The sequence below is a fragment of the Actinospongiicola halichondriae genome (assembly GCF_049103745.1).
Classification (GTDB): domain Bacteria; phylum Actinomycetota; class Acidimicrobiia; order Acidimicrobiales; family Salinilacustritrichaceae; genus Salinilacustrithrix; species Salinilacustrithrix halichondriae.
On record NZ_CP171622.1, the window covers coordinates 1,298,099 to 1,411,955 of the forward strand.

The following is a 113,857-nucleotide window of genomic DNA, read 5'->3' on the forward strand; positions in this document are numbered from 1 at the left end:
GCTCACCCACAGGCCGCAGGCGACGACGAGCATGGCGATCGCCGCGCCGATCGCGAACAGTTCGGGCAGACCGAGGAACCGGCCGACCGCGACCAGGCCCGCAGCACCGACGGCGACCAGCAGGCCATGTCTGGTCGGCCGCACGGTCAGGCGGTGCGGGGCCGGGGAACGGGAACCGAGTCGAGCACGTCCTCCAGGATCGCGCTCGAAGAGATCCCCTGGAGGTCGGCCTCGGGCGTGACCAGGAGGCGGTGGGCCAGGACGGGTTCGGCGAGGCGCTTGACGTCGTCGGGCGTCACGTAGTCGCGCCCGGCCATGGCGGCCCACACGCGTGTCACGCGGAGCATGCTGAGCGTCGCCCGTGGCGACATCCCGAGCTCGAGTTGGGGGTGCGCCCGGGTCGCCTCGGCGAGTTGCACCAGGTACTGCTTGAGGGGCGGGGCGACGTGGAGCGCCGTGGCGGCATCGCGCAACGCGAGGATCTCGCCCGTGGTCATCACCGGGGTGACCGCGTCCAGCGGATTGGTCTGGCCGTGGCTGTCGAGCATCGCCAGTTCGGCCGCCGCGCCGGGGTAGCCGACGTCGATCCGCATGAGGAACCGGTCGAGCTGGGAGTCGGGGAGGGGGAAGGTGCCCTCGTGCTCGATCGGGTTCTGCGTGGCGATCACGAGGAACGGGGCGGTGAGTTCGTAGGTCGTCCCGTCGACGGTGACCTGGCGCTCGGCCATCGCCTCGAGCAGCGACGACTGGGTCTTGGGCGATGCTCGGTTGATCTCGTCGGCGAGGACGATGTTGGCGAACACCGGGCCCGGGCGGAACTCGAACTCGTCACGTCCGCGATGGAAGATGCTGACACCGGACACATCGGTCGGGAGCAGGTCGGGCGTGAACTGGACACGACCGAACTCGCCGTCGATCGAGGCAGCCAAGGCCTTCGCCAGGCTGGTCTTGCCCACGCCAGGGATGTCCTCGAGCAGGACGTGGCCATCGGCGAGCAGCGCAGCGATCACCAGCTCGATGACGTCGCGTTTGCCGCAGATCACCGATTCGACGGCATCGGCGAGACGGTCGCACGCGGCAGCGAAGCTGCCGGCGGGCGGGGCGGTGCGGGGTGCCGGACGTTGACTCGTGGCCACCAGTGCTCCGTGTTCTTGTGGGGGACAGCGGGCTGAACTGCGGAGACTAGGTCCCACCGGCCGGGGCCTGCGGCGCAGCCGCCTACCGTGGTCGGAAGGTCACGCTCGCGCTGGACATCGGAGGGACCCAGCTCGAGGCGGGGGTCGTGGACGACGACGGTGAGATCCTGGCCCGCTCACGCCGTCCGACGGCGGCTCGTGGGTCGGCCGAGGCGCTCTTCGCCGACGTGACGTCGCTGCTCGACGAGCCCCGTTGCGGCCGTGGGGACCCGTCGATCTGGCAGAATCTCCGACCATGCAACCGACGTGGGGCGAGTCCGCAGAGCAGTACCGAGAGAAGGTCCAGGCCTTCCTCGCCGAGAAGCTCCCGTCGAACTGGAAGGGCATCGGTGCGCTTCCGCACGACGACGTCCTGCCGTGGATGGAGCAGTGGCGTCAGACGCTCGCCGACAACGACCTGCTCGCCACCTCGTGGCCCCAGGAGTACGGCGGTCCGGGTCTCTCCGAGGAGGAGCAGGTCATCCTCGCCGAGGAGTTCGCCAAGGCAGGCGTCCCCACCGGCGGCATGAACGACGTCTTCTCGATCCAGATGGTCGGCAACACCATCCTGCAGTGGGGGACCGAGGAACAGAAGGCCTACTTCATCCCGAAGATCCTCAGCGGCGAGCACAAGTGGTGCCAGGGCTACTCCGAGCCCAACGCCGGCTCGGACCTGGGCAACGTCGGCTGCCGGGCCGTCCTCGACGGCGACGAATGGGTGATCAACGGCCAGAAGATCTGGACGTCGGCCGGTCATCTCGCCAACTGGATCTTCGTCGTCGCCCGATCCGATCCCGACCAGCCCAAGCACAAGGGCATCACGTTCCTGCTCGTCCCCATGGACCAGCCGGGCGTCGAGGTCCGCCCCATCGAGATGATGACCGGCGACTCCGAGTTCAACGAGGTCTTCTTCTCCGACGCTCGCTGCCCCAAGGAGAACGTGGTCGGCGGCATCAACAACGGCTGGGCCGTGGCCATGACGCTGCTCGGCTACGAACGGGGCGAGGCCGCGGCGACCTTCCCGGTCATGTTCCGCATCGAATACGACCGCCTCGAGCAGTTGGCCCGCGATCGCGGCAAGGACGACGATCCGGTGGTGCGTCAGCGCCTCGCCGAGGCGTACTCGGTCGTCGAGATCATGCGTTACAGCGGCCTCCGGACGCTCACCGCCTACCTCAACGGCGGCTCGCCCGGCCCCGAGGCGGGGATGTTCAAGCTGTTCTGGTCCGAGTACCACAAGCGGGCCACCGAGCTCGCGCTCGACCTCTTCGGGGTCGACGCCACCGTGCCCAGCGGCCGGGCGCCGGCGAGCAGCTTCCAGACCGACGACCCGGGCGCACCGAACGACTCGGCGTCGTGGGTCGGGACGTTCATGAACGCTCGCGCCGGGACGATCTACGCCGGGTCGAGTGAGATCCAGCGGAACATCCTGGGGGAGATGGTGCTCGGCCTCCCCAAGGAGCCGCGTGCGGCAGAGCCAGGGGCGTCATGGCGAGACCAACAGTCGCGCTGATCCCGCGCGGAGCCCTGGCCACGGTGGTCGCTGTCGTCGTGCGCCCCGACTTGTGGCGGGCGGCGTTGCGACAACTCCGCATCCTGGTCCCGACCCGGTGGTGGGCGAAGCGCCCGTTCCTCCCGGTGCCCGACCGGGACTGGATGGCGTTCCGGATGACCACAGCGTACGGCGATCCCGGCGCCCCGTTGGTCGCCGACGACGTCGTGACCTGGTTGCGGTGGTCGAAGTCCACGGGATCGACGGCCGGGGTCGAGGGTTAGGTACCCGAGATGTCGAGGGCACTGGTGCTCAACGCCACGTACGAGCCACTTTCGGTGGTCTCGTCCCGGCGGGCCACCGTGCTCCTCCTCAGCGAGAAGGCCGTGCTCGTCTCGCCGTCGGGCGAGCAGTTCCACTCCGAGCACCTGGTCGTCGACGTGCCCTCCGTCGTCCGACTCCGCCAGTTCGTCAAGGTCCCGTTCCGGCGCCGGGCGGCGCTCAACCGCCGCTCGGTCTTCGCCCGTGACGGCCATCGGTGTCAGTACTGCGCCGGTCCGGCTGAGTCGATCGACCACGTCATCCCACGGGCGAAGGGCGGCCAGCACGTCTGGGAGAACGTGGTCGCGGCTTGTCGGAGCTGCAACGTCAAGAAGCGTGACCGACTCCTGCACGAGACGTCGATGTCGCTGCTGTCGACGCCGACGACTCCCCGCGGGTTCTCCTGGATCTCGGTCATGGTCGGCGCGGTCCCGAGCGACTGGCAGGAGTTCCTCGGCTCCGAACCCGCCCTCACCGCCTGACCCCCCCCTTCTCGTTCTGGTGAACGATGGTGACCATGAGATGACGCATCCGTTCACCAGAACGGTGGGGTCGGGGGTCGGATCGGGGTTGGTCGTACGCTCGTCGGGATGATCGTCGAGCACCACCGGGGAACTGCCGCGGCGCTCCATGCGATGGAGGTGCCCGCCGACGGTCGCCGTCGGCTGTGGATCCTCGAGGCCACCCGCCCCGCCGTGGTGTTGGGCTCGACCCAGTCGCTCGATGTCGTCGACCGGGAGGTCGCCGACGCGGCCGGGGTCGACGTGGTCCGCCGTCGCAGTGGTGGTGGGGCCGTCTGGGTCGCCCCCGGCGAACCGCTCTGGGTCGATGTGGTGATCCCGCGCCTCGACCCGCTCTGGACCGACGACGTGGGCCACGCGTTCGCCCCGATCGGTCGGGCGTGGTCGTCTGCGCTCGCATCCATCGGGATCGGCGACACCGCGGTGCACGAGGGGCCCCTCGTCCGCACGGAGTGGTCGGACCTGGTGTGCTTCTCGGGCACCGGGCCGGGGGAGGTTCTCCGGGCCGGCCGGAAGCTCGTCGGCATCAGCCAGCGTCGGACCCGGGGCCACGCCCGGTTCCAGTGCGCGATCCCACGCCACTGGGATCCCGAGCCGCTGCGCTCGGTGTTGCGGACTCCGCCGCCGGAAGTTGCGCTGGCGACCGTGGGTACGGGCGTCGGTGACGTCGACGCCGAGACCCTGGTGGCCGCATTCGTCGATGCCCTCGGCTGACCCGCCGTGGGGCCGATGGGGTGACAGATCCCTGACCGATGGTCCCATCGACCTGTCGTGACCTGAACTGCTTGACCATTACCTAGACGGGGCGTAGTGTCCCCTACGTGGTGGAGACGCAGACGCTCGCAGAGGAGATTCGTGGGGAGGCCGACCTCGTCGGACCTCACCTTCCCTCCCTGTTCCGCGGACGCGGGCAGTACGGCATCGACGACAAGGGTCGGCTGACGCTCCCGTCGCAGATGCGGCGCCCCCTCCTCGACGGCGGGAACCTCGTCGTCCTCGACGGCCGGGCCGTGATCTGGACCGAGGAGACGTTCCAACAGGCCGTCGACCACCTCGTCTCGATCGTCGACGGCGTCGAGATCACCCACCAGTACATCCGTGGCTTCGTCTCGAGCACCCATCCGGTGAGCCTCGACAGTCAGGGCCGGATCGTCATCCCGCCCGCCGTCCGAGTGGAGGCCGATCTCCAGAGCCAGGTCCTGGTGCTGGGTTCGGGCCCCCGGATCGAACTCCTCCCCGCCGGCACCGAGGACCTCGACTCGCTCTTCGGTGTCCACGACTCGATCGTCAACGCCCTCGATCGGGCGAACTTCTGAATGTGTCCCACGATCCACGACCGAAGGGAGCGCGAGCAACGGACGAGCGCATGAACACACGAGTCCGGCTGCCGCTCACTCGCAGCCTCCCGGACAACGAGATGGAAGGCCCCTACTCTCCGCCCGCTCTTTCATCTTGCCCGACCAGGGCCTACAACCTGGCGGGACTTCGTTGCCCGGGGGGCTGCCGGTGAGCGGCTCCGAACCTCCGACCACCGGTCACGCCGGCCCGGACTTCCAGCACGTTCCCGTGCTGCGAGATCAGGTCGTCGCTGCCTTCGCTCCTGTCCCACCCGGTTGGGTGATCGACGGAACGATCGGCGGCGCAGGACACGCCATCGCCATCCTCGAAGCGCACCCGCACCTCTCGGTGCTGGGGTTCGACCGGGATCCGACGGCAGTCCAGGTGGCCACGGAACGACTCGCACCATTCGGGCCCCGAGCCCACGTGGTCCATGCCCCCTTCGATCGCTTGCACGACACCATGGGAATCCTCCGCCGACGCAACCGCGACACCGGCATCCCCGAGACGGAAGAGCTCCCCGACGGTGTCTCCGGCGTCCTGCTCGACCTCGGCGTCTCGTCGCACCAGCTCGACCGAGCCGCACGAGGGTTCTCGTACCGCCAGGGCGGCCCGCTCGACATGCGGATGGACCCCACGTCCGGTCCGACCGCCGACGACATCGTCAACCACGCCGACGAGTCCGAGATCGTGCGCATCCTGCGCCGTTTCGCCGACGAGCGGCATGCCCCCCGCATCGCGAAGGCGATCGTCGCCTCGCGACCCATCAAGACCACGGAACAGCTGGCGGAGATCGTCCGCGATGCGATCCCTGCGGCTGCTCGCCGGACCGGGGGACACCCCGCGACGCGCACCTTCCAGGGTCTGCGCATCCACGTGAACGACGAACTCGGTCAGCTCGAGCGGGCCCTGGGCGATGCCCTCGACCTGCTGGTTCCCGGTGGTCGCGCCGCGGTCATCACCTATCACTCCGGTGAAGACAAGATCGTCGCCCGTCGATTCCGCGATGCCGCTGCCGACAGCTGCGTGTGCCCTCCCGGCGTGGGCGCGTGCCGTTGCGACGGCGCTCCGAGCATCAAGCTCGTGCCCCGGAAGGCGATCACGGCCTCCGACGACGAGATCGCCGTCAACCCCCGCGCCCGCAGCGCTCGCCTGCGTGTCGCCGAGCAACTCGGCGAGGCCGTATGACTGCGACCGTACGCACCACGGGTATCGACGCCGGATCAGCGGATCTGGCCGTCGTCATCGAGCCGGCACCGGATCGCCGTCCGCGCCGTCGCGCCGGCCGTCACCTCCGACCGGTCGAGAAGCCGACGAAGCGGCGGTCCCCGGCCGTCCCTGTCGTCGTCGGCGCCGGGATCGTCATCGTGGCGCTGTTCGCGCTCGCTGCCATGCACGCCCTGCTGATCGGTGGGCAGTTGCGCCTCGACGATCTCCGCCGCGAGCAGGCGTCAGAGTCCGAGCAGGTCCGCCAGCTCCGGCTGGAGGTCGCCGAGTTGGAGGCCCCCGACCGTGTCCTCGACGTCGCTCGCGATCGTCTCGGCATGGTCGACCCCGGCGAGGTCGGCTACCTGCTGCCCGTCGGCGTCGCCGGTGGTGACGAAGGCCCGGTGCGGGTCGACCCCGCCACGACTCCGCCCCCGCCGCCGCCTCCGGTCGAGGAGTCCGTCTCGCCCGAACAGGCCGAGGTCGACGCGGGCTCGCTGACCGGCCCGCCGCTCGCCGAGGGCGCAGAGACCCCCGACGGCTCGACATCCGACTCGACCGACTCGACCGTGACCGCGGACTCACCGACCACCGCCACCCCGTCCGAGGGTGCACCCGACGGAGGAACCGAGTGAGCTGGGGCCCCATCGACCCCTCGTGGGGCGAAGGATTCGAGGACTTCGACAACGATCCGTTCTCCGACGAGCCTGCGGGCTCGTCTTCTCGTCGTACCCGCGGCACCGTGACCCGCATGCCGCGTGCTCGGGTGCCGCGAGATCGCACCGGTCGCCGGGGCGTCCCACTCGACCGTTCGGTCACGGCCCCGCGTCCGACGGCCCCGCAGCGGCCACAGCGTCCGGCACGCCCCGAGCCCCAGGTCGCGCCTCGCTCGGAGGAGCGTGCCCCTGCGCCTCGCCGCCTGCGTGCGGTGCCCACCGGCCCTCCCGGTGGCGGCCCACCGCAACGCCCGCGGGGTCCCCGCCTCGCTCGCCCCGAACGCCGCAGCCTGGCGCTGAAGGTCGTCCTCGGGATCCTGCTGCTGGCGGTCGTCGGCAAGTTGGTCGACATCCAGGTCCTCGATCGCGACACCTACGTCGCCGTCGGGGAGGATCAGCGCCTCCGGACGGTCGCGCTCGAGGCCAGCCGCGGCCGCATCCTCGACCGGGAGGGCCACGACCTCGCCCTGTCGGTGTCGCGGCCCAGCGTGTTCGCCGATCCGAGCCAGATCGACGATCCGATGGCGACCGCACAGGCACTGGCGCCCGTCCTCGACGTCGACCCGGTCGAGTTGGCCGACAAGCTCGACGGCGACAACAAGTTCGTCTACCTCGGTCGCCGGGTCGACGACGACCTGGTCGACGCCATCGTCGAGCTCGAACTCGACGGCATCCACCTCCTCGAGGAGCCGGCCCGCTTCACGCCGTCGGAGGCGCTGGCGAGGTCGATCATCGGCAAGGTCGCCGACGATCAGACCGGCTCGACGGGCATCGAACTCCTCTACGACGACGTCCTCACCGGCACTCCTGGCGAAGTCCGCTACGAACGGGCACGGGACGGCGGCACCATCGCAGCAGCAGGTCAGACCCGGGTGGCGCCGGTCGCCGGGAACGACGTGGTCCTCACCCTCGACCGGTCACTCCAGTACGAGGCCGAGCGTGTGCTGTCGGAACAGGTCGCCGACATGGACGCCAAGGGCGGGATGGTCGTCATCTCGAAGCCGGAGACCGGCGAGATCCTGGCGCTGGCGAACATCACCCGGAACACCGACGACGAGATCATCACGGCCGGCGCCAACCGCGCGGTCATCGACGTGTTCGAGCCGGGGTCGGTCAACAAGGTGATCACCATCGCCGCCGCCCTCGAGGAGGGCCTCGTCGAGCCGGACACCGAGCGTGTCGTGCCCTGGCGCTACCAGGTGTCCGACCACCAGTTCTCCGATGACCACACCCACCCGACCGAGCCGATGACCGTCACCGACATCCTGGCCAAGTCGTCCAACGTGGGCACGATCATGCTCGGCCAGGAGTTGGGCAAGGAACGCATCGACGAGTACCTGCGCAAGTTCGGGTTCGGAGAGCGGACGGCGCTGGACTTCACCAACGAGTCCGGGGGGCTCCTGCTGCCGACCGACAAGTGGTCGGGCACGTCGATCGGGTCGATCCCGATCGGTCAGGGCATCGCCGTCACCGCGATGCAGATGCTCAGCGCCTACAACGTGATCGCCAACGACGGCGTCTACGTCGAGCCCCGACTGGTCGAGGCAACGGTGGCCGCCGACGGCACCCGGACGGAGATCCCCGTCGGCGAGGGTCGCCGCGTGGTCTCGGCCACGACGGCCGAGCAGGTCCGGGCGATGTTGGTCGAGGCGGTCAACGACGGCACCGGCAAGAACGCCCAGGTGGCCGGGTACTCCGTCGGCGGCAAGACGGGAACCGCCCGCAAGCCGCAGGACACCGGGACGTACGAGGACCTCGGCGGCAACTACCACTACGTCGCTGCCTTCACCGGCATGGTCCCGGCCGAGGATCCCCAGCTCAGCGTGATCGTCGTCATCGACGAGCCGACCGCCACCATCTACGGCGGCGGAGCGGCTGCGCCGGTGTTCGCCGACCTGGCTCGATTCGCACTCAGCCGGTTCCGGATCCCCCCGACGGCAGCTCCGGTTGCCGACGTCGCCAGCGCCCCGGCTACACAGGACTGATGCTCCTGTCATCCGTGGCCGGCGGACTCACCGACGCCGGCATCGAACACCAGGTCTTCGGCGATGCAGACATCGGCGGCGTCGTCCACCACACCGGCAAGGTCCTCTCGGGTTCGCTGTTCTGCTGTGTGCCCGGGTCGCGCTTCGACGGCCACGACCACGCCGAAGCCGTCGTGGCGGCCGGCGCCGTCGCGCTGTTGGTCGAACGCCGTCTCCCGCTCGACGTCGCCCAGGTCGTGGTCCCCTCGGTCCGTGCCGCCATGGGCCCGATCGCCGCCCGCTTCTGGGGCGACCCCAGCCGAGATCTCGCGGTCGTGGGGGTCACCGGCACGAACGGCAAGACCACGACGGTGAGCCTGCTGCGGTCCATCTTCGAGGCGGCTGGGAAGCGATGCGAGATGGTCGGGACGCTGACCTCACTGCCTGGTGGACCGCCGACGACGCCCGACGCGCCCGAACTCCAGGCCCAGCTCGCCGCATGGCGCGACGACGGCGTCGACGTGGTCGCCATGGAGGTGTCGTCGCACGCGCTCGCCATGGGTCGCGTCGACGGAGTCTGGTTCGAGGCGACAGGGTTCACGATGCTCGGACACGACCACCTCGATCTCCATCACGATGTCGAGCACTACTTCGCGGCCAAGGCGCGCCTCTTCGAACCGACCCGCACCGCCAGGGCGGTCATCCGTCGCGACGACGTCTGGGGAGCCCGTCTCCTCGACGAGGTCCTGCAGCGGGGTGGCGTCGAGGTCCGGCCCTTCGAGATCGCCGATGCCGGCACGCTCTCGACCAGCGCCGCCGGCATGCGATTCTGTTGGCGGGATCGCGACGTCGAGATCCCGATGTCGGGTCGTCACAACGTGGCCAACGCGCTGTGTGCGGCGACCATCGCCGACTGGCTCGACGTGCCCGTCGACGCCATCGTCGACGGTCTCGAACACGTGGGGCCGGTGCGTGGCCGGTTCGAACTCGTCGACGGGGGACAGGACTTCACGCTCGCGGTCGACTACGCCCACACGCCCGACGCCCTCGCGACGGTCCTCGAGGCCGCCCGGGAGATCGCCGACGCAGGATCGGGCGACGACACCCGGGTCATCGTGGTGTTCGGGTGTGGCGGGGACAAGGACCGGGCGAAGCGCCCGGAGATGGGGCGGATCGCCGCCGAGTCGGCCGATCTGGTGATCGTCACGTCGGACAATCCGCGCTCCGAGGACCCGGCCGCGATCATCGCCGAGATCGTCGCCGGCATCCCCGCCGACGCGATCAGCGCGGGGCGGGTGCTGGTCAGTGAGGACCGAGCGGAAGCCATCCACCACGCTGCGCGCGCGGCGCGGAACGATGACGTCGTGGTGGTCGCCGGCAAGGGACATGAGACGACACAGACCTTCGCGGACGTGACCATCGCGTTCGACGATCGCGCCGTTGCCCTGGAGGCCCTGACGGGTGGTGGTGCGGCGTGATCGCTCTCCTCCTCGCCGGCGGGACGTCGCTGGTGGCATCGCTCGTCGGGACCCGTTACCTGATCGAGTGGCTGACCCGTCACCACGTCGGTCAGCCGATCCAGGAAGACGGCCCCCAGGGGCACGTCACCAAGGCCGGGACGCCCACGATGGGCGGGGTCGCCTTCGTCGGAGCCGCCACGATCGGGTACCTGGCCGCGCACATCCGATCCGGCCTGTTGTTCACGCGCACCGGATTGATCGTGATGGCGGCGATCATCGGCGCTGCGCTCGTGGGCGCGGTCGACGACTGGATCAAGGTCAGCCGCGAGCGGAACCTCGGACTGTCGAGCCGGGCGAAGATGATCGGCTTGCTGCTCGTGGCCATCGGATTCGCCGTGGCGATGCTGACGCTGACCGAGGTCCACCAGACCGTCTCCTTCACGCGCTTCAACTCGCCGGGTCTCGGCCTCCCGCCGCTCGTCTGGGCGATCTGGGCGATCCTGTTGATCGCCGGCACCACCAATGCCGTCAACCTGACCGACGGGCTCGACGGGCTCGCTGCCGGCTCGTCGATCTTCGCCTTCATGTCGTTCGTGTTCATGGCGTTCTGGGCCTTCCGTCATCCCGACGTCTACGACGTCCCCCATGCACTCGACCTGGCGACCGTCGCCGCGGCGATGCTCGGAGGTGTCACCGGATTCCTGTGGTGGAACGCGAACCCGGCGCGGATCTTCATGGGCGACACCGGCTCGTTGGCGATCGGCGCTGCGCTGGCCTGCCTGGCGCTGACGACCAACACCCAACTGCTCCTCCCGGTGATCGGCAGCCTGTTCGTGCTCGAGACCGTCTCGGTCATCCTCCAGGTCGGGCGCTTCAAGCTCACGGGCAAGCGGTTCTTCCGAATGGCCCCGATCCATCACCACTTCGAACTCGGCGGCTGGCCGGAGACGACGGTCATCATCCGCTTCTGGATCATGGCCGGCCTCGGCACGGCACTGGCGTTGGGTCTCTTCTACGCGGACTTCATCGGCACCGGAGCGCTCGATTGACGACGCGATCCCCGCTCGTCGTCCCCGAGACGGTGTTGGTCGTGGGCTTCGGCCTCGCCAACCGGGCGGTGGCACGTGCGCTGCTGTCCCGCGGGCACACGGTGTCGGTCACCGATGACCGGCCCACCGACGCGACCCGAGTCGCCGCCGAGTCGGCTGGTGTGACGCTGATCGAGGCGCCCGACACCACGGCGCTCGCCCGCCTCGTCGACCTCGCCGACGCCGTGGTCCCCGCACCCGGACTCCCGGATCGACACCCCGTGTTCGCCCTGGCCGAGGATCACGGGACCCCGGTCCTGACCGAGTTCGACCTCGCTGCAGCATGGGACGACCGCCCGATCGTGGCGATCACGGGTACCGACGGCAAGACGACGGTGACGACGATGGTGACGGCGATGCTCAACGAAGCCGGAATCGCCTGCATCGACGCCGGGAACAACGACCTGCCGCTGGTCTCGGCGATCGAGGATCCCGCTCCGTGCTGGTTCGTCGTCGAGGCGTCCTCGTTCCGCCTCGGCCGGACACACGGCTGGGCCCCGCGGGTCGGCACGTGGCTCAACCTCGCACCCGACCATCTCGACGTCCACGCCACCCACGCGGACTACGAAGCGGCCAAGGCCAGGATCTGGTCCTCGCAGGGTCCCGACGACGTCGCCATCGGCAACCTCGACGACGAGGTCGTCGCTCGGCGCCTCGCCTCGGCCCCCGGTCGCCGAGTCGGGTTCTCGACCACCGATCCCGAGGCCCCGTTCTCGATCGTCGACGGTGCCCTCATGGGCCCCGGTGGCGTCGTCCTCCCGGTGGCCGAGCTCCCGCGCCAGTTGCCCCACGACCTCTCCAACGCGCTCGCCGCTGCTGCGACCGCATCGGCCGCCGGCGCAGACGACGAGTCGGTCGCCCGCGTGCTGCGACGATCGCTTCCGCTGCCCCACCGGGTCGAGCCGGTGGCCACAGTCGACGACGTGACCTACTACGACGACTCGAAGGCCACGGTTCCCCACGCCACCATCGCCGCGCTCGCCGGGTTCGACTCGGTCGTCCTCATCGCTGGTGGGCGCAACAAGGGCCTCGACCTGACACCGCTGGCATCGGCCGCCGACCGGATCCGTGCTGTCGTCGCCATCGGCGATGCCGCCGTCGAGATCGTGGCGGCGTTCGACGGCATCCGCCCGGTCGAGCAGGCCGGCGACATGGCCACCGCAGTGGCATCGGCGGCACGGCTGGCTCGCCCCGGCGACGCCGTCCTCCTCTCTCCCGCTTGCGCCTCGTTCGACTGGTATCCCGACTACGCCGCACGGGGCGACGACTTCGCCGCCCACGTCCTCGCACGGAAGGCCCACACATGAGCGACGTCACTGCTGACTTCGTGACCGGTTCCCGTTCCCGCCGGAACCACCCGCAGCGACGGACGCTTCGTACGGGACGCGATGGCGCGACCGGGCGTCGTGCCGGCGCCCGCGCCCGACTCCGGCTGGTGTCGATGCCTCGGACGGCTGACGGCGAGCTCCAGACCGGCCTGGCCGTGTCGATGGTCGTCCTCGTCGTGCTGTTGAGTCTCATCGGCTCGGTCATGATCCTCTCGGCGTCGTCGGTGGCTGCGATCGACCTCGGTGGATCGTCGTTCAGCGTCTTCTTCAAGCAGTGCCTCTGGCTCGTCGCCGGCCTGGCGGCCATGGGCATCGGCGCCCGGACCGACTACCACCGGTGGGCCGATCGGGTCCCGCTGCTCGTGATCGGCTCCGTCGGCTTGCTGACGCTCGTCCTGGTGCCCGGCGTGGGCATCAACGTGAACGGTGCGCAGCGGTGGATCGGCGCCGGCGGCTTCCAGCTCCAGCCCGCCGAGCCCGCGAAGTTCGCACTCATCGTGTTCGTGGCGGCCCTCGTCGCCCGTGAGCAACACCGCATTCTCGACCTGCGGGTCGTCCTCCGCCCGGTCTTGATCGTGCTCGGGGTCATGTTGACCCTGCTGATGCTCCAGCCCAACCTGGGGACGTCGGCCGTCCTCTGCGCCACCGTCGGCTGCATGCTGCTGTGGAGTGGTCTCCCGATCCGGGTCCTGTCGTCGCTCGCTGCGCTGGGCGCTGGTGCCGGGCTGGTCTTCGCGCTGTCGGCTGACTACCGCCGAGCTCGTGTCACCGCGTTCCTCGATCCGTGGGCCGACGCCGGCGACACCGGGTACCAGACCATCCAGTCGCTGATCGGCGTCGCCTCCGGTGGCATCTCGGGCACCGGTCTCGGTGAGAGCCGGGCCAAGTGGGGCTTCCTTCCCGAGGCTCACACCGACTTCGTCTTCTCGATCATCAGCGAAGAACTCGGCCTGGTCGGTTCGCTCATCGTCGTGGGGCTCTTCGCCGCCATGATCGGATGCGCACTCCGGATCGCCGCTCGCTCACGCGACACGTTCGGATCCATGCTCGCCGTCGGCGTCGGCGCGTGGTTCTCGGTGCAGGGATTCGTCAACGTCGGCGCAGTCCTCGGGATCCTGCCGATCACGGGCGTGCCCCTCCCGTTCGTCAGCTTCGGCGGCTCGTCACTGCTGGCGACCATGCTCGCTGCCGGGGTCCTGGTGAACGTGGCGCTGCAGAGCCGGGCACCGGAGAGCCCGGTGCGTGAACGCATCGCCGCCCGTCGCGCGGCGAACGTGGCCACGTCGGCCTCCTCGCGTACCGTCACTCCCTGATGTCCGACGTCTCCACGGTCCTGGTGACGGGCGGCGGCACCGCCGGCCATGTGCTGCCTGCGCTCGCCATCGCCACCGCCCTCGACGAACGCGGTCATCGGGTCCACATGGTGGGTTCGCTCCGCGGGATCGAGACCCGCCTGTTCCCCGAGTCCGGGTTCGACTCGACGTTGCTCCCCGGTCGCGGGATCGCTCGTAGCCTCCGTCCGGCGAAGATCGTCGACAACGTCGGGGCCGTGATCGGTCTGGTCCGGGCGTTCCTGACCGCGATCGGCCTCGTGCGCCGCCTCCGCCCGTCGGCGGTCGTCGCGGTCGGCGGCTACGCCAGCGTGGCGTGCGGGCTGGGTGCCGTCTTGTGGCGTGTACCCCTCGTGGTGCACGAACAGAACGCCGTGCCCGGAGCCGCCAACCGACTCCTGGCGCGTTTCGCCGCAGCGAGTGCGGTGTCGTTCCCCGACACGCCGCTGCCCCAGGCAACCGTCGTGGGCAACCCGGTCCGCGCCGAACTGTTCGACCGTCCGCACGTCGTTCGCAGCGACGGGCGCCGCCAGGTGCTGGTCTTCGGCGGTTCACTCGGAGCGCTGTCGATCAACCGCGCCACGGTCGCGGCAGCCGAGCAGTGGGCGACCCGCTCCGACCTGGCCGTGCACCACGTCGTCGGCCACCGCGACTGGCCGACGCTCGAACGACCGACGTCCGTTGGCGCGCTCGAGTACCGCGCCGTCGAGTACGAGGACGACATGCCTGGTCAGTTGGCCGCCGCCGACCTCGTGGTCTGTCGGGCCGGCTCGGGAACGTGCTTCGAGTTGGCGGCGACGTCGCGACCCGCAGTCATCATCCCGTCGATGGTCACGACGGGAGGACAACAGATCGCCAATGCCGAGCGCGTCGCCGCCGTGGGTGGTGCCGTGGTGATCCGCGACGACGAACTCGACGGCGACCGCCTCGTCGCGGTCGTCGACGAACTCCTGGCCGACCCCGCCCGGCTCGAGCAGATGGCCGAGCGCATGGGCACGCTGGCGACGCCGAACGCCGCGGCCACCGTCGCCGACCTGGTGGAGCGCCATGGCCGCAGGATCTGACGTCGTCGTCGACCTGGCGGGCATCGGAGCCATCCACATCGTCAACGTCGGTGGCGCCGGCATGAGCGCGGTGGCGACGGTGCTCGCCCAACGCGGACATCGGGTGACCGGCGTCGACGACAAGGACACGCCGTTCGTGGCCCCGCTGCGAGCCCTCGGGGTCGACGTGACGATCGGGCCATCGGCATCCTCGGCCGCATCGGCTGATCTGGTGGTGACCTCGACGGCCACGCCTGCCGACCACCCCGACGTGGTCGCGGCCGAGGCTCGTGGCGCCGCCGTGGTGCACCGTCGCGATGCCCTCGCTGCCATCTGCGCCGAGCGCCGGGTCACCGCGGTCGCCGGCACGCACGGCAAGTCGACGACGGCCGCGATGATCGCAACGATCCTCGATGGTGTGGAAAATGGCGCGGGATACCTCGTCGGCACCCGGATCACCGGCCTGGGAACGAATGCCGACTGGCGGGCCGGGCCCGGTTTCGTGGTCGAGGCCGACGAATCGGACGGCACGTTCCTCCGTCTCGGGGCGACCGACGCCGTCGTGACCAACCTCGAGCCCGATCACCTGTCGTTCTGGGGGAGCGAGGAGGCGCTCCACGACGGCTTCGAGCGGTTCGTGGCCGCGCTGACCGGTACGGCGGTCCTGTGCCTCGACGATCCGGGTTCCCGGTCCCTGCTGCCACACGCAACCCGATCGCTCACGTACGGGACGTCGGCCGACGCCGACTTCCACGTCACCGACGTCGAAGCGGCCGGCATCGGCGTGGCCTTCCAGTTGGAGCACGCCGGACGACGGTTGCCGGTGACGGTCCCGTCGGCACCGGGGATCCACAACGCCCGGAATGCTGCCGGTGCCATCGCCGCCGCTGTCGCCGCAGGCATCGACCTCGGTGACGCCGTGCGGGCCATCGGGTCGTTCGCCGGCGTGGCACGACGCTTCGAGGTCCGGGGAACCGCCGCAGGGGTCACCTTCGTCGATTCCTACGACCATCTCCCCACCGAGGTCGCCGCCGCGCTCGACGCTGCCCGATCCGGTCCGTTCGATCGTGTCGTCTGCGTCTTCCAGCCGCACCGCTACACCCGGACGCGTGACCTGGCCCCGACCTTCGCCGACGCGTTCGTCTCCGCCGACGTCCTCGGGATCACCGATCTGTATCCGGCCGGCGAGGTCCCGATCCCGGGGGTGTCCGGACAGCTGGTCCACGATGCCGTGGTCGCCGCCCATCCTGAGGCCGACGTCCGCTACCTCGCCGACCTCGATGCCGCCGTGGCCTGGCTCGAGCAGGCGCTCCGACCCGGCGACTGCTGCATCACGTTGAACGCCGGCGACCTCACAACGGTCCCCGACCTGGTGATCGAGCGGCTCGGGGGCGCCCGATGAGTCGCCCCGAGGTCGTCGCCGACGCCCTGGAACTGCTCGGTGATCGTGGGGAACGGGACTGGTCGATCGCCTCGGCCAGCACCTACCGGGTGGGGGGTCCCGCGGCAGCGATGCTGGTGGCAGACGATGTCGCTGACCTGGTCTTTCTCTCCGATGTCGTCCGGGCGACGGGGGTCGACGTGTTGGTCGTCGGCAACGGCTCGAACCTGCTCGTGGCCGACAGCGGCTTCCCCGGCATCGCCGTGCAACTGGGTGACGGGATGGCCGAGATCGCCATCGACGGGACCTCGGTCGTGGCCGGCGCTGCCGCGCTGCTCCCCGTGGTCGCCCGACAGACGGTCCGAGCTGGGCTCACCGGATTCGAATGGGCGGTGGGCGTGCCCGGATCCATCGGTGGAGCGGTGCGGATGAACGCCGGTGGCCACGGTTCCGAGATGGCCAATTCGTTGCGGGGGGTCCGCGTCTTCGACCTCCGGACGGGGGAGGATGCTGTCGTGCCACCCGCCGATCTCGACCTGCGATATCGCCGTTCGTCGCTGACCGGTGACCAGGTCGTCGTGTCGGTCGAACTGGGGCTCGCACCCGGCGATCGAGCGGCGGGCGAGGACGAGTTGTCCGACATCGTCCGGTGGCGTCGCGCCAACCAACCCGGTGGGCAGAACGCCGGATCGGTGTTCACGAATCCCGCCGACGACTCCGCCGGGCGTCTCATCGAGGTCGCCGGTTGCAAGGGCCGCCGGCACGGCACGGCCATGGTCTCCGACAAGCACGCGAACTTCATCCAGGCCGACCCCGACGGCAGCGCCGACGACGTCTTCGCCCTGATGGTCGAGGTCCGCGACGCCGTCGCCGACGCGACGGGCGTCCGCCTGCACCCCGAGACCGTGCTCGTGGGCTTCGACTCCCAGATCTTCGCATGACGCCCCCCACTCCCGACACGGGTACCGGCACGCCGGACGACCTGGCCGACGTGGTCGTGGACCCCCGACTGCGGGCCCGTCGCATCGCCGTTCGTCGCGACGTGGGTCGGCGCAGGTTGCACCGCCTGATCGTGTTGATCGTCGCGGCGGCGCTGGCGCTGACGACGGTCATCGTGCTCAAGAGCCCGATTCTCGACGTCGACGAGATCGAGATCCACGGTGCCCAGGCCACCAGCGTCGAGGCGATCACCGACGCGACCGGGGTCGACCTCGGTTCGGCGCTCCTGTTGGCCGACCTCGAAGCAGCCCAGCGGTCCATCGAGGCCCTGCCGTGGATCGAGGAGGCGACGGTGAGCCGCGACCTCCCCGGCGGCGTGGTGGTCGACGTGATCGAGCGCACCCCCTCGGCCGTCGTCGCCTCGGGTGGTTCTGCGGTCCTCGTCGATCCGGACGGCCACGTGTTGTCGGTCGCCGACCCGGCCAGGTATCCCGACGCCGTGCCCACCTTCCCCCCGTTCGTCCGGGTCGTCGTCGACGATGCTCCCGAGGCCGCGACGCTGCCGGGACCCGGTGGCCGGGTCGATGCGTCGCTGCTCGACGCCATCGCCATCGCCGAACGGGTGCGGGGCAACCCGGCCAACGTCGTCGCCGCCGTGCACCTCGCTCCGACGCTCCGCCTCGAACTCGCCGGCGGCGGGATCGTCGATTTCGGCGACGGCGACGGCATCGACGCCAAGATCGATGCGTTCCGCACCATCCACGCCCGGGTCGACCAGACCTGCATCGATGTCCTCGACCTGCGGGTTCCCACCCGTCCGGTGTTGACCCGGGACGAGCCGTGCTCGTAGCGTTCGACCCCACAGCTGAGGTCGAGGTTCATCTCTACCTCCAGTCGAACTTCATGCCGGGCGGCCTTCTGCTGCCCGGCCATCCGTGTTTCCACACCGCCAGCTCGCGTCACCACCCCACAGAGGAGTAACCGGTCCCATGGCTGCGAACCCGCAGAATTACCTGGCCGTCATCAAGGTCGTCGGCATCGGCGGTGGCGGCGTGAACGCTGTCAACCGCATGATCGACGCCGGCCTCAAGGGCGTCGAGTTCATCGCCGTCAACACCGACGCGCAGGCGCTGTTGATGTCTGACGCTGATGTGAAGCTCGACATCGGTCGTGAGCTCACCCGAGGCCTGGGCGCCGGCTCCGACCCCGACGTGGGTCGTCAGGCGGCCGAGGAGCACCGTGAGGAGATCGAGGAGGTCCTCAAGGGGGCCGACATGGTCTTCATCACCGCGGGCGAGGGTGGCGGCACCGGTACCGGCGGCGCTGCTGTCGTGGCCGAGATCGCCAAGAGCCTCGGCGCCCTCACCATCGGTGTGGTCACCCGACCGTTCGCCTTCGAGGGTCGTCGCCGTTCGGTCCAGGCCGAACAGGGCATCCAGCGACTCAAGGAGAAGGTCGACACCCTCATCGTCATCCCGAACGACCGGCTCATCACCGTGTCGAACGAGAAGACGTCGATGCTCAACGCCTTCAAGATGGCCGACGAGGTCCTGCTCCAGGGCGTCCAGGGCATCACCGATCTCATCACGACCCCGGGCCTGATCAACACCGACTTCGCCGACGTGAAGATGATCATGTCGAACGCCGGTTCGGCGCTCATGGGCATCGGTTACGCCTCCGGCGAGGGTCGCTCGCTCCAGGCTGCCAAGAACGCGATCTCGAGCCCGTTGCTCGAGGCCTCGATCGACGGAGCCCGCGGGATCCTGCTCACCATCTCCGGTGGCAGCGACCTCGGCCTGTTCGAGGTCAACGAGGCCGCCGAGGTCATCCACGGCGTCGCCCATCCCGAGGCCAACATCATCTTCGGCACCGTGGTCGACGACGATCTCGGTGACGAGGTGCGGGTCACCGTCATCGCCGCCGGCTTCGACCGCTTCGACGGCGAGGTCTCCTCTCCGTCCGGTGCGGGCATGGCTGCTGGTGGACGCTCCGGCGACCTCTCCGAGGTCCTCGGCGACGACGACGACCTCTTCGGCGACGACGGCGACGACGACTTCGACGTCCCGTCGTTCCTCAAGTAGCACTCGGCGGCGACGCCACGGTGCACGCCGCCCGAGTCCTCCATTCACGCTGCGCCGACGGCGACTTCGCCATCGACGCGGAACCAGCGGCGCTCCGAGATCGTCGCGCCCGGTTCTCTCCGGGAGCGTGGACATGGCTCCGTCAGGTCCACGGTTCCGAGGTGGTCGTCGTCCGCGAGCCCGGAGCGAGCGCGGGCGCTGAGGCCGATGCCGCGGTGACCGACGTCCCGGGCGCCGTCCTCGCCGTGCACACCGCCGACTGCGTGCCGGTCCTGTTCCACGACCCTGCATCCGGCGTCATCGGGGCCGCGCACGCCGGGTGGCGTGGCCTCGCTGCCGGTGTGATCGACCGGACGGTCGAGGCCATGGCCGGCCTGGGCGGCACCGCTCGCCTCGCGTTCGTCGGCCCCCACATCCGCGGTCGCTGCTACGACTTCGGAGCCGCGGACCTCGACGATGTCGCCGCTCGTCTCGGCGACGATGTCCGCGCTACCACGGCGGCCGGATCGCCGGCGCTCGACCTGACGGCGGCGGTCCGCTCCGTCCTCGGACGGCTCGAGGTCGCTGCGGAGTTCGAGAGCGGTTGCACCGCATGTGAGCCGGATCAGTTCTTCTCGCACCGTGCGCGGCGAGACCGCGGCCGCCACGCCTCGACCATCACCCTGGTTCCGTGACCGCCGACGCCGCCGTCGTGGCGGAGAACGCCGATCGCGTCCGCCGACAGATCGCCGATGCCGGGGGCGACCCCGACCGCGTGTCGATCCTCGCCGTGACCAAGGGGTTCGGGCCCGATGCGTCGGCTGCCGCCCTCGCTGCCGGCCTCGTGCAACTCGGCGAGAACTACGCCCAGGAGCTGGCCGAGAAGGCACCGCACGTCGTCGGGGCCCCGGAATGGCACTTCATCGGGCGGCTGCAGTCCAACAAGGTGAAGCTCATCGCCGACCTCGTCGCCCGTTGGGACTCCGTCGACCGGTCGTCGCTGGTCGCCGAGATCGCGAAACGGTCGCCCGGCGCCCGGATCCTGATCCAGGTGAACGCCTCCGGGGAGCCCCAGAAGGGTGGCTGCGCCGTCCCGGATGTCGCCGACCTGGTGGCCCTGGCGACCGAGGCAGGACTGGCGGTCGAGGGGTTGATGACCGTCGGCGTCGACGACGACGACCGAGCGACGGCGCAGGCGTTCGAACGCGTGGCCGGCCTGGCCGACGACCTCGGCCTCACCGAGGTGTCGATGGGCATGTCGGCGGACCTCAGCGCAGCCATTCGAGCAGGGTCGACGCAGGTACGCGTCGGCCGAGCGCTGTTCGGGCCCCGGCCCACGGTGGCCCGGTGACGGTGCCGCCCCGAGGCATTCGCGGGAGATGGACGATGTCGTGCGAGACTGAAGAAAGAATCCGAGGAGGAGTCTGATGGCAGGGGTTCTGAACAAGGCGATGGTGTGGTTGGGCCTGGCGCCCGACGACGAGTACGACGACTATCCGTACGAGGCGCCCGGGCGCCCCGGCGGTGGTGCGTCGCGCCCTGGCTACGGCGCTCCGAGCGACCCTCGAGGCGCCCCTGAACGTCGCCCGGGGCCCGGTGCTCCCGGTCCGGCACGGCGTCCGCAACCCCGCACGGGCCCCGGCCCTGCCGACGAGTACGACGACCCGTACCTCGCGCCGCGACCGAGCCGTTCGCCGGGCACCGTCCGGCAGTTGCCGGCGCAGGGCGCCCTCCAGAACGACCCGCGTTCCCCTCGGGTCGAAGAGACGCCTACGGTCCGTGCCATGCGACCGACCTCCGCCCGCCCGAGTGTGACCAAGCCGGAGTCGTTCGACGACGCCAAGGAGATCGCCGACCGGTTCAAGGCCGACCAGCCCGTGGTCATGGACCTCGCCGGGCTCGACAAGGAACTGTCTCGGCGCCTGATCGACTTCGCTTCGGGCATCTGTTACGCCCTGGGCGGGAACATGGAGCGGGTCCGTCCGGGTGGGTACCTCCTCACCCCGGCGCGGGTCGAGGTCTCCGAAGACGACAAGCGGCGCCTCGCGTCCAACGGGGCCTGAGATCCCGTGACCGACCTGGTCTGCCTGCTGCTGCAGGCGTACCTCCTCGTGCTGTTCGCCGGCGCGTTGCTCTCGTGGTTCCCGACCCAGCCGGGCAGTGGACTCGCGGAGGTCCGACGCGTCATCTACTCGGTCACCGAGCCCGTGGTCGCGCCCGTGCGACGTGCCATCGGGGCAAGCTTCGGCGGCATCGACTTCTCGGTGATGATCGTGATGTTCGGGATCATCTTCCTCCGCGGCCTCATCTGCTGAGCCCGACCGGCGAGTGGTCCGGGCATCACCGGACCGCACCCCGTCCTGACCTACGATCGCCGCCATGGAACTGACGCCAGAACTCCTTCTCGAGGCCAAGTTCGGGCCCGCACGTCGCGGGTACGACATGGCCGAGGTGGACGACTTCCTCGAGCGGTGTGCCGAGGGCCTCGACGTGCTCCTCGCCCGACTCCGGTCCGAGTTCGAGCGGGCCGAGACCGCGGAAGCCCAGTTGGCCGCGCTCGCCTCCGGCGGCGCTGCGACTCCCGTCGATGCGACCATCATCGAGACGCCGGCGCCCGCCGACCCCGTGGCCGAGCCCACTCCGGAGCCGGAGCCGGAACCCGAGCCCGTCGCGGCAGCGCCTGCCGCTCCGGCGGTCGACGAGCCCATGCGGATCCTGGTCCACGCCGAGCGGACAGCCGAAGCGGCGATCGCCGACGCCCGTGCCGAGGCCGAGCGGATCCGGTCCGAGGCCGAGTCGGTGGCCACCCGCCAGCGGACCGAGGCCGAGACGATGCTGGCCACCGCCAAAGCCGAGGCCGAAGAGGAAGCCCGCCGAGCCGGCGAGGAGACCAAGCGGACGATCCAGGCCGAGGTGCTGACACTTCGCCGCGACCGCGACGGACTCTCCGACGACATCCGCGCCCTGCGTCGTTGGCTCGACGAGCAGCGCACGCGCATGCGTTCCACGGCCCGTGAGCTGCAGCGACTGGTCGAGGACCCCTCGGCGCTCCAGGACGTCGCCGTCCCGGACGTGAGCACGCCGACCACCGGCGTCGACGACCTCGTCGAAGACGAGAGCGCCCCGGATGTCCCCGCCGTCGACCCGGTGGACCCGGTCGATGCCTCGCCGGAGCCCGAGTCGTTCGAACCGTTCGGCGCCGATGCCGGTGAGCCCACGCAGGCCGTACCCATGGTCGACGATGCGTCCGCCGACCCCGACCCCTGGGCGGATCCCGAGTCCTGAACTGCTCTTCGGCATCGCGCGGTGCGTCCCCCGATGTCCGCATTGTTCGTCCCTCTGTACAGCGGTCTGCCTAGGATGGCCCGCCGCTGCACCGCTTTCGGAAGGTAAATTCTGTGCTGGTACTCGTGAGTTTCGGTCTCGTCTTGCTGGCGACGATCCTGTTGGTCGTCGGCCTCCTGAATGACGATGGGCTGACCCTCATCTACCTGTCGATCGCGGCGAGCGCTGCCGCGGCGGTGGTGCTCTACGTCGCGTTCCGCAAGTCGAAGCCCAAGAAGGACCCGGACGCGGCCACCGCTCCGGCGCCGCTGGCCGACGACATCGCTCCGCAGCCCATCGACGAGACGGCGGCGATCCCCGTCGTCGAGTCGCCCGCCGAGGCTCCGGCGCCCGCCGCCGTGGTGGCGACCGACACCGGATCCAGCGCCGATGCCGACTGGATGGCCGACGCCGACTGGGAAGACGACGAGGCTGTCGACTTCCCGATCGCCGACTACGACGACCTGACCGTCGGCGAGATCATGCCGCTGTTGCCGCAGCTCTACTCCGACGAACTCGACGACGTCATCGCCCGCGAGCAGGCCGGCAAGAACCGTTCGACGATCATCGCTCGTCTCGAGGAGCTCAAGGAGCTCGGCACCGAGGCCGACGCCGCCGAGGCCGACGCCGAGATCGAGGCCGCTCCGGTGGCTCCCGCCCCCGCTCCGGCATCCACACCGGTCCCCTCGCGCGGCGTCTCCGCACTGGTCGACGACGAGGACGACACCGGCTACTTCTTCCCGATCGCGGACTACGACGACCTGAGCGTCTCGCAGATCACGCCACTGCTCTCGCAGCTCGAGTCCGACGAGCTCGCCGAGGTCCGCGAGCGCGAGCTCACCGGGGCTGGTCGCAAGACCATCCTCACCGAGATCGACCGACTGGTCGGCGGCGCGCCGGCCGCAGCGGCAGCGCCCGCCCCGGCACCGAAGGCTCCGGCCAAGAAGGCGCCGGCCAAGAAGAAGGCCGCGGCCAAGAAGGCACCGGCCAAGAAGAAGGCGCCGGCCAAGAAGGCTGCGGCGAAGAAGAAGGCGCCGGCCAAGAAGGCTCGCAAGGCGGCGAAGAAGAAGGCGGCGCCCCGCTTCCCGATCGCCAACTACGACGAGTTGACCGTGGCCGACATCCGGCCCCGGCTCACCGATCTCAGCGACGGCCAGCTGGCCCAGGTCCGAGAGCGCGAGCTGTCGGGCGCCGGTCGCAAGACGATCCTCAAGGACATCGACAACCGTCTCGGCTGAAGCCGGCAGCGCTCTTGAACTCGACGTCACAGTCGTCGGTCCCCGACGCCTGGAGCGTCGAGTTCGTCTCTGCTCGACCCGTCGCCGCACGGGCCGGCCGACTGGCATCAGTCCGACGTGACGACCCGCTCCTCCACGACGCGCAGCACGACGTCGTGGCCGAGTTCGTCGCCGAGCGACCGGGCCGCCGCCCGGACGTCGTCGGGTTCGATCGTTCCCGTGGTGCGGATGACGGCCGTGACCACGATCGGGTCCTGGTCGTCGACGTCGAAGTCGATGATCTCGTCGTCGGGGAACAGCCGCTCGAGGTCGTCGGCGGCGACGCTGGCCCGGCGGGCCTCGGCGAACGCGTCGAGTCCGGCGACGACCAGGACGAACGCGAGGACGGTGCCGAGCACCGCGGCGAACCAACTGGCCGGACGCCGGTGCCCGTCGGTCGGGCGTAAGCCCATCCACCACAGCACGATCGAGCCGACCACCACCACCGACACCGTGTTGACGGTGAACAACAGCAGCGACCCGGCGGCGAGCTCGGTGTCGCCGAGGCCCAGCGCCAGACCGGTCGTGCAGATCGGCGGGACGAGCGCAGCGGCGATCGCCACCCCGGCCAGGGCGGCGGGGATGTCCTTGCGGGCAGTCGCATAGGCGCCGACGATTCCGGCGAAGATCGCGATGCCGAGATCGATCAGCGAGGGGCTGCCGCGAGCGAGCATCTCGTCGGTCGGGCGATCGACGGGGATGAGCGCGCCCACCCCGAGCGCCAGCACGACCGCGCCGACGGTCCCGGCCAGCAGGGTGAACAGCGACCGTCCCAGCACGTCGACCCGCGCAGAGGCCAGTCCGGTGGACGCCGCGGCGAGCGGCCCGAGCAGCGGAGCGACGAGCATCGCTCCGATCACGACGGCGACGTTGTCCTGCAGGAGACCGAACGAGGCGAGCACCGACGCCACGCCGAGGAGGATGAGATAGTCGGAGGTGAGCGGGGCGTTCGCGCCGGCGCGCCAGCCGACCGATTCGCGCTCGAGTCGCGTCAGCGTCGGTCGCAGGGCGCGGAACCACGACCAGAATCGGGTGCGGCGGGTGCGGGTCGAGTTCTGCCGGCGGGCGAGGACGGCGATGTGTGCGTCCTCGTGGCGAAGCGTCTGGTCGAGCGTCCCGCCGGAGGTGAAGCGGGCGATGCCTCGGCGACGCGCCGACGCCAGGAACAACAGGTCGGTCGGATGCGACTCCTCGACCAGTCCCTGGGTGGGGTGGGGCGCCTCGACCACGTGGCCGTCGGCATCCATCCACTCGGGGACCTCGTACGCGGCCTCGGCGATGACCGCGGCGGCGAAGCTGCGCGACAGGGCCGGATCCCGGACGTGGATCGCCCGCAACGGGAGGTGCAGCCCGTCGGCCGCCAGGACGGCCAGTCGCAACGCTGCGAGCGACTCTGCGCTGCCGTCGACGCCGACGAGGACCCGCTCGACGCCGATCATGTCACTCGGGCGGATGGCGAGCACGGGGCAGTGCACGGCCTCGATCACGGCGTCGGACACCACGCTGAAGTGCCGGCCGTCGGCCGAGAGATCCATGCCCATGACCACGAGGTCGGGGTTGTTCTCGCGGACGAAGTCGAGGATGCCGCGAGCGATTGCCGGGGCGTGCCGGCGTCGAACCTCGATCCCGTGGTCGGGCCCGAAGCTGGCATCGAGCGCGTCGCTGATCTGTGCGACCGACTCGGACGTCGACTCGGCCTGCGCCTCGTCGGTGGCGACCGCGAGTGCGAGGAGCTCTCCTGCCTCCGGGTCGAGCATGGCGCGGGCGATCGACACGAGCAGCGGCGCGTTGCGCGGGTTCGACACGGGAACCACGACGCGGTGCAGCTTCTCCGGACGGTCGTCCGGTTCCCCTTCCGGTTCGCGTTCGGCGTCCGACGTCGCCGCCCCACCCGCTGTCACGGTCATGTGCCGAGTCTGTCAGCAGCACGACGTCCTAGGGTGTCCCGCCGTGAGCGAACGCCCCTTCAAGATCCTCGGCCTGCAACAGATCGCCATCGGTGGTCTCGACCTCGACGCCCTCCGAGGGCTCTGGGTCGACACCTTCGGCGTGACCAAGACCGGTGACTTCACCAGCGAGTCCGAGAACGTGGCCGAAGACATCCTCCGCCTCGGCGAGGGCCCGCACGCGGTCGAGATCGACCTCATGTCGCCCCTCGACCCCGACGGCCGCCCGAAGGTCCACGACCCGAAGCTCAACCACATCGGCCTGTGGGTCGACGACCTACCTGCCGCGGTCGACTGGCTCACCGAGCAGGGCATGCGCTTCACGCCCGGCGGCATCCGCCCCGGTGCGGCAGGTCACGACATCGTGTTCGTGCACCCGAAGGGCAACGACGAGTTCCCGCTGTCGGGCGAGGGCGTCCTGATCGAACTGGTCCAGGCGCCCGCCGACGTCATCGCCGCGCTCGGCTGAGGTCACACCCGAATCGAGGAACTCGCAGACGACGCCGAGCGGGCTTCGACGTCGACGAGGTCCTCGGTCCTCGTGCCGCCGAATTCAGACGACGACGACGGCGAGGTGCAGCGCTCGGCCGTCCGCCAGCTGGATGCGGTGGGCATCGCGTAGCGGGGTGTCCGGGATCACGACCTCCGTGGCCAACACAGCGGCCATGAGCTGATCACGGTGGTTGTCGACGGCTTCGGCGACGTCTTGGTGGTGACCGACGTCGAGGACGAGCCGGATGCGGTCCGAGACGTCGAGGCCGTCGTGGCGACGGAGCTCGTTGACCTCGCGGGCCAGGTCGCGGACCATGCCCTCGGCCTCGAGTTCCGGGGTGACGTCGCAGTCGAGGCGCACCAGACCGCTTCCGCCCGGGATGGCGGCGGTGGCGTCCGGATCGTCGGCTTCGAGCTTGCGCACGTAGTCCCCGGGGCCGAATCGGTGGCCGGAGACGACGAGTTCGTCGGCCTCGGCGTCGTAGGTGTAGTCGCCGGCCTTCATGGCCTTGACGACGACCGGCGTGTCCTTGCCGAGGCGTTTGCCGACATTGCGGAGGTCGACCTCGAACCGCTCGGCTCCGAGGGCGCCCGCATCGGCGAAGTCGACGGACTTCACGTTCACCTCGTCGGCGAGGAGCGCACGGAAGGGCTCGAGAGCCGCAGCATCGGCCACGGCGACGGTGAGCGTCGACAGGGGCAGACGACGACGCAGGCCGCGGGTCTCACGGATCGACTTCGCAGCGGAAGCGATGTCGCGGACCTCGTCCATCGCCGTCACGAGTGCGCGGTCGTCGGGGAGGGCGGCGGGGTCGGGCCAGTCGGCCAGGTGCACGGACCCGGCGCCGGTGAGATCGCCCCAGACCTGCTCGGTCAGGAGGGGGAGCAGCGGGGCCGCGACGCGGCAGAGGTTGTCGAGCACCGTGTGCAGGACATCGATGGCGACCTGGTCCTCGCCCCAGAAGCGCTCACGCGACCGGCGGATGTACCAGTTGTTGAGTGAGTCGAGGAATGATCCGATGGCGCCGGCTGCGCCCGAGAGGTCGAAGGCGTCCATGCGCTCGGTGACGTCCTCGACGAGGACCCGTGTCTTGGCGAGGACGTAGCGGTCGAGCACCTGTTCGAGGTCGGCGTCGGCCGGGACGGTCCGGCCCCGCCGCAGACCCTTGCCGTTCTTGGCGCCGGCGTTGGCGTAGAGCGACAGGAAGTACCAGGCGTTCCAGATCGGGAGCAGGACCTGCCGGACGGCGTCCTGCATGGGCCCCTTGGCCGCGACCATGTCGCCGCCGCGGACCGCCGCGGACGAGAGCAGTGACCAGCGCATGGCGTCGGAGCCGATGGTGTCGAACACGTCGACGGGATCGGGGTAGTTCTTCAGACGCTTCGACAGCTTCTGGCCGTCGTCGCCGAGGAGCACGCCGTGCACCACACAGGTCTCGAACGCCGGGCGGTCGAAGAGTGCCGTCGACAGCACGTGGAGTGTGTAGAACCAGCCACGGGTCTGGCCGATGTACTCGACGATGAAGTCGCCGGGGAAGTGGTTCTCGAACCAGTCCGTGTTCTCGAACGGGTAGTGCACCTGGGCGTAGGGCATCGACCCCGACTCGAACCAGCAGTCGAGGACGTCGGGGATCCGGCGCATCATCGACTGGCCGGTCGGGTCGTCCGGGTTGGGTCGGACCAGTTCGTCGATCATGGGCCGGTGCAGGTCGGTGACCGGTACGCCGAAGTCGGCCTCGAGATCAGCGATCGATCCGTACACGTCGACCCGCGGGTACTGGTCGTCGTCCGACTTCCAGACCGGGATGGGGGAGCCCCAGAACCGGTTGCGGCTGATCGACCAGTCGCGCGCACCTTCGAGCCACTTGCCGAAGCTGCCGTCCTTGACGTGGCCGGGGACCCAGTTGATCTGCTGGTTCAGCTCGATCATGCGGTCCTTGATCTGCGTCACCGCGACGAACCACGACGACATCGCCTTGTAGATCAACGGGGTGTCGGTGCGCCAGCAGTGGGGGTAGCTGTGCAGGTAGGAGTCGTGGCGCACGATGACGCCGCGCTCCTTGAGATCGCGCACGATGTCCTTGTTGGCGTCGAACACCTGCATGCCGGCGTAGGGCGGGACCTCGTCGGTGAAGGCGGCCTTCTCGTCGACCGGGGCGATCGTCGGGATTCCGGCGGCGTCGGCGACAGCCTTGTCGTCCTCGCCGAATCCGGGGGCGATGTGGACGATCCCGGTTCCCTCGTCGTCCGCGACCCAGTCGGCGACGAGCACCTGGTGGGCGTTCTCGGTGCCGACGAAGAAGTCGAAGATGGGGGTGTAGGTCGCTCCACCGAGATCGGCGCCGGTGAGCGAGCCGACGTGCTCGGCGCCCTCGAGCTGCGGTGCGTACTTCTCGACGGTGTTCGAACCGAGGACGTACTCGTCGCCGTCAGCGTCGCGATACACCTCGTAGGAGAGCGTCGGGCCGACGGCGACGGCGAGGTTCGACGGGAGGGTCCACGGGGTCGTGGTCCACACCAACAGGCGCTTTCCTGCGTGGTCGCCGCTCGTGAGCTCGACCCAGACCGTGACGGCGGGGTCCTGCCGCTCGCGGTAGGCGTCGTCCATCCGGGTCTCGAAGTTGGACAGCGGGGTCTCGCACTCCCAGCAGTAGGGGAGGACCCGCTGGCCCTCGTAGGCCAGACCCTTGTCGTGGAGCGTCTTGAACGCCCACATGACCGACTCCATGAACGTGGTGTCCATGGTCTTGTAGTCGTTCTCCATGTCGACCCAGCGGGCCTGACGGGTCACGTAGCTGTGCCAGCCGTCGGCGGTGCCGTCGACGAGAGATCGGCACTCGGCGTTGAACACGTCGACACCGAGTTCCTCGATGGCCTTGCGTCCCATGACGTCGAGACGCTTCTCGGCCTCCTGCTCGGCGGGCAGGCCGTGGCAGTCCCATCCGAAGCGTCGCTCGACCTTCTTGCCGCGCATCGTCTGGTAGCGGGGGACCGCATCCTTGACGAAACCGGTCAACAGGTGACCGTAGTGGGGTTGGCCGTTGGCGAACGGCGGCCCGTCGTAGAACACGAACTCCTCGGCGTCGGCGCGTTGCTCGATCGAGCGTTCGAAGGTCGACTCCGTCTCCCATCGCTGGATCACGGAACGCTCGAGTTCCGGGAACGAGGGGTTCGGTTCGACGTCGGGATAGGCGCCAGAGTCCGGTGCAGCCATCCGGCCATCCTAGGGATGGGGCCGCAGTGGCCCTCATCGAGATCGAGGCGCCCGATCCATGCTTTGCGCGCATCGTGACCGGGGTGCCTTGCTGCCAGGCCAGCGACGACGTATCCTTCCGGCTCCTTTGTGCGGGAGGAGCACGAACGTGGCACGAGCCAAGAAGGTCTCGAAGAGCGGCAAGAAGGCAGCATCGAAGTCCGTTGCCGCCAAGAAATCGACGAAGAAGAAGGCCGTGACCAAGAAGACGCCGGCGAGCCGGTCCAAGACGTCCGCGACGAAGAAGTCCGCGACGACCACGAAGTCGACCAAGAAGGCGCCGGCCAAGAAGGCGGCGACGAAGGCGACCGACAAGAAGACCCCGGCAGCGAAGCCACGGGCCAAGAAGGCCAAGTCGCCCTTCGAGTCGCGCTTCCTCGAGCAGATGCGCAAGCTGCTGCACACCGAGCGCGACACCTACGACCGTCAGGCGACGATGCTCCAGGCCGAGGCCGACAGCCTCGTGGCCGACATCGATCCCGGCGACGTGCAGTTCGACGAGGAGTCCGGCGAGGGCGACACCATCGCCGTCGAGCGTGGACGCGACCTGGCCCTGGCGTCGAAGGCGCGCGAGATGATCCAGGAGATCGACCACGCACTCTCGAAGTTCGACCTGGGCACCTACGGAATCTGCGAGGTGTCCGAGGAGCCGATCCCGAAGGAACGCCTCGAGGCGATCCCGTGGGCTCGGGAGAAGGTGGAGTACAAGGTCGGTGGCTTCGGTCGACGCTGACTCCCGCGTCCCCGACGGTCCGGCCCCGTCGGACCTCCACGACCCGTCACGTCCGGTGGCCCGCATCGTGGGCGTCGGCGCCGTGGTCCTGTTGCTCGACCAACTCACCAAGTGGTGGGCGGTCGATGCACTCGCCGACCCACCGCGGGTGATCGACCTCTTCTGGACGCTGCGGTTCAACCTGCTCTACAACCGAGGCACCGCGTTCAGCCTCACCGACAACAGCGGCCCGGTCGTGTCGGTCATCGCCGTGGTCGTGATCGTGGTGTTGCTGCGGTCCGGTCGACGCCAGCGATCGCCATGGGTCCAGTTGAGCTACGGCCTGGTCGCCGGAGGCACGGTCGGCAACCTGGTCGACCGGATCTTCCGTGAGGGCGACGGTCTCCTCGGCGGCGGCGTGGTCGACTTCGTCGATCTCCAGTGGTTTCCCGTGTTCAACGTCGCCGACGCCGCGCTGACCATCGGGATCATCGTGTTGTTGATCGCCGGCTTCTTCACCGACGCCTTCGACGAGCCAGCCGACGACGGGACGACACCGTGACCATGTTCGAAGCGGCTCTGCCCGAAGCGCTCGACGGCGAGCGACTCGACCGGGTGGTCGCCATGCTGTGCGACCTGCCCAGGAAGACGGCAGCGGGTCTGGTCGACGCGGGCGAGGTGCGCCTCGACGGTGCGGTCCACACGCGCCGGTCCACTCGGGTCCTGCACGGACAGACCATCGCGTTCGCGGTGCCGGAGGCCGAGCCTGCCTACGAACTCGGTCCCGAGTCGGACATCGAGTTCGTCGTCGTCCACGAGGACGACGATGTGATCGTCATCGACAAGCCGGCGGGGCTCGTGGTGCATCCCGGCGCAGGGAACACCACCGGCACCCTCGTGCACGGTCTGCTGGATCGATACCCGGAGATCGTCGGGGTGGGCGAGGACGACATCCGACCGGGCATCGTGCACCGACTCGACCGCGACACCTCGGGCCTCCTCGTGGTCGCCCGCTCCGCTCGGGCATACACGGCGCTGACCGACGCCCTGCGAGCACGAACGGTCACTCGTCGGTACCGCACGCTCGTGTGGGGCCACGTCGAGGAACCGCACGGCCTCGTCGACGCCCCCATGGGCCGTTCCCCACGCGAGCCCACGAAGATGGCGGTCGTGGTCGGCGGACGTCCTGCTCGAACCGAGTACGAGGTCGAGCGCCGTTTCGATCTCCCCGTGCCCTGTACCGAGCTCCGCTGCGGGCTCCAGACCGGCCGCACCCACCAGATCCGGGTCCACATGCAGGCCATCGGTCACCCCGTGGTCGGCGACTCCCGGTACGGCGGCGCTCGGCAGTCGCTGCCCGCTCCACGGCAGTTCCTCCACGCCGAACTCCTGGCGTTCGTACACCCCGGCTCGGGCGAGACCCTGACCTTCGAGAGCTCGATGCCCGAGGATCTCCGCGATGTCATCGCCGGACTCTCCTGAAGACCCGGTGAGCGAGGCCGTCGACCGCGATCTGCGGGCAGCACGGCGATCACTCGTGTTCTTCGTGGTGGCACTCGCGGCCGCCGCCGCCGGATTCGTCATGGTGTTGTCCGGGAGTCGTGGCGACGACGGCGGTTCCCTCGTCGCCGGTCAGGACGCTGCGGACGACGGCGATGCGGTGACCGCGCGGATCGGCCCGTCCGACGGCGACAGCGTCGACCGGTACGCCGGCCAACGTCGGGTCGCGCTCGAGGGCGTCGAGGGACGCCGTGCGGCGGTCGTGTCGCTCACCGGGTACTCGACGGTCGACACCGTCGACGACCTGCTCGATGGCCTGGAGTTCGATCGCTACCTCGTCGCCCCGGTCGGGAGCGGGCCGATCTCGACACGCGACGTCGCTGCGACGATGGCCGACGTCGTCGACGACGCGACCGCGCAGTTGGCCGAGATCGAGGAGATCGCGCCCACCGTCGAAGGCGACCCGGACTACGAGGCCTTCTATGCGGAGGAGATCGAGCGCTATCGCCGGCTCCTCGACGCGGCCCAGGGAGACGACGTCGTGTTCGGCGTGGTCGTGATCGGTTCGGCGTCGGACCTCCGGGCGCTCGCCTCTCGGGCGAGTGTCCGTCTCGTCGATGTCGGCGATTCGGACCGTCTCGACCGCGATGCCCCCGTGCGGGGTCTGCGGCCCGAGGAGACGGCGACGGTCGGCGAACCGGCTTTCCGCCCCTGAGGGGTCAGGCGGAGTCGTCGTCGGTGTGCGGCGGCGGGGGCCACGCCCGTTCGCCCCGGGCCATGGCCACGAGGTCGTCGAGGTGGAGCGCGTCGAGGTGCCGACGCATGTGCTCCGCCGTGTCCCCCCACACGGCGAGCAGGACGCACTGGCCCTCGTGGTCGCAGGCGCCGTCGGTGTGCGGCGCCCCGAAGTCGCCCAAGGTGATCGGCCCGTCGACCGCGGAGACGATGTCGCCGAGGGTGATCGCTGACGGATCGCGAGCGAGGATGTAGCCCCCACCGACGCCGCGCTTGGACCGGACCAGGCCCGCGCCCTTGAGCGCGAGGAGGATCTGTTCGAGGTACGGCTGGGGCAACCCGGTGCGGGTGGCGATGTCTCGCACCGAGACGGGCGTGTCGCCCCCGTCGAGCGCCAGCGACAGGAGGGCCCGGCTGGCGTAGTCCCCTCTGGTCGACACGCGCACGGTCGGGCATCGTAGGCCACGGCCTGGCCGGTGCCGACCAGCACCCGAACCTCCGCACGATGCGACGAGTACGACCGCGGTGGGTAGCGTGGTCTGTCGGTGGCTGACGAACCTCATCTCCCCGACTACACCGGCCCGTGCGTGACCAACGTGGCGGCCACGGTGCAGCACCCGCCCGACGATGTCGCCGACTGGGTCCCGCGAGCGGTCGCGGAGTCGGAGCAGTCATCGGTCCTCCTCGTCATCGACGGCCTCGGCTGGCGACAGCTCGAGACGCGAGCGGCCTTGGCGCCCACGATCTGCGGCGTGCTCGAGGGTGGCCCCATCTCGACCGTGGCACCGTCGACGACCTCGACCGCGCTCACGTCGATCGCCAGTGGGCTCCCTCCGGGAGAGCACGGCGTGATCGGCTACCGGATGGCCGTCGACGGCCAGGTGCTCAACGTGCTGCGCTGGGCCACCGACGAGGGCGATGCCCGCCGCCGCATCCCGCCTCACGAGTTCCAGCGCCAGGATCCCTTCGGCGGCGAGCGTCCGCCGGTCGTGACCAAGGCCGAGTTCGCCCGGTCCGGCTTCACCGACGCGCATCTCGGTGGCACGCGTTTCGTCGGCTACCGGACGCTCGGCACGCTCGTGACCGAGGTGAACCGCCTCGTCCGGTCGGGCGAGCCGTTCGTCTACGCGTACTACGAGGGCATCGACAAGGTCGCCCACGAGTACGGCCTCGACGCCCACTACGACAACGAGTTGCGTTGGGTCGACCACCTGGTGAGCGAGCTGCTCAGCACGCTGCCGCGGGGCACGTGTCTGGCCCTCACCGCCGACCACGGCCAGGTCGAGGTCGGCGCCAACACCATCGAGCTCGATCCAGGTATCCGGGCCCACCTCTCGATGCAGTCCGGTGAAGGTCGGTTCCGGTGGCTCCACGCCCGTCCCGGGCGTACCCGCCAGCTGCTCGAGGCGGCAGAAGCGCACACCGACACCGGTTGGGTCGTGACCCGCGACCAGATGATCGAAGAGGGCTGGTTCGGGCCCCGCGTCGACCAGACGGTGCGGAGCCGGCTCGGCGACGTCGCGCTCGTCGCTCGTGATGACGTGTCGTACGTCGACGCACAGGACACCGGCCCCTACGAACTGATCGGACGGCACGGCTCGCTCACCGAAGCCGAGATGCTCGTTCCCTTCATCGCCGCACAGGCCTGACGCACCGATCAACCCTGGAGGTCCCATGGACGCGCCCCGAACCGACGCCGACGACGCCATCGAGCGAGGCGAGCTGGTCGAACCGTCGTCGCCCAGCGAAGAGAAGCAGTCCTCGACCGAGGCGGTCGAAGAACCCGGCCGGGTCATGCGCATCGGCGCCATGATCAAGCAACTGCTCGAGGAGGTGCGGGAAGCCGACCTCGACGAGGCCGGGCGCGACCGTCTCCGGGAGATCTACGACCAGTCCGTGACCGAGCTGTCCGGCGCGCTGTCGGACGACCTCGCCGACGAACTGGGCCGGCTGGCGTCGCCGTTCGGTGACCAGCCGGCGAGTGCCGGCGAACTGCGAGTCGCCCAAGCGCAGTTGGTGGGTTGGCTCGAAGGACTGTTCCACGGAATCCAGGCGACGCTGTTCGCCCAGCAGGCCGCTGCTCGTCAGCAACTGGAGCAGATGCGTCACCAACTGAGCACCGGTCAGGGCCAGGACGTCCCCGAGGGCCCCGGCCCGGGGACGGGCACGTACCTCTAGCGAGGCACTCGCTGCGGCGCTCGATCTGGTTCTGGGCTGCGGATCCGCGCGCCGGTGAGGGGAATCGCAACCCGGAAGCTTCAGACCGACCCGACGTGGCGTCGTTCGGTGGGCCGTCGCCGCCGGCGCCTCCACCGAACTGGGTGATCGGGGCCGATTTCAACCTTCCACGCAGGTCAACGTGCTGCCGGCGTCAGGGTCCGATGAGGAGCGTGCCGCGGATCTCGTAGGTCCGGCCGGGCTCGATGCGCAACGTCACGGTGTCGCTGGCGGTCTCGCCCGCGTCGATCGCGCCGATGGCGACGGGAACCGCCGTCCCGGAGAACTCGAGTTCGACCGAGCCCTGCCAGTCGACGTCGGTCCCGTTCGAGATCTCGACGACGACGAAGGCCTCGTCGGTCGTGGTCGACGCGAGCTGCAGGTCCACGTCGAGGCCCCCGCACAGACCCTTCTCGTCGTCCGCGGTGATGGTGTCGGCCGAAAGGAGGACGGTCTCGTCGGCGGTGGTGGTGTCGATCTCGAGCGAGGCCTCGACGCGTGCCTGGCAGGTGAGGACGTGGGTCAGGCCCCGCAGGCTCGAGTTGGCGACCGGGATGAGGAAGATCCCGAGGAGCACGACCATGGCGATCCTGGCCCGCAGGCTCGTCGGCAGCATCCACATCGTGGTCAGCAAACCACACCCGGTGGGGCCCGGTGGTTACTGTTCGCCGGGTGACGGCACCAGGGGCGACCGACCGCGACGTCGTGGGCGAGCTCGCCCGGATCGGCTACGCGCGGGCGCGACGCCTGCTCATCGGCGTGGGCATCGCGATCCTCGCGGTGGTCGTCGCCGGTCTGCTCGCCCGTTCGGTCGACCACGTCGAGGTGATCGGAACGCTCCTGTTCGTCCCGATCTTCGTGGCGCTGATGTTCTGGGGCGTCGCGGGCGGTGCCGTGGCCGGCATCGCAGCGACGGTGGCCTACGTCGTGCTCCGGTCCGATGCCATCGACGCCGTCGGGTGGGGCGAGTTCGCCGGTGTCGTCGTGTCCCGCGGGCTCGGCTACCTCCTCTTCGGGGTGGCCGGAGGCTGGGCCAGCTCCACGCTCGAGCTCTCGCTCGACAAGCTCGACCTCCACGACACCATCGACGACCAGACCGGCGTGCACAACGCCCGGTTCCTCATCAACGACGTCGGACTCGAACGGGCTCGTGCCGAGCGGTACCAGACCGTCTTCTCGGTCTCGTTCGTCGAGATCCCCGCCGCCGAGATCGACGCCCTTCCCGCTCGACGTCGCCGCCACGTGCTCCGCGACCTGGGGCAACAACTCGACGGTGGCGTCCGCACGATCGACCGTGTGGCGCACGGACACGACGGGCGGACGCACCACGTGGCGACCATCCTCCCGGAGACGGCAGAGGAGGGGGCGACGATCTTCCATGCCCGACTGCTGGAGCGCATCCGGGAGTTCCTGCGAGCCAACGACGTCGAGGTCGTGCTCAGCGGTGAGGTCTGCACCGTCCCCGGTCGTGTCGACGCCCTCGAGGCCCGTCTGGAGACCTGGCGTCGAATCGATGCCCTCGAACACGCCACGACCTGATGGGGGTGGAGGGCTGCTACCGTCCTCCCGACACCGAATCACACCTGTGTGATTCGTCCACAGCTGTGGAGAGCGGCTGTGGAGAACGTGTGGAAACCTGCTGATCGGCGCGCACGCGCCCGGACACGCCGGCATCGGCGAGAGGGGACTTCGGTGGCTGATTCCTTCACCCACCTCCACGTCCACACCGAGTACTCGATGCTCGACGGCGCGGCCCGACTCGACGAGCTGGTGGCCGCCGCCGCCGCCGACGGCCAGCCGGCGCTCGGGATCACCGACCACGGCAACATGTACGGGATCCTCGACTTCTACCGGGCCTGCAAGGACCGGGGGGTCAAGCCGATCCTCGGCACCGAGGCCTACATGGCCCACGACCACCGGACCGAGCGCATCGCCGCGCGCGGCAAGATGGACGACTCGGGTGGCGAGGGCGAGGGCGGCCGCAAGCCCTGGTACCACCTGACCCTGTTGGCCGAGAGCGAGGTCGGGTACAAGAACCTGATCCAGCTCGCGTCACGGAGCTTCATGGAGGGCTACTACCGCAAGCCCAAGGTCGACTGGGAGCTGCTCGAGGAGCACAGCGAAGGACTGATCGCCACCACCGGCTGCCTCGGCGGACACGTCCTGCAGGCCATGGTCCCGAAGGCGATCATGGACCCCGACAAGCAACAGGTCGATCACCTGTCGGAGGACGAGCGTTTCGACAACGCCGTCAAGCTCGGTGGTCGTCTCCAGGACATCTTCGGGCGCGACAACCTCTTCGTCGAGATCCAGGACCACGGCATCCCCGCGCAGACGTGGTCCAACCCGCGCCTCGCCGCGCTGGCCAAGAAGCTCCGCGCCCCGCTGCTGGCCACGAACGACAGTCACTACGTCCATCGCGCCGACGCCAAGGCCCACGACGCGCTCCTGTGTGTACAGACGGCGTCGCAGATGAGCGACACCAACCGCTTCAAGTTCCACGGCGACGACCACTACCTCAAGTCGGCCGACGAGATGCGGTACCTGTTCCGCGAGCTGCCGACGGCGTGCGACAACACGTTGTGGGTGGCCGAGCGGTGCGAGGTCGAGATCGAGTTCGGCAAACCGCAGCTCCCGAACTTCCCGCTGCCTCCGGGCTTCGAGAACGACGACGAGTACCTGCGTCACCTGGTGTTCGAGGGGGCCGAGAAGCGTTGGGGCAAGCACCTCGACGACAAGATCACCGAACGCCTCGTCTACGAGCTTCAGGTCATCGGCGACATGGGCTTCTCGAGCTACTTCCTCATCACCTGGGACCTCATCAAGCACGCTCGTGACAACAACATCCGGGTCGGCCCGGGCCGTGGTTCGGCCGCCGGGTGCGCCGTCGCCTACACGCTCTGGATCACCGACCTCGACCCGATCGAGTACGACCTCCTCTTCGAGCGGTTCCTCAACCCGAGCCGCGTCTCGATGCCCGACATCGACATGGACTTCGACACGCGTTACCGCGACGAGATGATCCGGTACGCAGCCGAGCGCTATGGCCGCGAGAACGTGGCGCAGATCATCACGTTCGGCACGATCAAGGCCCGTCAGGCCGTCCGTGACGCCGCCCGCGTGCTGGGCCACGACTACGGAACCGGCGACCGCATCGCCAAGGCCGTGCCGCCGCTGATCATGGGCCGCGACACGCCGCTGTACGCCTGCTTCGAGGAGCATCCGAAGTACACCGACGGCTACAAGATGGCCACCGAGATCCGCGAGATGTACGACGCCGATCCGGTCTCCAAGGAGGTCATCGACGTCGCCAAGGGGCTCGAGGGTCTGCGTCGCTCCGACGGTATCCACGCCGCCGCGGTGGTGATCACCAAGGAGCCGCTCACCACCTACCTCCCGATCCAGCGCAAGCCCGAGCCGGGCAAGCCGCTCGAGGAGGCGCCGGTCGTCACCCAGTACGAGATGCACGGCGTCGAGGACCTCGGCCTGTTGAAGATGGACTTCCTCGGCCTCCGGAACCTCGACATCATCTCCGACGCGCTCGAGCTGATCCAGGAGATCCGGGGTGTCGAACTCGACATCGACGACGTCGACCTCTTCGACGAACCGACCTACGAGCTCCTCCGAGCGGGGCGTACGGTCGGCGTGTTCCAGCTCGAGTCGCCGCCGATGCGGGCGCTCATGCGCTCGTTGGCGCCAACCGAGTTCGAGGACGTCGCTGCGCTCGTGGCGCTGTACCGGCCGGGGCCGATGGCCGCCAACATGCACAACGACTACGCCGACCGGAAGAACGGCCGACAACCGATCGAGTACCTGCATCCGGACGCCGAGGAGATCCTGGGGACGACCTACGGGTTGATGATCTACCAGGAGTCGGTGATGCGGATCGCTCAGAAGTTCGCCGGCTTCTCGCTCGCCGATGCCGACAACCTGCGCAAGGCGTGTGGCAAGAAGGTCCGCGAGCTCATCGTCAAGGAGCGCGAGAAGTTCGAGGCCGGTTGCGAGGAGCACGGCTACGGCCGGGAGTTGGGCAAGGCGTGGTTCGACATCATCGAGCCCTTCGCCGACTACGCCTTCAACAAGTCGCACTCCTACGGCTACGGCTTCATCGCCTATCAGATCGCCTATCTCAAGGCGAACTACCCGGCCGAGTACATGTCGGCCCTGCTCACCAGCGTCAAGAGCAACCTCGACAAGGCCGCGATCTACCTGGCCGAGTGCCGAGCGATGGGCATCCCGGTGACGGTCGCCGACGTGAACCGGTCGTGGATGAACTTCGCTCCGGAGCTGAAGGAGGACGGCAGCGCCGAGATCATCTTCGGTCTGTCGGCGGTCCGCGGTGTCGGCACCGGACTCGTGCAGCTGATCCTCGACGAGCGCGACGCCAACGGTCCCTTCGAGGACTTCTACGACTTCTGCGAGCGGGTCGACACCGGCGTCCTCAACAAGAAGACGGTCGAAGCGCTGATCAAGGCCGGAGCCTTCGACTCGGTGGGGCACAAGCGTCAGGGTCTGCTGACCGTCTTCGAGTCGATCATCGACCACACGATCGCCCGGCGGAAGGAGACCGACGCCGGCATCCAGAGCCTCTTCGGGGGCGACATGGCGGCCGAGGCCGGGGGAGTGAGCTTCGACGAGCGCGACGAGATCCCCGACACCGAGTTCCCCAAGGCACAGAAGCTCGCGTTCGAGAAGGAGATGCTCGGCCTCTACGTCTCCGACCATCCGCTCTTCGGCGCCGAGGACTTCCTCGCCCGGCGTACCGATGGAACGCTCTCGGACCTGGTCGAGATGGAGGACGGGTCGATCAAGACCTTCGGTGGCGTGATCACCAACCTCCAGCGCAAGTGGACGAAGAAGGGCGACCTCATGGCCGTCTTCGTCCTCGAGGACCTCGGCGCCAACGCCGAGACGATGATCTTCCCCCGGACGATGACCGAGCACGGTCACAAGCTCACCGACGACGCGATCGTCCTGGTGCGCGGGAAGGTCGACAAGCGCGACGACATCCCGAAGCTGATCGCGATGGACATCGACGTCGTCGAGGGTGTCTCCGACGTCGCCGAGCCGTTCCGCATCGCCGTGTCGCCCAACCGCCTCAACGCCGGTCTGATCGACCAGTTGAAAGAACTCCTGCTCGACCATCCCGGTGACCACCCGGTGCTCATGCACCTGGCCGCCGACAAGATCCTGCGTCTGCCGCCGGCCTATGGCGTCGACGCCGGCGGCGGCCTCATGGCCGAGATCCGGGTGCTCCTCGGGCCCGACTCGCTCGTCGACTCGCCGCCGGGGGCGACCGAGCACGGCTGAGCCGCCTCGGCTCGGGTTCCGGATCGTCCGATGTCTCCGGTTTCCCGGTGGGTCGTCCGATTCATTTCGGCGCCGGAGCCGGTGGATGTGGACACGAGAGCGGACCCTCATGGCACGATCCTGCGACGGGGCGAGCGGTCCCCGGCGGCGGCCCTGCTGGGGCAGGACACAGAGGAGAATTCATGAAGACACTCACGCGCGTGGCGATGCTGGCGGTGGCCGGCCTGGTGCTGAGCGGCTGCGATCTCATCGTCAGCCCCGACCGGGTCCTGGAGGGGTCCGGCGAGACGATCACGATCTCGAGCGGCCAACTCTCTGCCCTCGACGGCAGCTGCGACGGCGATGTCGAGGTGTTCGCGAGCACGGGCGACGCCGACCCGGTGTCGCTCGGCGAGACGACCGCCGTCGGTGGTGTCTGGTCCCTCGACGTGACCGCGCCCGCCGACCGAGGCAGCTACGCGATCTTCGCCGAGTGTGACGGAGACCGGAGCTTCTTCGACGAGGAACTCATCGTCCAGCCGGAGTTCGCTCCCACGGCGACGCCCACGCAGTACGTGACGGGCGCGGAGCCCGACGTGATCACGGTCGCCGGTGACTGGTGCATCACGTCGCTCATGGCGTTCGAGGACGTGTTCATGGGGCCCCCTCCGACGTTCGGTGAGCCGATCGACGAGGTGGTGGAGGAGGAGCTGCCGTTCCCGACGGTCACCGGGATCCTCGGCGCCGAGGAGCTGACCGCCGTGGCGCTCGAGCACCAGCCCTTCGACGACGACTGGGTGTTGGAGTTCGCTGCGCCGACGGAGCCCGGCGTGCACCAGCTCGAGATCACGTGCACCTACTTCGACTTCGTGTCCGGCACCTCGCCGGTGTCCGACATCGTTCCTGTCGATCCCGAGTTCGACGTCACTGCGCTCGCCGTCGATCCCGCCGATCTCCCGGACTACATCGCGCTGGAGACCGTCACCAGCATCGTGCCCATCCAGGTCGACGGCATCCTGGAGACCGACGGCGACGCGCTGACCGAGGGTGACTCGGTCACGGTGAACAACGCGACGAGCTCACCCTGTGACGGCGTGGTGACCGTCCGTCTGTCCGACGGGGAGACGACGGTGAGCGACACCCCCGAGGTGGGCGACGACGGGACATGGACCACGACGTTCGACGACCTCGCCGTCGGCGACCACACCGTCGATGCGTCGTGTGTCGGGACCGAGGACGCCGGCTCGTTCTCGTACGAGCCCGTGGTGCTCTCCGTGGCCGAGCGTGGGGTCACGACGACGACCTCGACGACGACCACCACGACCACGACGGCCCCGCCGACGGGCAAGGTCGCCGCGGCCGCCGCCCAGCCCACCGCCGCGCAGCCGGCGTTCACCGGCTGATCGTCGCTGATGGTTCCGGGGCCGACGAGCCCCGGAACCACTGGCGCGACGTACGGGGATTTGCGCCCGGGGCTTCGTTCGGACTGGACTATCCGATACCCATACCGGCGATTCACGGGGGCTGAAGCACGGATGTCGATCGAGGTCGAGACCAAGGACTGCACGGGACTGAGCGATGTGGAGCTCAGTGAACTGGCAGATCTGTGCGCCGAGTGCTCGGCACCACACGAGATCGGCACCCTGACCAAGGAAGCCGAGGACTGGGTCCTGGTCACGCAGGTCCGCGAGGCCGGGAAGCTCAAGGGCTTCACCTACTCGACTCTCGAGCGCATCGGTGGCACGCCCTGCGTGCTCATCGGCGTGGCCGCCATCAAGCAGAACGCGAAGCGCGACACCGTGCTGCGGGCGCTGATGGCCGAAGAGCTCCGCCGTGCCGTGCTCGCCTTCCCGGACGAGGACGTGCTCGTCGCGACCCGCATGTCCGACGCATCGCCGTTCGAGGCCTACAAGGCGCTCTCCGACATCGTTCCCCGCGAGGGCCACAAGGCCTCGGGCGAGGAGCGGGCGTGGGGACGTCGCCTGGCGAAGCGTTTCGGCGTCGTGCCGAGCCGCTACGAAGACCGTGCGTTCCGCATCAAGGGCGACGGCAACCTGGCGCTGGTCTTCGACCACGTGTCGACCAAGCCCGAGCGCGTGGCCGAACACGCGCCGTTCTTCGAGGACGTCGACCCGGCCAACGGCGACTGCCTGATCGGCTTCGGCTGGGCCATGGCAGAGGATCTCGACAAGCTCAACTGATCTCCGATGCGGTGATCGGGCCTGACGCACTGTCAGACTGGCCTGGTGACCACAGCACTCGTTCTCGGAGCCGGCGGAACGGTCGGCATGGCGTACCACGCCGGTGTCCTGCGAGCGCTCGAGGAGGTCGGCGGCTACCGACCCGACGACGCCGACCTGATCGTCGGGACCTCGGCCGGATCGATGGTCGGGGCGATCATCCGATCCGGTCTGTCGACGGAGGACCTCTGGCTCGCCGCGCTCGGTGAGCACGACGAGTACGCGATCGAACAGGCGGGCGAGAGCCCCTGGGCCGCGGCTTGGGAGAGCCCGACCGACGCCCTGCGTCGCCTCATCGGGTCGCTCTACGTGCTCCAGCGCTCCGCCATGCGCATCCCGGTCCCGCCGCTGCCCGCAGCGCTGCGCCGCCTGTTCCCCGGTGGGTTCTTCACGATCGCCGACGCCGAGGAGACCCTGTCGCAGTTCATGGGCACCGAGTGGCCGTCGAAGCCGCTGTGGCTCGTCACCGTCGACGTCCGCACCGGCCGTCGCGTGGTGCTCGGACGTCGTAACCCGGTCCGGACCGATCTCCAGACCGCGGTCAAGGCGTCGTGCGCCATCCCGGCGTTCTTCCAACCGATGCGGGTTGGCCGGCGGACGCTGGTCGACGGCGGCATCCACTCGACGACGAACCTCGACCTCACGACCAAGATCTCGCCCGAGGTCATCATCGCCGCGGTCCCGATGGCCTTCGATCCGACGAGCCCTCCTCGGGGCGTCGACCTCGCCCTCCGCGGTTTCGCCCAGCGCAAGTTGGTGCGAGAGGTCGCCCAGGCGCGTGGCGCGGGCGCTCGCGTCCTGCTGCTCCGGCCGAGCCGGGACGACCTGGCGGCGATGGGCGGGAACATGATGCGCCGCGACGGCAACGACGTCGTGTGCCGGATCGCGTACGAGTCCGCCGCCCGGCAGCTCGAGTCGGACCGAGGACGCGACGTCCTCGCGCAGGCCCGAGCGCTCGTTCCGTCGTGACCGCCGGCGGGGACGGGCTCGAGCCGCTCGCCCGCGTCATCCGGCGGCGCCGCATGGTGCGGGCGTTCGCCGACACCCCGGTCGACGACGACCTCCTCGACGATCTGCTCGATCTCACCCGTCGGGCCCCGTCGGCAGGGAACACGCAGCCGTGGGAGCTCCTGGTCCTGCGCGGCGATCGGGTAGCCCGCTACTGGGAGACGACGCTTGCCGATCCGAGCGGGTTCCGGTGGCAGGGGCTCCTCGCTGCACCGGTGTTGGTGATCCCCTACGTGCGCCCGGACGCGTACGCCGAGCGATACGCAGAGGACGACAAGGCTTCGACAGGGCTCGGAGCCGGGCCCGGGTCGTGGCCGGTCCCGTACTGGTGGATCGACGGGGGCGCTGCGGTCGAGAACCTGCTCCTCGCGGCGACCGCTGCCGGCCTCGGCGCCTGCCTGTTCGGGCAGTTCGATCACGAACCTTCGGTGCGGGCGGCATTCGACGTGCCGGACGACCGTCGTGCGATCGGCACGATCGCCCTCGGACATCCGGCTCCCGACGAGCCCGGGCGGAGTGCGACCAGGGAACGCGTCGCCCTCGACGACGTCGTCCACCGCGACCGCTGGTGACCGTTCAGTCGAGCTGAGAGCGCAGGTCGTCGACCGTGTGCGCCGGGAGACCACACGTGTAGTCGCGGCACACGTACGCGGCACCCGGAGGGCGGTCCGTCCACAACGGCGACGGATACGGCTCACCCCACGCGATGACTGCGTTCGGGAGGTGCCGATGGTGCACGACGTCGACCAGGTCGTGGCGTTCGCCGACGATGACGATCTGCGTGATCCCACGGTGGTGGAGATCCAGCGCAGCGAGGAGCACGCCGAAGCCAGAGGGCGCCTCTCTGGCCAGCGCGCCGACGAGGCGGAGGATCGACTCCGCCCGCTCTCGGTACGTGTCGTCGCCGGTCAGTGCAGCCAGGCGCAGGAGCGCGAGGGCGGCGTTCGAGTTGGCCGATGGGATCGCCCCGTCCTGGAGGTCCTTGTCCCGGGCGACGAGGACCTCGCCGTCGTGCCCCGTGGTGAAGAGCCCGCCGTTGGCATCGTCCCAGAAGAGGGCGAGCATCCGGTCGGCCGTGTCCCGGGCGCCGAGGATCCAGCGCGCTTCTCCGGTCGCCTCCGACAGTCGGGTGAAGGCGTCGATCATCGCCGCGTGGTCGGAGGCGAAGGCGAGGTGTCTGGCGCCGGTGTCGGCCTGCCACGAACGGAGCCACCGGCCGTCGTCGCGTCGCAGGTGGTCGAGCAGGAACTGCGCGGACTCAACGGCGGCATCGACCCAGTCGGAGCGATCGAGGGCGGCACCCGCCTCGGCGAGCGCTGCGATCCACAGTCCGTTCCACTCGGTCAGCACCTTGTCGTCCAGGCCTGGCCGCGAGCGTGCCTCGCGGTGGGCCAGGAGGCGTTGGCGGGCGACGTCGACGTCCGGCGTGCGCTCCCACTGGCCACGATGGTGCGTCCGCACGGGGATCCATCGGCCGTCGAAGTTCGCAGGCCGGTCGAACTCCCAGAAGGTCAGCGCTGTCTCTGCGTGCTCCTCGCCGACAGCGGCGCGGATCTCGTCGGGCGTGAACGCGTAGAACTCGCCCTCGACCGACTTCCCGGTGGGGTCGAGCGAGTCCGCGTCCTCGGCCGAGGCGATGCCGCCCCCGTCGAGGCGCAGGTCGCGCAGGACGTAGGTGACGATCTCGGTGGCGATCTGCGCATATCTGTCGTGGCCGGTCTCCTGGAAGCCGTGCACGTAGAGACGGAGCAGACCCGCCTGGTCGTGGAGCATCTTCTCGAAGTGGGGGACGACCCAGTGCGGATCGACGGAGTAGCGGGAGAAGCCGCCGCCGAGGTGGTCGTACATGCCGCCGGAGGCCATGGCGTCGAGCGACGTCTCGACCATGGTCCGGTCCGAGTCGGAATTCGTGCGACCGAGCACCCGGATCAGGAAGTCGAGATTCTGCGGCGTCGGGAACTTCGGTGCGCCGCCGAACCCGCCCCACTCGTCGTCGTGGTGCTCGCGGAGGTGGGCGGCGGCGTCGTCGAGGACGCTCGGTCCGACGATGTCGTCGCCCGCGCCGATCCGCCCGCCGCGCCCGAGGGTCGCCGTGAGTTGGTCGGCCTGCTCGAGCAGTTCCGGCCGCCGGTGCCGCCACGCGTCGCCGATCGCCGTCAGGAGGTCGACGAACGCGGGTGTTCCGTGCCGCGCTTCCGGCGGGAAGTAGGTGCCTCCGTAGAAGGGTCGGCCATCGTGATGGAGGAAGACGGTCATCGGCCAGCCACCGCGCCCGGTCATCGCCTGGACCGCGTCCATGTACACGGCATCGACGTCGGGACGTTCCTCCCGGTCGACCTTCACGTTGACGAAGAGCTCGTTCATGACCGATGCCGTTGCCTCGTCCTCGAACGACTCGTGGGCCATCACGTGGCACCAGTGGCAGGCCGAGTAGCCCACCGACAACAGGATCGGGACGTCGCGGCGCTCGGCCTCGGCCGTCGCCTCGGGGCCCCAGGGCCACCAGTCGACGGGGTTGTCGGCGTGCTGACGCAGATACGGGCTGGACTCCTGCGCGAGGCGGTTCACGCACCCGACGCTACGACGGACTCCGGTGCGCCACTACGTTGCCGCCATGGAGATCAGACTGGATGGACAGGTCGCGCTCGTCACCGGCGCTTCGAAGGGGATCGGCAGGCAGATCGCCAAGACGTTCGCCGAAGCCGGGGCGAAGGTGATGCTGAGCTCGCGCAAGCAGGATGCGCTCGAGGAGGCTGCGGCCGACATCGACGGCGAGACCGCGGTGTTCGCCGCCAACGCCGGCGACCCCGAGCAGGCTGCGGCGTGCGTCCAGGCGACCATGGAGGCGTTCGGGCAGATCGACATCCTGGTCAACAACGCGGCGACAAACCCGTACTACGGCGCGGCCGTGGACATCGACCTGCCCCGCTACGACAAGACCTTCGAGGTCAATCTCCGTGGTCCGCTCGTGTGGACCCAGGAGGCGTGGAAGGCGTCGATGAAGGAGAACGGTGGGGCGGTCATCAACATCGCATCCATCGGTGGCCTGACCGTGAGCGATGTCATCGGGATCTACGACACGACGAAGGCTGCGCTGATCCACCTGACGAAGAACCTCGCCACCGACCTGTCACCGGGTGTGCGGGTCAACGCGATCGCTCCCGGGCTCGTGAAGACCGACATGGCCAAGGCGTTGTGGGAGCAGGGCGAGGAGATCATCGCCGGCCGGACGCCGCTCGCTCGTCTCGGCGTGCCCCAGGACATCGCCAACGCTGCGTTGTTCCTCGCATCGGATCTGTCGTCGTGGATGACCGGTCACACGATGGTCGTCGACGGTGGAGCCCTGATCAGCCCTCACGGGTGACGTCGCGACCGCGGAGCGCAGCGCGACGGATCTTGCCGAGCGAGGTGCGGGGGAGTGGCCCGACCTCGAGCGCCTTCGGCGCGCACCACACGGGGAGGGTCTCGCGGACCCAGTCCCGTAGTTCGTCGAGCGTCGGCTCGGTCGAGGCGTCGGTGAGTTCCACGACAGCGACGACCCGTTGACCCCACGTGTCGTCCGGTCGTCCGACGATCGCGACGTCGGCGATGGCCGGATGCTCGCGTAGGCGACGCTCGATGGGGTCGGGATGGACGTTCTCGCCCCCCGTGATGATCATGTCGCCGCGACGGCCGTCGACGTGGACGATGCCGTCGTCGAACGAACCCAGGTCGCCGGTGTGCAACCAGCCGGCGGCGTCACCGACCGGCGTGCCGTCGCGATACTGCTCGGCGACCATCGGCCCCCGGACCTGTAGCTCGGCGTCGACGACCCGGATCTCGACGTCGGGGAGCGGGACGCCGTCGTAGACCACGCCGCTGCCGGTCTCGGTCATCCCGTAGGTGGCCACGCTGTTGGGAGGTCGATTCGGCGGCGGGGCGGAACCGCCGAGCACGATCCGTTCCCACCGTCCGGCGTCGACACGGGCCAGCGCCGTCGCCACCAACGACACATGGGTGCACCCCTCGGCTGCGGCGGCGTCCACGGCCGCAGCGTCGAAGCCATCGTGCACCGTCAGACCCGTGCCCGCGTGGAGCGCCCGGGTGACGACCGACAGACCGCCGACGTGGGCAAGCGGAAGGCACGCCAGCCAGTGGTGGCGATCCGGGTCGATGCCGAGGAAGCTCGACGTCGCGGCCGCTGATGCCGCGACGTTGCCATGGCTGAGCACGACGCCTTTCGGCGCCCCCGTCGTCCCGCTGGTGGCGACCACCAGGGCGTCGCCGTCGTCGACCGCCTCGCCCACACGGAGTCGGTCGCACAGATCGGTCACGGCTGCCCGGGGGAGACGAGGGTCGATCGGCACCACGGCGTCGCCCCGGCTCCACGCCCGCTGCAGTTCGTCGACGAACTGCTGGCCCCGAGCCTCGACCGCGACCAGCACACCCACGACCCCACGCTACGACCTGTCCACGACCCCACACGACCCCCCCCGGACCCCCACCCGACCCCACCCGACCCCGAACGCCCCCCCGGACCCCCAAACCATGCTTCTGGGTGCGCGATCGGGACGCTCAGTGGCAGATCGCGCACCCAGAACGAGTTGGGGGTGGGTGGGGAGGGGTGGGGTGCGCGAACCTTCGTGACGTGGCCGACTCGCTTCCCTCCGGTGTCCGTGCGTGGATCGCAGGAGCGCGTGTCCGCACGCTGCCTGCGGCCGTCGTACCCGTGCTCGTGGGGACTGCTGCTGCCCGTGGGGTCGAGGGTCCGCTCATCGCGTGGCGGGCGGTGGCCGCAGGTGTCGTGGCGATCGCCCTGCAGGTCGCGACCAACTTCGCCAACGACTACAGCGACGGCATCCGGGGAACCGATGATCCGGGCGCACGGGTGGGGCCGGTGCGCCTGGTCGGATGGGGCATCAAGCCGCCCAGCGCCGTCAAGAAGGCCGCGCTCGCATGCTTCGCGCTCGCCGGTGTGGTCGGGCTCTCGCTGGCCGTCGCCGTCGGACCCGAACTCCTCGCCGTCGGCGCCATCAGCATCGCCGCCGGCTGGTTCTACACCGGTGGCTCGAAGCCCTACGGCTACCTGGGCCTCGGCGAGGTGTTCGTGTTCGTGTTCTTCGGCGTCGTCGCGACGGTCGGGTCGACCTATGTCCAACTCGGCGAGATCACCGGATTGAGCCTCCTGGCATCCGTCCCCGTCGGCTTGTTGGCGACGGCGCTGCTGGTCACCAACAACTTGCGCGACATCCCCGGCGACCGGGTGGTGGGCAAGCAGACGCTCGCCGTCCGCTTGGGCGACGCCCGGACCCGCACCGTGTACACAGGGATGTTGGCGGTGGCGTTCCTCCTCGTGGTCCCGATCGCGCTCGACCGGCCGTTCGCGCTGGTCGCCGTGGCCGCGGTGGTCCTTGGCGTACCACCGGTGAGGGCGGTCCGATCGGGCGCCGCCGGCCCGGCACTGATCCCGGTCCTGGCCGCGACCGGCAAGGTCCAGATGGCCTTCGGGGCGCTGCTCTCGGTGGGGCTCGCGCTGTCGGCGTGACATCGGGCACGAACCCTTGCCCAATTGGGCTACGGCGAGTAGAAATAATGGTGACCCGCCCCGCTGGAGGAATCCGTTCATGACCGCGATCACTGCCCGCACGATCTCTGTTCGTCGCCCCGACATCGACTACGTCGAGCCCACGCTGCCCAAGTACTTCGTGGCCGACGACCCGCTGCGAACCCACATCGCAGCGATGCTCTCGGCCGTCTTCCCCGAGGGCGAGGACTTCTTCGTGCGCAGCGTGCGCAACTACCGCAAGCAGATCACCGACCCCGAGCTCAAGAAGCAGGTGTCCGGGTTCATCGGCCAGGAGGCCCTCCACGGTCGAGAGCATCGGGAGTTCAACGAGGCGCTCGCCGAGCTGGGCTACCCGACGACGTTCGTCGATCGGCGCGTGAAGCACGGGATGGCGATCCTGAACAAGGTCGCCCCCAAGCGGACCCAGCTGGCCGTCACTGCCGCCCTCGAGCACTACACCGCAACGCTCGCCGAGGCCATCCTCACCGACGGCGGGGCCCGGGACGAGTTCGTGACCGACGAGGTCCGCGACCTGTTCACCTGGCACGCCCTCGAGGAGACCGAGCACAAGTCGGTCGCCTTCGACGTGTTCGAGGAGGTCTGTGGCAAGCGCTACGTCCGTGTCGGCACGATGTGGGCCGTGCACGTCGGGTTCTTCGTCGGCATGGCGACGGCAGTGATGACGTCGGTGGCGCTGGACCCCGTCGCACGTCGTCCCCGCACCTTCATTCGGGGGTTGCGGAGCCTTCGTCACCACCCGTTCTTCAGCCGGAAGGTGATCGAGCGGCTGCGGGACTACGACCGTCGTGGCTTCCATCCCGACGACCACGACACCACGGCCCTGCTCGAGCAGTGGCGCCAGTGGTACGACGAGGCGTCGATCGCGTCCTAGAGCCCGTTCTCGGTCATCCACGTCCGCAGGACGGCCAGGAACTCGTCACTGCGTTCGAGATGGGCGGCGTGGCCGGCCCCGGGGATGATCGCCAGCGTCGCGTTGGCGCCGATCGCGTCGGCCATCCGGCGTCCGATGGCCGCGTACTTCTCGTCGTCCTCGCCGGCGACCACCAGCACGGGCATCGAGAACCGATGGAGCTTGTCCCACGACGGGTCCTGGCGGCCGGTGCCGGCCTGGATCACCGAGTTCTCGAGTCCTTCGACCGTGTTCTCCATGCGTTCGAGGAGGAACTGGTGCTCAGACGGCAGGCCGGCGAACATCGGCGCGGCGATCCACGCCTTCAGGAAGTCGAGCAGGCCGAGCTCGCGGATCCGGCGACCGGTGGCCAGATCGGCGGCGGCGCGTTCGGCGCGCTCGGCCGGGTCCTCGATCCCCGGTGTCGCTCCGATGAGCACGAGGCCGCGGACGAGTTCGGGGTTCCCGAGCGCGAGGTGGATCAGGTATCGCCCGCCCATCGAGTACCCGACGTAGACGGCCTCGCCCCCTTGGTCGGCGATCAGGCGTCCGCCGCCACGCAACCCGGCCATCAGTTCCGCCGACCGGCCGTGTCCGGGAGCGTCGACCCGCACCACGGTGTGGTCCTGCCGGAGGTCGTCGGCGATGGGCCCCCAGCAGTTGCGGGTCTGTGTGAAACCGTGCACCAACACGACCGGATCGCCCTCGCCGTCACGGTCCGCGTGCAACCACATGGGTGCGCATGGTGACATAGACGCCCATGGACGCAGATGTCGGGTCGCCCGAACACGGATGGAGCCCCGACGTCCAGGCGACGTTCTGCGCCACGCTGGTCGACGAGTGGGTCCGATGCGGCCTGACCGACGCCGTCGTCTGTCCGGGCTCCCGGTCGACTCCGCTCACCATCGCCCTGGCCGAGGACGACCGCATCGCTGTCCACGTGCACCACGACGAGCGATCGGGGTCGTTCCTCGCGCTCGGTCTCGCCGTCACCAGCGCTCGCCCCGTGGTGGTGGTGACCACCAGCGGCACGGCGGTCGTCCAACTCCATGCCGCGGTCGTCGAGGCCGACCTGGCCGGCGTCCCGCTCATCGTCTGCTCGGCCGATCGTCCCGCGGAGTTGCGCGACGTGGGAGCCCCCCAGACCGTCGACCAGGACCACCTCTTCGGTCGATCGGTCCGGCACTTCACCGACCCCGGCGTCGCCGACGCGTCCCAGGCGGGCACCTGGCGGTCGATCGCCGCTCGGGCCTGGGCCGAGGCCACTGCCGAGTGGCCCGGACCCGTCCACCTCAACCTGCCGTTCCGTGAGCCCTTGGTGGGGACGCCGACAGCGCTGCCCACGGCACGCGGCGACGGGCCGTGGCACACCCGCCTGCGTGGCGCCCGTACGGCGCCGGTCCTCGACCCCGCACTCACCGGAGCGCGCGGCGTCGTCGTCGCCGGCCGTTCGACGCCCGACCCCGACGCCGTCGTCGATCTCGCTGCTCGTCTCGGCTGGCCGCTCCTGGCCGACCCGACGTCCGGTTGCGCTGGAGGCGACAGCATCGACGCGTTCGACGCGCTGCTGCGGACTCCGTTCGGTGACCGTGTCCTCCCCGACGTCGTGCTCCGCACCGGCGGAGCCCCGGCCTCGAAGGTGCTCGGCCAGTGGCTCGAACGAGCCGATGCCGAAGAGATCGTCGTCGCGCCGACCGGGCTGTGGCCCGACCCTGCACGGCGCGCTGCCGTGGTGCTCGACACGGTGCCGGCGGTGTCCGACGAGCACCGTCCGGTCGAGGAGTGGCTCGGCGCGTGGCAGACAGCGGCGGCAGAGGCCGCCGGCGCCATCGACGAGGTCCTCCGCGATGCCCCGATGTCCGAGCCCGCAGTGGCGCGTCACCTCACGCGGTCGTTGCCTCCCGGAGGCGTCCTCGTTGCGTCGTCGTCGATGCCCATCCGCGACGTCGAGTGGTTCGGCATCGGCCGACGCGATCTCCGGGTGGTCAGCAACCGTGGGGCCAACGGCATCGACGGCGTGGTGTCGACCGCAGTGGGGTCATCGCTCACGGGAGCGAAGACGACCCTGCTCATCGGCGACGTGGCCTTCCTGCACGACTCGAACGGACTCCTCGGCCTGGCCGACCGTGGCGTCGACCTGACGATCGTCGTGCTCGACAACGACGGCGGCGGGATCTTCTCGTTCCTGCCGCAACGCACGTCGCTCAGCGCCGACCGGTTCGAGCGACTCTTCGGCACGCCCCACGGACTCGACCTGGTCGACGTCGCCCGCTCGCTCGGCGTCGAGGCGTCCGAAGCCGACGTCCCCGAGGCACTCGACTGGAAACCCGGTGTCCGCGTGCTCGTGGTGCGGAGCGAACGGGACGCCAACGTCGCTCTGCATCGCCGACTCGACGACGCGGTGAGCGCAGCGCTCGTCGGCTGACGTCGCTTCAGGGGCGCAGGATCGCCGACAGCACCGCCTGGAACTTCGCGTCGGTCTCGGCGAGTTCGGCATCTGGATCCGAGTCCGACACGACTCCGACACCGGCGAAGAGTCGGGCGGACGATCCGTCGAGCAGAGCGGACCGGATGCCGACCGACCACGTGCCGTTCCCGGCGGCGTCGACCCAGCCGACCGCACCGGCATACCGATCACGGTCCAGTCCTTCGTGGGCGGCGAGGTGTTCGAGGGCGGGCTCGAGCGGCCAACCCGACACGGCCGGTGTGGGATGGAGGGCGCTGACCAGTTCCAGGATCGACGCCGGAGGCTGTGAGAGGCGGCCCTCGACGAGCGAAGCGAGGTGTTGGACGTTGGCCACGGCGACGACCGAGGGCTCCGGCTCCGAGTCGACGTACGAGCAGTACGGCAAGAGGGTCTCCCACACCATGTCGATGGTGATCTGGTGCTCGGCCCGGTCCTTGGTCGACGCCAACAACGAGGCCGCCAGCCGGGCGTCGGTGGTCGGGTCGCCGCCCCGGGGAGCGGTACCAGCCATGGGGTGGGCGTGGACCATCTCGCCCGACCGCGACACCAGCAGTTCCGGCGACGCGCCGACCATCGAGCCGACAGCGAAGCTGAAGCACCCGGGGAAGCTGCGCCGCAGCCGTCGGAGGAGATCGAGGCGCGAGATCGGGGCGTCGGCGGTCACGAGGATCTCGCGAGCCAGCACGACCTTGTCGAAGGCGCCGTCGGCGATGCGCTTGGTGGCGAAGCGCACCGAGTCCTTCCACCAGTCGGGGTCCTGGACCGCCTGCACCTCGAAGCGGCGCGCGCGGGGTTCGTCCACGCGGGGAGCGAGCACGTCGTCGGTGAGGTCGTCCTCGTCGCCCACATGGCTGACCCAGCGGGTCCCGTCGGCCGCCCGCCCGACGAGGATGCGGGGCACCACGAACGTCGCGGGCGCAGCCGGGTCGAACGGGATCGCTGCGAACGCCACGGGGCCGGTACCGGGCCGACCGACGTCGTCGTCGACGGTGATCGCGGCCAGGGCGTCGGTGACGGCGGTGAGCGCGGCGAGATCGGTCGACGGCACCTCGACGCGCATCGCCTCGCCCCGGCCGGCCAGACCGTCGGCGCCCTTCTCGAAGACCGATCCGTCGACGCCCGCGACATCGAGGAGGTCGACGTCGGTGTCGAGTCGCCTCGTGCGAGCGACGATCACCGGACGCGTGTCCCGGTGTAGAGCTGGCTGATGCCTTGGGTGAGCAGCGTGCGCTCGACGTCGATGAAGCCGGCAGCGATGATCTGGTCGCGGAGTTCGGCGGGCTCTGGCAGATAGGCGACCGACTTCGGCAGGTACCGGTAGGCGGCCTTGTTCGACAGCATGCCGCCGATCAGGGGGACGACCTTGCCGAAGTAGAACGAGTGGCCCCACTTGAGGACCGGGTTCGGCGGCTCGGCCACGTCGACCAGCGAGATCCGGCCACCGGGTCGGAGCACCCGGGCGAGCTCGGCGAAGAGCGGCTCGAGGGCGACGAAGTTCCGCAGGGCGAACCCGCACGTGACCCCGTCGAGCGAATCGTCGGGGAACGGGAGGACGAGGCCGTCGCCGTGCACCAGCGGGGCGTCGGTACGGGCCGCAGCGAGCATCCCGAACGACAGGTCGGCCCCGATGGGCCGGAAGCCGGCGTCGGTCAGGTCGCGGCACATGTCGCCGGTCCCACAGGCCAGGTCGAGCACGACCGCACGTGAGCCGAGGTCGAGCGCCCGGATGGCCTTGCGTCGCCAGCCGACGTCGAGTCGGAAGGTCATGATCCGGTTGACGAGGTCGTAGCGCGGAGCGATCGTGTCGAACATCGCGCGGACGGCAGCCGCCTTCTCGTCACCCTCGGGGAGGTCGTCGGCATCGGGAAGCGCGGTCGGCGTGCTCACGTCCCGATCCTACGGAGCGATCGCTCGATCCATCGCGTCGGCGGCCCGCCCGTAGAGTCGTCGCATGTCCGCGAAGGCCCATTTCCGCATCGCGGGGATCCCCGTCCGGATCGAGCCCGTGTTCTGGATCGCCACGGTGTTCCTGGCGTTCAACCTGCAGGACGCCCGACTCATCATCATCTGGGTCGCCGTGGTCCTGGTGTCGATCCTGGTCCACGAACTCGGCCATGCGTTCGCCCTGAAGGTCTACGGCCAGAAGTCGAGCATCGTGCTGCACGGGTTCGGCGGCGTGACGCTCTCGCAGCGGCAGCTCACCAAGGTGCAGAGCATCATCGTCTCGCTCGCCGGACCCATCACGGCGTTGGTCGTGCTCGGCATCCCGGCACTGCTGATCCGCGACAGCGACTACGGCCTCGGACTCTGGGATGCCTACCGCGGCGGCTTCGGACTCTGGCCGGTGGTCGTGTTCGCCGTCTACGTCAACATCTGGTGGTCGATCGCGAACCTGCTCCCGATCCGACCGCTCGACGGCGGCAACGTGATGACCGAGTTGATCGGCATCCAACGAGCACGGATCCTGTCGATCGTCGTGGGCGGGGGAGCCGCGATCTGGGCCTACCTCCACGCAGACGAGGGGTTCCGTTACGCAGCGCTCTTCGCCGCCTTCCTGGCGTTCATCAACTTCTCGGAGTACCGACGGGCGACGCAGGGGGCGGGGGGACCGTCGGCGTTCGACGTCGAGTCGCCCGACCCCGGCACCGGCCGGCCCGGGCGTGGCTCCGGCATCCAACGCGGAGCGACCCCACGCCACGGCGGCCGTCCGACGGGGCCGCCCAGCCGGGGGTCCGGCCAGACGGTCTCCCCGATGATCGGCGGCGTCGACCCTTCATCGGCCGAGTCGTTCGCCTGGAATCTGCTCCGCCGCGGCGACGCCGCCGGCGCCCGTCGGGTGTTGCAGCGGTCGACGGGGGCGGTGGGCCCGTTCGTGGGTCCCACAGTTGAGTTGGCCAACGGTGCCGGCGTCGAGGCCCTGGCCGGGGCGTACCTCGCCAACCCGACCGGCCCGTCGAACCTGGTGCCGGCCACGGTCGCCGCGGACTCGGGTCACGCGGTGACGCTCGCTCGACTCCTCGCCGGCCAGGGGTCCAACGGCCTCGAGGCGGCCGCCAGTCTCCAGACCCACCTCCACTACGCCGAACGGTTCGATCACGCCGCCGCCGTCGGGGAGGTCGTGTTCTCCGTCTCGGGGACCAACGCCCAGGTCGCGTTCGACACTGCCTGTTCGTGGGCGAGGGCCGGAGACGCCGATCGCTCGCTCGAGTGGATCCGTCGTGCCGTCGCCGCCGGATTCGCAGCCCCCAAGTTGCTCGACGGCGAACCGGATCTCGAGTCCACCCGCAGGCATCCGGGCTGGCGCTCGGTGCGTGGCGACGGCTGAACAACTGGCCTGCGAGACGTCCCCCAGGAGTTCTTGGGGGATGCGCCGGATCGTCTGACCCCGTTGTGGCCGGGAATGTGGGGGAATGCCGAGGACCCTGACCTTTCCGAGCCCGTCGACCCACGTCTGTCCGGTGTGCGATCGAGTCCTCACCGGGATCCCGTGTCCGGCGTGCGGCGCAGATCTCGGCCGTCCGGAGGGTACGGAGCTGTTCCGTGTCGACGGCGAGCTGCATCGGCTGTCGATCGAGCGTGGCGATCTCGTCCGAGTCCTCCTACAGCCCGCTCCTGCGACCGGTGAGCCAGTGCCGCCGCCACCGCCGCGGGTGGTCGCTCCGCTGCCCCCGTCACTGCCCGTCTCGGCGCGTTCCGACGGCGCGACACCGGACGCGTCGAGATGGACCGTCGCCGAGATCCTGGTGGGGCTCGGCGGGCTGAGCTTGATCGCCGCGGTCGTGGTCTTCGCCGCCGTGGCGTGGTCGGACCTCGCGGCCTGGGCGCAGGGAGCGCTGCTCGTCGGAGCGACCGGAGCCGTGCTCGGAACGGCGGTCGCATGCAGCGGACGTGGGCTGCGCGCCACAGGGGAGTCTCTGGGGGCGGTCGCCACGACGTTGGCGCTGGCGGACGTCGAGGTCGCCCGTTCGGCCCTCGACGGCGTGGTCTCGGTCCGGTCCGTCTGGTCGATCGGCCTCGCGGTCGTCGCCACGTCGGCGCTGGTGGCCGGGAGGCGGTTCGGTCTTCGTGGGATGTCGACTGCCGGAGCTGCGATCGCATTCATCCCTGCGCCGCTGTTCGCGGAGGGCCTCCACCACGATCTCGCGGCCGCATGGGTGCTCGGGGCGCAGGCGGTGCTCGCCGTCGCGATCTCCACGATTCCCGCTCGACAGGGCGACGACGTCTCGCTCGAACGATCGATCGTGGTGACGGGGTCGATCGTCTCGTGGGGACTCGCTGCCGTCCTCGGCCTCGCCGATGCCGTCCGACCCTTGGTCGACCTCGGTCGAGCCCCCGTGGCTGCATGTGTACTGCTCGGGACCCTCGCCGCAGGGTCGGTCGGCGTCGGCCGCGCTCGCCGCGTCCAGCCGCTCGCTGCGGCCGGTTCGGCGCTGGCATTCGTTCCGGCCGTGTTGTTCGTCGCGGGCGCGGGCGCCGCCTCGGGCATCGCTGCGGTGCTCGTCGGTCAGACGGTCGCCGGGGTCGCGGGCGCGGCGGTCATTCGTGGGCGTCGTTCTCCGAACGCCCGAGCGAGCCTCGACCAGGTGTTGGACGCAGGCGCTGTGGTGTCCGCATTCGGCGCCGCAGGGGTGGCGGTGTTGCTGTCCGTCGGCTCGTGGTGGCCCGACGGGGGGTCGGTCTCGCACGCTGCGGTGGCGACCTTCCTCGCGCTGGCGGCGGTGGCGATCGGCGGTGCTCGCTTCGCCGGCTGGTCGCGCGCCGCGACATCGCTGGTCTTGGTCGGCGGGGTGCTGGCCGTCCTGATCGCGGGAGCCCTTGCTCGGTCGACCGCGAACGACGACGTGATCACGACGACCGTGGCCCTGACAGGCGGGGTCGTGGCGTTGCTTGCCGCGTCGTTGGTCCGTCTCGATCCGGAGCGCCCTTGGATGGCGGCGATGGGTGCGGCAGCGGTCAGCGTCGGCGTGCTGGGCATGGTCCCACTCGCCGCCAGCGGCGTCGCTGCGGTGGCGCTGGCCGAGGTGGTCGCAGAGTCCGAGCATGCGGGCGCCGGTGCCACGTTCGCCGACCATCTCGCCGATGCACCGTCGATCGTCGCTGGGGACCTGCCCATGCCGATGACCATGGCGCAGCTCCTGGCCGTCGCGGCGCTAGGGGTTGGAGGGATCGTCCTCGGTCGTCGGTGGGGGGTCTGGCTCACTGCTGCCGTCGGCACCAGTGCGGTCCTGGTGGGGCCGGTCGCGTTCGGTGCCTCGATCGGTGTGGCCGTCCTCGCCTACCTCGTCGTGGTCGCTGCGCTGGGGTGGCGGCTCGTCGCCAGACCGGACGAACTCATCTCGGTGCTCGCGCTGGCACTCGTCGTCCCGGTGTCGATCGGCGCGGCGACGGCCTCGGCCCCGCTGATCGTCGTCGCGACCGTGCTCGTCGCCGGCGTGTTGGTCGTCCTGACCCAGCGGGCGCTGCGGATGCAGTCGTCGGGCGCCGCGATGTGGGTGGCGGCGACGTCGTTGACGGGCCTCGCCGGGTTGACGATCGACGTGATCCGTCTGGGGTCATCGGGCGATACCCCGATGCTCGTCGCGGCGATCGCCGCGGCACTTGCGTCGGCCACCGGACCGGCGATCGAACGGTGGTACCCGGAGGACGAGACCGGCGCAGCCCTGTGTGCGGACGTCGTGACCGGTGCGGCCCTCGTCCTCGCCGTACTCGCCTCCCCGTCGCTCGACCAGGCGAGTGCTCTGGTCGGACTGGTGGGTCTGGTGGCTGGATTCCACGCACTCCGTGAAGGGCGCCGCCACCTCTTGGGCGTGGCGGTCGGAGCGGTCGTGGTCGTGACCTGGATGCGACTCGTGATCGCCGCCGTGGCGCTCCTCGAGGCGTACACGCTCCCGCTGGCCGGAGCGTTCCTGCTCGGAGGCTCCGTGGTGGGCTCGGGCACACGGTCGTCGTGGGTCCGGAGCGGCGCTGGTTTGTTCGCTGCGCTGGTGCCGACCACGGTCCTCGCCCTGGCCGGCGACGACCTGGCGAGAACGGTTGTGGTCGTCGCGGCGAGCGCCATGGTCGTGCTGTGGGGAGCAATGGCTCGGGAGCAGGCACCGCTCGCCATCGGGGGTGTGGTGCTCGGCGTCGTGGCGCTCCGCCACCTCGGCCCTGTCGCCGATCAACTCCCACGCTACGTCGTGTTCGCCGTGGCTGGCATCGGTCTCCTGGCCACAGGTGCGACGTTCGAGAAGCGTCGGGGAGACCTCCGGCGGGCACGCGATGCGTTCGGGCAACTCGACTGAGTGCGGTGTGAGTCGCGGTGGGTCCCGGTGCTCGGCACCGGGACCCACCTCTCGTCGTTCATCGGATGAACGGTTGGCGGGCGTCAGCCACGACCGCCGCACGCATCCGGTCGACGTCGGCCGACCGTCGAGGGTCGGTACGTCGTTCGGGGTTCCGGACCCGCACGATGCGGGCGCGGATGATGGTTCGCACGGTGATCACCTCCTCGTGGTCCGTGCGCGGGCACGCCTCACCGCGAGCGGTGGGATGCATGGACCAGGACGACCCGTGGGGTCGGCGCGGTTCGGCGACGTCAGGACGTCAGGGAACCAGGAGCGCCGGGCAGCCGGGAGCCGTCGGAACAGTCGTCATGTGCGTTGGCTCCTTCCTGTCGCGGGCGGTCGTCGCAGCAGACAACACGCTTCCCGTGACCGGCGCCAAACGAATTTCCGGTCAGGTCTGCGTCGCCTGTTCCTTGGCCCAGCGGTAGTCGGCCTTTCCGGCCGGCGATCGCACGACGGCCTCGACGAACACGAACGCCTTCGGCAGCTTGTAGCGGGCGATGTGCGTCGACGCCTCGGCGATCAGGGACTCCTCGTCGGGCGTGATGCCGTCTCGGCACTGGACGATGGCCACGACCTCGTTGCCCCACTTCTCCGACGGACGGCCGGCGACGACCACGTCGAAGACGTCGGGATGGTGCGCCAGGGCCTGTTCGACCTCCTCGGCGAAGATCTTCTCGCCACCGGAGTTGATGGTGACCGAGTCGCGTCCGAAGAGCTCGATGTCGCCTTCCGCCGTCAGGCGTGCGCGATCGCCGGGGACGGCGTAGCGCACACCGTCGATCACCGGGAAGGTGCGTGCGGTCTTGTCGGCGTCGCCGAGGTAGCCGAGCGGGACCCGGCCCTGCTGCGCCAGCCAGCCGTTGCCCTCGTGTCCCGCGGTGAGGACTGCGTCCATCTCGGCCGAGACCACCACGGCGCCAGGACCGGGCGTGAACGTCCCGGTCGAGGCCTTGGCGCCTGCTGCGGACACATGGCTCATCTGCGAGCCGGTCTCCGAGGCACCGACGGCGTCCATGATCATCGCCGTCGGGAGCTGGGCCAGGAAGCGGTCCTTGAGCGTCGAGTTGAGCGGCGCGCCGCCGGACACGACGGCGAGGAGCGACGACGCATCGTACGAGCCGGCTTCGAGTGCATCGACGAGCGGTCGCCCGAAGGCGTCGCCCACGATGAGCAGGATGTTCACGCCCTCGCGTTCGACGAGCTGCCAGACCTCGTCGGGCTCGAGGCGGGTCACTTCGTCCTGGATCACGACGGTGTTGCCGGAGTTGAACGCGTTGAACGCCATCCAGTGACCGGCGCCGTGCATGAACGGGGGAGCGGGGAGCATCTTGGCTCCGCCGCCGTTCGCCGCGTTCGCGACGACCGCCTCGAGCGAGTCGAACTCCTGCCCGGAGGCGAGGTCGCGACCGCCCATCGAACCCATGTAGATGTCGGCCTGGCGCCACAGCACGCCTTTGGGCATGCCGGTCGTACCGCCGGTGCAGAGGATGTAGAGGTCGTCGGGCGAGCGCTCGACGTCGGCCGGTTCGGGCGAAGCCGCGGCGATGGCGTCCTCGTAGGCGATCGCACCTTCCAGCAGCGGTTCGTCGCCGACCTGGATCAGGGTCTTGAGCTGGGGCAGGTCGGGCAACACCGCAGCGAGGGTCTCGGCGAACCGGCCGTCGAAGACGATGGCGCTCGCCTTGCAGTTGGCGAGCAGGTAGCGGAGCTCCTCCTCGACGTAGCGGTAGTTCACGTTGAACGGGGCGACCCGGGCCTTGAAGCCGGCGAGCATGGCTTCGAGGTATTCGTTGCCGTTGTAGAGGTAGACGGCCAGATGGTCCTGGTGCGTCTCGTGTCCGCCGAGACCGTCACGCGACGTGTGGGCACCGAGCCCTGCGTCGTGCAGCACGTTCGCGAGCCGGTTCGACCGCTGATCGAGGTCTGCGTAGGTGAGGCGCATGTCGCCCCACACGATCGCTTCACGGTCCGGTACCGCTGCTGCGACACCCTCGAACACGTCTGCGAGATTGAACTCCACCGTCTACTTCCCCCTGATCTGCTGTGTTCGGGGGGACGCTATGACCGATTGTCCGACGTCACCCAATCGGACCTGACGGTGTGTCAGGTCTAGGAGAACCAGATGCGCTGGTGTTCACGGCTCTGTTCGTGGAGCAGGAGGGCCACCAGCAGGACCTCGAACATCAGTGACAGGATCCCGGTTCCGAGCACGCCATTCAGGCCACCGAGGAACACGAACCGCAGCACGAAGGGAGAGAACGCCATGACCAGGCCCAGTTGGTACCCGACCTTGCGCTCGTTGGCGATCAGGTATCCCGCCGCGACCTTGCCCACGACGATGGCCAGGCCGAACAGGTTGAAGACGGCCCCGAACAGCGCGTCGAACGCCGCGCTCACGTACAAGAGCATCACGGCATTGCCCAACGCCTGGGGCAGCGAGTGATTGATCCACCGGCGGGTCTCCATGGCTGACAGTCTCGCAGGCGTCGCCCTCGGCGCCGGATCAGGACAGCGGATGCGGCCGCTGACCATCGACCGTCCCAAGGTGCTCTGCCCGATCGACGGCGTCGCCCTCGTCGACCACGCGATCCGTCGGCTCGAAGCCGTGACAGCCGACATCGCGGTCAACGCCCACGTCACGCAACCCTCACTCTCGGAACACCTCGACGGTCGGGTGCACGTGTCGATCGAGTCGGGTGAGCAGTTGGGGACCGCGGGAGCCCTCGGTCAGCTCCGCCCCTGGATCGACGGTCGTCCCACCGTCGTCGTCAACGGCGACACCTGGTGCCCTGGTGGGATCGACGCGCTCGTGGACGGATGGGGCGGGACCACGATCCGCATCCTCGTGGCCGGTCGGGAGCCGTTCGGTCCTCGCTCCCGTATCGCCGGAGCGCTGCTGTCGTGGTCCGACGTGGTGAGGCTCGAGGCGGTGCCGACCGGTCTGTGGGAGGTGTCGTGGCGTGCGGCGCTGGCAGAGGGGCGGATCGAGTCGGTGCACCACGAGGGTCCGTTCGTGGACTGCGCGACCCCGAGCGACTATCTCGCCGCGAACCTCGAGGCCGCGGGCGGCTCGTCGATCTGCGCCGGGGCGGTGGTCGACGGCACCATCGTGGACTGCGTGGTGTGGGACGGCGCCGTGGTCCACGCCGCCGAGCAACTCGAACGGGCGATCCGTACGGACACCGGCCGGACCGTCCTGATCCGCGACTAGCGGCGTCGGGGTCGAGCGACCGGAGTCGCCTCGTGGTTGGCGCGGAGTTGACCACACGCCGCGTCGATCTCCGTGCCGCGGTTCTGGCGAATCGTGGCGTTGACGCCGGCGGCCCGCAGTCCGTCGCGGAACTCTCGCACCCGCTCCGGCGTCGAGCCACGTACGGCATAGCCCGGCGTGGGGTTGAGCGGGATCAGGTTCACGTGAGCCCGGACCGTCCGGGCGGCGTCGGCGAGTTGCGCCACGTCGATCTCGCGGTCGTTGACCCCGTCGATCATCGCCCACTCGAAGGACAGCCGCCGATGCGTCGTGTCGACGTACTCGGCGCACGCACCGAGCAGTCGTTCGATCGGGTACGTGCGGTTGAGCGGCACCAGCTCGTTGCGCAGATCGTCGTTCGCTGCGTGCAGGGAGACCGCGAGGTTGACCGGGAGCGGCGCTCGGGTCAGTCGCTCGATCCCCGGCACGACGCCCACGGTCGAGACCGTGATGTGGCGGGCCGAGAGCCCGATCGCTCCGTGGATCCGCTCGATCGCCGCCCACATGGTGTCGTAGTTGGCGAGCGGCTCGCCCATCCCCATGAACACCACGTTCGAGAGTCGACGTGGCTCGGGACCCGAACGGGCGACGCGGGCCGCGGTCACGACCTGCTCGACGATCTCGCCGACGGTGAGGTGGCGCTCGAAGCCGGCCTGGCCCGTGGCACAGAAGCTGCAGGCCATGGCGCAGCCGGCCTGGCTGCTCACGCAGACCGTGGACCGGTCCGGGTAGTGCATGAGCACGGTCTCGACCGCAGCGCCGTCGTCGAGGTGCCACAGCCACTTCACGGTGTCGCCGTCGTCGCTGATCGACTCGGTGGCCTTCGTGAGCGCGGTGGGGAGGTCCTCGTCGAGTCGCTCGCGCAGCGCCTTGGGGAGGTTCGTGATGTCGGCGGGGTCGGCGAAGTGCTCGTACAGGCCGGCCCAGACCTGGTCGACCCGGTAGCGGGGCTCGCCGTCGAGGACCGCGGTGAACGCGTCGCGGTCGAGGTCGTAGCGGGTGGTGGTGCGGTTCACCATGTCGTCACGCGGGAGGGAGGTCGCCGACGAAGGCGCGGTCGGTGTGGTGGACCTCGAAACCGAGCTTGCGGTAGAGCGCCACGGCAGCGTCGTTGTCCGCGTCGACGTAGAGCATCCCGACGCTGACCGACTCCGCGAGGTGGGCGAGACCGGCGACGGTGAGCGCTCGCCCGAGCCCGAGGCCGTGGAAGTCCGGGTGGGCGGCGATCACGTAGATCTCGCCCAGCGCCTCCGGCCGTTGCTCATCGGCGGGATGGATCTTGGTCCAGCAGAAGCCGGCCATCCGGCCGTCGCGCTCGTGGATGAGGAACCCGGCGGGGTCGAACCACGGTTCCTGCTGGCGAGCGACGAGGTCGTCCTTGGTCCAGTCGCCCTGTTCCGGGTGCCAGTCGAAGGCGGCGTTGTTCACCTCGAGCCAGGCGTCTTCGTCCCGGCCGGGTTCGAACGGGCGGGTCACCAGATCCGTCGTCTCGGCCAGGGGGAGTGGGACGCGCATCTGCCACAGGTCCCGCCCGGCCTCGAGACCGACTGCCGCGGCGATGCGGACGTGGGCCTCGGTCGGCTCGTACACCCAGTAGTGGACGTGCCCGCCGCCCTCGGATCGGATCACGTCGGTGGCCTCGCCCAGCAGGAGCGGTGCGATCTGAAGGGCGTCGTAGCGGTGGTGGGGGTCGATGACGAGGTCGATGGCCCAGGACTTCGTGCCCTGCGTGACCTGGGCATAGGCCAGGAGATGGTCGTGCCCCGGCTCGCTGAGCACGAGGCCGGCGAACTCGGACCGGCCGCCGTGCGCGGCGTCGACCCAGCGGTGCTCGTCCATCGGCTGGTGGCCGTCGGCCGCTCGGACGCGCTCGATGAGGTGTTCGACTTCGGCGACGTCTTGGTCGTCGAGTCTGCGCTTGATCACGAGGTCAGCCATCTCCAACCGAGGCTATCGACGGGTACCGTCGCCGCCGTGGCCCGCTCCCGAGTTCCCAATCCCGATCCGCCTGAGGGGCGCCGTCGTCCGAGGACGCCCGCCGGCAGGGGCAAGGTCGTGCATGAGTTCCTCGCCGAGGACTACCCGGGGTCCGCCGTCGACCTGTGCGAGCTCGACCACCGCAATCCCTTCGAGCTCCTCGTCGCCACGATCCTGTCGGCCCAGTGCACCGACGAGCGGGTCAACCTGACGACCCCCGAGGTCTTCCGGCGGTGGCCCGACGCCGAGTCGCTGGCCGGCGCCGACACCCTGGAACTCGAGGAGGTCATCCACGGAACCGGGTTCTTCCGCCAGAAGGCGAAGAGCCTGCAGGGCATGGCGACACGCCTGCTCGACGAGCACGGGGGCGAGGTCCCGCACGGGCTCCGCGACCTGGTCGCTCTGCCCGGAGTCGGGAGGAAGACCGCCAACGTGATCCGGTCGGTGGCCCTCGACGAGCCCGGGCTCCCGGTCGACACCCATGTCGGGCGCCTGGCCATCCGGCTGGGACTGACGGAGGAGACCGACCCGGTCAAGGTCGAGTTGGAGCTCAACGGGATGGTGCCGGCGGCAGAGCGGGGTCGCTTCAGTCTGCGGTTGATCCTGCACGGCCGGCGGGTCTGCTCTGCGCGGCGCGCAGCGTGCGGCGAGTGCTCCCTAGCGTGGTTTTGTCCGTCATTCGGCACGACCGATCTGCCGTCGTCGCCGCACAAGAAACAAAAGTCAGCTTGACGATGCAAATGGCTCGGTTATCGGCGATACTGTCCGGAGCAGTCCAGGTTCCCGCCACCTGGTACTGACGGTGTCGTCGAGATCCGCCGCTTGACGACACCCGCGATGGCGCCCACCCACCCGGGCGCCATCGCCGCGTCTGGGCACAGATCGGACGCGTCTGGGGTGAGCCGCCTCTGCGGGTGGCCGGACGCTCAGAGGCGGGAGCGGACGCGTTCGAGTTGGCGGAGCGCGTTGCGGAGCGACCGATCGACCTCGAAGAGGCCGGTCGACACGAGATCGTCGGGATCGAGGTCACGTCGCTCGGCGATCTGCACGATGCGCCGGGTGAGGTCTTCCAACGTGCCGTGGATCGACGAGAGTTCGGGGCCGTCGGTGCTGCTCATCGCTCCGGTCTACCCGCTTCGGGACCCGACACCCACGGCAGTACCCTCGCCCCGGTGAGCGGACCCCTGACGACGCTGGACCTGCGAGGCACCGAGACCTCGGATCCTCATGCCCTTCGCGCCGTCCTTCCCCGGCCCAAGGCGGCCGAGGAGCCACCGATCGAGCAGGTGCGCGACGTGATCGAGCAGGTGCGGGTCGGTGGCGACACCGCGCTGCGCGAGCTCACCCGCCGATTCGACGGCGTCACCATCGACGCGATCCGTGTCGACCCCGCCGACGTGCGTTCGTCGCTCGACCGGGTGTCGCCGGAGCTTCGTGCGGCGCTCGAGACCGCACACGCCAACATCGCCGCCTACCACCGGTCGCAGCTCCACGATTCCGCTCGGTACGAACGTGACGGGCTCGTGGTGCGCGAGTTGCGCCGTCCGGTCGATCGCGCCGGGCTCTACGTCCCGTCGGCCCTCGCCCCGCTGTTGTCGACCGCCTTGATGACCGCCGTTCCGGCCAAGGTCGCCGGGGTGCCCGAAACGGTGTTGTGCACGGCCCCCGGGCCCGACGGCCACGTCGACGACGGGATCCTCGCCGCTGCGGCGATCGCCGGGGTCGACGAGGTCTACCGGGTCGCCGGCCCCGCAGCCATCGCCGCGCTGGCGCTCGGCACGGAGTCGATCCGGCCGGTCGACGTCATCGTCGGTCCGGGGAGTGCCCGCGTCGCCCAGGCCAAGCGCGAGGTGGCGTCGTCGGGACTCGTCGGCGTGCCGTCGAGCTTCGCCGGACCGTCCGAGGTCGTCGTCATCGCCGACCGGTCTGCGGTCGTCGACGACGTCGCGATCGACATCGTCCTCCAGGCCGAGCACGGACCCGATGGGCTCGCCTGGCTGATCTGCTGGGACGATGACGTCCGGGCCGAGGTCGACGAGGCCGTCGCCCGCATCGTCGCTGCCAGCCCCCGACGTACCCACATCGAGGCGACGCTCGCCGACGCCGGCTACGCCGTGGTCGTCGACGGGCCTCGCGAAGCCGTCGACGTCGCCAACGTGATCGCTCCCGAACACCTCGAGATCCAGACCGAGGACCCCGACGCCCTGCTCGACCGGGTCAAGCACGCCGGTGCGGTCTTCTGCGGCCCGTGGGCCCCGGCGAGCGTCGGCGACTACGTCGCCGGGCCGAACCACGTCCTGCCCACCTACGGATCGGCCCGTTTCGGTGGCGCCCTCCGCGTCGACGACTTCTGCAAGCACGTGCACGTCGTGTCGCTCGACGAGGGGGCGCTGCGCTCGCTCGCCCCGCACGTCCAGGCGATGGCCGAGGCCGAGGGTCTCGCCGCACATGCCCAGTCGGTCCGCCAGCGCGTCGACCGCCTCGAGGAGGGCCCATGACCCACCCACCCACCCGTTCTGGTGACCAGATGCAACCATCAGATGGCACGGTTGTTCACCAGAACGAGGTCGGGGCGTGAAGCGTCCCGCGGTCCGGGACGACCTCGCGCTGCATCCCGGCTATCACTCCCCACAGGTCGACGTCGAGGTCCGTCTGAACACCAACGAGGCGCCCGAGTCTCCGCCGGAGGGGTTCCGCGCCGCGGTCGCCGACGAACTCGCCGCCATCGACTGGCACCGCTATCCCGACCGCGACGCGATGGCCCTCCGGGAAGCGATCGCCGCCCACCATGGTGTGGAGGCCGGTCAGGTCTTCGTGGCCAACGGCTCCAACGAGGTCCTCCAGACCCTGTGCCTCACCTACGGCGGTCCAGGGCGCACCGTGGCGACGTTCGAGCCCACCTACGCGCTCCACTCGCACATCCCACGGATCACCAACACCGCGGTCGCGTCGGGCGAGCGGACCGAGGACTTCGCGCTCGACCTCGACGAGGTCCGACGCGTGCTCGGCGAGCACGATCCGGTGATCACGTTCCTCTGCTCGCCCAACAACCCCACGGGCATGGTCGAGACCGAGGAGACGATTCGCTCCGTCGCCGAACTGGCGCCCGGCCTCCTCGTCGTCGACGAGGCCTACGGCCAGTTCGCGCCGTGGTCCGCGTTGGAGTTGGTCGACGACGAAGCACCCATCGTCGTGACCCGCACCTACTCGAAGACGTGGTCGATGGCTGCGGCGCGGCTGGGCTACCTCGTGGGCCCGACGTGGCTGGTCGACGAGCTGTCCGAGGTCGCGCTGCCTTATCACCTCGATGCGTTCAAGCAGGCCGTCGGGCGGGTTGCGCTTCGTTTCGAGGACGACATGCATCGTCGGGTCGCGACCCTGGTCGAGGAGCGGGGCCGTGTCGCGGCTGTGCTCGCCGACCTCGACGTGACGGTGTGGCCGTCGGCGTCGAACTTCATCCTCTTCCGGCCGGACTCGATCTCCGGCGAGGTGGTCTGGAAGGCCCTCCTCGACCAGTCCGTCCTGGTCCGGAACTGCGCGTCGTGGCCCCGCCTCGACGGCTGCCTCCGTCTCACCCTGGGCACGTCGGAGGAGAATGATCGTTTCCTCGCCGCCCTCGCATCCGCCCTGGAGCACGCATGACCCGCACGGCAACCCTCTCGCGCACCACCAAGGAGACGTCGGTCGAGGTCACCATCGACCTCGACGGGTCCGGCGCGGTCGACGTGTCGACCGGCCTGCCGTTCTTCGACCACATGCTCGACCAACTCGGCCGCCACGGCGGGTTCGACCTGACGGTGAAGGCCGACGGTGACCTGCACGTCGACGGGCACCACACCATCGAAGACGTCGGCATCGTCGTCGGCCAGGCCTTCGCCGGGGCGCTGGGCGACAAGGCAGGCGTCCGCCGGTTCGCCAGCGGACTCTTCCCCCTCGACGAGGCGCTGGTCGAGGTCGCACTCAACCTCTCCGGTCGCGCCCACGCAGCCATCGACCTGCCCTTCGGTGAGGTCCTCCCGCTCGGCGATCCGCCGTTCAACCCGGAGATGGCGCAACACTTCCTCGAGTCGTTCGCGGCGTCGGCGTTCATCACGCTGCACGTCACCCGCAAGGCCGGCGTCAACACCCATCACGTGATCGAGGCCGCCTTCAAGGGTGTGGCTCGTTCGCTGCGCGACGCCGTCCGCGTCGAAGGCGTCGAACTCCCGTCGACCAAGGGCACGTTGTGAGCCGACCGCTGGTCGCGGTGCTCGACTACGGCATCGGCAATCTCCGCTCGGCCCAGAAGTCGCTCGAACGCCACGGCGCCGACGCTCGTCTCACGGCCGACCCGGCAGTCGTCCGCGACGCAGTCGCCGTCGTGCTCCCCGGCGTCGGCGCGTTCGGCGCGTGCATGGACGCCGTCGAACGGACCGGGGTCGATGCGCTGGCGCACGAGTCGGTCGCCGCCGGGAAGCCGTTCCTCGGGATCTGCGTCGGCATGCAACTCCTGTACGAAGCCTCGGAGGAGACTCCGGGACGCGCTGGCCTCGGCATCCTCCCGGGCACCGTCGAACGGATCCCCGCGGGCGTCAAGCACCCGCAGATGCAGTGGAACGTGGTCGACGTGGTGCGGCCGTCGCCGTTGTACGCCGGTCTCGAGGGAGACATCTGGATGTACTTCGTCCACAGCTTCGCTGCGCCCATGTCCGACCTGGTGACCGCGACCTGCGACTACGGCGGTCCCGTGGTCGCGTCGGTGCAACGCGACAACGTCCACGCCGCGCAGTTCCACCCGGAGAAGTCGTCGTCCGCGGGGCTCACGTTCGTCGACAACTTCGTCTCGCTCGTTCGATCCGACTCGGTGGTGCGCTGATGGACCTCTATCCCGCCATCGACCTGCGTGGTGGCAAGGTCGTCCAGTTGGTCCAGGGCGACTTCGACCGCGAATCCGTCCACGCCGACGACCCGGTCGAGGTGGCCCTCGGCTTCACCAGCGCGGGTGCGCCGTGGATCCACATGGTCGACCTCGATGCCGCCCGCACCGGTGAGGCCCACAACCGCGAACTCATCGCCGCCGTCTGCGACGCGGTCGACGTGCCGGTCCAGGCCGGTGGCGGTGTCCGCTCGGTGGCGGCGGCGCGAGCGCTCGCCGACGTCGGTGTCTCCCGCGTGGTCATGGGCACCGCAGCGGTCGAGGACCCCTCGCTCGTCGAACAGGTGGCAGCGAGCCAACCGGTCGCGCTGGGCCTCGACGTGCGTGGTCGCGAGGTCTCGATCAAGGGTTGGACCGAGGGCAGCGGCCTCGACATCGCCGACGCGCTCGACCGCCTGTCGGGTGCCGGCGCCGAAGCCGTCGTCGTGACACAGATCCGCGGCGAGGGGCTCCTCGAGGGCCCGGACCTCGACGGTCTGACCGAGCTGCTCCGACTGACCGACCTCGAGGTGATCGCCAGCGGGGGAGTCGGCGAGTTGGCCCACCTGGTCGAACTCGCCGGGATCGAGCAGGAAGGCCGACGTCTCGCAGGAGCGATCGTCGGCACCGCCATCTACGAGGGGCGTCTCGACGTGCACGATGCCGTGTCGGCCCTCGGTATCATCGCCCAGGGCACCGGAGCAGCCAGCTGATGCGCACCGCCAGGATCATCCCGTGCCTCGACGTCGACGCCGGCCGTGTCGTCAAGGGCGTCAACTTCGTCGATCTCGTCGACGCCGGTGACCCTGTCGAACTCGCCCGTCGGTACGACCTCGAGGGCGCCGACGAGGTCGTGTTCCTCGACATCACCGCATCGTCGGACGCCCGCGAGACGATCCTCGAGGTTGCCCGACGCACCGCAGAGGAGGTGTTCATCCCGTTCACGATCGGTGGCGGGATCCGCACCGTCGACGATGCGCGCAAGCTGCTCCGGGCCGGTGCCGACAAGGTCTCGGTCAACACCGCAGCGGTCGACCGACCCGAGCTGATCACCGAGATCGCCACCGAGTTCGGCTCGCAGTGCGCGGTGGTCGCCATCGACTCGAAGCGGATCGTCGGCACCACGCCGAGCGGGTTCGAGGTCTTCGTCCACGGCGGACGGACGCCGACGGGTCTCGACGTGATCGAATGGGCCCGCCGGTGTGAGGAGTTGGGCGCGGGCGAGATCCTGCTCACCTCGATGGACCGTGACGGCACGCGCGACGGGTTCGACATCGCCGTCACCAGGGCCGTGGTCGACGCCGTGAACATCCCCGTGATCGCGTCCGGCGGCGTCGGAACCCTCGATCACCTGGTCCAGGGCGTCACCGAGGGTGGCGCCGATGCCGTCCTCGCCGCCAGCATCTTCCACTTCGGGGAGCACACCGTGGGCGAGGCGAAGAACCACATGACCGACGCCGGCGTGACCGTCCGGCCGGCATGAGGCGCCTCGTGGCTGCCGTCGTGTTGACGGCAGCTGCTGCCGGCTGTGGTGATGGCGATGCCGGGCTCGCCGTCGATGCCGAGGCGACGACGACCACCGACGCGAGCTCGTCGACGACGGCGCTCTCCGACCGGCGGGTGCCGACCGGTGCAGGAACGGCCCTCGAGGTCGACCTCCTCGGCGAGTCGCGCGTGCCTGCGGGGCCGTACACCTGGGCCATCGCGCTGACCAACGCGTCCGACGAGGCGGTCGTGGTGACGTTCCCGAACTCGCAGAAGGGCGACGTCGTGCTGACCCGCGACGGCGAAGCCGTGCACCGGTGGAGCGACGGTCGGTTCTTCCAGCAGCAGGTGACCGAGGTCTCCATCGCTGCCGGCGCCGTCGAGACGATCGAGTTGACCGATGACCTGACGGCGGTCGAGCCGGGGTTCTACGACATCACGGTCAGCGTGTCGGTCGTCGGGCCTCCGGAACCCGTGACCGAGAGCATCCGGGTCGTCAGCCCGGGCGGATGACGGCGGCGACGAGCCCGAGGACCTGATCGGCCACGAACGACGTGGCGCCGGCCAGGAAGTGGTCGGCACCGGGGATCTCGACGACCGAGGTGTCCGGCCAGTCCGCCGTGACCGCGACGGCGTCGGCTGCCGGTCGGAACTGGTCGTGCTCGGGGGACAGGACCAACGTCGAGAACGCTCCGCGTGTGGCCTCGAGCTGTGCGGCCGGGAGCACGGCCAAGGGCGGGGCGACGGCGACGACTGCTGCCAGCCGTCCGTCGCCCGTGGCGAGCATCACGTCGGCCCCGAAGCTGTAGCCGACACCGATGACCGGGAGACCCGGGAACGTGGTCGTCGCTGCGTCGATCGCGGCGACGACGTCGGCGATCTCGTCGTCCCCGCCACCGTGCTGGCCCGTCGACGCCCCAACGCTGCGGAAGTTGAATCGCAGGGTCGCGATCCCGTGTCCGGGCAGCGACCGAGCGAGGGCGGCGGGGACGATGTTGTGCATGTCGCCGCCGTAGAGCGGATGGGGGTGGGTGAGGACCGCGACGGCACGTGGATCGTCGGCGGTCGACCAGGTCGCTTCGAGCGTCTCCCCGTCGGAGGTCGAGATGCGGTCGGGGAGGGGCGCGAGATCGTCCGTCATCGACGGAAGACGGTAGCGTCGCTCGCCCATGGTCAAGCCCGACTCCTCGTCCTCGACCGGGAGCAACGAGAAGCTCCCGATCAAGATGCTCAACGACCGCATCCTGGTCTCGATCGACCGTGGTGAGGGTGAGCGCAAGTCGACGGGCGGGATCCTGATCCCCGCCACCGCCCAGATGGGCAAGCGGCTGGCATGGGCCGAGGTCGTGGCCACCGGCGCCAACGTGCGCAACATGGAGATCGGCGACCGGGTGCTGTTCAACCCCGAGGACCGCTACGAGGTCGAGGTCCGGGGCGAGGACTTCATCATCCTGCGCGAGCGTGACATCCACGCGGTCGCCGCCGAGCGCCTCGAAGAAGGCTCCACCGGCCTCTACCTCTGAACGGTCAGGCCAACTGCAGGCCGAACCACGCGAGCGCGACGCCGCCGCCGACCGATGCGACCACGTAGGTCGCCACCCACCTGCGACCCTCGGCGCGCAGCTCGACGACCTCGGCCGAGAACGTCGAGAACGTGGTGAGCGCGCCCACCCCGGCGGTCCCCACCACGGTCGCACCCGGCGGGTCCCAGCCGGCGAGGACGCCGAGCACGAACGATCCGGCCAGGTTCACCGCCAGCGTCCCCACCGGGATCGGGTGGCGGTGCGCGGTGGCGATCCGCACGAGGTGGCGGGTCGATGCCCCCAACGAGGCGGCGACGACGAACCCGACGATCGTGATCATCGCGACGGTGCCAGACGCCAACCGGCCACGACCGCGGCGACCCCGGCGGCGAGCGAGACGAGCAGGTAGACGGCAGCACGAGCGGAATGGCCGGCGTCGAGCATCGTCGCGGTCTCGACCGTGAACGTCGAGAAGGTGGTGAGGCCGCCGCAGAACCCGGTGCCGAGACCGAGACGGACCTCCTCGCGCACGCCCAGCAACGCCCCGAGGAGCAGGCAACCCACCACGTTGACGAGCAGGGTCCACCAGGGGAAGCCGCCGTCGGTGCCGACGAGACCCACGACCGCCCAACGTGCAGCCGCTCCGGCGGTACCACCCAACGCGACCAGGCCCAGCGCCGACGGGCGGATCGCACTTCGGGCCATGACCGTCACCCCTCTACGATGCCGCACCATGGCATCGCCGGTAGCGACCCCCATCGAATACGACGAAGGCCACCTGGCCAACGTCACCTACAACGCTGACGGGTTGGTCCCCGCCATCGTGCAGGAGGCCGGCACGGGCCGGATCCTGATGATGGCGTGGATGAACGACGAGTCGCTCCGCAAGAGCCTCGACACCGGCCGCACCTGGTTCTGGAGCCGCTCGCGGCAGGAGTACTGGTGCAAGGGCGAGACCTCGGGCGACCGTCAGTACATCCGCGAGGCGCACTACGACTGCGACGGAGACACGCTGCTCCTCGTCGTCGAGCAGGAGGGCGACGGCGCCTGTCACACCGCCAACTACTCGTGCTTCTACCGCTCCTTCGCGGACGCCGACGTCGAGCCGAACGGGTAGCGGGTGATCCACCCCAGCCGCGAGGAGTTCCATCGCCTCGCTGCCGAGCACACGGTCGTGCCGGTGTGGCGCGAGCTGCTGGCCGACCTGGTGACGCCTGTCGCCGCATACGCCCGCATCGTCGGTGACGAGCCGGGCTTCCTGCTCGAGTCGGTCGAACACGGCGAACGGTGGAGCCGCTGGTCCTTCGTCGGCCGGAACCCCATTGCGACCCTCACGTCGAAGGACGGGGTCATCACCGTCGACGGCGACCTGCATCCGGACGTCCCGATCGACGGGGGGATGCTCGCCGCGATCGAGTCCATCCTGGCGTTGTACCGCTCGCCGAAGATCGAGGATCTCCCGCCGTTGCACGGCGGACTGATGGGCTACCTGGGCTACGACGTGGTGCGCGAGGTCGAGCGGCTGCCCGACGTTCCCGAGGACGACCGAGGGTTCGCCGACGCCGTCATGTCGGTCATCGGCCAGCTCGCCGCCTTCGATCACTGGCGCCAGCGCGTCACGCTCATCGACAACGTGATCGTCGATCCCCACGCCGACGAGGCGACGCTCGACGCGGCCTACGACGACGCCCTGGCCCGCCTCGAGCAGTTGGCCGCCGACGGCGCCCGTCCCCTCGACGAGCCACTGCTCGGGCCACCGCTGGCCGACGACGAACCGCCCGAGGTCACGTCATCGATGCGCGAAGGTCAGTACCAGGCTGCCGTCGAGGCGGCGCGTGAGCACGTCTTCGCCGGCGACGTGTTCCAGGTGGTCCTGTCGCAACGATTCGACTTCGACCTCGGGGCCGAACCCTTCGACGTCTACCGGGCGCTCCGACAGGTCAACCCGAGCCCGTACATGTACTACGTGCGCGTGCCCGGGGTGACCCTGGTCGGCGCGAGTCCCGAGCCGATGGTCCAGCTGCTCGACGGCCGTGTGATCTCCCGACCCATCGCCGGCACGCGCAAGCGTGGGTCGTCAGAGAGCCACGACCGTCGGCTCGCCGCCGAGCTGGTGGAACACCCGAAGGAGGTCGCCGAACACGTGATGCTCGTCGACCTCGCACGCAACGATGTCGGGCGTGTGGTCACCTTCGGGACCTGCGAGGTCGAGGAACTGATGACGCTCGAGCGATACAGCCACGTGATGCACCTCACGTCGCAGGTCGCCGGCGATCTCGCGGCGGGCAAGGGTCCCGTCGACGTCCTGCGGGCCACCCTGCCCGCAGGCACCGTCTCCGGTGCGCCGAAGGTGCGGGCCATGGAGATCATCGACGAACTCGAGCCGGTCAAGCGAGGCCCCTATGCCGGCGTCGTCGGGTACCTCGACTTCTCCGGGAACATCGACACCGCCATCGCCATCCGGACCATGGTCATCGGCGACGACGGCCGTGCGAGCGTGCAGGCCGGCGCCGGCATCGTGGCCGACAGCGTGCCCGACGACGAGCACCTCGAGTGCCAGAACAAGGCCCGTGCGCTCCTGGTCGCGGTGCCCGCGGCGCGGAGGATGACCGCGGAGCGGCATGCTGGACGACGAGGTGATCGACCGTGACGACATTCGCCACACCCATCGAACGCGACGGCATCGAGGTGTCCGGGCCTGATGCCGCGACCTTCCTGCAAGGCCAGCTGAGTCAGGACCTCGATGCGCTCGCCGTCGCGACGTCGACCTGGACGCTGGTGCTCCAGCCCGACGGGAAGATCCACACGTGGGCGCGTCTGACGAAGACCGCGGCCGACGTCTTCCTCCTCGACACCGACCAGGGTGCTGGTGAGGAGCTCCAGCAGCGTCTGACCCGGTTCCTCATCCGCACCAAGGCCGAGATCGAGGCTGTCACCCTCACCGGGTACGCCGTCCGTGGGGCGGATCTTCCCCGGCCCGAGATCGCCGACGACGTGCTCCGACTCCCCGCGCCGCTCCAGGCGGGCTACGACCTGCTCGGCCCCGGCGCCAACGTGCCAGAGGGGGTCGCCACGGCCGACGCCACCGCTCTGGAGATCGATCGTGTCGAACGCGGGATCCCGCGAATGGGGCGTGAGCTGGACGACTCCGTGATCCCGGCCGAGGCAGGCCAATGGATCGTCGACGAGTCGGTCTCGTTCACCAAGGGCTGCTACGTGGGTCAGGAACTCGTGGCCCGGATCGACAGCCGTGGCGGCAACGTGCCGCGGACGTTGCGTGCCATCGTCTGCGACGCTCCCGTCGCCGCCGGTGACGAGGTGACCGGGGAGGGGCCGTCGACCGTGGTCACGTCTGCAGTCGTCTCGCCCACCCACGGCAATGTCGCCCTGGCGTTCTGCGGCCGCAAGATCGAGCCGGGGAACGCCGTCGTCGTCGGGTCGACACAGGGGATCGTCCACGAACTGCCGTTGGTCCCCGTCGGAGCGAGTTGATCCGATGAGCCGTCGTCGGTCGCTGGTGGTCGTGTGGCTGGTCCTCGGCTTCGTCGTCGCCGGCTGCGGGGCTCCGGACTCCGGCCTGCTCCCACCGCCGTCGAGCACGTCGAGCACCTCGACCGTTCCCGTGACACAACCCATCGACCAGTCGCTCGTCGCCCTCGAGACGTTCCCCGGCCAGACGACATCAACGGTGCCCCTCGACGTCGGCCGATCCACGATCAGGGGCAGCGTCGCCGGTCCTGACGGTGGTGCGGCTGGCGCGGTCGTGCGGGTCGAGCGCCTGGTCGGCGACGTCGTCCAGCGGCGTGACGTGGTCGCCGACGAGGGCGGCGGCTATGTGCTGTCGGGAGTACCCGGTGGGCGCTACCGCGTGCGTGCGTTCCTCGCGCCTCGTCTGACCATGCTGGACCCCGAGGTGTTCTTCCTGGAGGACGGAGGAGACAAGCAACTCGACCTCCGAACCGAGGTGTTCGAGGGTCTGGCGGTGACCGGTGCCACCAACCCGGCCCAGCCGATCGTGGGACAGGGAGTGAATCTCGCGATTCGGGTGGCACAGCGGTCCGTCGACGGCGACGGGATCGGACGAGAGGTGCCCGTGCCCGGCGTCGAGGTCCGCCTGCGGAGCTCGGGATTCGCCGAGCTGGACCGAGCGAGTGCGTCGACGACGACCACGAGCGCTGATCCCGACAGTTCGACGACGACCACGACCGTCGTGACGAGCCGCGTCACCGACACCAACGGCGTGATCGTGTTCTCGTTGGCGTGCGAGCGTGTCGGTCCGACGACCGCGACCGCCGTCGTCGTGTCCGGCGATGCCGAGGAGACGTTCTCGATCGAGGTGCCCGCGTGCGCGCCGGTTCCGACGACGACCACTGCGGCGCCCGAGACCGGCGATGCTTCGACCACGACCGAACCGTGACCCCGGCTCGATCCATGGTCCGGGACCGTCCCTAGGATGCAACTCGTGGAGCACTACGAGGAACTCGGCGTCGCACCGAACGCCACCACGGCGGAGATCCGTGTCTCGTACCTCACCCTCGCTCGCCGCTTCCATCCCGACGGACTGGCCACCGCCGGTGAGGAAGATCGCGCCACGGCGTCGGCGCGCATGGCCCGTATCAACGCCGCGTGGACCGTTCTCGGCGATGACGGCCGCCGAGCACGCTACGACGCTGCGCTCGACCTGCCGTCGCGCTCGTCGGCCACCGTGCGCGATGCCGGAGCCACCTGGACGCCCTACGAGGACGACGACGGGCTCGACCCCCGCCTGGTCGACGACACGCCGACGGGGACCCCGTCGATGCGCCGCGGGTTGACCTTCCTGCCGTCGGTGCTCGTGGTGGCGGCGCTGGCGACACTCGTGGTGGGGTTCACCATCGGACTCGGCCCGATGCTCGGCGTCGGCGTCATCCTGCTCGTCTGCGGCGCGCTGTCCTTCCTCGTCGTCCCGCTGGTCGCGCTCGCCAAGTCGAGCCGCGCGGATCGGCTCTGACGATGGCGACCTACCTCGACGCGATCCTCGCCCGTCATCGCGACGAAGCCGCAAACGACACCCGCACGACCGCCGAACTTCGTCGCCTGGCCGACGAGATGCCGCCCTGCCGCGGCTTCCGTGCGGCGCTCGCCATGGGGTCCGGTCTCGGCGTCATCGCGGAGGTCAAGCGGCGATCACCGTCCAAGGGCGATCTCGCAGCCGGACTCGATCCGGCCGCACTCGCTGCCGACTACGAAGCCGGCGGTGCGTCGTGCCTGTCGGTCCTCACGGATGCCGAGTCGTTCGGCGGATCGCCCGACGATCTCCGCGCCGCCCGGGCGGGTTGTGCGCTTCCCGTGCTCCGCAAGGACTTCACCGTCGTCGAGAACGACGTGCTCGACGCACGCCTCATCGGCGCCGACTGTGTGCTCCTGATCGCGGCGGCGCTCGACGACGGAGAGCTGCGGGCGTTCCACGACCTGGCGCTCGAGATCGGACTCGATGCGTTGGTCGAGATCCACGACGAAGCCGAACTCGATCGGGCGATGGCGGTCGGAGCGACGCTCATCGGCGTCAACCAGCGAGACCTGGTCACCTTCGCCGTCGATCACGATCGGGCTCGGCGAATGGCCGCGCTCTTCCCCGCCGACGTGGTGTCGGTGGCCGAATCGGGCGTACGCGGGCCGGACGACGCGGCATCCCTCGCGGAGGCGGGCTACGACGCCGTCCTGGTCGGTGAATCGCTCGTGACGTCGGGTGATCCGGTGGCGGCCGTGGCCGCGCTGCGTTCGGCCGGTTCCTCCGTCTGATCCGTCCCTCGGGTCGGCATTCCCGCTGCAGGAACGACGGTGCCGACCGGTACCGTCACCGCTGTGTTCGTGAAGATCTGCGCAATCACCAATCCGGCCGACGCCGCGCTGGCCGCCGATGCCGGGGCGGACGCCATCGGCATGCTCTTCGCGCCGTCGCGCCGTCGGGTCGAGGTCGACGAAGCGATCGAGATCGCGGCGGCCGTGCCCGACCACGTGCTCACCGTCGGTGTCTTCCGCGACCACCTCGCGTCCGAGGTCATCGACATCGCAGGTGCCGTCGGTCTCGACGTCGCCCAGCTCCACGGGTCGGAGACGCCGGCCACGACCCGGCAGGTCCGCCAGCACGTGCCCTTCGTCTTCCGGGCCATGGCGGCAGGCGATCCGCAACTCGACACGATCGACGAGCACGAGGCCGACGTGGTGCTGGTCGACGCTCCGACACCGGGCGGTGGGGTGCCGTTCGACTGGACCCTCGTCGGCGATCTCGGTGCTCGGCATCGTCTGTTGCTGGCGGGCGGACTCCGCCCGGAAAACGTCGCAGCGGCGATCGCGGCGGTCCGACCCTGGGGGGTCGACGTCGCCAGCGGCACCGAGTCGTCGTTCGGCAAGAAGGATCCCGCGGCGCTCCGGAGCTTCATCAGCGAGGCCCGCGCCGCCGGCGCCGACCTGCCGACCCTGCACCCGCCCCTCGCCCCTGCCTCCGATCCAGACAGGACCACGATCTGATGACGGACACCACGTCCCCCTCCCTCATGGGAGATCCCGAGAACGGCCGATTCGGTCGCTTCGGCGGTCAGTACATCCCCGAGACGCTCGTCGGAGCGTGCCAGGAGGTCGAAGCCGAGTTCCGAAGGGCCTGGGCAGACGACGGATTCCGGACGCAGCTGGCCGACCTCCTCCGCGACTACGCCGGTCGGCCGTCGGCGCTCACCGAGTGCCATCGTCTGTCCGAGGCGCTCGGCTGCCGTGTGTTCCTCAAGCGTGAGGACCTCAACCACACCGGAAGCCACAAGATCAACAACGTCCTCGGGCAGGCGCTGCTGGCGCAGCGCATGGGCAAGCAGCGGATCGTCGCCGAGACGGGCGCCGGCCAGCACGGGGTGGCCACCGCGACGGCGGCCGCGCTGCTGGGCCAGGAGTGCGTGGTCTACATGGGTGCTGTCGACATGGAGCGCCAGAAGCTCAACGTCTTCCGCATGCGTCTGCTCGGAGCCGAGGTCCGCTCGGCCGAGACCGGGAGTCGCACGCTCAAGGACGCCGTCAACGAGGCGATGCGTGACTGGGTGGCGACGGTCGAGACGACGCACTACCTGCTCGGCTCGGTCATGGGCCCGCATCCGTATCCGATGATGGTGCGCGAGTTCCATCGGGTGATCGGTGACGAGGCCCGAGAGCAGATGCGTGATCGGACCGGTAGCGATCCCGACGTCGTCGTCGCGTGCGTCGGTGGTGGCTCCAACGCCATCGGCATCTTCAGTGGCTTCGTCGACACCGACGCCCAGCTCGTCGGCATCGAACCCGCCGGGGGAGCGGCGATCGGCCACGGCGTCCCGGGCATCGTCCACGGCTCGACGTCGTTCCTGCTCCAGGACGATCACGGTCAGGTCCAGGAGGCGAAGTCGATCTCCGCCGGGCTCGACTACCCGGGCGTCGGCCCCGAGCATGCCCACCTGGCCGACATCGGTCGTGCTCGCTACGAGCCGGTCACCGACGAGGAGGTCGTCGAGGCATTCCAGCTCCTCGCCCGCACCGAGGGCATCATCCCTGCGCTCGAGTCGGCGCACGCGCTGGCGTGGGTGAGTCGGGCTCGCGGAGAACTGGCCGGAAAGACCGTGCTGGTCAACCTGTCGGGTCGCGGCGACAAGGACGTCGCCCAGATCGCCGAGTTGCTCGGAGAGGATGTCTGAGATGGGAACGCTCGAGAAGCATCTCCGGGCTCGACGAGACAGCGGCCGCAAGCTCCTCCTGCCGTACGTGAGCGGTGGGGTGAGCGACGACTGGCTCGACATCATCCGGGCCTACGACGACGCCGGTGCCGACGCCATCGAGGTCGGCATCCCGTTCTCCGATCCCGTGATGGACGGACCGACGATCCAGGCGGCCTCCGACCGGGCCCTCGAACGCGGGACCACGCCGATCTCGATCCTCAGCGAACTGCGCGACCTCGACGTCAGCACGCCGCTCATCGTCATGACCTACGCCAACGTGCCGTTCCGCTTCGGCTTCGACCGCTTCGTCGACGAGTGCGGCGCGGCTGGCGTCCGCGGGGCGATCATCCCCGACGTCCCGATGGAGGAGCTCGACCCGTGGGAGGAGGCCGTCGGTGACGCCGATCTCGACACGGTCATGCTCGCCAGCCCGATCAGCTCCGACGATCGGCTCGCTCGGCTCGTCGAGCGCAGCCGCGGATTCGTCTACGGCGTCAACGTGCTCGGCGTGACCGGAGAACGCGCCGACATCGGCGAATGGTCGGCCAAGCTCGCCGGTCGTCTCAAAGCGGTGTCCGACCTTCCCGTGGTGATGGGGTTCGGGATCTCGTCGCCGGAGACCGCCGTCGTCGCATCGGCGGCCTCAGACGGTGTCGTGGTCGCCTCGGCAATCATGCGGATCATCCTCGACGGCGGCACCGCCGTCGAAGCTGGCGCCTTCGTGGCCACGCTCCGCGCCGCCCTCGATCGCGGCTGACCCCGCCTCGGGGTCGATCAACAACTGGTTGATCTCGCCGCCGAGCAGGACAGCGAGCGACAGCAGCCAGAACCACAACAGGACGATCAGCACGCCACCGAGCGCGCCGAAGACGGCGTTCCCGGCGCTGGCGATCGCGAGGTAGACGCGGAGGCCGCCGGAGAACACGATCCACAGCACGGCGGTGACCAGCGCTCCCGGCAGATCAGCACGCCACGGGGTGTGGTGATCCGGCGCGATGTGGAAGATCGTGGCTGCCCACAGCACGAGCACGACGAACGCCACCGGCAGACGCAGCGCGTCCCAGGCGAAGACGAACGCTCCGCCGAGGCCGAATCGGTCGGCGAGGTCCTCGCCCGACCCCAGCAGCGGGCCGACCACGAGCAGGGTGAGCATCACGGCGGCGGCGACGAGCGATCCGACGGCGAGGACGAGTGCCGTTGCTCGGGTGCGGAGCCAGGGTCGATGGTCGTCGAGGTCGTAGGCCGTGTCCAGCGCACGCACCAGCGCGGCGAATCCTCGCGTCATCGTCCAGACGGCGAGGATCAGGGAGAACGTGAGGAGGCCGGGTGAGGTGTCCTCGAACAAGGACTGGATCGCGTCGAGGGTCCCGCTGGCCTCGTCGGTGAGGACGGTTCGCAGTGCGTCGAGGACCTGGTCCTCGACGCGCGACGCGACCTCGGCACCCACCACGGAGTCGAGCGCGCCCAGCAGCGCGGCGAGCGCGAGCAGCGCGGGGAACAGGCTGAGGATCGAATAGAACGCGACGATGGCGGCCTGATCAGGGATCCGGTCGTGCGTCCATTCGTGCGCCAGGCGACGCACGAAACGGATGGGCCCCGCCGGTGCCGGCAACCAACTCACGGGTGTCGGCGGAGGAACTCCAGGGTGCGGACCCATGCCTCGTCCGCCGCCCCCTCGTCGTGATTCGGCGTCCCGGCCTCGGCGAAGAAGTGCTCGACGCCGCCGTACCGATGGATCTCGATCGGCCGGTCGGCCAGCCCGAGGCTGGCCTCCATCAGCGCCAGCTCGTCGGTGTCGATCATGGGGTCGTCCTCGACGAGGTGCAGCAGGTAGCGCGACCGGGTCTGGGTGAAGTCGATGCTCTGCGTGCCGTAGTAGGCGGCGACGGCCGAGACGGTGTCGGGTTCCCGCTCCGACAGCCACAGCCCGAGCGACGCACCCATCGAGTACCCGATCACCATGATCGGCCCGTCGGGGGTCGCCGGCATGCGTCGCAGTGCATCGGCGCAGGACTGCACGCCGAGGACGAGTTCGTTGGGGTCGGCCGCGGCCAGGAGCGCCTCGCCGTGTTCGCTGTCGGACGCGACCTCGCCGAAGAAGTCGGGAGCGAGGGCGGTGAACCCCTCGTCGGCCAGGCGGTTGCACAGGTCCTTCACGCCGTCGGTGAGCCCGAACCACGAGTGGAGGACGAGGACGCCGGGCCCAGAACCTGACGTGGGCGCGTCGGCGTAGGCAGCAGTGGAGTGCGACGTCACCCGCCCGACGCTACCGACCCCTCCTCCCCACACCCCACACCCCACACCCCACACCCCCTCGGCTTCTGGGTGCGCGATCGGTACTCCTGATGGCCAAAGACACACCCAGAACCCCACCCCGTCGATTCTGGGTGCGCGATCGGGACGCCTGGTGGGCGAATCGTGCACCCAGAACGTGGGAGGATCGGCGTGGTGGGGATCGAGACGGGACCGGAGCCGGAGTCGAGGTCGGGGTCGGGGTCGCGGGTGGACGACTGCGAGCTGTGCGAGGCGGCGAGGATGTCGCCGTGGTTCCACGAGGACGACGTCTGCTGGGTCGCCGAGTGCGAATCGTGCGGTGTGCCGATGGTCGTGTGGCGTCCTCATGGCATCGATCCCTCCGAGGCCGACCGCGAGCACATGATCGAGCGGCTCGAGTCGGTGGCGACGGAGCGCTACGGCGAGATCTGGCTCGACGACAACCGACGGTCGATTCCCGGGCACTGGCACGTCCACGCCCGGCCGAAGGGAAAGTTCTACGGGTTCTGAGAGGATGACGAGATGACAGAGCTACTGGCGCGGTCGGCGCGCTACATCGACGAGGGGGTCTACGAAGGTCCCCAAGCCAACAACCCGATGGACTCGACCTTCCACGAGGTGGCCGACGGCATCGGCATGGTCTGTGCCTTCTCGCACGTCTGGGCGCTGCACGCCGGCGACGGGCTGACGGTGTTCGACACGTCCATGGGTCCTTTCGGCGCCGCCGCGGTGTCGGCATTGCGTGGATGGCGGACCGATCCGTTCGCGTCGATCGTCTACACCCACGGCCACGTCGACCACGTGACCGGTACGCCGGCGTTCCTGGCCGACGCCGCGGAGAGCGGCCACCCTCGGCCGCGCCTCGTCGCCCACGAGAACGCCCCCACACGTTTCGATCGCTACGAGTGGACGCAGGGCTACAACCAGGTGATCAACGCCCGTCAGTTCGGCGGCGGGATGGCGTTTCCGGCCGACTTCGTCCGTCCCGACGACACGTTCCGCTCGAAGTTGGATCTTCACGCCGGCGAAACGACCATCGAACTCCACCACGACCGTGGCGAGACCGACGACCACGCCTGGGCATGGGTGCCCGAGCACAAGGCGATCTTCTCCGGGGACCTGTTCATCTGGGTGTTCCCCAACGCTGGCAATCCGCAGAAGGTGCAGCGCTACGCGGCCGACTGGGCGGTGGCGCTGCGCAAGATGATCGCGCTCGAGCCCGAGCTGCTGCTGCCGGCGCACGGTCTACCGATCGCGGGCAAGGACCGCATCGCGAGCGTGCTCGACAACACCGCCTCGGCACTCGAAGGGCTCATCGAGGACACGGTCGCCATGATGAACCGCGGTGCGACGCTCGACGAGATCGTCCACACCGTCACCGTGCCCGAGCGCTACGCCGAGCTCCCGTACCTGCGCGGCACGTACGACGAACCCGAGTTCGTGGTCCGCAACATCTGGCGCCTCTACGGCGGCTGGTACGACGGAAACCCTGCTCGGTTGAAGCCGCCGAAGGACGCGGCGGTTGCGTCCGAGGTCGCGGCACTGGCCGGGGGAGCGGCAGCGCTGTCGGTCCGGGCGGTCGAGGTGGCCGAGTGCGGTGATCTCCGTCTGGCGTGCCAGTTGGCCGAGTGGGCAGCGGAGGCCGTGTCGGACGACGGTCGGGACGCCAGCGAGGTCCATGCCAACCGGGCCGAGGTCTACCGGCAGCGCCGCGACAGCGAGTCGTCGCTCATGGCGAAGGGCATCTTCGGCACGGCTGCGACGGCATCAGAGGCGCGCACCGGTGACTGAGCAGCCGACCACCGTGCACGACGTCGTGGGTGACTCCTTCTTCGCCGAGCTCGTCGAGCGCTTCTACGCAGGCGTCGAGGCCGATCCGCTGCTCCGGCCGCTGTATCCCGACGACCTCACCGACTCGATCCGGCACATGACCGGGTTCCTCATCCAGTACTGGGGCGGCTCCACCGCCTACAGCGACGAGCGTGGCCACCCGCGGTTGCGGATGCGGCATGCCCCCTTCGTCATCGGCCCGGCCGAACGTGACGCGTGGTTCCAGCACATGATCGCCGCCCTCACCGGCCTCTGCTTGGAACGTGACGTCGACGTCGAGATCGAACAGCAGATCCGCCAGTACTTCGCGATGTCGGCGGAGGCGATGCGAAACGCCGAGTGATCCGCAGCGCTGCGCCGGTCTGCCATCATCGGCGCATGGCTCTCTCTGCTGGCGATCGTGCCCCCGCATTCACCCTCGTCGACCAGGACGGCGACAAGGTCAAGCTGACCGACTTCAAGGGCAAGAAGGTCTTGGTCTACTTCTACCCGAAGGCCGACACGCCCGGTTGCACGACCCAGTCGTGTGAGCTCTCGGCCATCAAGGACGACGTCGACGTGCAGATCCTCGGCATCAGCCCCGACGAGCCCGGCAAGCAGAAGAAGTTCGACGACAAATACTCGCTGGGCTTCCCGCTGCTGTCGGATCCCGAGCACAAGGTGGCCGAGAAGTACGGCGCCTGGGGAGAGAAGTCGATGTACGGCAAGAAGTACATGGGCATCATCCGGTCGGCCTTCCTGGTGGGCGAGAACGGCAAGCTGATCGAGGCGTGGCCCAAGATCAGCCCGAAGAACACGCCGAAGTTCCTCCTGAAGGCGCTGGACGAGTCGTGACCGGACTCGATCCTCGCGAGATCCTCCCGCACCGAGATCCGTTCGCCTTCATCACGACGGTCGACGAGATCACGCCGGGGGAGTCGGCCCGCTGCTCGTGGGTCCTCACCGGCGACGAGGACTTCTTCGCCGGCCACTTCCCGGGCCGGCCGACGCTGCCCGGGGTCCTGATGCTCGAGGCCCTGGCGCAGTGTGGTGCCATCGCCGCACTCCAGGACGAGCGCTTCGCCGGCAAGCTCCTGCTCTTCGGCGGGGTCGACAAGGCTCGCTTCCGCCGTCAGGTCCTCCCCGGCGACACCCTCACGCTCGAGATGACCATGGGCCGCATGTCGGCTCGTGCCGGCAAGGGCCACGGCGTCGCCAGCGTGGACGGCGACAAGGCCTGCGAGGCCGACCTCCTCTTCGTCGTCGCCGACGCCCAATAGCCGCCACCGGCACACCGGCGCCACGTCGGTACGCCAACACCACATCGGTACGCCAACACCACGCTGATGTTCGGAACGTACCGATCGGCACGTTGCACGTCGTTTTCGTCGCGGAACGTACCGATCGGCACGTTCCGCTCGGGGGCGCCGCTCGGGGGCGATGCTCGGGGGTGCCGTGACCGGTCGCGGCGACCGTTCGCGCTCCTAGGTCGCAGGCGCGATGATCAGGCAGCCGTTGTGGCCGCCGAAACCGAAGCTGTTCGACAGCACGGGTCCGGGTTCCCAGTCGCGTGGTGCGCCCATGACCAGGTCGATCTGGGGGAGTTCGGGGTCGACGGCGTCGGTGCCCATCGTGGGTGGGATCTGTCGGTGTTGGATGGACGCGATGGCCGCCACGGCCTCGAGCGCACCCGCGGCCCCCAGCGCATGGCCGGTGACGCCCTTGGTCGAGGTGACCGCAGGCCCGTCGAGTCCGAACACCTCCGCGATGGCGTGGGCTTCGGCGGCGTCGTTCAGCGGGGTCGAGGTCCCGTGCGCGTTGATCTGCTTGATGTCGCCGGGTTCGAGGCCGGCATCCTCCAGCGCCAGTCGCATGCAGGTGACCGCACCCACGCCGCCCGGTGACGGGGCAGTGATGTGATGGGCGTCGGCGGTCGATGCGCCGCCGAGGAACTCGCCGAGGATGGTGGCGCCACGTTCGACGGCCATGTCCCACTCCTCGAGCAGCAGGATGCCGCAGCCCTCGGAGATCACGAACCCGTTGCGGTCGCCGGAGAACGGGCGTGACACGCCGTCGTTCGACAGCGCGGTCATGTTCTGGAACCCCTGGAGGCCGGTCGGGGTAAGCGACGACTCCGACCCGCCGGTGATCATCGCGTCGCAACGACCCCAGGCGATGAGGTCGGCGGCCCGGGTGATGGCGTGTGTGCCGGCGGCGCAGGCGGTCACGGTCGTCTCGCACGGCCCCTGCCATCCGTACTTCATCGAGACCGAGGCGCCGGCGGCGTTGGGCATCATCATGGGCACGAGGAAGGGGGACACCCGGCGGGGCCCCTTCTTGTCGTGCACCAGGATCTGCTCTTCGAGGGTCTCGATGCCCCCGATGCCGGTGCCGACGAACACCCCGCACCGCGCCGGGTCGTACGGCGGAGTGCCGTCGGGCATGCCGGCCTGTTCGAAGGCGAGCTGGGCCGCCGCCAACGCGAACTGTGCGAAGCGGTCGGTCCGGCGTGCTTCCTTCGGGTTGTCGAAGTACAGCGTCGGATCGAAGTCCTCGATCTGGCGCATCCCGTCGTCCGGGGTGGCGCACAGGCCCTCCCAGAACGCGTCCATGCCGGTGCCCGCCTTCGCGACGACCCCCGTTGCGGTGATCGCGACGCGGCGGCGGTGGCGCGTGGTGCGGTCCTGTGACATGGCCCGGTCCTCCTCGAACTCGGTCGTCGTCCTAGAGCTTGCCCTTGACGAGGTTGAAGGCCCCTCCGACGGTGTCGATGCCCTCGAGTTCCTCTTCTTCGACGGTCACGTCGAACTCCTCTTCGAGGGCCATGACCAGTTCGACGAGGTCGAGGCTGTCAGCGTCGAGGTCATCGGCGAACGATGCCTCCATCGTGACCTGGGCTTCTTCGACGCCGAGGACCTCGACGGCGCACTTCTGGAATCGGGCGAATTCGTCACTCACTGGTCTGCTGTCTCCTGATTGATGGGTTGGAACGAAAGGGGTGGTCGGTGCCGGGCCGGCGGCTCAGTTGCCCATGGCGATGCCGCCGTCGACGGGGAGCACGGCCCCCGTGACGAAAGCGGCTTCGTCGGATGCGAGGAACCGTACGGCTGCGGCCACCTCGGCGGGGTCACCGAGTCGGCCGAGCGGGACGGCGGCGGCCATGGCGTCGCGACGGTCGTCGTCGAGCGCGGCGAGCATGTCGGTCTCGATGGGTCCGGGGGCGACGACGTTGACGGTGATGTTGCGCGGTGCGAGTTCGCGGGCCATCGAGCGAGCGAGGCCGATCAGCCCGGCCTTCGATGCCGCGTAGTTCGCCTGACCCGGTGCCCCCATGTATGCCCCGACCGACGACACGAAGACGAGGCGGCCGAATCGGGCGCGCATCATCTTCTTGGTGACGGCGCGGGCGAAGCGGAACGAGCCGGTGAGGTTGGTGTCGAGCACCGACGTGAAGTCGTCGTCGGACATGCGGACCATCAGTCCGTCCTTGGTGATCCCGGCGTTGGCCACGAGGATCTCGACCGGGCCGAGCTCGTCCTCGACCGCGGCGACCGCAGCGTCCACGGCGGCGCCGTCACTCACGTCGCAGGCGACGGCGAAGGCACCGTCGACCTCGCGGCCGGAGCGGGAGACGGTCGCCACCCGGTGCCCCGCCTCGAGGAACGAGGTCGTGCAGGCGAGACCGATGCCTCGGTTTCCGCCGGTGACGAGCACGGTGCGCGGCTGGGTGTCGCTCATGAAGCTGCATCCTTGCGCATGGCCGGGTCGGACCAGCGCAGCACCGCCGACGCCCAGGTCATGCCGGCGCCGAACCCGACCAGGAGCACGAGGTCACCGTCCTGGGCTCGGCCGTTGTCGAGCGCGTCGGCGAGCGCCAGGGGGATCGAGGCCGCCGAGGTGTTGCCGGTGGCGTGGAGCACCAGTGCCGTCTGTTCTCGTGCGAAGCCGAGCTTCTGGCAGGCAGAGTCGATGATGCGGATGTTGGCCTGGTGGGGGACCACGAGCGCGATGTCTTCGGCCGTGACGCCGGCTCGCTCCATCGCCTTGTTGGCCGACGCGACCATGACCCGGACGGCGCGTCGGAAGACCTCACGCCCGTCCATCTGCATGTAGCCGCCGACCTCGGAGTAGAGGATGTGTTCGAGGCTGCCGTCGGAGCCGACGTCCCAGCCGAGGAGCTGGGTGGGCTCGCCTTCGGGGATCGCGTCGATCACGGCAGCGCCGCCGCCGTTGCCGAAGAGGATCGCCGTGTTGCGGTCGTCGGGGTCGGTCATGCGGTCGAGGGTCTCGGCCCCGATGAGGAGCACCCGCTTCGAGCCCATGGCGATGTACCCGTTGGCGGCGGCCAGGCCGTACACGAAGCCAGAACACGCGGCGTTCAGGTCGAACGCGCCGCAGTCGAGGCCGAGCATCTGTTGCACCCTCGAAGCCGACGCGGGCAGCGACCGGTCGGGGCTGGTCGTGCACAGGATCAGGAGGTCGATGCTGGCCGGATCTACGCCGGCGTGGTCGATCGCCGCCTGACCCGCTTCGGCAGCGAGTCCGGCCGTCGTCCCGCCCTGTCGACGCTCCTGGATGCCGGTCCGCTCGGTGATCCACTCGTCGGTGGTGTCGAGGCGGGCCTCGAGGTCGGCGTTGGTGAGCACATCGTCGGGGAGCGCGGTTCCCCAGCCGATGATCCGTCCGCTCGGTACCGAGGTCATGCGGTTGCTCCGGCCGCGGCGACGACGGCAGCGACCTCGTCGGGGGTCATGGCCGAGTGGCGCTGGCTCGACCGATCGATGCGCTTGATCGTTCCCGTGAGCACGGCGCCCGGACCCACCTCGACGAAGCTGTCTGCGCCCTGGTCGACGAGGGTCTGGACAGAAGCGGCCCACCGGACCGGGCTGGTCAGCTGACGTTCGAGGAGACCCGGCCACTCGGTCGCCGCGGCGTGGACGGCGGCGTCGACGTTGGCGACCACCGGGACGGCCGCGTCGTGGAAGGTCGTCTCGGCGATGGCAGCAGCGAGAGCTTCTCCGGCCGGTGCCATGAACGGCGTGTGGAACGCACCCGAGACGTCGAGGGCCATGATCCGCCTGGCGCCGGCGTCCTTGGCGTCGTTCCCGGCTCGCTCCACGGCGGCCGGGTCACCGGCGATGACGACCTGTCCGGGAGCGTTCGCGTTGGCGACCCACACGTCGTCGTCGACTCGTTCGCACACCGCGGCTACCGCATCGTCGTCGAGGCCCAGCACTGCGGCCATGGTCCCGGTCCGGGTCGTGGTGCAGGCCTGCATCGCGTCGCCGCGGGCGGACACGAGTCGGACGGCGTCCGGGAACGTGAGGACTCCGGCGGCGCACAGGGCAGACAGTTCGCCGAGGCTGTGGCCGGCGACGATCTCGGCGTCGACGCCGTCGAATCGGAGCGCGGACAGCACGACCATCGAGTGCACGAACGTCCCGAGCTGGGCGTTGCGCGTCTGGACCAGTTCGTCGGCGTCGGCGGCGAGGAGCAGGTGGGCCACATCACGCCCGGCAGCATCCGATGCCTCCTCGACCAGCGTCCACGCCGGCGAGCCGACGAACGTCGATCCCATCTCGGGGAGTTGGCTTCCCTGTCCGGGGAAGACGAAGCAGCGCATGGGACCTCAGAGCTCGGTGGGGCGGGGGAGAACGGTGGTCGGACCGTCGGTCTTCGGAGTTCGTTTCACACGTCGGCGGATTTCTGCCGATTCGCTGCGACCGGTCTCAGGTGTCGCTGACCGGCACCACGCGGGCGTAGGCACCGTGGGCGTGATCGCGGTCGTAGCGCTCGAGTCGACGTCCCCGCCACACGACGAAGCCCACGATGGCCGCGAGGAGGATCAGTCGCTTCATGAGCCGATCGTAGACACCCGACCCCGACACCGCGACGATGGCCCGACCATCTGCACTCGCGGCCGCCGACGAATGCGAAGCATTCGTCATGCAACCCGAAGGGTTGCCGTGCCCGGGGCGGGAGTCGAACCCGCACGACCGTGAGGTCAGCGGATTTTGAATCCGCCGTGTCTGCCATTCCACCACCCGGGCTGGGGCGGAGAGATCGTAGCGGCGTCAGCCGACGAGCATGACGTTGCCGAAGCTGCAGTCGATCTGCTCCGGCGTGAGGTCGGAGCCGGTGACGTTGGCGCCGATGATCTTCGTGAGGGGACCGAGCAGCTGCGAGTCGATCTGGCCAAGGAGCGGGTTGACCAGTCCGGAGAGCACGTCGGCGAGCACGAAGTTGAGCCCGAGGTTGGCGAGACTCCCGAGGACGGTGCCGGTGTTGCCGCTCGCCGTCAGGGCGATGCCCGACAGCCCGACGTTGCCGTTGCCCGTCGACCGGGTGGTGACGCCGAGCACGTCCGGTGGGACCGTGAAGAGCTCGGAGTCGGCGGCGTTGACCGAGGACGTCGACCCGCTCAGGGTGAAGGCGCCGATCGTCCCTCCGAGGAGCCCTCCGAGGCCGCCGCTCTTGCCGTACTCGACGCCGACCTGGAGGCTGATGTCGTAGAGGTCGGTGTTCGAGCTGATCAGCAGCGTCTCCGCGAGCGGGTCGGTGCACCCGATGTCGGTGATCGAGTTGAGGCCACCGGCGAGGGTCACGGTGGCATCGACGGTGATGACCGCTGCGACCTGGCCGACGAGCCCGATCCCGCTCAACACGCAGAAGAGGTTGGCGAGCCGCGGGACACATGCCCCGACGTTCTGGCCGCCCACGACGGTGTTCATCGTGAGCTGGACCTGGCCGGTCTTGGCGCTCGCACCCACCGGCCCGTAGGCGTACTGAGGGCCCTGGATGACCTTCAGGCTGCTCGTCGAGCTGACGAGGGGGACGTTCGCTGCGACGTTCGGGAGGCTGAGACCCGAGCAGTCGGCGAATCCGATGGGGTCGGGCGTGCACTGGGCGGCGAACGCCGTGCCGGTCAGCATCCCGAGGACGTTGAGGCCGGCGGCCATGCCGGGGCCCTCGCCACCCGTGTCGGCGTCGACGAACTGGCCCAACTGCACGTCCATGTTCTGCATCTCGGTGGTGATCGAGTTGCGCAGGAGCGTGGCGTTGGCGGAGTCGCCGTTGCGCTCGAGGATGTCCGCACTGGCGAGCACGACGTCGTCGAAGTCCACGGTCGTGTTCAACACGTCGTCGGGCGTCAGCAGGCCGAGTTCGTTGCCGAGTTCGAAGATGTTGACCTCGGCGCCGGCGAGACCTTGGTAGCTGAGGGCGTCGAGGCCCACGGGATTGCCGAGCAACGGGGTCACGAGGCTGTTCAGGAGGCCGGCCTGAGTCGGGTCGACGCTCGCTCCGAACGAACCCACCTTGAACCCAGCGAGGGCCTCGGCGCCGTACTGCGCTCGGGCGACGCGTTCGACGTCGCCGGATCCGGGTTGGAAGAAGTAGTCGGTCGTGTCGCTCGCGGTGATCTCGGCGGTGTCGGGGATGTCGGTGCCCAGGTTGAGCGGGGTGAAGGCGCCGGCGGCGTCGGTGGTGCCCCATTGGAGGACGACCTGCGAGCGGTCGATCTCGTTGCGGTCGGCCGAAGCCTGGAGCGCGGTCTCGGTCGCAGGGTTGTCGGCGTCGCCGAGTGCGATCGCGTCGATGGTGCGTCCGTTGGCGAGGCGCGCCATGTCGAGGGCGATGACGTCGGCGGCCGACTGCATCGACCGTCGGTCGTTGCGCTGGCGACCGAGGTCGACGGCCATGGCGGTGATGATCAGGAAGACCGGGAGGAGCAGGGCCACGATCGGGAGGACGGCGCCTCGGGAGGCCCGGCGGGTGCGGAGGAATCGCATCGGGGACCTCATTCGTTCAGCCGGGCGACGGACTTGGCCGACACCGTGTCGGGGAGCGCCGAGCCGAGGATGGGGGGCTCGACGATCAGCGGGAATCCGGCGTAGTCGTAGGTCAGTTCGACCGTGACGCAGTCGTCCACGCCGTCGTTGTAGTAGGCGACCGAGCCGGCCACCGGGGCGGCGTCGCAGTTGTGGATGATCACGCTGCAGGTCATGCCGTCGACGTTGCAGGTCTTGTTGAACGAGTCGACGGCGTCGTTGGTGCCGGCGACGCCGGCGATGTAGCGGCTGTCGGCGGTCTGCGTGGCCGGTGCGGCGGCCGGGGGGAGCGTCACGGCGGCGACGCGTGCGCCCTCGGTCGCGGCGCGTGTCACGTCCTGCTTGAACGACAGCAGGAGCCCGAAGTTGATGATCCCCACGACGAGCAGGACGAGGATCACGGCGACGAGGGCGAACTCGACCATCGCTGCGCCGCGCTCGTCGGACCTGGTGCGGATGTGTCGCGGAATCCCGTGCATGGAGTCGTTACCCGTGGCTCTCGGTGTGGCGGGCGGACGCCCGTCGTGTGGATTCGGGCGATGTGTCCAGTATCGGCAGAAACGCATGATGAGGCGATCACCCGAACGGTTCATTTCGCTGCCCCCGAAGTGACTAGTCCGCTGGCCGATCCGTCGAGGCCTCGTCGCGAGGCAGTCGCCCCGGAGTCCCGATCGTAGAGGCTGCGCCCACGGCGGCGTGGCGGTCCGACGTACACTCGCCGCCGTGTCGAGACGTCAGGTCGAGCGCCGGCTCACCGAGGTCGGCCGCAGGGTTCGTGCGCTCCGCGACGAGTTGCAGGTCGCCGACGAGCAGTTGGTCCACCTGGCTGATGCCGCCGACGACGCCCGACTCCGGTCGCTCGTGTCCGAGACGCCGGTGTCCGATCGCGAGCACCGGGAGGCCGCTCGTCACGCCGATGCGATGCGGAGTCATCGGGCTTCGGTGGCCGAGGAGATCGAGCGCCTCGAGGCGACCCAGGACGAGTTGCTCGACCGCTTGATGACCGAGACCCGGTGAACTCGTCGGATCAGCCAGATCGTTTCCCCGGGAGTGCGATTGCGTGGCACCATCGGTCTTCGTATTCGAGCACCGCCGACCAGCGGGAAAGGAGACCGCAATGGCCACGCGCGTGGTGATTGCCGAGGACGAAGCCATCATTCGTCTCGATCTCAAGGAGACGCTGGAGGAAGAGGGCTACGACGTCGTCGGCGAGACCGGACGCGGCGACGAGGCCGTCGAACTGGTCCGTGACCTCGAGCCGGACCTCGCCATCCTCGATGTGCGCATGCCGGGCCTCGACGGGCTCGCTGCCGCTCGTGAGATCTCCACGACGAAGAAGTCCGCCGTCTTGATCCTCACGGCCTATTCGCAGCGGGACCTGATCGAACAGGCTCGCGACGCCGGGGCGCTGGCGTACCTGGTCAAGCCGTTCCAGCGTTCCGAGCTGATCCCCGCGGTCGAGATCGCGCTCGGCCGGCACCGCGAGATGCGGGCGCTCCACGACCAGACCCAGTCGCTCGAAGACCAGCTCGAGACCCGCAAGGCCGTCGATCGGGCCAAGGGCATCCTCATGGACGACCACGGCATGACCGAGTCCGAGGCGTTCGAGTGGATCCAGAAGCAGGCCATGAACGGCAGGGTCAAGGCCCGCGACGTCGCCGGCCAGGTCATCGAAGGCACCCTTCGCCCCGACGAGAACTGATCCGGTGGCTGGCACGGCCAAGGGCAGCAACGGGAATCGTCGATTCCTGCTGATCGACGGCAACTCGCTCACGTACCGGGCGTTCTTCGCGCTGCCGACCGATCTGGCCACGGCATCGGGTCAGGTCACGAACGCAGTCTTCGGCTTCACGTCGATGCTGATCAACATGCTCCGTGACCATCCGAGCGATGGCGTCGTGGTGGCGTTCGACCGCCCCGAGCCGACGTTCCGTCACGAGCGCGTCGCCGACTACAAGGCCGGCCGGGCCGAGACTCCCGACATCCTCCGCCAGCAGATGGGTCTCGTCCGCGAGGTCATCGAGGTCCTGGGCATCACGATGGTCGACCAGGCCGGCGTCGAGGCCGACGACATCCTCGCCACGCTCGCCACGCAGGCCCGCGACAACGGCGACGACGTCATCGTGGTCACCGGCGACCGTGACGCCTACCAACTCGTCGAGGACCCGCACATCAAGGTCCTCTACAACAAGCGTGGCGTCTCGGACTATGCGCTCTACGACGAAGCAGGCATCGAGGAGCGAACGGGCGTCCGCCCCGACAAGTACGTGCTCTACGCCGCGATGCGCGGCGACAAGTCCGACAACCTCCCCGGCGTGCCCGGGGTGGGGGAGAAGACCGCCGCCAAGTTGCTCAACACCTACGGCGACCTCGACGGCATCTTCGCCAACCTCGACGCCCAGACCCCGAAGCTCCGCGAGAACCTCGGTGCTCACGAAGAGGTCGTCCGCGAGAACGCCATCGTCATGGACCTGATCCGCGACGTCGACCTGTCGGCGGAGCTGCCAGGCGGCATGGCCGACCTCGCCATGGGCGAGATCGACGTCGACGAACTCAAGCGCCTCTTCGAGTTCCTCGAGTTCCACTCGCTGTTCGACCGCCTCACCGAGGCGCTCGGCGCCGACATGGGCGCCATGCAGTCGTCGGAGGTCCTCGAAGCCGAGGTCGTCGACGGGTCGTCCTCCGCCGACGCCGTGGCGGCGCTCGACGGTCTCGCCGCCGAGGGGTCGCTCGGGATCGCCGGCTCGTTCGACGTCGACGACGGCCTCGAGGGCCTGGCCGTCGTGGTCGACGAATCGGTCGCCGAGGTGCTGTGGATTCCCGCGCCGATGCTGGCCGATGGCACCGTGCGAGCATCGCTGCTCCGTCTGCTCGGAACCCGGACCGTCGCTGCGCACGATGCCAAGGTGCTCCTCAAGGCGCTGTGGGAGGCCGACCTCGACATCGGCGGCCTCGCGCTCGACACCACGCTGGCGGCGTACCTCCTCGATCCGGCCGACTCGAACTATCGACTCGCCGACCTGCTCCAGCGGTACGCCCGTCTCGAACTGCCCGACGACGCCGGTGCGCCCGAGGGACAACTCGATCTCGGCGGCGACGCCGAAGTCCCGAAGGCGTTGCTCGCCGCACGGGCGGCGCTCGCGACCCACGTGCTGGCTCCGAAGCTGCTCGACGCCCTCGATGCCCAGGGGCTCCGTGGGCTCAACGACGACATCGAGGTCCCGCTCGTCCGGGTGCTCGCCAAGATGGAGCTCCTCGGTGTGGGAGTCGACGTCGAGGTGCTGACCCGACTCCGTGACCGCCTGACCGCGGAGGCCGACGCACTCCGCCAGCGGATCACCGACGACGCCGGTCATCCGTTCAACGTCAACTCGACGAAGCAGATGCGCGAGGTCCTCTTCGACGAGCTGGGTCTGACCCCGCAGAAGAAGACCAAGACCGGGTACTCGACCGACGCTCAGACGCTCGAGAAGATGCGGGGCGAGCATCCGATCATCGAGCACATCCTCCGCTATCGCGAGGTCGAGAAGCTCCGGTCGACGTACGGCGAGTCGCTGTTGCACGACGTGGCCGACGACGGGCGCATCCACGCATCGTTCAACCAGACGGTGGCCCGTACCGGGCGGCTCAGCTCCGAGAACCCGAACCTCCACAACATCCCGGTGCGGTCGGAGATGGGCAAGGAGTTCCGCGAGGCGTTCGTGCCGGGCGAGGGCTACACACTCCTCGTCGCCGACTACAACCAGATCGAACTCCGCTGCATCGCCCATCTGGCCGAGGACCCGGGGCTGATCGAGGCGTTCGAGTCGGGCACCGACATCCACACCGAGACCGCCGCTCGGGTGTTCGGCGTGGAGATCGACGAGGTCCAGTCCGACCAACGGGCGAAGGCGAAGATGGTCTCCTACGGGCTGGCCTACGGCATGGAGGCCTACGGGCTCGGGCAGCGGCTCAACATCCCGACGAAGGAGGCCGCCGTCATCCTCGACGCCTACTTCGCCGCCTTCCCGAACGTGCACGCCTACATGGACCGCGTGGTCGAGGAGGCCCGGGAGAAGGGCTACACCGAGACGCTGTTCGGTCGACGCCGCCAGATCCCGGAGCTGTCGTCGTCGAACGTCCGCATCCGCCAGGCAGGGGAGCGGCAGGCGATGAACGCCGGGATCCAGGGCCTGGCCGCCGACATCTTCAAGGTCGCGTTGGTGCAGCTCGACCGGGCGCTCGAGGAGCAGGGACTCGCCACCCGGGTCATCCTCCAGGTGCACGACGAGATCATCTGCGAGGTCCCGGCCGACGAGGTCGAGATCGCCCGTGAGCTGGTCGACCGGACCATGCACGACGCCGCCGAACTCCGGGTACCGCTCGACGTCAACCTCGCCTTCGGCGACTCCTGGGCGTCCGCCAAATGACGGGCACGTGGTTCACGCCGTTGGCGGACCACATGGGCGAGGCGTATCTCCGGTACTCGTTCACGAAGGGGACCGAGCAGGAGGCCGACTTCCTCGTCGACCTCCTCGGACTGTCCCCGCAGTCCCGCGTGCTCGACGCCGGGTGCGGGCCGGGCCGTCACGTCCGTGCGCTCCGCGAACGGGGCATTCCCACGGTCGGCATGGACCTGGCCGAGAGCTTCTGTCACCTCGTCCGTCACGGGGAACCGCCGGCGCCATCAGCGGTCGCCGACGTCCGCTCGCTGCCCACTGGTCCCTGCTTCGACGCCGTCATCTCGCTGTGCCAGGGCGGGTTCGGCCTCCTCGGCGGCCCTGGCGCCCCGGTCGATGCCGACGTCGCGGCCGTCTCCCAGTTGGCGTCAGCCCTCAAACCCGGGGGCCGACTGGTGCTGAGTGCCTTCTCGTCCTACTTCCAGGTCAAGTACCAGGTGGGGTCCGAAGGCGCCGGCGACTTCGACGTCGAGGCCGGCGTCATGCACGAGAAGACGCAGGTCAAGGACAGTGCCGGTGTCGATCTCGACGCAGATCTGTGGACGACGGGGTTCACGCCGCGAGAGCTGCGCTTCGTCGCCCGACTGGCCGGCCTCGAACCAGAGCACGTCTGGTCGGTCGATCCCGGCGACTACGCCCGTCGGACCCCTGACCTCGACCACGCCGAGTTCCTCCTCGTCGCCCGCAAGCCCGCCTGAAACCCGAACTCAACGTCGAGAGCGTCGGGGGCCGACGGTCACGACGTCGAGAACGGGGAGAGGGCTGGGACCCGGCGGAATCCCGCTGCTACGCTGGCCGATCGGTCTGTCCGCGTTCGCGGATCGACCGAATTCGAAGAACTGTCCGGACCATCCACGTAACCGAACGAGCATCTCTTGACCGACACGACCACCTCCGCCACCCTCGTCCCCTCGGGGCTCACCGAGAGCCCGTCCGAGATGGGCACCTTCAACGACGAGGGGGTGTACACGCCACGACAGATCACCTCGAACGACGTCGGCAGCTTCGCCGACTACATCGACGGCACGATGGTCACCGTCGAGGAAGGCCAGCTCGTCGAGGGCAAGGTCGTCCGGATCGACAAGGACGAGGTCCTGCTCGACATCGGCTTCAAGTCCGAGGGCGTCGTCCCCAGCCGTGAGCTGAGCATCCGCAACGACGTCGACCCCTCCGAGGTCGTCTCCCTGGGAGACACCATCGAGGCCCTGGTCCTCACCAAGGAGGACAAGGAAGGTCGCCTCATCCTGTCCAAGAAGCGGGCGCAGTACGAGCGTGCCTGGGGCAAGATCGAAGAGATCAAGGAAGCCGAAGGCGTCGTCACCGGCAAGGTCATCGAGGTCGTCAAGGGCGGTCTCATCATCGACATCGGTCTGCGTGGCTTCCTGCCCGCCAGCCTCGTCGAACTCCGCCGTGTCCGCGACCTCGACCCCTACGTCGGCCGCGAGCTCGAAGCCAAGATCATCGAACTCGACAAGAACCGCAACAACGTGGTCCTGTCCCGCCGTGCCTGGCTCGAGGAGACGCAGCGCGAGCAGCGCGAGGACTTCCTCCAGAACCTCAAGCCCGGCGAGGTCCGCCGTGGCGTGGTCTCCAGCGTCGTCAACTTCGGTGCGTTCGTCGACCTCGGCGGCATGGACGGACTCGTCCACGTCTCCGAGCTGTCGTGGAAGCACGTCGACCACCCGGGCTCCGTCGTCACCGTCGGTGACGAGATCGAGGTCCAGGTGCTCGAGGTCGACAACGACCGCGAGCGCATCTCGCTGAGCCTCAAGGCCACGCAGCAGGATCCCTGGCAGGAGTTCGCCAACGCTCACCGCGTCGGCGAGTTGGTCTACGGCCGTGTCACCAAGCTGGTGCCCTTCGGTGCATTCGTCCAGGTGGGCGAGGGCATCGAGGGTCTGGTCCACATCTCCGAGATGTCGGCTCACCACGTCGACCTCCCCGAGCAGGTCGTCACCCCGGGCGAAGAGCTCTGGGTCAAGATCATCGATCTCGACCTCCAGCGCCGCCGCATCAGCCTGTCGATCAAGCAGGCTGCCGAGGGTGGCGTCGTGGCCGCCGAGTACCAGGACGCATTCGGCGAGCAGATGTACGACGCCGAGGGCAACTACATCGGCGAGGTCGCCGAAGAGGACCCCGCGGCCGTTGAGGCCGAGCCGGAGTCCGACGAGCCCAAGATCGAGTCCTTCGGTGGCGACGACGACGGGGCCGCTCCGGCGATCGACGTCGAGGCCGCAGCCGAGGCCGTTGCCGAGCCCGCAGCAGAGGCTGCCCCCGAGGCTGAGACGGCCGAGGAGCCCCCCGCAGAGGGCTGAGACAGACGCAGATCCGGTCACGAACCCGCCGCTCACGCGGCGGGTTCGTCCGTTTTGGCGGTCTTCGCGACAGGCCGATCGGCCCATTGGTGGCCATCGAACCGGAAAAGCCAGAAGAAGGCGACACCGACCCCCATGTCGTTCGGTACGATCTCGCCACCATTCGAGAGTGAGAGAGGCGGACTCCTGTGAGTTCTCGACGTTGGGTCATCCTTGCGGTAGCGGTCCTGCTGGGCATCGTTGCCGGCGGACTCGTCTACAACTACGTCCAAGGCGTCGAGGACGACGTCAACGAAGAGGCTCGGCGAGTCGAGGTCTACAAGGTCGTCACGAACGTGCCGAAGGGGACCTTCGCCGAGGACGCGTTCGCCAACGGGTGGATCGAGAAGAGCGAGATCGCAGCCGAGTTCCGGCCCGGCACCGCCATCAACGACCCAGCCGACATCGCCGGTCAGGTCGCGATCTCCGACCTCGCCGCGAACCAGGTCGTGGTGACCCAGCAGTTCGCGAGCCAGTCGTCGCAGTTGTCGACGTTCTCCACGCTGCTGCAACAGAATCAGGTGGCCATCACCATCTCGGTCGACCAGGTCCGCGGCGTGGCCGGCCTGCTCGTGCCCGGTGACTTCGTCAACGTGTTGCTCACCGACGGTGCATCGAATCTCGGAGGCGAGGAGGACGGCGTCGACGCCGAGGGCAACCCGGTCGACACCGGGAACGGCACCATCGCTCCCGATGCCCGGTACCTCTACCAGAAGGTCCAGATCCTGGCGATCGGCCAGCAGCGTGAACTCCAGCCCGGCGAGACGGTCAGCACCAACCCCGACGGATCGCCCGTCGTGCAGAGCACCGGCCTGTTGACCCTGGCAGTACCGGTCGACGCCGCGCAGTGGATCGCGTCAGCCTCGACCGGTCAGCTGTACCTGACGCTCGTGGCCAAGGACTACACCCCGGTTCCCGTCGGGCCCATCGCTCCGTCGCCGAGCCTGCCGGCCGAGAACCCAGACCAGCTCACGCCGTACGGCCCCGACGGTCAGTCCACTCCGTGAGCGAGCGGCCCACCGTCATCGTCGACCCCGACGCGATCGCCCGCAAGGCGCTGGCGTCCCACGTCGACGGCGCCATCGAACTCGACCGGATCGACCAGCTCGAACAGCATCTCAACGGTCCGACCGTCGTGATCTTCGGACCGTCGCTGGCCGACGCCGAGGGGGTGGCGACGGCTGCACCGATCCTGTCGACCCGCCCGGCCGTCGGCGGCGTGTTGATCTCCGAGTCGTTGTCCACCGAACTGTTGCAGTCCGCGCTCCGTGCCGGCTTCAAGGACGTCCTGACCGCCCCGGTCGATCGAGACGAGTTGGTCGACACGATCGCCCGGGTCTCGACGACGCTCCCCGGCATCAACCTCCCGTCTTCGTCACACCCCCGTGCGGAGGACGAGGAGCGCGGTCGCATGATCACCGTCTTCTCCACCAAGGGCGGCGCGGGCAAGTCGGTGATCGCGACCAACGTCGCCGTGTCACTGGCCAGGCAGACCGATCGACCGGTCGTCCTCGTCGACGCCGATCTGCAGTTCGGCGACGTGAGCGTCATGTTGAAGCTCGCTCCACACCGCACGGTGGTCGACGCCGTCGGTGCGATCGACAAGCTCGACGCGAGCCTGCTGCGGAGCCTCCTGGTGGAGCACGAGGAGTCGGGACTCCTGGTGCTGTCGGCCCCACTCGAGCCGGCCTTCGCCGACCAGGTCGAGGCCAAACAACTGATCGAGATCATCCATCTGCTCCGTTCGATGGCCGCCTACGTGGTCGTCGACACGCCGGCGCACTTCAACGACGTGGTGCTGGCGTTGATCGAGGAATCCGACGATGTGCTCCTCGTCGCCGGGCTCGACATCCCGAGCATCAAGAACGTCCGGATCGGGCTCCAGACGCTGCGGCTGCTCAACACGCCGATGCAGAAGGTCCGCCTGGTGCTCAATCGCGCGAACTCCAAGGTCAAGCTCGACGTCGCAGAGGTCGAAAGAACCCTGCAGGTGCAGGCCCAGAGCCGGATCCCGAGCGATGTCTCCGTCCCACAGTCGGTCAACAAGGGTGAACCGATCGTGATCGACGCGCCTCGCTCGGGGCCGGCGAAGGCCATCGAAGCGCTGGTGACGATGCTCCTCGAGGAGCAGGCACGATGATCGACGAGGCCTGGACCGCGGGCCGCGAAGGGGAACGACAATGAGTCTGTACAAGCGAATCCACGAGGGTGGCGACGGTGACACCGCCGTCGCGGCACGGCGTGATCCTGTCCTCGACGAGCTCCGTCAGAAGATCCATCACCACCTGATCGAAGAGCTCGGCCCGATCCTCTACGACAAGCGCCTGTCCGAGGACGACCTCCGGCGACGGGTGCAGGAGCAGCTCCAGGCAGCGCTGGCCCAGGAGCGTGCCCCGCTCTCTGCGGCCGACAAGTCGCAGCTCATCCAGGACGTCTCCGACGACATCCTCGGCTACGGACCGATCGATCGCCTGCTCAAGGACGAGAGCATCACCGAGGTCATGGTCAACGGACCGGAATCGGTGTTCGTGGAGCAGGACGGACGCATCACCAAGTCCGACGCGACCTTCGTCGACGAGACGCACCTGCGGCGCATCATCGACAAGATCGTGGGCCAGATCGGACGTCGCATCGACGAAGCGACCCCCATGGTCGATGCCCGCCTCCCCGACGGTTCGCGTGTCAACGCGGTGATCCCCCCGCTCTCGATCGGTGGACCGTTCCTCACCATCCGGAAGTTCTCGACCGATCCGTTCCAGGTCGACGACCTGATCCGCTTCGGCACGCTCAACGCGGCCTCGGCCCGCTTCCTCCAGGCCTGCATCGTCGGCCGGCTCAACGTGATCGTCTCCGGCGGTACCGGCACCGGCAAGACGACGACCCTCAACGTGTTGTCGAGCTTCATCCCGACCGACGAGCGGATCGTCACGATCGAGGATGCCAAGGAGCTCCAGCTGCACCAGGAACACGTGCTGGCGATGGAGACCCGACCGCCGAACATCGAGGGCAAGGGCAGCATCACCATCCGCGACCTGGTGCGCAACAGCCTCCGCATGCGACCCGACCGAGTGGTGGTCGGTGAGTGTCGTGGCGGCGAGGCGCTCGACATGTTGCAGGCCATGAACACGGGCCATGACGGCTCGATCACGACCGTGCACTCCAACAGCCCACGCGACACGCTCGCTCGTATCGAGACCATGACCCTGATGGCGGGCTACGACCTGCCGGTGCGGGCGATTCGTGAGCAGATGGCCTCGGCCATCGACGTCGTGGTCCACCTCATGCGCCTACGCGACGGCACCCGTCGCGTCACGCACGTGACCGAGGTGCAGGGCATGGAGGGCGACGTGATCACGCTCCAGGACATCTTCCTGTTCGACTACGGCATGGGCGTCGACGAACACGGCAAGTTCCGCGGCCACCTCAAGGCCACCGGCGTTCGCCCGAAGTTCGCCGAGAAGTTGGCCGACCACGGCATCAAGCTCGGCCCCGAGGTCTTCCAGCCCGAAGCGTTCGCCCGGCGGGCCGTCAAGGGGAAGTGACCGCAGTGCACCGACTCCGATCGTTCCGTCGATGGCTGACCGCGATGCTCGCGGTGGTCTTGGCCGTGAGCGTGATCGCCCCGGTCGGTGCACAAGAGACCGACGACGCGCTTGTCATCCGATCGATCGACGGCAGCGACACCGACGCCGTCGAGGCCGAATTCCTCTGGACCGGTGACCGAGCGCAGGTCCCGGATCTGGTGGTCCGTGAGAACGGCGAGGTCGTCGAGTCGTCCCTGCCGGTGCGCCTCGACGACGACCGCGAGTTCGGGATCGTCCTCGCCATCGACACCAGCGGGTCGATGGAGGAGAACAACGCCTTCCAGCAGGCGATCGCTGCCGCGCGGGGTTTCATCGAGGCCAAGGAGCCGACCGATCAACTCGCGATCGTCGGGTTCGGCACCGAGGTCGACACGTTCGCGGCGTTCACCGACGACGAGGACAAGCTCCTCGAGGCGGTCGACCGGCTCGGGATCAGCGACGGCACGGCGCTCTACGACGCGGTCCGTGACTCGGTCAACCTGTTCGACGGTACTGATCTCGTCCCCAACATCGTCCTGCTCACCGACGGTCGGGACAAGGACTCGTCGACCAGCGAGGACGCTGCGGCCAACCTCTTGGGGGAGTCGAACGCCCTGCTCTACGCCCTCGGCGTCGACAACGGCGACCTCGACCTCGGCCCGCTCGAGCGGCTCACCGCCCGAACGGGAGGCGCCGTGCTGTCGTCGGCCGATCCGTCGGAGCTGGCCGGGTTCTACGAGGACGTCCAGGGTCGGCTGCGGCGCCAGTTCCGGACGACCTTCGTCTCCGCGGCCACCGAGGAGGGCCCGGCGACGGTGACCTTCACGATCGGCGCCACCAGCGACGAGGCCTCGTTCACCCCGGGGACATCACTGAGCTCGCCGGCACGGATCGAACCGGTCGCCGTCCCTCGCAACGGGGGGATCGATGCACTCCAGTCCGGCGTCTTCCTGTGGCTGGCCGTCGTCTTGATCCTCATCGCTGTCGGTGGTGCGGTCTTCGCGCTCGGCATGTCGCTGATCGGCGACCGTCGCTCGCTCGACCGGGTCCTGCAGCCGTACTCCGACGGGTTCGTCGCCCCGGAGGATGACGATGATCGGCTCGCGACGTCCGCGATCCTGCAGCGAGCGGTCGCGCTCACCGGCCAGTTCGCCGAGCGACGCGGCGTGCTGCGACGCGTCGAGGACATGCTCGAACGTGCGAACCTCCCGCTTCGAGCAGCAGAGGCGATCTTCTTCTACCTGGTCGCCGTGGTGTTGATCGCGATCCTCGGTGGCGCGCTCGCCGGTGCGTTCGCTGCGGGCTTCCTCGTGCTGATCATCGCTGCACTCATCCCTCCGGCGTTGGTGATGTTCCTCGCCAACCGGCGGCGAGCGCAGTTCCAGGAGCAGCTGCCCGACCTCCTCGCGTTGATCGCGAGCACGCTTCGGTCCGGTTACTCGCTGATGCAGGGCGTCGAGGCCGCAGCGCAGGAGGTGATCGAGCCGACCAAGCGGGAGTTGCAGCGGGTGGTCACCGAGGCTCGCCTCGGCATGCCGCTCGAGGATGCGTTGCACAACGTCTCGTTGCGCATGAACTCGCGTGACTTCGAGTGGGCGGTCATGGCCATCACCATCCAGCGCGAGGTCGGTGGCAACCTGGCCGAACTGCTCGACACCGTGGCCGACACCATGCGCGAGCGTGACCGGTTGCGGCGCGACATCAAGTCGCTGACGGCCGAGGGTCGGGTCTCGGCCATGGTGCTCGGCCTCCTCCCGATCGCCCTCGGGATCATGATCTACACGCTCAACCCCGATTACATGAGCTCGCTCTTCGACCGCACGCTGGGGCTGGTCATGCTCGGTGGCGCCGGCCTGTTGATGGTCATCGGGTTCGGGTGGATGTACAAGATCATCGACATCGAGGTCTAGGAGGCAGCTGTGGTTCTGACACTCGGAGTCCTCGGTATCGTCCTGGCGGTCGCGCTCGTGGCGCTCGCCATCGGCATGCAGTTGGACGAACGTGCCGGCATCCGGACGTCGCTGCGACGCGTCGGCGGCTACGAGATCCAGGACACACGCGACAAGGAGTTGCTCGAGTCGTTCGGCCAGCGGACCATCGTTCCGGCGTTCCGCCGTCTCGGCGACCTCGGCCGCCAGGTGACGCCCGTCGGCTACCTCGACAACGTCCGCAAGAAGCTGCAGCGGTCCGGGCAGTCCGACGCGTCGGCGCTCGATCGCTTCGTGGTCCTGAAGATCGTCGGCGTCGTCCTTGCCCCGGTCGCCGTGTTCGTGGTGTTCGTCGTCCTCGACATGGGTGGCCTCATGGGGCTGTTGGTCGCCGGTGTCTCCGCCGTGCTGCTCGCGATGGGCCCCGACCTCGTGCTCGATCGTCAGGTCGAGACGCGTGTCCACGCCATGCGCATCGCGCTGCCCGAGGTCCTCGACCTGCTGGTGATCAGCGTCGAGGCCGGTCTGGGTTTCGAGCAGGCGCTGGACCGGGTGGTCGACAACGTGCCGGGCCCGCTGACCGACGAGTTCGCTCGGATGCTCGGCGAGGTGCGGGCCGGTTCGAGTCGTTCCGAGGCGATGCGGGCCATGGAGGCACGAGTCGACGTGCAGGAGGTGCGGTCGTTCATCCTCGCCATGCTGCAGGCCGACACCTTCGGCGTCTCGATCGCCAAGGTGCTGCGCACCCAGGCCGACGAGATGCGCATCAAGCGTCGGCAGTTGGCGCAGGAGCAGGCCCAGAAGGCCCCGGTGAAGATGCTGATCCCGATGGTGTTCTGCATCTTCCCGGCGCTCTTCGTGGTCGTGCTCGGTCCGGCGGTCTTCGACATCCTCGACGCCTTCTAGTGGACGTCGATGCGCCGCCCGCCCCGACCGAGGCGGCGACGGGCGGCTACGGATCACTGGGTGTCGCCATCGGCGCGCTGGTCGTCGCCTTCTGTTCGGTCCTCGCCTCGTTCCCCCTCAAGGACAACAGCTTCCTGACCCACCTGGCGACGGGGCGGATCATCCTCGAGTCCGGCTCGGTGCCGTCGAGCGATCCGTACACGTTCACCGCCCAGGGCGTGGACTGGACGGTCCAGTCGTGGTTGGCCTCGGTGGCCTATGCCGGAGCCGAGCAACTCGGTGGCGGTGCAGGCCTGCGGATCCTGGTCTTCGTGGTCTTCGGCTTCGCCGGCGCGCTCCTGTGGCGCCTGTCGCGCCCGGCCGAGTCGATCGTGATGCGCATCCTCATCGTCGCCGGCGCACTGCTCGTCGTGGGCGACGTCTGGAGCGAACGGCCGTACATGATCGGGGTCATCGGTCTCGCCGTGGTCTGGCTGGCGCTCGACGGCGCAGTCCGACCATGGCTGCTGGTGCCGCTGATGTGGGTCTGGGCCAACACCCACGGGTCGTTCCTGCTCGCACTCGGGCTGATCGTCACAGTCCTTGCCGGCACTGCGCTCGACCAGCGGGGCGACGTGGTCACGGACGAGGGTGCTTCCCGGTTCCGCTTGGACGCCGAGCTCGGAGTGCTCAAGGCGACGGTCGTCGGTACCTTGCTGGCCGTCATCGGCCCGCTGGGCCCTCGTGTCCTGTTGTTCCCGTTGAAGGCCGTGACGCAGTCCGAGACGCTCGGCGACATCGTCGAGTGGAAGGCCCCCGCGTTCACGTCGATCCCGCAGCGGGCGTTCCTGCTGCTGGTCATCGCGGTGATCGCCGGTCTGACACGGACCGGCCGGTGGCGCCTCGCACTGCCGGCCATCGTCTTCATTGCCGCGGGTCTGGTCGCGCAGCGGAACATGGTCATGGCCATCATGATCCTGGTCCCCGTGCTCGCTGCCTGTGCACCCGAGGTCGGGACCCTCACGTCACGCAGCCGTCCGCGGATCGGCTGGGCGCTGACCACCGTGTCGGGCGCCCTCGTGGCGCTGGTCGTCGTCTCCTCGATGAGCGAACCGGTGACGACGCTCGAGCCGTATCCGGAGCGAGCGGTGGCATGGGTGTCGGCCGCCGACCCGGAGCACCGAGCGGGCAACCTGGCATCCCCCGACTACGTCGGGAATCTGTTCGAGGCGCTCGACGGACCCACGGGACGTGTGTTCGTCGACGACCGGGCCGACATGTTCCCCGTGGACTTCTTCCTCGACTCCCGTGCTCTCGCCAAGGGGGAGCCGCGCTGGAGTGCGGTCCTCGACGAGCAGGACATTGGCGTGCTCGTGTGGAGTCGATCGAGCGTCCTCACGTCGCTGGTGGCGGAGGACGACGGGTGGCGGGTCGTGTTCGCCGACACCGACTCGATCGTCGCCTGCCGCCGAGGACCGGCCTGCGAGGCGTTGCTGAGCTGACGGCGCCGGTCGTCCGGCGCCCGATCAGGTGGCGCTGTCGATCGAGCTGCCGATGCTCTGGAACTCTTCCGAGGTCTCGTTGCCGAGGAAGAACACCGCGGTCAGACACACGATGGCGATCAGGGCCACGAGGAGCCCGTACTCGACCAGGCTGGCGCCACGGTCGCCTCGGTCTGCATGGCGGCTGGTGATCTGGATCCGGAGTGTGGTGAGGATTCTGGTCATGGTCGGGCTCCTTGTGTTCGGGACAGGGTGGTGATGGTGGGGAACATGAAAGAGGGCGAGCGCTGTGCGCTCGCCCTCTGACACGTTCTTCCGAGCCGGAGCCCGGAGCTTCCTTCGGAGTCGCTTAGAGCGAGCTGCCGACGGAGCTGAACTCTTCCGAGGCCTTCTCGCCGAGGAAGGAGATCGCAACGATGCAGACCACGGCGATGAGGGCGACGAGGAGGGCGTACTCGACGAGCGAGGCGCCTCGGTCACTCTTGATCCGGGCCTGGATCCACGTCTTGAGAATGTCGAACTGCTGCATGGGGATGCTCCCTGGGTTGTGGGCCCCGGGAGTCTTCCCGGGGTGCTGTGCTTCCTGTCGAAAGAAGTATCGCCCACGTTGCGTGCCGTCTACATAGGTCGTTCTGCCCATTGTCCCTGGTACTGCCACTTCGCTGGGAACAAATGGGATGTTCGGGACACCACGAGCAGCACGATGCGTGCGGAAGCGTCAGTAGAGGCGGACGATGCCCATACGCACCGCCAGGAGGACCGCCTGGGTGCGGTCTCTGGCGTCGAGCTTGGCGTAGATCGACGCCAGGTGGTTCTTGACCGTCTTCTGCGAGATGAAGAGCTGCTCGGCCACCTCGGGCGTACTGCAGCCGTCAGCGATGAGCTGGAGCACCTCGATCTCACGCTTCGACACGACCGAGTCCTCGTCCGACGCCAGGTCGCGGGCCTCGGAGAGCATGCGTTCCGCCAGCAGCGGGGACACGTCGGTGTCGAGCGACATCGCCTCCCGGACCGTTGCCGCCACCTCCTCGAAGGAGCAGTCCTTGACGAGGTAGCCGACAGCGCCGGCACGGATCGCGGCAGCGATCACGTCCTTGTCGGCATGCATCGTCAGCATGATGACGCGGACGTCCTCGTCAGCCTCGCAGATGCGCCGTGTGGCCTCCACGCCGTCCATGTCGGGCATGGTGACGTCCATGAGGACGACATCGGGCCGGTGCGTCGCTGCGAGCTCCACCGCCTCCTGTCCGTCGGACGCTTCAGCGACCACGTCGAATCCCTCGTCGAGCATCGAGCGCTTGAGCGTCTCCCGCAACATGCGGTGGTCATCAGCGAGCAGTAGTCGGACCGTCATCGTTCTCCAGGAGGTGGGTTGCGGTACCCAGCAGGGCGAGCGTACCCGGCCGTTCCGGAGCCATCAGCGGTCCTTACGGACGGCGACACGCATCGTGACGCCGCGGTTCGGCACCGAGTCGACCGACAGGTTGGCGCCGATCGCCGTCGCGCGCTCGCGCATCCCCAACATGCCGTAGCTGTTGAGTCGGCCGACACGCCCGATGGGCATGCCCTCGCCGTCGTCGCGGACCTCTGCGACGGCCTCGAACCCGTTCGAGAACCAGAACACGTCGATCCGGGTGCCTCCGCTGTGACGCTCGGCGTTCACGATCGCCTCCTGGGCGATCCGCCACAGCTCGCGCTCCTGGGGGCGGGGCATCCGAGCGCTCTCGTCGACGCGCAGGGTGAAGGTCATCCCCGAGCGTTCCTCGACCCGGGACCCGAACTCCTGGAGGGCATCGCCGACCGTGCGTTCGTCCGAGACGTCGGTGCGCAGGTCGTAGAGCGTGTCGCGGACCTCTCGGACCACGCCGCGGACGTCGCTGCGGATGCCGACGAGGTCGTCGGTGACCCGCTGACCACGGGAGTCGTTGCGGACGATCCGGTCGAGTTCGAACGCGAGGTAGGCGAGCGACTGGCCGATGCGGTCGTGGAGGTCGCGCGCGATCCGCGTCCGCTCCTCATCGGCGCCCACCGTGCGGAGTCGGGCGAACCACCGGGCATTGTCGATGGCGAGCGCCGCGGGTTCGGCGAAACCGTCGAGCAGATCGGCATCGCGCTGGGAGAAGTGGAACGGCTCGGGGTGTTCGACGAGCGCCACGCCGACGACCGACCCGCGTGCACGGAGTGCGACGTACATGCCGGAACCGGCGCGCATGGCGAGGCCGGGCCCCGCTCCGGCGATCAGGTTGGTCTCGGAGACGACCGTCGTGCTCTCACTGGCCCGTCGCGCGGGTGCCGGCAGCTCGGACTCGCTCAGCGTCGAGGTGGTCAGCGCCCGTCCTCCGAAGCGGCGGGCGACCGACCAGGACTGATCGCTGTCCTCCCGGAGGAGGATGGCGGCGGAGTCGAGGTCGAGGAGCTCGCGGAGGCGAGCGACGGTCGAGTCCAGCACTTCGTCGAGATCGAGCGACGAAGGGAGATCCTGCGCGACCTCGTGGAGGCTGATGAGCAGGTCGTTGGCGTCGGCCAGGCGGTCCATCCGGTCGAGGGCCTCGGAGTGGCGCACGTCGGCGTCGCCGCTGATCCGCCTCGCGTAGCCGGCGACCACGCCGACGAGGAGCAACTCGACCGACCATTGGACGACGAGTTGTCGGTCATCGTCCAACTGCGTGCTGGAGACGAGCATCGGGAGACCGATGGCCATGGCCGACGCAACGGCCAGACGGAGTGCGTTGGCGAAGCCGGCAGCGAAGCCGGCCACGGCGATCGCGGTGAGCGACGAGAACGCGAGAGGGGAGCGGAAGTATCCGGTCGCAGCGACGGCGGTTGCGACCAGCGCCGCCTCAGCAGTGAGGCCCACCAACCGGCCCAGCGTCGCCTCGGGCGAGATCGGACGGATGGTGCGGAAGACCGTGTAGGTGACCAGGACGGCCACCCATCCGGCCATCGAGAACTCGCGCGACGCGATGTCGGGCGTGGCCAGCACCACGCCGACGATCGTGGTGCCCCATCGGATGATGAGGATCGGCTGACGGAAGTTGTCCGAGCGGGTCGGTTCCCCGCCGAACTGGTCGCCTAGAAGGCCCCGCCGATCGACGCCGCTGCGGGGCCGAGCACCACGATGAACGTCGCGAGGAGGATCGGCATCAGCGGGAAGAGGATCTTGACGGGCAGCTTGGCCGCCTTCTCCCGGGCCCAGGCGCGCCGCTTGAGGCGCATCTCCGTCGCCTGGGTCTTCAGGACCCGCCCGATCGGCATGCCGAGGGCGTCCGCCTGGGTGAGCGTCAGGATGAAGTTCGATAGGTCTTGGACCTCGGTACGTCGTCGCAGGTTCTCGAGCGCCTGCCGCCGGGGCAGGCCGAGCTCCATCTCCCGCAGCGTACGGGAGAATTCGTTGGCCAGCGGGGAGTCGAAGTTGTCGCTGACGACCTCGAGCGCACCTTCGAACCCGACGCCGGCCTCGACCGAGATGGCCAGGAGGTCGAGGGTGTCGGGGAGGTCTCGTCGGATCGCTCCCTGTCGCTCCTCCACCTTGCGCTCGACGAACGACTTGGGCACCTGGGCGCCTGCGATCGGCAGGCCGATCAGGAGCACGACGCCGACGTTCGAACTGACGACGCCGCTGATGAAGAGGAACAACCCGAGCACGAAGCCGACCACGGCGAGCAGGACCTGGCCGGTGATGATCTCCTCGGCCCGGTACTGGCTGGTCAGCCCGGCGTAGATCAACTGCTGGTGGATGCGGTCGCGATAGTTGCCGGGGAGGACCTCGGACGCGGTGCCGACAAGACGGCTCGCGATCGGGCGCAGGACTCGGGTGAGGAACGGCTCGGAGAGGAGCTGTTGGAACTCGTCGGCCTCCTCGTCGGACCAGTCGAGGCTCTTGAGGTACTCGCCGGGATCGTCCTCCGGGTGCTCCTCTGCACGCTCTCGCAGCCCGAGGATCACGAAACCGACCCCGGCCGCCAGGAACAGCAGTCCGATGATGATGACCACGGTCAGACCTCCACCGAGTTGACCATCCGCAGGATGATGCCGATCGACGCCGTGCAGATGACCGCAGCGCCACCGAGCCAGATCCAGCCCCAACCCCGGAACATGGGCTCCATGTAGCCGGGGTTCATGACCTGGATGGCGATCAGGAGGAAGGCAGGGAGTCCGCCGAGGACGAATGCAGACACGCGGCCTTCGGCGGTGAGTACGTCGATCTCACGACGGACCTCTTCCCTCGCCCGGATGAAGTCGGCGAGGGTGTGGAGCAGGTCGGCCAGCTTGCCGCCGACCTCCTGCTGGATCTTGATGGCCTGGACCACCCAGTCGACGTCACGGACGTCGACACGCTCCGAGAGGCGTTCGAGGGCGTCGACGAGCGGGTCGCCCAACTGGGTCTCGGCCACGACCCGGCCGAACTCCTCGGCCAGGGGACCCTCGGCTTCCTCGTTCATCATCTGGATGGCTCGGAGGAACGTGTGCCCGGCCGAGAGCGACGATGCGATGAGGGTCAACGCTTCTGGGAAGGTCTCCTCGAACTTCTTTCGTCGCTGGCTGATGCGTCGGTTGAGGTACGCGGCGCCCACGAAGGGGGTGACGAGGAGGGCGACGAAGCCGAAACCGATGCTCGAGGTCGCTGCAGCGACGACTGCACCGCCGATGACACCGACGGCACCGACGAGGACGACGAACTCGCCCGGTCGGATCGGGACGCGAGCCTTCTCGAGTTTGGTGAGCAGCGAGCCCTTGGCGTCGATCGAGTCGATGACCTTGCCGGCGACACCGATGGTGTTCTCGACCAGCTGGCTGTGGCGCTCGGCGACGTCGGCGATGTCGACGTCCTGCTCACCCCAGGGGAGGTCGAGGATCTTGGCCAGTTCTTCCTCGCGCTCGTACACGCGAGACAGGACGCCGACCGAGAGGAGGGCGAACCCGCCACCGACCATGAAGACCGCGAGCCAGGAGACGCCGGTCACCGGACACGTTCCTTGTCGGCGATCTCGCCAGGGGTCGGGACCTTCGTCGAGCGCCGGCGGGCCGGGGCCTTCGAACTCGTGGTCCGTTTCGAGGACTTGAACGCTGCCGCCGGGACCTCGATGCCGTGCTCGGCGATCTTGTCGATGAACCGGGGACGCAAGCCGGTGGCTCCGAGTTCACCCGACGTGGCGCTGTCGGCGCCCGGGGTGTTCTCGAAGCTGAAGATGTCCTGGAGCAGGATGACGTCGCCCTCCATGCCCTGGACCTCGGTCAGCGAGGTGATCACACGGCGGCCATCGGGAAGCCGGGTCACCTGGAGGATGAGGTGGAGCGCCGACGCGATCTGCTCGCGGATGGCCCGGACGGGGAGATCGAAGCCGGCCATCAGCACCATGGTCTCGAGACGACTGATCGCATCTCGGGCCGTGTTGGCGTGCACGGTGGTCATCGAGCCCTCGTGGCCGGTGTTCATGGCCTGCAACATGTCGAGCGCCTCGGCAGCACGACACTCACCGACGATGATGCGGTCGGGCCGCATACGCAGGCTGTTCTTCACGAGGTCGCGGATGGCGACCTGGCCGGAACCCTCGGCGCTGGCCGGACGGGTCTCCAACGTGATCACGTGGGGCTGCTGGAGCTGGAGCTCGGCCGAGTCCTCGATCGTGATGATCCGTTCACCGTCGGGGATGAACCCCGACAGCACGTTGAGGTTCGTCGTCTTGCCGGTGCCGGTACCACCCGACACGAGGATGTTGAGCTTGCCCTTGACCGCGGCCTCCATGACCGTGACCAGGTCGAGCGTCCACGTGCCGAAGTTGATGAGGTCCTTCGCCGTGAAGGGGTCCTTGGAGAACTTTCGGATGGTGAGGACGGATCCGTTGATCGCCAGCGGCGGGATGATGGCGTTGACGCGGGAGCCGTCCGGCAGGCGAGCATCGACCATGGGGGAGGCCTCGTCGACACGACGACCGACCGAACTGACGATCTTCTCGATCACCTGGCGGTACTGGGCGTCGTCGATGAACTTCGTGTCGGTGCGCTGCAGCCGACCGTCCTTCTCCACCCAGATGTCGTCGTAGGCGTTGCACATCACCTCGGTGACGGCGGCGTCGGCCAGGAGCGGGTCGAGCGGCCCGTAGCCGAGCGTGTCGGCGACCATCTCGGCGACGAAGCGTCGGCGCTCCAGCGGGGTGACCTGGATGTCCTCGCGCTGGAGGATCTTGTCGAGCGCCGTGCGGAGCTCTTCCTCACGCTGTTGCGCGTCGAGTTCCTTGATCTTGTCGGCGATCTCGTCCAGCACCAGCCGGCGGACCTGCTTCTTGGTCTCGTCCCACGGCGACGCGGCGCCACCTCGGGCGCGCGCCGGCTTGGAGCGTCGGGCCTCCGGTGCTTCGTCGGTGGCTTCGGATGCCGTGGGGGCGGCGTCCTTGCCCTCCTCTTCCTCGAGGGCAGCGAGCTTCTCGGACAGTTTCACGATCGTGAACCCCCTGGTTGGGTCACCGTTTGCGTCGGATCACTTGCGGAAGAACCGGCGGATGCCGGCTCGCTTCTGTTGGATCTCTGAGTCGAGCTGGTTCTGGAGGGCGTCGGGCAGGACGAGCTTCATGCCCTGGGCCATGAGCCGGGAGATCTCGGCCTCGGGGGAGGCCGCCATCACCGGCATGCCGAGGTTGATCGAGCGACTGACCTCCTTGGCGTAGGGGAGGACGGACTCGAATCCCTGCGGGAAGAGCTTCGTGACCTGGTCGATGTCGATCCCGATGTCCTCCTCGGCCTTGTTGAGGATCAGCCGGAGGTCGCCGGTGTCGATCTTGAGGCGTTCCAACGTGCTGAGGAACACGCTCATGTTCCGGACGCTGGGGAGATCCAACGTCGCCATGACGTAGAGCAGGTCGGAGAGGTCGAAGGCGACCAGCACCGTCTCGGCCAAGGCCGGCGGCGTGTCGACGAGCACGTAGTCGAACCGGTTGCGGACGGCTTCGAGGATGCGGGTGACGTCCGGTGGGCTGATGCGGTCGGCCTCGCTCGGTTCGCGCGGGGCGGCGAGCACGTGGACGCCGGTGTCGTGGACGACCGTGTACTCCTCGATGTGCGCCGTGAGGTCACTCTCGTCGGCGTCCTCACGCTGGAGTGCGTCGAAGATCGTGTACTTCGGGCGGAGGCGCAATGCGGTCGAGACCTCACCGAACTGGAGGTCGAGGTCGACGATGCAGACCTTCTTGCCCATCCACTTGTGGAGGAACCAAGCGAGGTTCGTGGCGTAGAAGGTCTTGCCGCAGCCCCCGGTCGCAGAGGCGATGGTGTAGACGATGCCGGGACGGTCCTGCACGGGCTCGGGGACTTCGACCGCCGTGGTCGCCGTCGAGGCGGCTGCCACCTGATGCTCGACGATCACCGGGGCGGGGGCCTCGGGTACGAGCGCAGCGGCCCGCTCGAGCGATTCGACGAGGTCGCTGTCCTCGACCGGGAGTTGCAGGAGATCGATGGCCCCGGTCCGGACGATGTCGCGCAGCGAGGCATCCGGCCGTCGCGAGAACGCGAGGACCATGCGCATCTCGGGCAGCTCTTCGGCGATGATCCGCAACCGGGCGAGCCCGGAACGGGTGCCGAGACTCGGGCCCGCCACCAGGAGGTCGAAAGGGCCCTCCTCCTCGAGCATCTCGCCGACGGCACCGATGCGGGTGCACGCCGTGATCTTCGGGGACTCCGAGAACTGGTCGGAGAGTCCGCGGATCTGCTCGGCGAGGCCGTCACCTCGGTCGAGTACGAGGATCTTCGTCACTCGGTCCATCCTCCGGATGCGCAGGTCGACTTCACGACTGGGGAGCAGCGCTGTCGGCGCTGACCGGACCGTTGACGGT

Annotated in this window: 116 protein-coding genes, 1 tRNA gene and 1 pseudogene (2 of these 118 cut by a window edge); 78 read left to right on the forward strand and 40 right to left on the reverse strand. The window is 69.2% G+C overall.

Annotated features, from left to right (window positions below):
- Positions 1-144: the start of a DUF58 domain-containing protein gene (locus AB8619_RS06445; protein WP_436795639.1), read on the reverse strand. It extends 1,065 nt beyond the left edge of the window; 144 of the gene's 1,209 nt are visible here — the first part of the coding sequence; it begins with the start codon at positions 142-144; its stop codon lies beyond the left edge, outside the window.
- Positions 145-146: 2 nt separating this feature from the next.
- Positions 147-1,139, reverse strand: a complete 993-nt coding sequence (locus AB8619_RS06450) for an AAA family ATPase (RefSeq protein WP_436796353.1) — start codon at positions 1,137-1,139, stop codon at positions 147-149.
- A gap of 113 nt (positions 1,140-1,252) precedes the next feature.
- On the opposite strand from AB8619_RS06450, the pseudogene AB8619_RS06455 reads away from it, so the two are divergent.
- The 24 genes and pseudogenes from AB8619_RS06455 to AB8619_RS06570 all read left to right on the forward strand — a co-directional run.
- Positions 1,253-1,372, forward strand: a pseudogene (locus AB8619_RS06455) (ROK family protein); the annotation flags it as partial.
- 59 nt (positions 1,373-1,431) lie between these two features.
- A complete protein-coding gene (locus AB8619_RS06460) occupies positions 1,432-2,688 on the forward strand; it encodes an acyl-CoA dehydrogenase family protein (protein WP_436795640.1) in 1,257 nt (418 codons plus the stop codon).
- Positions 2,664-2,951, forward strand: coding sequence for a hypothetical protein (locus AB8619_RS06465; protein ID WP_436795641.1), 288 nt, complete (start codon positions 2,664-2,666; stop codon positions 2,949-2,951). The genes AB8619_RS06460 and AB8619_RS06465 overlap by 25 nt, the downstream gene beginning before the upstream one ends.
- 9 nt (positions 2,952-2,960) lie before the next feature.
- On the forward strand, positions 2,961-3,470 hold the full coding sequence (locus AB8619_RS06470) for an HNH endonuclease (protein ID WP_436795642.1): 510 nt from the start codon (positions 2,961-2,963) through the stop codon (positions 3,468-3,470).
- A 108-nt stretch (positions 3,471-3,578) separates the two neighbouring features.
- Positions 3,579-4,223 carry a lipoate--protein ligase family protein gene (locus AB8619_RS06475; RefSeq protein WP_436795643.1) on the forward strand — a complete coding sequence of 215 codons (645 nt, stop codon included), beginning with the start codon at positions 3,579-3,581 and terminating at the stop codon, positions 4,221-4,223.
- A 107-nt stretch (positions 4,224-4,330) separates the two neighbouring features.
- Positions 4,331-4,825: a division/cell wall cluster transcriptional repressor MraZ gene (locus AB8619_RS06480; RefSeq protein ID WP_436795644.1), complete on the forward strand. Its 495-nt coding sequence runs from the start codon at positions 4,331-4,333 to the stop codon at positions 4,823-4,825.
- A 190-nt stretch (positions 4,826-5,015) separates the two neighbouring features.
- Entirely contained in the window at positions 5,016-6,035 is a 1,020-nt protein-coding gene (rsmH, locus tag AB8619_RS06485) for a 16S rRNA (cytosine(1402)-N(4))-methyltransferase RsmH (RefSeq protein WP_436795645.1), read from the forward strand.
- Positions 6,032-6,688, forward strand: a complete 657-nt coding sequence (locus AB8619_RS06490; RefSeq protein ID WP_436795646.1) for an FtsB family cell division protein — start codon at positions 6,032-6,034, stop codon at positions 6,686-6,688. Before rsmH ends, AB8619_RS06490 begins: the two co-directional genes overlap by 4 nt.
- On the forward strand, positions 6,685-8,754 hold the full coding sequence (locus tag AB8619_RS06495) for a penicillin-binding transpeptidase domain-containing protein (RefSeq protein WP_436795647.1): 2,070 nt from the start codon (positions 6,685-6,687) through the stop codon (positions 8,752-8,754). The genes AB8619_RS06490 and AB8619_RS06495 overlap by 4 nt, the downstream gene beginning before the upstream one ends.
- Complete coding sequence (locus AB8619_RS06500; protein WP_436795648.1) at positions 8,754-10,211, forward strand: UDP-N-acetylmuramoyl-L-alanyl-D-glutamate--2,6-diaminopimelate ligase; 1,458 nt, start codon at positions 8,754-8,756, stop codon at positions 10,209-10,211. Before AB8619_RS06495 ends, AB8619_RS06500 begins: the two co-directional genes overlap by 1 nt.
- Positions 10,208-11,242: a phospho-N-acetylmuramoyl-pentapeptide-transferase gene (mraY, locus tag AB8619_RS06505; RefSeq protein WP_436795649.1), complete on the forward strand. Its 1,035-nt coding sequence runs from the start codon at positions 10,208-10,210 to the stop codon at positions 11,240-11,242. The genes AB8619_RS06500 and mraY overlap by 4 nt, the downstream gene beginning before the upstream one ends.
- A complete protein-coding gene (gene murD / locus AB8619_RS06510) occupies positions 11,239-12,588 on the forward strand; it encodes a UDP-N-acetylmuramoyl-L-alanine--D-glutamate ligase (RefSeq protein ID WP_436795650.1) in 1,350 nt (449 codons plus the stop codon). The genes mraY and murD overlap by 4 nt, the downstream gene beginning before the upstream one ends.
- Positions 12,585-13,922 carry a putative lipid II flippase FtsW gene (gene ftsW / locus AB8619_RS06515; RefSeq protein WP_436795651.1) on the forward strand — a complete coding sequence of 446 codons (1,338 nt, stop codon included), beginning with the start codon at positions 12,585-12,587 and terminating at the stop codon, positions 13,920-13,922. Before murD ends, ftsW begins: the two co-directional genes overlap by 4 nt.
- Complete coding sequence (gene murG, locus AB8619_RS06520) at positions 13,922-15,004, forward strand: undecaprenyldiphospho-muramoylpentapeptide beta-N-acetylglucosaminyltransferase (RefSeq protein ID WP_436795652.1); 1,083 nt, start codon at positions 13,922-13,924, stop codon at positions 15,002-15,004. The genes ftsW and murG overlap by 1 nt, the downstream gene beginning before the upstream one ends.
- Entirely contained in the window at positions 14,988-16,385 is a 1,398-nt protein-coding gene (murC, locus tag AB8619_RS06525; protein WP_436795653.1) for a UDP-N-acetylmuramate--L-alanine ligase, read from the forward strand. Before murG ends, murC begins: the two co-directional genes overlap by 17 nt.
- A complete protein-coding gene (gene murB / locus AB8619_RS06530) occupies positions 16,382-17,305 on the forward strand; it encodes a UDP-N-acetylmuramate dehydrogenase (protein WP_436795654.1) in 924 nt (307 codons plus the stop codon). The genes murC and murB overlap by 4 nt, the downstream gene beginning before the upstream one ends.
- A complete protein-coding gene (locus AB8619_RS06535; RefSeq protein WP_436795655.1) occupies positions 17,302-18,153 on the forward strand; it encodes a cell division protein FtsQ/DivIB in 852 nt (283 codons plus the stop codon). The genes murB and AB8619_RS06535 overlap by 4 nt, the downstream gene beginning before the upstream one ends.
- Before the next feature lie 139 nt (positions 18,154-18,292).
- Positions 18,293-19,384: a cell division protein FtsZ gene (gene ftsZ, locus AB8619_RS06540; protein WP_436795656.1), complete on the forward strand. Its 1,092-nt coding sequence runs from the start codon at positions 18,293-18,295 to the stop codon at positions 19,382-19,384.
- 20 nt (positions 19,385-19,404) lie between these two features.
- Positions 19,405-20,058: a polyphenol oxidase family protein gene (locus AB8619_RS06545; RefSeq protein WP_436795657.1), complete on the forward strand. Its 654-nt coding sequence runs from the start codon at positions 19,405-19,407 to the stop codon at positions 20,056-20,058.
- Complete coding sequence (locus AB8619_RS06550) at positions 20,055-20,714, forward strand: YggS family pyridoxal phosphate-dependent enzyme (RefSeq protein ID WP_436795658.1); 660 nt, start codon at positions 20,055-20,057, stop codon at positions 20,712-20,714. Before AB8619_RS06545 ends, AB8619_RS06550 begins: the two co-directional genes overlap by 4 nt.
- A 76-nt stretch (positions 20,715-20,790) precedes the next feature.
- Positions 20,791-21,426, forward strand: coding sequence for a cell division protein SepF (sepF, locus tag AB8619_RS06555; RefSeq protein WP_436795659.1), 636 nt, complete (start codon positions 20,791-20,793; stop codon positions 21,424-21,426).
- A gap of 6 nt (positions 21,427-21,432) precedes the next feature.
- Positions 21,433-21,678 (forward strand): YggT family protein, encoded by a 246-nt coding sequence (locus tag AB8619_RS06560; RefSeq protein ID WP_436795660.1) that lies wholly within the window; start codon positions 21,433-21,435, stop codon positions 21,676-21,678.
- A 64-nt stretch (positions 21,679-21,742) separates the two neighbouring features.
- Entirely contained in the window at positions 21,743-22,648 is a 906-nt protein-coding gene (locus AB8619_RS06565) for a DivIVA domain-containing protein (RefSeq protein ID WP_436795661.1), read from the forward strand.
- 125 nt (positions 22,649-22,773) lie between these two features.
- Positions 22,774-23,925, forward strand: coding sequence for a hypothetical protein (locus AB8619_RS06570; protein WP_436795662.1), 1,152 nt, complete (start codon positions 22,774-22,776; stop codon positions 23,923-23,925).
- A gap of 107 nt (positions 23,926-24,032) precedes the next feature.
- Here the strand turns inward: AB8619_RS06570 and AB8619_RS06575 are convergent, their stop codons facing one another.
- Positions 24,033-25,871, reverse strand: a complete 1,839-nt coding sequence (locus AB8619_RS06575) for a TIGR00341 family protein (protein WP_436795663.1) — start codon at positions 25,869-25,871, stop codon at positions 24,033-24,035.
- On the opposite strand from AB8619_RS06575, the gene AB8619_RS06580 reads away from it, so the two are divergent.
- Positions 25,870-26,379 carry a VOC family protein gene (locus AB8619_RS06580; RefSeq protein ID WP_436795664.1) on the forward strand — a complete coding sequence of 170 codons (510 nt, stop codon included), beginning with the start codon at positions 25,870-25,872 and terminating at the stop codon, positions 26,377-26,379. The two genes, AB8619_RS06575 and AB8619_RS06580, sit on opposite strands and share 2 nt — an antisense overlap.
- Before the next feature lie 84 nt (positions 26,380-26,463).
- On the opposite strand, the gene ileS is transcribed toward AB8619_RS06580, so the two are convergent.
- Entirely contained in the window at positions 26,464-29,616 is a 3,153-nt protein-coding gene (gene ileS / locus AB8619_RS06585; protein WP_436795665.1) for an isoleucine--tRNA ligase, read from the reverse strand.
- A gap of 148 nt (positions 29,617-29,764) precedes the next feature.
- On the opposite strand from ileS, the gene AB8619_RS06590 reads away from it, so the two are divergent.
- From AB8619_RS06590 to AB8619_RS06605, 4 genes are read left to right on the forward strand one after another with little or no spacing between them, the layout of a single operon-like run.
- Complete coding sequence (locus tag AB8619_RS06590; protein WP_436795666.1) at positions 29,765-30,388, forward strand: TraR/DksA family transcriptional regulator; 624 nt, start codon at positions 29,765-29,767, stop codon at positions 30,386-30,388.
- Entirely contained in the window at positions 30,369-30,929 is a 561-nt protein-coding gene (gene lspA / locus AB8619_RS06595; protein WP_436795667.1) for a signal peptidase II, read from the forward strand. The genes AB8619_RS06590 and lspA overlap by 20 nt, the downstream gene beginning before the upstream one ends.
- 2 nt (positions 30,930-30,931) lie before the next feature.
- Positions 30,932-31,849 (forward strand): RluA family pseudouridine synthase, encoded by a 918-nt coding sequence (locus AB8619_RS06600; protein ID WP_436796354.1) that lies wholly within the window; start codon positions 30,932-30,934, stop codon positions 31,847-31,849.
- Positions 31,827-32,582 carry a hypothetical protein gene (locus AB8619_RS06605; protein WP_436795668.1) on the forward strand — a complete coding sequence of 252 codons (756 nt, stop codon included), beginning with the start codon at positions 31,827-31,829 and terminating at the stop codon, positions 32,580-32,582. The genes AB8619_RS06600 and AB8619_RS06605 overlap by 23 nt, the downstream gene beginning before the upstream one ends.
- 4 nt (positions 32,583-32,586) lie before the next feature.
- On the opposite strand, the gene AB8619_RS06610 is transcribed toward AB8619_RS06605, so the two are convergent.
- On the reverse strand, positions 32,587-33,048 hold the full coding sequence (locus AB8619_RS06610) for an RrF2 family transcriptional regulator (protein WP_436795669.1): 462 nt from the start codon (positions 33,046-33,048) through the stop codon (positions 32,587-32,589).
- Positions 33,049-33,147: 99 nt separating this feature from the next.
- Between AB8619_RS06610 and AB8619_RS06615 the strand changes: the two genes are divergently transcribed.
- Positions 33,148-34,251 (forward strand): alkaline phosphatase family protein, encoded by a 1,104-nt coding sequence (locus tag AB8619_RS06615; protein ID WP_436795670.1) that lies wholly within the window; start codon positions 33,148-33,150, stop codon positions 34,249-34,251.
- Positions 34,252-34,276: 25 nt separating this feature from the next.
- Entirely contained in the window at positions 34,277-34,780 is a 504-nt protein-coding gene (locus AB8619_RS06620) for a proteasome activator (RefSeq protein ID WP_436795671.1), read from the forward strand.
- Between the two features lie 193 nt (positions 34,781-34,973).
- On the opposite strand, the gene AB8619_RS06625 is transcribed toward AB8619_RS06620, so the two are convergent.
- Positions 34,974-35,435, reverse strand: a complete 462-nt coding sequence (locus AB8619_RS06625) for a hypothetical protein (protein WP_436795672.1) — start codon at positions 35,433-35,435, stop codon at positions 34,974-34,976.
- Positions 35,436-35,491: 56 nt separating this feature from the next.
- Here AB8619_RS06625 and AB8619_RS06630 point away from each other — a divergent pair, with 56 nt between their 5' ends.
- The 6 genes from AB8619_RS06630 (at position 35,492) to AB8619_RS06655 (ending at position 43,928) form a co-directional block, all read left to right on the forward strand.
- Positions 35,492-36,358: a hypothetical protein gene (locus AB8619_RS06630; RefSeq protein ID WP_436795673.1), complete on the forward strand. Its 867-nt coding sequence runs from the start codon at positions 35,492-35,494 to the stop codon at positions 36,356-36,358.
- Between the two features lie 153 nt (positions 36,359-36,511).
- Complete coding sequence (gene dnaE, locus AB8619_RS06635) at positions 36,512-40,129, forward strand: DNA polymerase III subunit alpha (protein ID WP_436795674.1); 3,618 nt, start codon at positions 36,512-36,514, stop codon at positions 40,127-40,129.
- 182 nt (positions 40,130-40,311) lie between these two features.
- Positions 40,312-41,511, forward strand: a complete 1,200-nt coding sequence (locus tag AB8619_RS06640) for a hypothetical protein (protein WP_436795675.1) — start codon at positions 40,312-40,314, stop codon at positions 41,509-41,511.
- A 132-nt stretch (positions 41,512-41,643) separates the two neighbouring features.
- Complete coding sequence (locus tag AB8619_RS06645) at positions 41,644-42,309, forward strand: hypothetical protein (RefSeq protein WP_436795676.1); 666 nt, start codon at positions 41,644-41,646, stop codon at positions 42,307-42,309.
- A gap of 45 nt (positions 42,310-42,354) precedes the next feature.
- Positions 42,355-43,317, forward strand: a complete 963-nt coding sequence (locus tag AB8619_RS06650) for a patatin-like phospholipase family protein (RefSeq protein WP_436795677.1) — start codon at positions 42,355-42,357, stop codon at positions 43,315-43,317.
- On the forward strand, positions 43,314-43,928 hold the full coding sequence (locus tag AB8619_RS06655) for a nitroreductase family protein (protein ID WP_436795678.1): 615 nt from the start codon (positions 43,314-43,316) through the stop codon (positions 43,926-43,928). Before AB8619_RS06650 ends, AB8619_RS06655 begins: the two co-directional genes overlap by 4 nt.
- A 4-nt stretch (positions 43,929-43,932) precedes the next feature.
- Here the strand turns inward: AB8619_RS06655 and AB8619_RS06660 are convergent, their stop codons facing one another.
- Entirely contained in the window at positions 43,933-45,924 is a 1,992-nt protein-coding gene (locus AB8619_RS06660; RefSeq protein WP_436795679.1) for a thioredoxin domain-containing protein, read from the reverse strand.
- A gap of 46 nt (positions 45,925-45,970) precedes the next feature.
- Here AB8619_RS06660 and AB8619_RS06665 point away from each other — a divergent pair, with 46 nt between their 5' ends.
- Complete coding sequence (locus tag AB8619_RS06665; RefSeq protein ID WP_436795680.1) at positions 45,971-46,720, forward strand: SDR family oxidoreductase; 750 nt, start codon at positions 45,971-45,973, stop codon at positions 46,718-46,720.
- Here the strand turns inward: AB8619_RS06665 and AB8619_RS06670 are convergent.
- Entirely contained in the window at positions 46,704-47,786 is a 1,083-nt protein-coding gene (locus AB8619_RS06670) for a class I adenylate-forming enzyme family protein (RefSeq protein WP_436795681.1), read from the reverse strand. The two genes, AB8619_RS06665 and AB8619_RS06670, sit on opposite strands and share 17 nt — an antisense overlap.
- 197 nt (positions 47,787-47,983) lie before the next feature.
- On the opposite strand from AB8619_RS06670, the gene AB8619_RS06675 reads away from it, so the two are divergent.
- Both AB8619_RS06675 and AB8619_RS06680 read left to right on the forward strand, forming a co-directional pair.
- The gene (locus AB8619_RS06675; RefSeq protein ID WP_436795682.1) at positions 47,984-48,880 is read left to right on the forward strand and encodes a 1,4-dihydroxy-2-naphthoate polyprenyltransferase; all 897 of its coding nucleotides are present in this window, start codon (positions 47,984-47,986) and stop codon (positions 48,878-48,880) included.
- 79 nt (positions 48,881-48,959) lie between these two features.
- The gene (locus AB8619_RS06680) at positions 48,960-49,793 is read left to right on the forward strand and encodes a metal-dependent hydrolase (protein WP_436795683.1); all 834 of its coding nucleotides are present in this window, start codon (positions 48,960-48,962) and stop codon (positions 49,791-49,793) included.
- On the opposite strand, the gene AB8619_RS06685 is transcribed toward AB8619_RS06680, so the two are convergent.
- Complete coding sequence (locus tag AB8619_RS06685; protein WP_436795684.1) at positions 49,790-50,545, reverse strand: alpha/beta fold hydrolase; 756 nt, start codon at positions 50,543-50,545, stop codon at positions 49,790-49,792. The genes AB8619_RS06680 and AB8619_RS06685 overlap by 4 nt on opposite strands.
- Before the next feature lie 26 nt (positions 50,546-50,571).
- Between AB8619_RS06685 and menD the strand changes: the two genes are divergently transcribed.
- Positions 50,572-52,236, forward strand: a complete 1,665-nt coding sequence (menD, locus tag AB8619_RS06690) for a 2-succinyl-5-enolpyruvyl-6-hydroxy-3-cyclohexene-1-carboxylic-acid synthase (RefSeq protein ID WP_436795685.1) — start codon at positions 50,572-50,574, stop codon at positions 52,234-52,236.
- Between the two features lie 7 nt (positions 52,237-52,243).
- Here the strand turns inward: menD and AB8619_RS06695 are convergent, their stop codons facing one another.
- Entirely contained in the window at positions 52,244-53,455 is a 1,212-nt protein-coding gene (locus tag AB8619_RS06695; RefSeq protein WP_436795686.1) for an isochorismate synthase, read from the reverse strand.
- Entirely contained in the window at positions 53,452-54,165 is a 714-nt protein-coding gene (locus tag AB8619_RS06700) for a ubiquinone/menaquinone biosynthesis methyltransferase (RefSeq protein WP_436795687.1), read from the reverse strand. The genes AB8619_RS06695 and AB8619_RS06700 overlap by 4 nt, the downstream gene beginning before the upstream one ends.
- Positions 54,166-54,229: 64 nt before the next feature.
- Between AB8619_RS06700 and AB8619_RS06705 the strand changes: the two genes are divergently transcribed.
- Positions 54,230-55,603: a metalloprotease gene (locus tag AB8619_RS06705; protein ID WP_436795688.1), complete on the forward strand. Its 1,374-nt coding sequence runs from the start codon at positions 54,230-54,232 to the stop codon at positions 55,601-55,603.
- A gap of 85 nt (positions 55,604-55,688) precedes the next feature.
- Positions 55,689-58,562 carry an SCO7613 C-terminal domain-containing membrane protein gene (locus AB8619_RS06710; protein ID WP_436795689.1) on the forward strand — a complete coding sequence of 958 codons (2,874 nt, stop codon included), beginning with the start codon at positions 55,689-55,691 and terminating at the stop codon, positions 58,560-58,562.
- 58 nt (positions 58,563-58,620) lie between these two features.
- Here AB8619_RS06710 and AB8619_RS06715 read toward each other — a convergent pair whose 3' ends face one another.
- From AB8619_RS06715 to AB8619_RS06725, 3 genes are all read right to left on the reverse strand, one after another.
- Positions 58,621-58,755 carry a hypothetical protein gene (locus AB8619_RS06715; protein WP_436795690.1) on the reverse strand — a complete coding sequence of 45 codons (135 nt, stop codon included), beginning with the start codon at positions 58,753-58,755 and terminating at the stop codon, positions 58,621-58,623.
- A 240-nt stretch (positions 58,756-58,995) separates the two neighbouring features.
- Complete coding sequence (locus AB8619_RS06720) at positions 58,996-60,627, reverse strand: acyl-CoA synthetase (protein ID WP_436795691.1); 1,632 nt, start codon at positions 60,625-60,627, stop codon at positions 58,996-58,998.
- Between the two features lie 89 nt (positions 60,628-60,716).
- On the reverse strand, positions 60,717-61,073 hold the full coding sequence (locus AB8619_RS06725) for a hypothetical protein (RefSeq protein ID WP_436795692.1): 357 nt from the start codon (positions 61,071-61,073) through the stop codon (positions 60,717-60,719).
- Between AB8619_RS06725 and AB8619_RS06730 the strand changes: the two genes are divergently transcribed.
- Entirely contained in the window at positions 61,072-61,818 is a 747-nt protein-coding gene (locus AB8619_RS06730) for a nucleotidyltransferase family protein (protein WP_436795693.1), read from the forward strand. The genes AB8619_RS06725 and AB8619_RS06730 overlap by 2 nt on opposite strands.
- Here the strand turns inward: AB8619_RS06730 and rlmN are convergent.
- Both rlmN and mshD read right to left on the reverse strand, forming a co-directional pair.
- Positions 61,815-62,876, reverse strand: a complete 1,062-nt coding sequence (gene rlmN, locus AB8619_RS06735; RefSeq protein ID WP_436795694.1) for a 23S rRNA (adenine(2503)-C(2))-methyltransferase RlmN — start codon at positions 62,874-62,876, stop codon at positions 61,815-61,817. The genes AB8619_RS06730 and rlmN overlap by 4 nt on opposite strands.
- A gap of 4 nt (positions 62,877-62,880) precedes the next feature.
- Positions 62,881-63,795 (reverse strand): mycothiol synthase, encoded by a 915-nt coding sequence (gene mshD / locus AB8619_RS06740; RefSeq protein ID WP_436795695.1) that lies wholly within the window; start codon positions 63,793-63,795, stop codon positions 62,881-62,883.
- 117 nt (positions 63,796-63,912) lie between these two features.
- Between mshD and AB8619_RS06745 the strand changes: the two genes are divergently transcribed.
- A complete protein-coding gene (locus AB8619_RS06745; protein WP_436795696.1) occupies positions 63,913-64,566 on the forward strand; it encodes an endonuclease III domain-containing protein in 654 nt (217 codons plus the stop codon).
- Between the two features lie 194 nt (positions 64,567-64,760).
- Here AB8619_RS06745 and AB8619_RS06750 read toward each other — a convergent pair whose 3' ends face one another.
- Positions 64,761-64,952, reverse strand: coding sequence for a hypothetical protein (locus AB8619_RS06750; protein ID WP_436795697.1), 192 nt, complete (start codon positions 64,950-64,952; stop codon positions 64,761-64,763).
- A 54-nt stretch (positions 64,953-65,006) separates the two neighbouring features.
- Here AB8619_RS06750 and hisD point away from each other — a divergent pair, with 54 nt between their 5' ends.
- From hisD to AB8619_RS06785, 7 genes are all read left to right on the forward strand, one after another.
- On the forward strand, positions 65,007-66,332 hold the full coding sequence (gene hisD / locus AB8619_RS06755; protein ID WP_436795698.1) for a histidinol dehydrogenase: 1,326 nt from the start codon (positions 65,007-65,009) through the stop codon (positions 66,330-66,332).
- 76 nt (positions 66,333-66,408) lie between these two features.
- Entirely contained in the window at positions 66,409-67,476 is a 1,068-nt protein-coding gene (hisC, locus tag AB8619_RS06760) for a histidinol-phosphate transaminase (RefSeq protein ID WP_436795699.1), read from the forward strand.
- A complete protein-coding gene (hisB, locus tag AB8619_RS06765; protein ID WP_436795700.1) occupies positions 67,473-68,063 on the forward strand; it encodes an imidazoleglycerol-phosphate dehydratase HisB in 591 nt (196 codons plus the stop codon). Before hisC ends, hisB begins: the two co-directional genes overlap by 4 nt.
- Positions 68,060-68,689 (forward strand): imidazole glycerol phosphate synthase subunit HisH, encoded by a 630-nt coding sequence (hisH, locus tag AB8619_RS06770; RefSeq protein ID WP_436795701.1) that lies wholly within the window; start codon positions 68,060-68,062, stop codon positions 68,687-68,689. Before hisB ends, hisH begins: the two co-directional genes overlap by 4 nt.
- Positions 68,689-69,441, forward strand: a complete 753-nt coding sequence (locus AB8619_RS06775) for a HisA/HisF-related TIM barrel protein (protein ID WP_436795702.1) — start codon at positions 68,689-68,691, stop codon at positions 69,439-69,441. The genes hisH and AB8619_RS06775 overlap by 1 nt, the downstream gene beginning before the upstream one ends.
- The gene (gene hisF, locus AB8619_RS06780) at positions 69,441-70,211 is read left to right on the forward strand and encodes an imidazole glycerol phosphate synthase subunit HisF (RefSeq protein WP_436795703.1); all 771 of its coding nucleotides are present in this window, start codon (positions 69,441-69,443) and stop codon (positions 70,209-70,211) included. The genes AB8619_RS06775 and hisF overlap by 1 nt, the downstream gene beginning before the upstream one ends.
- Entirely contained in the window at positions 70,208-70,726 is a 519-nt protein-coding gene (locus AB8619_RS06785) for a BsuPI-related putative proteinase inhibitor (protein ID WP_436795704.1), read from the forward strand. Before hisF ends, AB8619_RS06785 begins: the two co-directional genes overlap by 4 nt.
- On the opposite strand, the gene AB8619_RS06790 is transcribed toward AB8619_RS06785, so the two are convergent.
- A complete protein-coding gene (locus AB8619_RS06790; protein ID WP_436795705.1) occupies positions 70,710-71,354 on the reverse strand; it encodes an alpha/beta hydrolase in 645 nt (214 codons plus the stop codon). The two genes, AB8619_RS06785 and AB8619_RS06790, sit on opposite strands and share 17 nt — an antisense overlap.
- A gap of 28 nt (positions 71,355-71,382) precedes the next feature.
- Here AB8619_RS06790 and AB8619_RS06795 point away from each other — a divergent pair, with 28 nt between their 5' ends.
- Positions 71,383-71,736 (forward strand): GroES family chaperonin, encoded by a 354-nt coding sequence (locus AB8619_RS06795; RefSeq protein WP_436795706.1) that lies wholly within the window; start codon positions 71,383-71,385, stop codon positions 71,734-71,736.
- 4 nt (positions 71,737-71,740) lie between these two features.
- Here the strand turns inward: AB8619_RS06795 and AB8619_RS06800 are convergent, their stop codons facing one another.
- Complete coding sequence (locus tag AB8619_RS06800) at positions 71,741-72,076, reverse strand: fluoride efflux transporter FluC (protein WP_436795707.1); 336 nt, start codon at positions 72,074-72,076, stop codon at positions 71,741-71,743.
- Positions 72,073-72,441: a fluoride efflux transporter FluC gene (locus AB8619_RS06805; RefSeq protein WP_436795708.1), complete on the reverse strand. Its 369-nt coding sequence runs from the start codon at positions 72,439-72,441 to the stop codon at positions 72,073-72,075. The genes AB8619_RS06800 and AB8619_RS06805 overlap by 4 nt, the downstream gene beginning before the upstream one ends.
- A 28-nt stretch (positions 72,442-72,469) precedes the next feature.
- Between AB8619_RS06805 and hisI the strand changes: the two genes are divergently transcribed.
- The 9 genes from hisI to trpA all read left to right on the forward strand — a co-directional run bounded on the left by hisI (position 72,470) and on the right by trpA (position 80,205).
- The gene (gene hisI, locus AB8619_RS06810) at positions 72,470-72,853 is read left to right on the forward strand and encodes a phosphoribosyl-AMP cyclohydrolase (protein ID WP_436795709.1); all 384 of its coding nucleotides are present in this window, start codon (positions 72,470-72,472) and stop codon (positions 72,851-72,853) included.
- Between the two features lie 3 nt (positions 72,854-72,856).
- Positions 72,857-74,386 (forward strand): anthranilate synthase component I, encoded by a 1,530-nt coding sequence (trpE, locus tag AB8619_RS06815; RefSeq protein WP_436795710.1) that lies wholly within the window; start codon positions 72,857-72,859, stop codon positions 74,384-74,386.
- Positions 74,383-75,228, forward strand: coding sequence for a CAF17-like 4Fe-4S cluster assembly/insertion protein YgfZ (gene ygfZ / locus AB8619_RS06820; protein WP_436795711.1), 846 nt, complete (start codon positions 74,383-74,385; stop codon positions 75,226-75,228). The genes trpE and ygfZ overlap by 4 nt, the downstream gene beginning before the upstream one ends.
- Before the next feature lie 4 nt (positions 75,229-75,232).
- Complete coding sequence (locus tag AB8619_RS06825; protein WP_436795712.1) at positions 75,233-76,153, forward strand: hypothetical protein; 921 nt, start codon at positions 75,233-75,235, stop codon at positions 76,151-76,153.
- A gap of 36 nt (positions 76,154-76,189) precedes the next feature.
- The gene (locus AB8619_RS06830) at positions 76,190-76,726 is read left to right on the forward strand and encodes a J domain-containing protein (RefSeq protein WP_436795713.1); all 537 of its coding nucleotides are present in this window, start codon (positions 76,190-76,192) and stop codon (positions 76,724-76,726) included.
- 2 nt (positions 76,727-76,728) lie between these two features.
- Complete coding sequence (gene trpC, locus AB8619_RS06835; RefSeq protein ID WP_436795714.1) at positions 76,729-77,517, forward strand: indole-3-glycerol phosphate synthase TrpC; 789 nt, start codon at positions 76,729-76,731, stop codon at positions 77,515-77,517.
- Between the two features lie 63 nt (positions 77,518-77,580).
- Entirely contained in the window at positions 77,581-78,246 is a 666-nt protein-coding gene (locus AB8619_RS06840; RefSeq protein ID WP_436795715.1) for a phosphoribosylanthranilate isomerase, read from the forward strand.
- Positions 78,246-79,427: a tryptophan synthase subunit beta gene (gene trpB / locus AB8619_RS06845; protein WP_436795716.1), complete on the forward strand. Its 1,182-nt coding sequence runs from the start codon at positions 78,246-78,248 to the stop codon at positions 79,425-79,427. The genes AB8619_RS06840 and trpB overlap by 1 nt, the downstream gene beginning before the upstream one ends.
- Position 79,428: 1 nt before the next feature.
- Positions 79,429-80,205, forward strand: a complete 777-nt coding sequence (trpA, locus tag AB8619_RS06850; protein ID WP_436795717.1) for a tryptophan synthase subunit alpha — start codon at positions 79,429-79,431, stop codon at positions 80,203-80,205.
- Here the strand turns inward: trpA and AB8619_RS06855 are convergent.
- On the reverse strand, positions 80,092-81,069 hold the full coding sequence (locus tag AB8619_RS06855; protein WP_436795718.1) for a YihY/virulence factor BrkB family protein: 978 nt from the start codon (positions 81,067-81,069) through the stop codon (positions 80,092-80,094). The two genes, trpA and AB8619_RS06855, sit on opposite strands and share 114 nt — an antisense overlap.
- The gene (locus AB8619_RS06860) at positions 81,066-81,704 is read right to left on the reverse strand and encodes a dienelactone hydrolase family protein (RefSeq protein WP_436795719.1); all 639 of its coding nucleotides are present in this window, start codon (positions 81,702-81,704) and stop codon (positions 81,066-81,068) included. Before AB8619_RS06860 ends, AB8619_RS06855 begins: the two co-directional genes overlap by 4 nt.
- A gap of 192 nt (positions 81,705-81,896) precedes the next feature.
- Between AB8619_RS06860 and AB8619_RS06865 the strand changes: the two genes are divergently transcribed.
- From AB8619_RS06865 to fabZ, 5 genes are read left to right on the forward strand one after another with little or no spacing between them, the layout of a single operon-like run.
- Positions 81,897-82,232 carry a hypothetical protein gene (locus tag AB8619_RS06865; protein WP_436795720.1) on the forward strand — a complete coding sequence of 112 codons (336 nt, stop codon included), beginning with the start codon at positions 81,897-81,899 and terminating at the stop codon, positions 82,230-82,232.
- Between the two features lie 12 nt (positions 82,233-82,244).
- Positions 82,245-83,513, forward strand: coding sequence for an alkyl sulfatase dimerization domain-containing protein (locus AB8619_RS06870; protein ID WP_436795721.1), 1,269 nt, complete (start codon positions 82,245-82,247; stop codon positions 83,511-83,513).
- Entirely contained in the window at positions 83,506-83,895 is a 390-nt protein-coding gene (locus tag AB8619_RS06875; RefSeq protein ID WP_436795722.1) for a globin, read from the forward strand. Before AB8619_RS06870 ends, AB8619_RS06875 begins: the two co-directional genes overlap by 8 nt.
- 35 nt (positions 83,896-83,930) lie before the next feature.
- A complete protein-coding gene (bcp, locus tag AB8619_RS06880) occupies positions 83,931-84,386 on the forward strand; it encodes a thioredoxin-dependent thiol peroxidase (RefSeq protein ID WP_436795723.1) in 456 nt (151 codons plus the stop codon).
- On the forward strand, positions 84,383-84,811 hold the full coding sequence (gene fabZ / locus AB8619_RS06885) for a 3-hydroxyacyl-ACP dehydratase FabZ (RefSeq protein ID WP_436795724.1): 429 nt from the start codon (positions 84,383-84,385) through the stop codon (positions 84,809-84,811). Before bcp ends, fabZ begins: the two co-directional genes overlap by 4 nt.
- Positions 84,812-85,015: 204 nt before the next feature.
- Here fabZ and AB8619_RS06890 read toward each other — a convergent pair whose 3' ends face one another.
- The 9 genes from AB8619_RS06890 to AB8619_RS06930 all read right to left on the reverse strand — a co-directional run bounded on the left by AB8619_RS06890 (position 85,016) and on the right by AB8619_RS06930 (position 91,839).
- Entirely contained in the window at positions 85,016-86,224 is a 1,209-nt protein-coding gene (locus AB8619_RS06890; RefSeq protein ID WP_436795725.1) for a beta-ketoacyl-[acyl-carrier-protein] synthase family protein, read from the reverse strand.
- A gap of 31 nt (positions 86,225-86,255) precedes the next feature.
- Positions 86,256-86,489, reverse strand: coding sequence for an acyl carrier protein (acpP, locus tag AB8619_RS06895; protein WP_436795726.1), 234 nt, complete (start codon positions 86,487-86,489; stop codon positions 86,256-86,258).
- A gap of 63 nt (positions 86,490-86,552) precedes the next feature.
- Positions 86,553-87,269: a 3-oxoacyl-ACP reductase FabG gene (gene fabG, locus AB8619_RS06900; RefSeq protein ID WP_436795727.1), complete on the reverse strand. Its 717-nt coding sequence runs from the start codon at positions 87,267-87,269 to the stop codon at positions 86,553-86,555.
- Positions 87,266-88,234, reverse strand: coding sequence for a beta-ketoacyl-ACP synthase III (locus tag AB8619_RS06905; protein ID WP_436795728.1), 969 nt, complete (start codon positions 88,232-88,234; stop codon positions 87,266-87,268). Before AB8619_RS06905 ends, fabG begins: the two co-directional genes overlap by 4 nt.
- The gene (fabD, locus tag AB8619_RS06910; protein WP_436795729.1) at positions 88,231-89,154 is read right to left on the reverse strand and encodes an ACP S-malonyltransferase; all 924 of its coding nucleotides are present in this window, start codon (positions 89,152-89,154) and stop codon (positions 88,231-88,233) included. The genes AB8619_RS06905 and fabD overlap by 4 nt, the downstream gene beginning before the upstream one ends.
- Positions 89,155-89,260: 106 nt before the next feature.
- Positions 89,261-89,389, reverse strand: a complete 129-nt coding sequence (locus tag AB8619_RS06915) for a hypothetical protein (RefSeq protein ID WP_436795730.1) — start codon at positions 89,387-89,389, stop codon at positions 89,261-89,263.
- 109 nt (positions 89,390-89,498) lie between these two features.
- A tRNA-Leu gene (locus AB8619_RS06920) sits at positions 89,499-89,581 on the reverse strand.
- A 24-nt stretch (positions 89,582-89,605) separates the two neighbouring features.
- On the reverse strand, positions 89,606-91,321 hold the full coding sequence (locus AB8619_RS06925) for a pilus assembly protein TadG-related protein (RefSeq protein WP_436795731.1): 1,716 nt from the start codon (positions 91,319-91,321) through the stop codon (positions 89,606-89,608).
- An 8-nt stretch (positions 91,322-91,329) separates the two neighbouring features.
- Positions 91,330-91,839 carry a TadE/TadG family type IV pilus assembly protein gene (locus AB8619_RS06930; RefSeq protein ID WP_436795732.1) on the reverse strand — a complete coding sequence of 170 codons (510 nt, stop codon included), beginning with the start codon at positions 91,837-91,839 and terminating at the stop codon, positions 91,330-91,332.
- A gap of 244 nt (positions 91,840-92,083) precedes the next feature.
- On the opposite strand from AB8619_RS06930, the gene AB8619_RS06935 reads away from it, so the two are divergent.
- From AB8619_RS06935 to AB8619_RS06985, 11 genes are all read left to right on the forward strand, one after another.
- A complete protein-coding gene (locus tag AB8619_RS06935; protein WP_436795733.1) occupies positions 92,084-92,377 on the forward strand; it encodes a hypothetical protein in 294 nt (97 codons plus the stop codon).
- Positions 92,378-92,477: 100 nt separating this feature from the next.
- On the forward strand, positions 92,478-93,062 hold the full coding sequence (locus AB8619_RS06940; protein ID WP_436795734.1) for an ANTAR domain-containing response regulator: 585 nt from the start codon (positions 92,478-92,480) through the stop codon (positions 93,060-93,062).
- A gap of 4 nt (positions 93,063-93,066) precedes the next feature.
- Positions 93,067-95,769 carry a DNA polymerase I gene (gene polA / locus AB8619_RS06945; RefSeq protein WP_436795735.1) on the forward strand — a complete coding sequence of 901 codons (2,703 nt, stop codon included), beginning with the start codon at positions 93,067-93,069 and terminating at the stop codon, positions 95,767-95,769.
- Positions 95,766-96,497, forward strand: coding sequence for a class I SAM-dependent methyltransferase (locus AB8619_RS06950; RefSeq protein WP_436795736.1), 732 nt, complete (start codon positions 95,766-95,768; stop codon positions 96,495-96,497). The genes polA and AB8619_RS06950 overlap by 4 nt, the downstream gene beginning before the upstream one ends.
- 240 nt (positions 96,498-96,737) lie before the next feature.
- Positions 96,738-98,114, forward strand: coding sequence for a 30S ribosomal protein S1 (rpsA, locus tag AB8619_RS06955; protein WP_436796355.1), 1,377 nt, complete (start codon positions 96,738-96,740; stop codon positions 98,112-98,114).
- A gap of 188 nt (positions 98,115-98,302) precedes the next feature.
- A complete protein-coding gene (gene cpaB / locus AB8619_RS06960) occupies positions 98,303-99,160 on the forward strand; it encodes a Flp pilus assembly protein CpaB (protein ID WP_436795737.1) in 858 nt (285 codons plus the stop codon).
- The gene (locus tag AB8619_RS06965; protein ID WP_436795738.1) at positions 99,157-100,293 is read left to right on the forward strand and encodes an AAA family ATPase; all 1,137 of its coding nucleotides are present in this window, start codon (positions 99,157-99,159) and stop codon (positions 100,291-100,293) included. The genes cpaB (AB8619_RS06960) and AB8619_RS06965 overlap by 4 nt, the downstream gene beginning before the upstream one ends.
- 40 nt (positions 100,294-100,333) lie before the next feature.
- Positions 100,334-101,695: a CpaF family protein gene (locus AB8619_RS06970; RefSeq protein ID WP_436795739.1), complete on the forward strand. Its 1,362-nt coding sequence runs from the start codon at positions 100,334-100,336 to the stop codon at positions 101,693-101,695.
- 5 nt (positions 101,696-101,700) lie between these two features.
- Complete coding sequence (locus tag AB8619_RS06975; RefSeq protein ID WP_436795740.1) at positions 101,701-103,626, forward strand: type II secretion system F family protein; 1,926 nt, start codon at positions 101,701-101,703, stop codon at positions 103,624-103,626.
- 9 nt (positions 103,627-103,635) lie between these two features.
- Positions 103,636-104,550, forward strand: coding sequence for a type II secretion system F family protein (locus AB8619_RS06980; RefSeq protein ID WP_436795741.1), 915 nt, complete (start codon positions 103,636-103,638; stop codon positions 104,548-104,550).
- Positions 104,550-106,031, forward strand: coding sequence for a hypothetical protein (locus tag AB8619_RS06985; protein WP_436795742.1), 1,482 nt, complete (start codon positions 104,550-104,552; stop codon positions 106,029-106,031). The genes AB8619_RS06980 and AB8619_RS06985 overlap by 1 nt, the downstream gene beginning before the upstream one ends.
- A gap of 24 nt (positions 106,032-106,055) precedes the next feature.
- Here AB8619_RS06985 and AB8619_RS06990 read toward each other — a convergent pair whose 3' ends face one another.
- The 9 genes from AB8619_RS06990 to cpaB (AB8619_RS07030) form a co-directional block, all read right to left on the reverse strand.
- Entirely contained in the window at positions 106,056-106,256 is a 201-nt protein-coding gene (locus AB8619_RS06990) for a Flp family type IVb pilin (RefSeq protein WP_436795743.1), read from the reverse strand.
- A 124-nt stretch (positions 106,257-106,380) separates the two neighbouring features.
- A complete protein-coding gene (locus tag AB8619_RS06995; protein WP_436795744.1) occupies positions 106,381-106,560 on the reverse strand; it encodes a Flp family type IVb pilin in 180 nt (59 codons plus the stop codon).
- Between the two features lie 189 nt (positions 106,561-106,749).
- Positions 106,750-107,385, reverse strand: coding sequence for a response regulator transcription factor (locus AB8619_RS07000; protein WP_436795745.1), 636 nt, complete (start codon positions 107,383-107,385; stop codon positions 106,750-106,752).
- A 63-nt stretch (positions 107,386-107,448) separates the two neighbouring features.
- Positions 107,449-109,017 (reverse strand): sensor histidine kinase, encoded by a 1,569-nt coding sequence (locus AB8619_RS07005; protein WP_436795746.1) that lies wholly within the window; start codon positions 109,015-109,017, stop codon positions 107,449-107,451.
- A gap of 86 nt (positions 109,018-109,103) precedes the next feature.
- Positions 109,104-110,024, reverse strand: coding sequence for a type II secretion system F family protein (locus tag AB8619_RS07010; protein ID WP_436795747.1), 921 nt, complete (start codon positions 110,022-110,024; stop codon positions 109,104-109,106).
- Positions 110,025-110,026: 2 nt separating this feature from the next.
- A complete protein-coding gene (locus AB8619_RS07015; RefSeq protein ID WP_436795748.1) occupies positions 110,027-110,995 on the reverse strand; it encodes a type II secretion system F family protein in 969 nt (322 codons plus the stop codon).
- Positions 110,992-112,470, reverse strand: a complete 1,479-nt coding sequence (locus AB8619_RS07020) for a CpaF family protein (protein WP_436795749.1) — start codon at positions 112,468-112,470, stop codon at positions 110,992-110,994. The genes AB8619_RS07015 and AB8619_RS07020 overlap by 4 nt, the downstream gene beginning before the upstream one ends.
- Before the next feature lie 39 nt (positions 112,471-112,509).
- Complete coding sequence (locus AB8619_RS07025) at positions 112,510-113,778, reverse strand: AAA family ATPase (protein WP_436795750.1); 1,269 nt, start codon at positions 113,776-113,778, stop codon at positions 112,510-112,512.
- 31 nt (positions 113,779-113,809) lie between these two features.
- On the reverse strand, positions 113,810-113,857 hold the end of the coding sequence (cpaB, locus tag AB8619_RS07030) for a Flp pilus assembly protein CpaB (protein WP_436795751.1). It continues 774 nt past the right edge of the window; the window shows 48 of its 822 coding nt (coding positions 775-822); the start codon falls outside the window, past its right edge — the gene reads right to left on this strand; the stop codon is at positions 113,810-113,812.

Coding starts and splice junctions, on each gene's coding strand:
- AB8619_RS06460 (WP_436795640.1), top strand. CDS start 1,432: ATGCAACCGACGTGGGGCGAGTCCGCAGAGCAGTACCGAGAGAAGGTC.
- AB8619_RS06465 (WP_436795641.1), top strand. CDS start 2,664: ATGGCGAGACCAACAGTCGCGCTGATCCCGCGCGGAGCCCTGGCCACG.
- AB8619_RS06470 (WP_436795642.1), top strand. CDS start 2,961: ATGTCGAGGGCACTGGTGCTCAACGCCACGTACGAGCCACTTTCGGTG.
- AB8619_RS06475 (WP_436795643.1), top strand. CDS start 3,579: ATGATCGTCGAGCACCACCGGGGAACTGCCGCGGCGCTCCATGCGATG.
- AB8619_RS06490 (WP_436795646.1), top strand. CDS start 6,032: ATGACTGCGACCGTACGCACCACGGGTATCGACGCCGGATCAGCGGAT.
- AB8619_RS06500 (WP_436795648.1), top strand. CDS start 8,754: ATGCTCCTGTCATCCGTGGCCGGCGGACTCACCGACGCCGGCATCGAA.
- ftsW (WP_436795651.1), top strand. CDS start 12,585: ATGAGCGACGTCACTGCTGACTTCGTGACCGGTTCCCGTTCCCGCCGG.
- murG (WP_436795652.1), top strand. CDS start 13,922: ATGTCCGACGTCTCCACGGTCCTGGTGACGGGCGGCGGCACCGCCGGC.
- murC (WP_436795653.1), top strand. CDS start 14,988: ATGGCCGCAGGATCTGACGTCGTCGTCGACCTGGCGGGCATCGGAGCC.
- murB (WP_436795654.1), top strand. CDS start 16,382: ATGAGTCGCCCCGAGGTCGTCGCCGACGCCCTGGAACTGCTCGGTGAT.
- AB8619_RS06535 (WP_436795655.1), top strand. CDS start 17,302: ATGACGCCCCCCACTCCCGACACGGGTACCGGCACGCCGGACGACCTG.
- ftsZ (WP_436795656.1), top strand. CDS start 18,293: ATGGCTGCGAACCCGCAGAATTACCTGGCCGTCATCAAGGTCGTCGGC.
- sepF (WP_436795659.1), top strand. CDS start 20,791: ATGGCAGGGGTTCTGAACAAGGCGATGGTGTGGTTGGGCCTGGCGCCC.
- AB8619_RS06565 (WP_436795661.1), top strand. CDS start 21,743: ATGGAACTGACGCCAGAACTCCTTCTCGAGGCCAAGTTCGGGCCCGCA.
- AB8619_RS06580 (WP_436795664.1), top strand. CDS start 25,870: ATGTGCCGAGTCTGTCAGCAGCACGACGTCCTAGGGTGTCCCGCCGTG.
- AB8619_RS06575 (WP_436795663.1), bottom strand. CDS start 25,871: ATGACCGTGACAGCGGGTGGGGCGGCGACGTCGGACGCCGAACGCGAA.
- ileS (WP_436795665.1), bottom strand. CDS start 29,616: ATGGCTGCACCGGACTCTGGCGCCTATCCCGACGTCGAACCGAACCCC.
- AB8619_RS06600 (WP_436796354.1), top strand. CDS start 30,932: ATGTTCGAAGCGGCTCTGCCCGAAGCGCTCGACGGCGAGCGACTCGAC.
- AB8619_RS06605 (WP_436795668.1), top strand. CDS start 31,827: ATGTCATCGCCGGACTCTCCTGAAGACCCGGTGAGCGAGGCCGTCGAC.
- AB8619_RS06620 (WP_436795671.1), top strand. CDS start 34,277: ATGGACGCGCCCCGAACCGACGCCGACGACGCCATCGAGCGAGGCGAG.
- AB8619_RS06625 (WP_436795672.1), bottom strand. CDS start 35,435: ATGCTGCCGACGAGCCTGCGGGCCAGGATCGCCATGGTCGTGCTCCTC.
- AB8619_RS06640 (WP_436795675.1), top strand. CDS start 40,312: ATGAAGACACTCACGCGCGTGGCGATGCTGGCGGTGGCCGGCCTGGTG.
- AB8619_RS06645 (WP_436795676.1), top strand. CDS start 41,644: ATGTCGATCGAGGTCGAGACCAAGGACTGCACGGGACTGAGCGATGTG.
- AB8619_RS06665 (WP_436795680.1), top strand. CDS start 45,971: ATGGAGATCAGACTGGATGGACAGGTCGCGCTCGTCACCGGCGCTTCG.
- AB8619_RS06680 (WP_436795683.1), top strand. CDS start 48,960: ATGACCGCGATCACTGCCCGCACGATCTCTGTTCGTCGCCCCGACATC.
- AB8619_RS06685 (WP_436795684.1), bottom strand. CDS start 50,545: ATGTGGTTGCACGCGGACCGTGACGGCGAGGGCGATCCGGTCGTGTTG.
- menD (WP_436795685.1), top strand. CDS start 50,572: ATGGACGCAGATGTCGGGTCGCCCGAACACGGATGGAGCCCCGACGTC.
- AB8619_RS06705 (WP_436795688.1), top strand. CDS start 54,230: ATGTCCGCGAAGGCCCATTTCCGCATCGCGGGGATCCCCGTCCGGATC.
- AB8619_RS06710 (WP_436795689.1), top strand. CDS start 55,689: ATGCCGAGGACCCTGACCTTTCCGAGCCCGTCGACCCACGTCTGTCCG.
- AB8619_RS06730 (WP_436795693.1), top strand. CDS start 61,072: ATGGCTGACAGTCTCGCAGGCGTCGCCCTCGGCGCCGGATCAGGACAG.
- AB8619_RS06725 (WP_436795692.1), bottom strand. CDS start 61,073: ATGGAGACCCGCCGGTGGATCAATCACTCGCTGCCCCAGGCGTTGGGC.
- rlmN (WP_436795694.1), bottom strand. CDS start 62,876: ATGGTGAACCGCACCACCACCCGCTACGACCTCGACCGCGACGCGTTC.
- mshD (WP_436795695.1), bottom strand. CDS start 63,795: ATGGCTGACCTCGTGATCAAGCGCAGACTCGACGACCAAGACGTCGCC.
- AB8619_RS06750 (WP_436795697.1), bottom strand. CDS start 64,952: ATGAGCAGCACCGACGGCCCCGAACTCTCGTCGATCCACGGCACGTTG.
- hisB (WP_436795700.1), top strand. CDS start 67,473: ATGACCCGCACGGCAACCCTCTCGCGCACCACCAAGGAGACGTCGGTC.
- AB8619_RS06775 (WP_436795702.1), top strand. CDS start 68,689: ATGGACCTCTATCCCGCCATCGACCTGCGTGGTGGCAAGGTCGTCCAG.
- hisF (WP_436795703.1), top strand. CDS start 69,441: ATGCGCACCGCCAGGATCATCCCGTGCCTCGACGTCGACGCCGGCCGT.
- AB8619_RS06785 (WP_436795704.1), top strand. CDS start 70,208: ATGAGGCGCCTCGTGGCTGCCGTCGTGTTGACGGCAGCTGCTGCCGGC.
- AB8619_RS06790 (WP_436795705.1), bottom strand. CDS start 71,354: ATGACGGACGATCTCGCGCCCCTCCCCGACCGCATCTCGACCTCCGAC.
- AB8619_RS06795 (WP_436795706.1), top strand. CDS start 71,383: ATGGTCAAGCCCGACTCCTCGTCCTCGACCGGGAGCAACGAGAAGCTC.
- AB8619_RS06800 (WP_436795707.1), bottom strand. CDS start 72,076: ATGATCACGATCGTCGGGTTCGTCGTCGCCGCCTCGTTGGGGGCATCG.
- AB8619_RS06805 (WP_436795708.1), bottom strand. CDS start 72,441: ATGGCCCGAAGTGCGATCCGCCCGTCGGCGCTGGGCCTGGTCGCGTTG.
- hisI (WP_436795709.1), top strand. CDS start 72,470: ATGGCATCGCCGGTAGCGACCCCCATCGAATACGACGAAGGCCACCTG.
- AB8619_RS06825 (WP_436795712.1), top strand. CDS start 75,233: ATGAGCCGTCGTCGGTCGCTGGTGGTCGTGTGGCTGGTCCTCGGCTTC.
- AB8619_RS06830 (WP_436795713.1), top strand. CDS start 76,190: ATGCAACTCGTGGAGCACTACGAGGAACTCGGCGTCGCACCGAACGCC.
- trpC (WP_436795714.1), top strand. CDS start 76,729: ATGGCGACCTACCTCGACGCGATCCTCGCCCGTCATCGCGACGAAGCC.
- trpB (WP_436795716.1), top strand. CDS start 78,246: ATGACGGACACCACGTCCCCCTCCCTCATGGGAGATCCCGAGAACGGC.
- trpA (WP_436795717.1), top strand. CDS start 79,429: ATGGGAACGCTCGAGAAGCATCTCCGGGCTCGACGAGACAGCGGCCGC.
- AB8619_RS06870 (WP_436795721.1), top strand. CDS start 82,245: ATGACAGAGCTACTGGCGCGGTCGGCGCGCTACATCGACGAGGGGGTC.
- bcp (WP_436795723.1), top strand. CDS start 83,931: ATGGCTCTCTCTGCTGGCGATCGTGCCCCCGCATTCACCCTCGTCGAC.
- AB8619_RS06890 (WP_436795725.1), bottom strand. CDS start 86,224: ATGTCACAGGACCGCACCACGCGCCACCGCCGCCGCGTCGCGATCACC.
- fabG (WP_436795727.1), bottom strand. CDS start 87,269: ATGAGCGACACCCAGCCGCGCACCGTGCTCGTCACCGGCGGAAACCGA.
- AB8619_RS06905 (WP_436795728.1), bottom strand. CDS start 88,234: ATGACCTCGGTACCGAGCGGACGGATCATCGGCTGGGGAACCGCGCTC.
- fabD (WP_436795729.1), bottom strand. CDS start 89,154: ATGCGCTGCTTCGTCTTCCCCGGACAGGGAAGCCAACTCCCCGAGATG.
- AB8619_RS06915 (WP_436795730.1), bottom strand. CDS start 89,389: ATGAAGCGACTGATCCTCCTCGCGGCCATCGTGGGCTTCGTCGTGTGG.
- AB8619_RS06925 (WP_436795731.1), bottom strand. CDS start 91,321: ATGCGATTCCTCCGCACCCGCCGGGCCTCCCGAGGCGCCGTCCTCCCG.
- AB8619_RS06930 (WP_436795732.1), bottom strand. CDS start 91,839: ATGCACGGGATTCCGCGACACATCCGCACCAGGTCCGACGAGCGCGGC.
- AB8619_RS06940 (WP_436795734.1), top strand. CDS start 92,478: ATGGCCACGCGCGTGGTGATTGCCGAGGACGAAGCCATCATTCGTCTC.
- AB8619_RS06950 (WP_436795736.1), top strand. CDS start 95,766: ATGACGGGCACGTGGTTCACGCCGTTGGCGGACCACATGGGCGAGGCG.
- rpsA (WP_436796355.1), top strand. CDS start 96,738: ATGGGCACCTTCAACGACGAGGGGGTGTACACGCCACGACAGATCACC.
- AB8619_RS06970 (WP_436795739.1), top strand. CDS start 100,334: ATGAGTCTGTACAAGCGAATCCACGAGGGTGGCGACGGTGACACCGCC.
- AB8619_RS06990 (WP_436795743.1), bottom strand. CDS start 106,256: ATGACCAGAATCCTCACCACACTCCGGATCCAGATCACCAGCCGCCAT.
- AB8619_RS06995 (WP_436795744.1), bottom strand. CDS start 106,560: ATGCAGCAGTTCGACATTCTCAAGACGTGGATCCAGGCCCGGATCAAG.
- AB8619_RS07000 (WP_436795745.1), bottom strand. CDS start 107,385: ATGACGGTCCGACTACTGCTCGCTGATGACCACCGCATGTTGCGGGAG.